The 115,343-nt window shown below is 56.4% G+C and carries 88 protein-coding genes (2 of these 88 cut by a window edge); 38 read left to right on the forward strand and 50 right to left on the reverse strand.

Translation table 11 applies throughout. From position 1 onward, the window contains the following. On the reverse strand, window positions 1-73 hold the start of the coding sequence (locus tag P3B99_008865) for a sugar phosphate isomerase/epimerase family protein (protein WYJ07305.1). The gene continues 752 nt to the left of window position 1, outside the view; the window shows 73 of its 825 coding nt (coding positions 1-73); its start codon is at window positions 71-73; the stop codon falls past the left edge of the window. Between the two features lie 208 nt (window positions 74-281). Next, on the reverse strand, window positions 282-1,943 hold the full coding sequence (rpsA, locus tag P3B99_008870) for a 30S ribosomal protein S1 (protein ID WYJ07306.1): 1,662 nt from the start codon (window positions 1,941-1,943) through the stop codon (window positions 282-284). Between the two features lie 298 nt (window positions 1,944-2,241). Between rpsA and P3B99_008875 the strand changes: the two genes are divergently transcribed. Further along, window positions 2,242-4,959 carry a hypothetical protein gene (locus P3B99_008875; GenBank protein WYJ07307.1) on the forward strand — a complete coding sequence of 906 codons (2,718 nt, stop codon included), beginning with the start codon at window positions 2,242-2,244 and terminating at the stop codon, window positions 4,957-4,959. Here P3B99_008875 and P3B99_008880 read toward each other — a convergent pair. Genes P3B99_008880 through P3B99_008895 form a run of 4 tightly spaced genes read right to left on the reverse strand, consistent with a single transcriptional unit; the run spans window position 4,893 to window position 6,067 of the window. Next, window positions 4,893-5,249 (reverse strand): DUF2752 domain-containing protein, encoded by a 357-nt coding sequence (locus P3B99_008880; GenBank protein ID WYJ07308.1) that lies wholly within the window; start codon window positions 5,247-5,249, stop codon window positions 4,893-4,895. The two genes, P3B99_008875 and P3B99_008880, sit on opposite strands and share 67 nt — an antisense overlap. Next, window positions 5,246-5,548 (reverse strand): hypothetical protein, encoded by a 303-nt coding sequence (locus P3B99_008885; protein WYJ07309.1) that lies wholly within the window; start codon window positions 5,546-5,548, stop codon window positions 5,246-5,248. Before P3B99_008885 ends, P3B99_008880 begins: the two co-directional genes overlap by 4 nt. A 1-nt stretch (window position 5,549) precedes the next feature. Beyond that, entirely contained in the window at window positions 5,550-5,792 is a 243-nt protein-coding gene (locus P3B99_008890; protein WYJ07310.1) for a CD225/dispanin family protein, read from the reverse strand. Between the two features lie 5 nt (window positions 5,793-5,797). Further along, window positions 5,798-6,067 (reverse strand): CD225/dispanin family protein, encoded by a 270-nt coding sequence (locus tag P3B99_008895; protein ID WYJ07311.1) that lies wholly within the window; start codon window positions 6,065-6,067, stop codon window positions 5,798-5,800. A 266-nt stretch (window positions 6,068-6,333) separates the two neighbouring features. Here P3B99_008895 and trpE point away from each other — a divergent pair, with 266 nt between their 5' ends. Genes trpE through trpA form a run of 7 tightly spaced genes read left to right on the forward strand, consistent with a single transcriptional unit; the run spans window position 6,334 to window position 12,843 of the window. Continuing rightward, window positions 6,334-7,842 carry an anthranilate synthase component I gene (gene trpE, locus P3B99_008900; GenBank protein WYJ07312.1) on the forward strand — a complete coding sequence of 503 codons (1,509 nt, stop codon included), beginning with the start codon at window positions 6,334-6,336 and terminating at the stop codon, window positions 7,840-7,842. Window positions 7,843-7,845: 3 nt separating this feature from the next. Next, window positions 7,846-8,421: an aminodeoxychorismate/anthranilate synthase component II gene (locus P3B99_008905; protein ID WYJ07313.1), complete on the forward strand. Its 576-nt coding sequence runs from the start codon at window positions 7,846-7,848 to the stop codon at window positions 8,419-8,421. Then, window positions 8,418-9,446, forward strand: a complete 1,029-nt coding sequence (trpD, locus tag P3B99_008910) for an anthranilate phosphoribosyltransferase (protein WYJ07314.1) — start codon at window positions 8,418-8,420, stop codon at window positions 9,444-9,446. Before P3B99_008905 ends, trpD begins: the two co-directional genes overlap by 4 nt. After that, on the forward strand, window positions 9,443-10,231 hold the full coding sequence (gene trpC, locus P3B99_008915) for an indole-3-glycerol phosphate synthase TrpC (GenBank protein ID WYJ07315.1): 789 nt from the start codon (window positions 9,443-9,445) through the stop codon (window positions 10,229-10,231). The genes trpD and trpC overlap by 4 nt, the downstream gene beginning before the upstream one ends. Continuing rightward, window positions 10,228-10,836, forward strand: a complete 609-nt coding sequence (locus tag P3B99_008920; protein ID WYJ07316.1) for a phosphoribosylanthranilate isomerase — start codon at window positions 10,228-10,230, stop codon at window positions 10,834-10,836. The genes trpC and P3B99_008920 overlap by 4 nt, the downstream gene beginning before the upstream one ends. After that, complete coding sequence (trpB, locus tag P3B99_008925; GenBank protein WYJ07317.1) at window positions 10,837-12,030, forward strand: tryptophan synthase subunit beta; 1,194 nt, start codon at window positions 10,837-10,839, stop codon at window positions 12,028-12,030. Between the two features lie 9 nt (window positions 12,031-12,039). Continuing rightward, window positions 12,040-12,843: a tryptophan synthase subunit alpha gene (gene trpA, locus P3B99_008930; GenBank protein WYJ07318.1), complete on the forward strand. Its 804-nt coding sequence runs from the start codon at window positions 12,040-12,042 to the stop codon at window positions 12,841-12,843. A 118-nt stretch (window positions 12,844-12,961) separates the two neighbouring features. Here trpA and P3B99_008935 read toward each other — a convergent pair whose 3' ends face one another. Next, window positions 12,962-13,912 (reverse strand): acyltransferase, encoded by a 951-nt coding sequence (locus P3B99_008935; protein ID WYJ07319.1) that lies wholly within the window; start codon window positions 13,910-13,912, stop codon window positions 12,962-12,964. A 193-nt stretch (window positions 13,913-14,105) separates the two neighbouring features. Here P3B99_008935 and P3B99_008940 point away from each other — a divergent pair, with 193 nt between their 5' ends. Together P3B99_008940 and purT are read left to right on the forward strand one after the other, a co-directional pair. Next, window positions 14,106-16,019, forward strand: a complete 1,914-nt coding sequence (locus P3B99_008940) for a glycosyltransferase family 9 protein (GenBank protein ID WYJ07320.1) — start codon at window positions 14,106-14,108, stop codon at window positions 16,017-16,019. Beyond that, entirely contained in the window at window positions 16,016-17,200 is a 1,185-nt protein-coding gene (purT, locus tag P3B99_008945; protein WYJ07321.1) for a formate-dependent phosphoribosylglycinamide formyltransferase, read from the forward strand. The genes P3B99_008940 and purT overlap by 4 nt, the downstream gene beginning before the upstream one ends. A gap of 74 nt (window positions 17,201-17,274) precedes the next feature. Here the strand turns inward: purT and P3B99_008950 are convergent, their stop codons facing one another. The 4 genes from P3B99_008950 to purB are packed head-to-tail and all read right to left on the reverse strand — an operon-like array spanning window position 17,275 to window position 22,518. After that, complete coding sequence (locus tag P3B99_008950; protein WYJ07322.1) at window positions 17,275-17,463, reverse strand: hypothetical protein; 189 nt, start codon at window positions 17,461-17,463, stop codon at window positions 17,275-17,277. A gap of 3 nt (window positions 17,464-17,466) precedes the next feature. Next, complete coding sequence (locus tag P3B99_008955) at window positions 17,467-19,974, reverse strand: AMP-binding protein (protein WYJ07323.1); 2,508 nt, start codon at window positions 19,972-19,974, stop codon at window positions 17,467-17,469. Next, window positions 19,971-21,095, reverse strand: coding sequence for a tRNA guanosine(34) transglycosylase Tgt (gene tgt, locus P3B99_008960; GenBank protein ID WYJ07324.1), 1,125 nt, complete (start codon window positions 21,093-21,095; stop codon window positions 19,971-19,973). Before tgt ends, P3B99_008955 begins: the two co-directional genes overlap by 4 nt. A 4-nt stretch (window positions 21,096-21,099) precedes the next feature. After that, a complete protein-coding gene (purB, locus tag P3B99_008965; GenBank protein ID WYJ07325.1) occupies window positions 21,100-22,518 on the reverse strand; it encodes an adenylosuccinate lyase in 1,419 nt (472 codons plus the stop codon). Between the two features lie 71 nt (window positions 22,519-22,589). Here purB and P3B99_008970 point away from each other — a divergent pair, with 71 nt between their 5' ends. Further along, on the forward strand, window positions 22,590-23,483 hold the full coding sequence (locus tag P3B99_008970; GenBank protein WYJ07326.1) for a hypothetical protein: 894 nt from the start codon (window positions 22,590-22,592) through the stop codon (window positions 23,481-23,483). A 173-nt stretch (window positions 23,484-23,656) separates the two neighbouring features. Here the strand turns inward: P3B99_008970 and P3B99_008975 are convergent, their stop codons facing one another. Continuing rightward, on the reverse strand, window positions 23,657-24,304 hold the full coding sequence (locus tag P3B99_008975; GenBank protein WYJ07327.1) for an HAD family hydrolase: 648 nt from the start codon (window positions 24,302-24,304) through the stop codon (window positions 23,657-23,659). A gap of 56 nt (window positions 24,305-24,360) precedes the next feature. On the opposite strand from P3B99_008975, the gene P3B99_008980 reads away from it, so the two are divergent. The 4 genes from P3B99_008980 (at window position 24,361) to pnp (ending at window position 28,730) form a co-directional block, all read left to right on the forward strand. Continuing rightward, window positions 24,361-25,329 (forward strand): NAD(P)-dependent oxidoreductase, encoded by a 969-nt coding sequence (locus tag P3B99_008980; protein WYJ07328.1) that lies wholly within the window; start codon window positions 24,361-24,363, stop codon window positions 25,327-25,329. Window positions 25,330-25,444: 115 nt separating this feature from the next. Then, window positions 25,445-25,816 (forward strand): PEP-CTERM sorting domain-containing protein, encoded by a 372-nt coding sequence (locus P3B99_008985; protein ID WYJ07329.1) that lies wholly within the window; start codon window positions 25,445-25,447, stop codon window positions 25,814-25,816. 330 nt (window positions 25,817-26,146) lie between these two features. Continuing rightward, on the forward strand, window positions 26,147-26,419 hold the full coding sequence (rpsO, locus tag P3B99_008990) for a 30S ribosomal protein S15 (GenBank protein WYJ07330.1): 273 nt from the start codon (window positions 26,147-26,149) through the stop codon (window positions 26,417-26,419). A 163-nt stretch (window positions 26,420-26,582) separates the two neighbouring features. After that, window positions 26,583-28,730 (forward strand): polyribonucleotide nucleotidyltransferase, encoded by a 2,148-nt coding sequence (gene pnp, locus P3B99_008995; GenBank protein ID WYJ07331.1) that lies wholly within the window; start codon window positions 26,583-26,585, stop codon window positions 28,728-28,730. 587 nt (window positions 28,731-29,317) lie between these two features. On the opposite strand, the gene P3B99_009000 is transcribed toward pnp, so the two are convergent. The 5 genes from P3B99_009000 to P3B99_009020 are packed head-to-tail and all read right to left on the reverse strand — an operon-like array spanning window position 29,318 to window position 33,499. Beyond that, window positions 29,318-29,914 carry an LUD domain-containing protein gene (locus P3B99_009000; GenBank protein ID WYJ07332.1) on the reverse strand — a complete coding sequence of 199 codons (597 nt, stop codon included), beginning with the start codon at window positions 29,912-29,914 and terminating at the stop codon, window positions 29,318-29,320. Beyond that, the gene (locus P3B99_009005) at window positions 29,907-31,280 is read right to left on the reverse strand and encodes a lactate utilization protein B (protein ID WYJ07333.1); all 1,374 of its coding nucleotides are present in this window, start codon (window positions 31,278-31,280) and stop codon (window positions 29,907-29,909) included. Before P3B99_009005 ends, P3B99_009000 begins: the two co-directional genes overlap by 8 nt. After that, window positions 31,280-32,050 (reverse strand): (Fe-S)-binding protein, encoded by a 771-nt coding sequence (locus P3B99_009010; protein ID WYJ07334.1) that lies wholly within the window; start codon window positions 32,048-32,050, stop codon window positions 31,280-31,282. The genes P3B99_009005 and P3B99_009010 overlap by 1 nt, the downstream gene beginning before the upstream one ends. 11 nt (window positions 32,051-32,061) lie before the next feature. Beyond that, a complete protein-coding gene (locus P3B99_009015; GenBank protein ID WYJ07335.1) occupies window positions 32,062-33,063 on the reverse strand; it encodes a hypothetical protein in 1,002 nt (333 codons plus the stop codon). A gap of 1 nt (window position 33,064) precedes the next feature. Next, window positions 33,065-33,499, reverse strand: a complete 435-nt coding sequence (locus P3B99_009020) for a 23S rRNA (pseudouridine(1915)-N(3))-methyltransferase RlmH (GenBank protein ID WYJ07336.1) — start codon at window positions 33,497-33,499, stop codon at window positions 33,065-33,067. Between the two features lie 207 nt (window positions 33,500-33,706). On the opposite strand from P3B99_009020, the gene P3B99_009025 reads away from it, so the two are divergent. Further along, window positions 33,707-34,777 carry a quinone-dependent dihydroorotate dehydrogenase gene (locus tag P3B99_009025; protein ID WYJ07337.1) on the forward strand — a complete coding sequence of 357 codons (1,071 nt, stop codon included), beginning with the start codon at window positions 33,707-33,709 and terminating at the stop codon, window positions 34,775-34,777. A gap of 821 nt (window positions 34,778-35,598) precedes the next feature. Here P3B99_009025 and P3B99_009030 read toward each other — a convergent pair. Next, a complete protein-coding gene (locus P3B99_009030; GenBank protein ID WYJ07338.1) occupies window positions 35,599-36,891 on the reverse strand; it encodes an alkaline phosphatase D family protein in 1,293 nt (430 codons plus the stop codon). A 4-nt stretch (window positions 36,892-36,895) separates the two neighbouring features. After that, on the reverse strand, window positions 36,896-37,522 hold the full coding sequence (locus tag P3B99_009035; GenBank protein WYJ07339.1) for a hypothetical protein: 627 nt from the start codon (window positions 37,520-37,522) through the stop codon (window positions 36,896-36,898). Between the two features lie 96 nt (window positions 37,523-37,618). On the opposite strand from P3B99_009035, the gene P3B99_009040 reads away from it, so the two are divergent. Then, on the forward strand, window positions 37,619-38,125 hold the full coding sequence (locus P3B99_009040; protein WYJ07340.1) for an isoprenylcysteine carboxylmethyltransferase family protein: 507 nt from the start codon (window positions 37,619-37,621) through the stop codon (window positions 38,123-38,125). A gap of 194 nt (window positions 38,126-38,319) precedes the next feature. On the opposite strand, the gene lpxD is transcribed toward P3B99_009040, so the two are convergent. The 6 genes from lpxD to P3B99_009070 all read right to left on the reverse strand — a co-directional run bounded on the left by lpxD (window position 38,320) and on the right by P3B99_009070 (window position 46,679). After that, window positions 38,320-39,381: a UDP-3-O-(3-hydroxymyristoyl)glucosamine N-acyltransferase gene (gene lpxD, locus P3B99_009045; GenBank protein WYJ07341.1), complete on the reverse strand. Its 1,062-nt coding sequence runs from the start codon at window positions 39,379-39,381 to the stop codon at window positions 38,320-38,322. After that, the gene (locus P3B99_009050; GenBank protein ID WYJ07342.1) at window positions 39,378-41,729 is read right to left on the reverse strand and encodes an HDIG domain-containing metalloprotein; all 2,352 of its coding nucleotides are present in this window, start codon (window positions 41,727-41,729) and stop codon (window positions 39,378-39,380) included. Before P3B99_009050 ends, lpxD begins: the two co-directional genes overlap by 4 nt. Then, window positions 41,723-42,673 carry a PhoH family protein gene (locus P3B99_009055; protein WYJ07343.1) on the reverse strand — a complete coding sequence of 317 codons (951 nt, stop codon included), beginning with the start codon at window positions 42,671-42,673 and terminating at the stop codon, window positions 41,723-41,725. The genes P3B99_009050 and P3B99_009055 overlap by 7 nt, the downstream gene beginning before the upstream one ends. Then, the gene (locus P3B99_009060) at window positions 42,670-43,167 is read right to left on the reverse strand and encodes an HIT domain-containing protein (protein WYJ07344.1); all 498 of its coding nucleotides are present in this window, start codon (window positions 43,165-43,167) and stop codon (window positions 42,670-42,672) included. The genes P3B99_009055 and P3B99_009060 overlap by 4 nt, the downstream gene beginning before the upstream one ends. A 122-nt stretch (window positions 43,168-43,289) precedes the next feature. Then, window positions 43,290-45,158: a hypothetical protein gene (locus P3B99_009065; GenBank protein WYJ07345.1), complete on the reverse strand. Its 1,869-nt coding sequence runs from the start codon at window positions 45,156-45,158 to the stop codon at window positions 43,290-43,292. 270 nt (window positions 45,159-45,428) lie between these two features. After that, complete coding sequence (locus P3B99_009070) at window positions 45,429-46,679, reverse strand: 6-phosphofructokinase (GenBank protein WYJ07346.1); 1,251 nt, start codon at window positions 46,677-46,679, stop codon at window positions 45,429-45,431. 145 nt (window positions 46,680-46,824) lie between these two features. On the opposite strand from P3B99_009070, the gene P3B99_009075 reads away from it, so the two are divergent. Beyond that, window positions 46,825-47,745 carry a 3'-5' exonuclease gene (locus P3B99_009075; protein ID WYJ07347.1) on the forward strand — a complete coding sequence of 307 codons (921 nt, stop codon included), beginning with the start codon at window positions 46,825-46,827 and terminating at the stop codon, window positions 47,743-47,745. Between the two features lie 392 nt (window positions 47,746-48,137). Here the strand turns inward: P3B99_009075 and P3B99_009080 are convergent, their stop codons facing one another. Genes P3B99_009080 through P3B99_009115 form a run of 8 tightly spaced genes read right to left on the reverse strand, consistent with a single transcriptional unit; the run spans window position 48,138 to window position 57,901 of the window. After that, window positions 48,138-50,546: a beta-ketoacyl-[acyl-carrier-protein] synthase family protein gene (locus tag P3B99_009080; protein WYJ07348.1), complete on the reverse strand. Its 2,409-nt coding sequence runs from the start codon at window positions 50,544-50,546 to the stop codon at window positions 48,138-48,140. Next, entirely contained in the window at window positions 50,527-51,057 is a 531-nt protein-coding gene (locus P3B99_009085) for a hypothetical protein (protein ID WYJ07349.1), read from the reverse strand. The genes P3B99_009080 and P3B99_009085 overlap by 20 nt, the downstream gene beginning before the upstream one ends. Window position 51,058: 1 nt before the next feature. After that, window positions 51,059-51,622 (reverse strand): outer membrane lipoprotein carrier protein LolA, encoded by a 564-nt coding sequence (locus P3B99_009090; protein WYJ07350.1) that lies wholly within the window; start codon window positions 51,620-51,622, stop codon window positions 51,059-51,061. Next, the gene (locus P3B99_009095; protein ID WYJ07351.1) at window positions 51,619-53,700 is read right to left on the reverse strand and encodes a beta-ketoacyl-[acyl-carrier-protein] synthase family protein; all 2,082 of its coding nucleotides are present in this window, start codon (window positions 53,698-53,700) and stop codon (window positions 51,619-51,621) included. The genes P3B99_009090 and P3B99_009095 overlap by 4 nt, the downstream gene beginning before the upstream one ends. After that, on the reverse strand, window positions 53,697-53,960 hold the full coding sequence (locus P3B99_009100) for a phosphopantetheine-binding protein (protein WYJ07352.1): 264 nt from the start codon (window positions 53,958-53,960) through the stop codon (window positions 53,697-53,699). The genes P3B99_009095 and P3B99_009100 overlap by 4 nt, the downstream gene beginning before the upstream one ends. A 58-nt stretch (window positions 53,961-54,018) precedes the next feature. Then, a complete protein-coding gene (locus P3B99_009105) occupies window positions 54,019-54,870 on the reverse strand; it encodes a lysophospholipid acyltransferase family protein (protein ID WYJ07353.1) in 852 nt (283 codons plus the stop codon). Beyond that, window positions 54,867-57,194, reverse strand: coding sequence for an MMPL family transporter (locus P3B99_009110; protein ID WYJ07354.1), 2,328 nt, complete (start codon window positions 57,192-57,194; stop codon window positions 54,867-54,869). Before P3B99_009110 ends, P3B99_009105 begins: the two co-directional genes overlap by 4 nt. Then, the gene (locus P3B99_009115) at window positions 57,191-57,901 is read right to left on the reverse strand and encodes a glycosyltransferase family 2 protein (protein ID WYJ07355.1); all 711 of its coding nucleotides are present in this window, start codon (window positions 57,899-57,901) and stop codon (window positions 57,191-57,193) included. The genes P3B99_009110 and P3B99_009115 overlap by 4 nt, the downstream gene beginning before the upstream one ends. Before the next feature lie 88 nt (window positions 57,902-57,989). On the opposite strand from P3B99_009115, the gene P3B99_009120 reads away from it, so the two are divergent. Genes P3B99_009120 through P3B99_009130 form a run of 3 tightly spaced genes read left to right on the forward strand, consistent with a single transcriptional unit; the run spans window position 57,990 to window position 60,079 of the window. After that, window positions 57,990-58,271: a phosphopantetheine-binding protein gene (locus P3B99_009120; protein WYJ07356.1), complete on the forward strand. Its 282-nt coding sequence runs from the start codon at window positions 57,990-57,992 to the stop codon at window positions 58,269-58,271. Next, the gene (locus P3B99_009125; GenBank protein ID WYJ07357.1) at window positions 58,268-59,314 is read left to right on the forward strand and encodes a hypothetical protein; all 1,047 of its coding nucleotides are present in this window, start codon (window positions 58,268-58,270) and stop codon (window positions 59,312-59,314) included. Before P3B99_009120 ends, P3B99_009125 begins: the two co-directional genes overlap by 4 nt. 18 nt (window positions 59,315-59,332) lie before the next feature. After that, window positions 59,333-60,079, forward strand: a complete 747-nt coding sequence (locus tag P3B99_009130) for an SDR family oxidoreductase (protein ID WYJ07358.1) — start codon at window positions 59,333-59,335, stop codon at window positions 60,077-60,079. Window position 60,080: 1 nt separating this feature from the next. On the opposite strand, the gene P3B99_009135 is transcribed toward P3B99_009130, so the two are convergent. The 5 genes from P3B99_009135 to P3B99_009155 all read right to left on the reverse strand — a co-directional run bounded on the left by P3B99_009135 (window position 60,081) and on the right by P3B99_009155 (window position 68,436). After that, window positions 60,081-61,169 (reverse strand): ketoacyl-ACP synthase III, encoded by a 1,089-nt coding sequence (locus P3B99_009135; protein ID WYJ07359.1) that lies wholly within the window; start codon window positions 61,167-61,169, stop codon window positions 60,081-60,083. After that, window positions 61,169-62,212 (reverse strand): tyrosine-type recombinase/integrase, encoded by a 1,044-nt coding sequence (locus tag P3B99_009140; protein WYJ07360.1) that lies wholly within the window; start codon window positions 62,210-62,212, stop codon window positions 61,169-61,171. Before P3B99_009140 ends, P3B99_009135 begins: the two co-directional genes overlap by 1 nt. Before the next feature lie 368 nt (window positions 62,213-62,580). After that, entirely contained in the window at window positions 62,581-64,890 is a 2,310-nt protein-coding gene (locus P3B99_009145; GenBank protein ID WYJ07361.1) for a right-handed parallel beta-helix repeat-containing protein, read from the reverse strand. Between the two features lie 109 nt (window positions 64,891-64,999). Further along, complete coding sequence (locus P3B99_009150; protein ID WYJ07362.1) at window positions 65,000-66,574, reverse strand: hypothetical protein; 1,575 nt, start codon at window positions 66,572-66,574, stop codon at window positions 65,000-65,002. Between the two features lie 272 nt (window positions 66,575-66,846). Further along, window positions 66,847-68,436 (reverse strand): hypothetical protein, encoded by a 1,590-nt coding sequence (locus tag P3B99_009155; protein WYJ07363.1) that lies wholly within the window; start codon window positions 68,434-68,436, stop codon window positions 66,847-66,849. Window positions 68,437-68,489: 53 nt separating this feature from the next. Here P3B99_009155 and P3B99_009160 point away from each other — a divergent pair, with 53 nt between their 5' ends. Next, complete coding sequence (locus tag P3B99_009160; GenBank protein WYJ07364.1) at window positions 68,490-68,777, forward strand: hypothetical protein; 288 nt, start codon at window positions 68,490-68,492, stop codon at window positions 68,775-68,777. A gap of 60 nt (window positions 68,778-68,837) precedes the next feature. Here P3B99_009160 and P3B99_009165 read toward each other — a convergent pair whose 3' ends face one another. Then, the gene (locus tag P3B99_009165) at window positions 68,838-70,097 is read right to left on the reverse strand and encodes a hypothetical protein (protein ID WYJ07365.1); all 1,260 of its coding nucleotides are present in this window, start codon (window positions 70,095-70,097) and stop codon (window positions 68,838-68,840) included. 272 nt (window positions 70,098-70,369) lie between these two features. On the opposite strand from P3B99_009165, the gene P3B99_009170 reads away from it, so the two are divergent. Then, entirely contained in the window at window positions 70,370-72,442 is a 2,073-nt protein-coding gene (locus tag P3B99_009170; protein WYJ07366.1) for a glycoside hydrolase family 99-like domain-containing protein, read from the forward strand. Window positions 72,443-72,701: 259 nt separating this feature from the next. Here the strand turns inward: P3B99_009170 and P3B99_009175 are convergent, their stop codons facing one another. Continuing rightward, on the reverse strand, window positions 72,702-74,228 hold the full coding sequence (locus P3B99_009175) for an L-fucose/L-arabinose isomerase family protein (GenBank protein WYJ07367.1): 1,527 nt from the start codon (window positions 74,226-74,228) through the stop codon (window positions 72,702-72,704). Between the two features lie 329 nt (window positions 74,229-74,557). Here P3B99_009175 and P3B99_009180 point away from each other — a divergent pair, with 329 nt between their 5' ends. Beyond that, window positions 74,558-75,514: a helix-turn-helix domain-containing protein gene (locus P3B99_009180; GenBank protein WYJ07368.1), complete on the forward strand. Its 957-nt coding sequence runs from the start codon at window positions 74,558-74,560 to the stop codon at window positions 75,512-75,514. A gap of 416 nt (window positions 75,515-75,930) precedes the next feature. Here P3B99_009180 and P3B99_009185 read toward each other — a convergent pair whose 3' ends face one another. From P3B99_009185 to P3B99_009200, 4 genes are all read right to left on the reverse strand, one after another. Continuing rightward, on the reverse strand, window positions 75,931-77,418 hold the full coding sequence (locus tag P3B99_009185) for a glycoside hydrolase (protein WYJ07369.1): 1,488 nt from the start codon (window positions 77,416-77,418) through the stop codon (window positions 75,931-75,933). A 470-nt stretch (window positions 77,419-77,888) separates the two neighbouring features. After that, a complete protein-coding gene (locus tag P3B99_009190) occupies window positions 77,889-79,133 on the reverse strand; it encodes a type II secretion system F family protein (protein ID WYJ07370.1) in 1,245 nt (414 codons plus the stop codon). Between the two features lie 27 nt (window positions 79,134-79,160). Next, the gene (locus P3B99_009195) at window positions 79,161-80,843 is read right to left on the reverse strand and encodes a GspE/PulE family protein (GenBank protein ID WYJ07371.1); all 1,683 of its coding nucleotides are present in this window, start codon (window positions 80,841-80,843) and stop codon (window positions 79,161-79,163) included. 12 nt (window positions 80,844-80,855) lie between these two features. Then, a complete protein-coding gene (locus P3B99_009200; protein ID WYJ07372.1) occupies window positions 80,856-82,571 on the reverse strand; it encodes an ATPase, T2SS/T4P/T4SS family in 1,716 nt (571 codons plus the stop codon). Between the two features lie 289 nt (window positions 82,572-82,860). Between P3B99_009200 and P3B99_009205 the strand changes: the two genes are divergently transcribed. From P3B99_009205 to P3B99_009225, 5 genes are all read left to right on the forward strand, one after another. Beyond that, on the forward strand, window positions 82,861-84,609 hold the full coding sequence (locus tag P3B99_009205) for a DUF5696 domain-containing protein (protein ID WYJ07373.1): 1,749 nt from the start codon (window positions 82,861-82,863) through the stop codon (window positions 84,607-84,609). Window positions 84,610-84,795: 186 nt separating this feature from the next. Then, on the forward strand, window positions 84,796-86,328 hold the full coding sequence (gene metG, locus P3B99_009210; GenBank protein ID WYJ07374.1) for a methionine--tRNA ligase: 1,533 nt from the start codon (window positions 84,796-84,798) through the stop codon (window positions 86,326-86,328). Between the two features lie 3 nt (window positions 86,329-86,331). Continuing rightward, complete coding sequence (gene thiC, locus P3B99_009215) at window positions 86,332-88,083, forward strand: phosphomethylpyrimidine synthase ThiC (protein ID WYJ07375.1); 1,752 nt, start codon at window positions 86,332-86,334, stop codon at window positions 88,081-88,083. Further along, window positions 88,083-88,523: a C-GCAxxG-C-C family protein gene (locus P3B99_009220; GenBank protein WYJ07376.1), complete on the forward strand. Its 441-nt coding sequence runs from the start codon at window positions 88,083-88,085 to the stop codon at window positions 88,521-88,523. The genes thiC and P3B99_009220 overlap by 1 nt, the downstream gene beginning before the upstream one ends. A gap of 198 nt (window positions 88,524-88,721) precedes the next feature. Then, window positions 88,722-91,181, forward strand: a complete 2,460-nt coding sequence (locus tag P3B99_009225; protein ID WYJ07377.1) for a right-handed parallel beta-helix repeat-containing protein — start codon at window positions 88,722-88,724, stop codon at window positions 91,179-91,181. 16 nt (window positions 91,182-91,197) lie between these two features. Here the strand turns inward: P3B99_009225 and P3B99_009230 are convergent, their stop codons facing one another. Then, the gene (locus P3B99_009230) at window positions 91,198-91,866 is read right to left on the reverse strand and encodes a potassium channel family protein (GenBank protein WYJ07378.1); all 669 of its coding nucleotides are present in this window, start codon (window positions 91,864-91,866) and stop codon (window positions 91,198-91,200) included. A 130-nt stretch (window positions 91,867-91,996) separates the two neighbouring features. Next, window positions 91,997-93,421, reverse strand: a complete 1,425-nt coding sequence (nhaD, locus tag P3B99_009235) for a sodium:proton antiporter NhaD (GenBank protein ID WYJ07379.1) — start codon at window positions 93,419-93,421, stop codon at window positions 91,997-91,999. A gap of 119 nt (window positions 93,422-93,540) precedes the next feature. Here nhaD and P3B99_009240 point away from each other — a divergent pair, with 119 nt between their 5' ends. Beyond that, the gene (locus P3B99_009240) at window positions 93,541-96,096 is read left to right on the forward strand and encodes a right-handed parallel beta-helix repeat-containing protein (protein WYJ07380.1); all 2,556 of its coding nucleotides are present in this window, start codon (window positions 93,541-93,543) and stop codon (window positions 96,094-96,096) included. A gap of 84 nt (window positions 96,097-96,180) precedes the next feature. Continuing rightward, window positions 96,181-97,071, forward strand: a complete 891-nt coding sequence (locus P3B99_009245; protein WYJ07381.1) for a sugar phosphate isomerase/epimerase family protein — start codon at window positions 96,181-96,183, stop codon at window positions 97,069-97,071. A 154-nt stretch (window positions 97,072-97,225) separates the two neighbouring features. Here P3B99_009245 and P3B99_009250 read toward each other — a convergent pair whose 3' ends face one another. Both P3B99_009250 and P3B99_009255 read right to left on the reverse strand, forming a co-directional pair. Continuing rightward, window positions 97,226-98,533 (reverse strand): Gfo/Idh/MocA family oxidoreductase, encoded by a 1,308-nt coding sequence (locus P3B99_009250; GenBank protein ID WYJ07382.1) that lies wholly within the window; start codon window positions 98,531-98,533, stop codon window positions 97,226-97,228. Between the two features lie 49 nt (window positions 98,534-98,582). Then, on the reverse strand, window positions 98,583-99,836 hold the full coding sequence (locus P3B99_009255) for a Gfo/Idh/MocA family oxidoreductase (protein ID WYJ07383.1): 1,254 nt from the start codon (window positions 99,834-99,836) through the stop codon (window positions 98,583-98,585). A gap of 160 nt (window positions 99,837-99,996) precedes the next feature. Here P3B99_009255 and P3B99_009260 point away from each other — a divergent pair, with 160 nt between their 5' ends. The 7 genes from P3B99_009260 (at window position 99,997) to P3B99_009290 (ending at window position 114,909) form a co-directional block, all read left to right on the forward strand. Continuing rightward, on the forward strand, window positions 99,997-100,722 hold the full coding sequence (locus tag P3B99_009260; protein WYJ07384.1) for a hypothetical protein: 726 nt from the start codon (window positions 99,997-99,999) through the stop codon (window positions 100,720-100,722). Between the two features lie 128 nt (window positions 100,723-100,850). Then, the gene (locus P3B99_009265) at window positions 100,851-102,101 is read left to right on the forward strand and encodes an efflux RND transporter periplasmic adaptor subunit (protein WYJ07385.1); all 1,251 of its coding nucleotides are present in this window, start codon (window positions 100,851-100,853) and stop codon (window positions 102,099-102,101) included. Window positions 102,102-102,117: 16 nt separating this feature from the next. Next, entirely contained in the window at window positions 102,118-105,384 is a 3,267-nt protein-coding gene (locus P3B99_009270; protein ID WYJ07386.1) for an efflux RND transporter permease subunit, read from the forward strand. A 4-nt stretch (window positions 105,385-105,388) separates the two neighbouring features. Further along, window positions 105,389-106,906: a TolC family protein gene (locus P3B99_009275; GenBank protein WYJ07387.1), complete on the forward strand. Its 1,518-nt coding sequence runs from the start codon at window positions 105,389-105,391 to the stop codon at window positions 106,904-106,906. Window positions 106,907-107,154: 248 nt separating this feature from the next. Further along, window positions 107,155-111,819 (forward strand): hypothetical protein, encoded by a 4,665-nt coding sequence (locus P3B99_009280; GenBank protein WYJ07388.1) that lies wholly within the window; start codon window positions 107,155-107,157, stop codon window positions 111,817-111,819. Window positions 111,820-112,023: 204 nt separating this feature from the next. Next, window positions 112,024-114,060: a squalene--hopene cyclase gene (shc, locus tag P3B99_009285; protein ID WYJ07389.1), complete on the forward strand. Its 2,037-nt coding sequence runs from the start codon at window positions 112,024-112,026 to the stop codon at window positions 114,058-114,060. Continuing rightward, on the forward strand, window positions 114,061-114,909 hold the full coding sequence (locus tag P3B99_009290; protein ID WYJ07390.1) for a PfkB family carbohydrate kinase: 849 nt from the start codon (window positions 114,061-114,063) through the stop codon (window positions 114,907-114,909). 46 nt (window positions 114,910-114,955) lie between these two features. On the opposite strand, the gene P3B99_009295 is transcribed toward P3B99_009290, so the two are convergent. Both P3B99_009295 and gmk read right to left on the reverse strand, forming a co-directional pair. Continuing rightward, window positions 114,956-115,165 carry a hypothetical protein gene (locus P3B99_009295; protein WYJ07391.1) on the reverse strand — a complete coding sequence of 70 codons (210 nt, stop codon included), beginning with the start codon at window positions 115,163-115,165 and terminating at the stop codon, window positions 114,956-114,958. Window positions 115,166-115,291: 126 nt separating this feature from the next. Next, on the reverse strand, window positions 115,292-115,343 hold the final stretch of the coding sequence (gmk, locus tag P3B99_009300; protein WYJ07392.1) for a guanylate kinase. 536 nt of this gene lie beyond the right edge of the window; 52 of the gene's 588 nt are visible here — the last part of the coding sequence; its start codon lies off the right edge, out of view; the stop codon is at window positions 115,292-115,294.

The raw sequence follows: 115,343 nt of genomic DNA on the forward strand, positions 1-115,343 counted from the left end.
GTTGCTGCTGCACGCACGCCGCCGCAAGCAAAGCCGCCATCGCTCCCAAGAGCATATATTTTAGAGTTTTCATATGCCGAAACGATTATTTTTTCCGCCGTGGGCGGTCAACAAGAATCGCATTCCGAAAATGGGAAAACCGTTTATTTACAAGTTCCCGCCGCCTGCGTGCAATGCCGCGCACGTGCGATGCCGATTTCTGCGGGCGTAATTTCCCGCGTTCGGGCACAAAAAAACCGCGCCCGATTGGGGCGCGGCTTTTGCACAAAAGAATAATTGCGTTATTCTTTTGTGGCTTCGTCCAAGAGGTCGCCGAGAGAGGTGAGGTCTTGGTCTTTGCGGATTTTTTCGAAAGCCGCAACTTCTTCCGCGAGCTTGTCGGCGTCGTACTGGGCGGCCTTGATGGACAGCCCGATGCGGCGTTCGTCGCGGTCGATTTTCACGACGCGAGCGGTAACTTCGTCGCCCACTTTGAGGTGGTCTTTAATCTTGTCGACGTGTTCTTCGCTGATTTGGCTGATGTGAACCAGACCGTCGATGTCGTTTTGGAGTTCGACAAACGCGCCGTAGTTTGTGATTTTGCTGACCTTGCCCTTAACCAAGTCGCCGATTTTGAAGAGCGAATCGATTTCTTCCCACGGGTCGACGGAGAGCTGCTTGATGCCGAGCGAAATGCGCTGGTTTTCGGGATCGACGAGGAGCACGATGGCGTCGACTTCGTCGCCCTTTTTGAGCATTTCCGAGGGGTGGTTGATTTTGCGCGTCCAGCTCATGTCGGAGACGTGAACCATGCCGTCGATGCCTTCTTCGAGTTCGACGAACGCGCCGTAGGTTGTGAGGTTGCGAACCTTGCCGCGGACATGCGCGCCCACGGGGTAGTTGTGGACGGCCATTTCCCAGGGATTTTCTTCGAGCTGGCGCAGACCGAGCGAAATCTTCTGTTCGTCCTTTGCGATGCTGAGGACAACCGCTTCGACTTCGTCGCCGACTTTAAGCACTTCGGAGGGTTTCGTGATGCGCTTTGTCCACGAGAATTCCGTGATGTGAACCAAGCCTTCCACGCCTTCTTCGAGCTCGATAAACGCGCCGTAGTTGACGAGGTTTACAACCTTGCCGCGGACGTGCGCGCCAACGGGGTACTTGCGTTCGATGTTTTCCCACGGGTTCGAAGTGGTCTGTTTGAGGCCGAGGGATACGCGTTCGCGTTCCTGGTCTACTTCGATAATCATGACCGAAACTTCTTCGCCGACTTTCACCATTTCCGAGGGGTGCGAGATTCTGCCCCAGCTCATGTCGGTGATGTGGAGGAGTCCGTCGAGACCGTCGAGGTCGATGAACGCTCCGTAGTCGGTAATGTTCTTTACGACGCCTCTGCGAATGTCGCCGGGCTTGACTTCGGAAAGGAGCTTGCGGCGTTTTTCGGCGCGCTGTTCTTCGATGAGTTCGCGGCGCGAAACGACGATGTTCTTGCGTTCGGCGTTGATTTTAACGACTTTGAAGTCGTAGGTCTGTCCGACGTACTGGTCCAAATTCTTCGGGGGCTGGACGTCGATTTGCGAAGCGGGCAGGAACGAGTCTACACCGATGCTGACGATGAGACCGCCCTTGACTTTCGCCTTGACGCGCCCGGGGAGGATTGCGCCTTCCTGACAGTTGGCGAGGATTTCCTCCCAGTTCTTCTTCTGCTGGGCTTTGTCGTAGGAGATTACGGGATTGCCTTCGCGGTCTTCGAGTTTTTCCAACAAAACTTCGATTTCCTGACCGACCTGAACGTCGTTGATGTCGATAAATTCGCTTACCGATACGACGCCTTCGCTTTTGCCGCCGATGTCGACTACGACTTCGTTCTGGCGGATTTCGATGATTTTGCCCTTGATGATAGAGCCTTGTTTGAGTTCGGCAAAACTGCTGTTGGCCAGCAATTCTTCCATTACGTTGTTCATTGTTTTCCTTGGGTCGTTTCCTTGCGGAAACGGGTTGATTGTTATTGATTTAGTCGGCGACAGCGCGACCGTCGCGCCGCTCCAATCTAAAATAAAGTATCCGACTTTATCTTATTGCCCCTCCCGCGCAAGTTTTTTTTGCAACTTTATTAGCCCCGCGTCCGCCGCATTCATCGACGGGCGGGCGGTTTCGAAAATGGGCGGAAAAGTCAAAATAGTGCAGCAAAATACGGCTTCGGCGTCGGCGCGGCGGGTGTTTGCCCTTGACGCGTTCCGCCACGATTTCAATCATTGCCCCATGAATTTGCTTAAACGATTTTCCTCTTTCGCGCCCGCGCTTTTGTGTGCGGCTTCCGCGTTCGCGGCTTCATACAAAGTCGAGACCTTCGGGGACGTTCCGTTCGTCTCGGTTGACGGAAAGGCGGTGAAGTCGCGCCACTTCCTCGGTTGGACGGGCGGCGGAACGACTCCGCGCGTCGCCGACAAATGGGAGGATTTTTCCCTCGACGTCTCCCATTCCGCCGACACAAATTCCGCCGCGCTCCGCATTCTTGTGGGCAACGACGTCTCCGAGCTTTGCGTTTCGAAGCTCGAACTCGAAAACCTCTCCGACGGCTCGCGCGTTTCGCTTTACGATTTTTCCGCAAAGCCCTACGACAAATCCAAGCTTTCGTGGCTGTTCCCCAAGGAAATCCGCCCGCAGCCCGAAGTTGCAATGCAAAACGAAGTTCTCGACGGCATGCCCGTTTTGCGGATAACAAAAAAGCAGAAAGACGCCACGTTCGACAGGCTCGTATTCCACATCAGGTGTTTTTCGCTGAAAAAGGGCGTGAAATACCGCGTGCATGTTCGGGCGAAAACCGACGTGCCGTCGAAAATGCTTTTGATGGCGTATGTCCTCAATCCGTACCGAAATTTGTCCGACAACAAAATTCCCGTGTTCGGCTCGCAGGTGAAAATCGCGGGCGAAGCGGGGGTCGAGTTTGTGCATTTCGGCGTTCCCGCGCTTTGCAACCCCGCCGACGAAAACGCGAAGCGGCAGATTGACGCGGCTTTCGCCGAGCTTTTGGCGGCGAACCCGAAGGCCCGCGCGATAGTGCGCATTCCCACCGAAAACGCCGAGCACCGCAGAATCCACCCCGACGAAGTTTTAATGTCTTTCGACGGCAAGCCCATTACGCGCGGCTACGACGGCGCAAGCTATTCGTCGCCGTCGTCGGAATCTTTCGGAAAAATTGCCTCCGAGGGAATCCGCAACACCATCGAATACATAGAATCTAAATACGCCGACAACATAGCGGGATACCACCCGACGGGCGGGCAGTCGGGCGAATTTTTCTACGGGGCGTCGGGCGAGTCCGCATTCGGCGGCTACGACACCGCGACTCTTGCGGCATGGCGCAAGTGGCTTGCGGAAAAATACAAAACTCCCGAAGCTTTGCAAAAGGCGTGGCGGTCGAAGACCGCCGTTCCGTTCGCGGAAATGCGCGTGCCGACCCCCGACGAGCGCGGCAAAAACACTTCGCACCTGCTCAATCCCGAAGTCTCCGCTTCCGTTGCCGACTTCAACGCGTTCTTGCAGGACGAAATGGCGAACCTCGTTTTGCGCTTCGCAAAAACTGTCCGCGAAACGTGCCGCGGGCTGGGCAGGGACAGGCTGTCGCTCGTGTTTTTCGGGTACGCATACGAGCTGTCGGGCTTCCCCAATTCGCCCGCGGTTGCGGGACACTACGCGCTTGCGAAGATTTTGAAGTCGCCGTACGTCGATATTGTCTCTGGGCCGATTTCCTATTCGGGCAGGGGCTTGGGCGGCGTAAAGCTTTCGATGAGCGCGGCGGACAGCTTTGCCAATTCGGGCAAAATGTGGTTTGACGAAGACGACAACAGAACATACCTGCTTTGGACGAGCGGCTCTCCGCAATATGTCGCCGACAAAGCCCAGCGGACGCTTTCCGACACGAGGAAAGTCATGCGCAGAAATCTCTCGCAGGAGATTGTCCGCAATCATGGCTCTTGGTGGATGGACTTGTTCGGTTGCGGCTGGTTCAACGACCCCGAAATTTGGCGCGAAATGAAGGACGCCCGCGCCGCCGAGCTTGACATGCTCGAACGTCCCCAGCCCTATCGCCCCGAAATCGCGCTTATCCATTCCGACAAGTCCGTGATGTACATAGGCGGCAACGGCGCGTCGTTTGCGACATCGCGGCAGCTTCTTGACGGCGGCAGAGCCGCTATGAGCCGCGCGGGAACGCCTTTCGGGCAGTACATTTTGGAGGACGCGCTCGACGGCAAACTCTCCGCAAAACTGCGCGTCTACCTGTTGGCGTCGGCGTTGACGAAGCGCGAGCGCGAAATCCTTGCGACGGCGTCTGAAAAGTCGGCGTCGATGTGGTGCTGGACGGCGGGGCTTGTGGACTTGTCGGAAAACGCCTATTCTCTCGACGCAGTGCGCGAGCTTACGGGCTTCGATGTGTCGCATGCGGGCGACGTTCCCGCAGTCGCCCATTCGACCTCCGCAGGCTTGGCGGCGGGGCTTCCCGCAAAATTCGGCGTGCCGCAAAAAGTAAAGCCGCTTCTTTCGCCCGCCGCCCGCGACGGCGACACGGTTTTGGCGAAGTATGCCGACGGTTCGAATGCCGTTGTTCTCCGCACTTCCGGCAGACGCCCGCAGATGTTCGTGGGGACTACCGTCGTGCCCGAATCGCTCTACCGTCTGATGGCGTCGGTTTCGGGCGCGCATGTCTACACAAAACAGCCCGCGTCGGTCTACGCAAACGGCGCGTATGTGTCGATTACCGCGACGACTTCGGAAGCGCACAAAATCGACCTCGGGCGCGAGGCGGAAGTGTTCGACGCGCTTTCGGGCGAAAGGCTCGGCAAAGCCCGCGTCTTCGAGTTCGACATGAAAAAGGGCGACGTGAAATTCCTGCGGCTCGGCGCGGGCAACTCTCAGTACGGCGCGAGGAACGAGAACGTCTCCGTGTTCCGCAGAATCGTGAATATGATTGTCGAATAGAACACCGCCTGCGCCAAATGGGGAATCCGCAACACAGGCGGCGCGACAGTCCCAACAACGGCAATCGGCAGTAAAACCATCGCAAGCGCGTTTTGCGAAAACGCCGCGCGGAAATCGCCGTGCGTGAGTGCGTGCAGGGCGCGGAGCGTGCCGCAGCCGGGGCAGTGCAGGTGCGTAATAAGGTTCGTGGGGCAGGGCGGGAAAAACGGGTCGCTCGACGGGTCGAAAAAGTACGCGGCTACCGCCGCGGCGGCGACGATTCCCAAAAGCGCAAATTCCAAAATCCTCACGGCCGTATCGACATTGCAAACTCCTCCACTGCGGGGAGAATGTATTTTATTGTGAAAACCACCGCGCCGTAAACAAGCGCGGCGTTGAGTATCGTAGAGGGAATCAGCCCCCAGCGCGCCCATTTTTTAGCGGCGCGGGCTTCGGATTCCGCCGCGGCGGGGTCTCCCGCGAGCCTTGCCTTCATCGCCCTCGTCGAGCGTGCAAGCCCGAAGAGCGCAAAGTAGTTGCCGAGCAGAAAAAACGAGAGCATGCACTCCCTGCTTCCGTCGTCGAACGCGCCGTTTTTGTCTTTGCCCATTTTAGAAAAGCGACGCCGCAAGGGCGCAGAGGTAGACCGCCGCGCCGAGAACGACCGCCGCAAGCCCCCAGAATTTCGCCTTTTCCGCCGCCATCATCGCCTTTGCGGGGTTGTCGAGGGCGATGAACGTGTTTGCCCGCCCCGCGTAGTAGACGGCGGCGACCCCCGCGGGCGGCATGCAGAACACCGTCGCGAGAATGCCGAGGAGCATGTATTTTTTTACTTTGTCTTGCAGTTCTTCCATGTCTTTTAGTCGAGTGTGGACAACGCCAGTGCCGCGCAAATCCAGATGATAAGCCCTATCGCGTATACCGAAAGCCCCGCGAACAGCGAAACCAGAATCCAGTTTTTCGCCGCCTGAGAAGACTCCGCCGCCGCCCTGCGGTTGCCCGCAAGCAGAGCTGATTCCGTCTGCGACGAGTGGTACACCGCCATTATGCCGAACGGCAGGCAGCAGAACACCGTCGCCAAAATTGCGGGGACAAGCCTTGTCGGGATTTCGCCGTATTCGTTTTCCATATATATACAGAAATAATATTTTGCGCTTTGTTCGGGCAAGCTTAAAAAAATCCGCATTGAAAATTGCGCGTTTCGCGCTTTGATTTTGCGGCTTCAAAAAAACGAAAAAAATTGCTTGACATTGTTTTTGCGGAGAAAAATATCGAAACTCGAAAATTCAAATTAATGAAAAATTGGTGGTCCAGTCCGAAGGTCGCATAGAGTTTAAAACGGTTTAAACTTTTGGCGGCCTTTTGTCTCGGCCGCTTTTTTTTGCGCCAAACAAAATGACACCAACATTCGAACAATTCAAAAAGTACGCTTCGGACTCGAACGTAATCCCCGTCTACGCCGAATTGCTCGCCGACTTGGAAACGCCCGTTTCGGTTTTCGCCAAGCTCGACGGACTCGAAAACTGCTTTCTTTTCGAGAGCGCGGAAAACGTCGACAACTGGGGGCGTTATTCGTTCATAGGCTTCGCGCCCCGCGCGACGTTTTCGCTTGTCGGGAGGAAGTCGGTGCTTGCGTTCGCCGACGGACGCAAGGTTGAATCGACTTCCGAAGAGGGGCTTGCGCCGCTCGCGCCGCTTCGCGACTATCTTGCCTCGCGCAAGCCCGCAAGGCTCGACACCCTTCCGCGCTTTTTCGGCGGGGCGGTCGGCTACTTCGGCTACGAGTGCGTGGGGCTTTTCGAAAAGCTCCCCGATCCCAAGGGCGAGCGCAAGTTCGACGACGCGTTCTTCGGCATCTACGACGACATCATAATTTTCGACAACCTCCGCCACACGGCGAAAATCGTCGCGTGCGCGAACATAGACGAATTCGACTCTCTCGAAGCCGCCTACCGCGACGCCTGCGCGAGGGTCGAAAAAATGTCCGAAATCTACAAGTCGCCGCGCCGCCGCCCGCTGACCGCGCAGAACATCGGCGAGATTCGCCTGAAATCGAACATGTCGCACGACGACTTCTGCGATATGGTAGAAAAGGCGAAAGAGTATATAAAGCAGGGTGAAATCATACAGGTGGTGCCGTCGCAGCGCTTCTCGACCGACGCGCCCATCGACCCGATTGCCGCATACCGCGCCCTCAGGCTCATAAATCCGTCGCCCTACATGTTCTGCCTTAAACTCGGCGAAAAATACCTTGTCGGCTCGTCGCCCGAAACGCTTTTGCGCTTCTGCGACGGCAAGGCGCACGTCCGCCCGATTGCGGGCACGCGCCGCAGAGGCTCGGACGAAAACGAGGACATGCGCCTTGCCTCCGAATTGCTCTCGAACGAAAAGGAACGCGCCGAGCACCTCATGCTCGTTGACTTGGGGCGCAACGACCTCTCGCGCTTCTGCGAGGCGGGCAGCGTTCAGGTGGGCGACTTCATGTCGGTCGAGCGGTACTCGCACGTCATGCACCTGGTTTCCGACGTTTCGGGCGAAGTCAAAAAGGGCGTGGACGCGTTCGACGCGCTCGCGGCGGCTTTCCCAGCGGGCACTCTTTCGGGAGCGCCGAAAATCCGCGCAATGCAGATTATAAACGAGCTTGAACCCGAACGCCGCGGCTGCTACGGCGGGGCTGTCGGCTACATCGGCTACGACGGCAACATGGACTTGGCGATTACAATCAGAACCCTCCAAATCTGCGACGGCATTACGTCGGTGCAGGCGGGCGCGGGCATTGTCTACGACTCCGTTCCCGAATTCGAGTACGAGGAAACCCGCATGAAAGCCCGCGCCGTGGCGAGGGCGATCGAAGCCGCGCACAATTTGGAATCGCTCGACGTCGCCGAGCTGGAAAGGAAATAGAAAATGGTACTTCTTATTGACAATTACGATTCGTTCACATACAACCTGTCGCACTATTTGCAGACTCTCGGCGCGGACGTGCGCGTGGTGAGAAACGACGCGATGACCGCGGACGGGCTTTTCGGACTGGGAGCGTCGGCTGTGGTCGTCTCCCCCGGGCCGAGTTCGCCCAAAAACGCGGGTGTGTGCGTCGAGTTCATTCAGAAATTCGCGGGGCGCGTGCCGATGTTCGGCGTGTGCCTCGGCATGCAGTCGATAGGCTGCGCGTTCGGCGGCAAAATCGTCAGGGCGATGCGCACAATGCACGGCAAGGTAAGCAAAATAGAGCACGACGGCAGGGGCTGCTTCAAGGGAATAGCGTCGCCGATGTCGGTGGTTCGCTACCATTCGCTCGCGGTCGAACGCGCGACTCTTCCGCCGTGCCTCGAAGTTTCGGCTCAGGCTGAGGACGGCGAAATCATGGCTCTGCGCCACAGGGAGTATCTGATTGAGGGCGTGCAGTTCCACCCCGAATCGATTCTGACTTACGGCGGCAAGCGCATTCTCGCAAACTTTCTCGAAGAGGCCGACGCAAAATGAACGCCGAATGCACACTCCGCGCCCTGCGCAAAATAGCCAACACCCGCGCGAACCTCTCCGCCGACGAGAGCCGCGCCGTGTTCGACGAAATCATGGGCGGCGAGGTTGACGACCGCACGCTTGCGGCGTTCCTTACCGCGCTCAAAATGAAGGGTGAAACCGTAGACGAAATCGTGGGGGCGGCGTCCGCCATGCGCAAGAGGGCGGCGTTTGTAAACGCGGGAGCGTACGCGCCGATTGACACCTGCGGCACGGGCGGCGACGGCATGGACACCTTCAACATATCCACGACCTCCGCGTTCATAGTGGCGGGCGCGGGAGTGGGAGTGGCAAAGCACGGCAACAGGGCGGCGACGAGCAAATGCGGCTCCGGCGACGTTCTCGCCGCGCTCGGCTTCAACCTCGACGTCCACCCCGAAGTGATGGAGCACTGCTTGCAGGAAAACGGAATCGCGTTTCTTTTCGCGCCAAAAATGCACCCCGCAATGCGCTACGCCGCGCCCGTCCGCAAGGCTCTGGGCTTCCGCACGGCGTTCAATCTGCTCGGGCCGCTGGTGAATCCGGCGGGGGCGACGGGGCAGGTCGTGGGAGTGTTCGACGCCTCGATGACGGAGTTTGTCGCCGAGTGCCTCAAAAGGCTCGGCGGACGCCGCGCGTTCGTAATCCACGGCGACGACGGCTTGGACGAAATTTCGCCGTGCGCTCCCACAAAAGTCAGCGAGCTTAAAAACGGCTTCGTCAAGACCTACGAATTCAACCCTCTGAAATACATTCCGAACCTCGCCGACATGTCGGAGCTGCGCGGGGGCGACCCCGCCGAAAACGCGGAAATCACGCGCGGCATTCTCGACGGGAAAATCGGCGGCGGCGCAAGGAACGCGTGCCTGCTCAACGCCGCGGCGGGAATCGTCGTCGGCGGAAAAACCGCCGACTTCGGCGAGGCCGTGGAGCTTGCAAAAAAATCTCTGGATTCTGGCGCGGCCCGCGCAAAGCTCGACGTCCTCGTAAAATTTTCAAGACAATGAGCGACATTCTCGAAACAATCCGCGACGCCTCCCGCGCCGATTTGGACGCGGCGAAAAAACGCCTTCCCTTTGCGGAGCTTCTTTCCGCCGCCGAAAAAACGCCCCGCGCGGCGTCGTTCAAAAACGCCCTGCGCGCGCGCGGCGGCAACCCCGCGGTAATCGCCGAAATGAAAAAGGCGTCGCCGTCGGCTGGGCTTATCCGCGCCGACTTCGAGCCGTCGAAACTTTGTGTTGAGCTGGAGTCGGCTGGGGCGTCCGCGCTGTCGGTGCTTACCGAGCGCAACTATTTTCTAGGAAGCCTCGAATTTCTGCGCGACGCCGCAACCCGCGTGAAAATTCCGCTTTTGCGCAAGGATTTCATTTTCGACGAATACCAGATTGCCGAGGCGAAAGCCGCGGGGGCGTCCGCGGTGCTTCTCATCGCAAAAATGCTTAAAAAGCCCGACTTCAAGCGGCTCTTCGACTTCGCAAAATCGCTCTCGCTCGACGTTCTCGCCGAGGCGCACGACGAAGCGGAAATCGCCGCCGCCCTCGACTGCGGTGCGGACATCGTCGGCGTGAACTGCCGCAACCTGCGCACGTTCGGGCTTGATTTTTCGGTTTCTGAACGCCTGCTGAAAACGCTGCCCGATTGCGTCGTGAAAGTGGCGGAAAGCGGCGTGGACTCTCGCGAAACGCTGTTGCGCGCGCGCGGCGCGGGGGCGGACGCCGCACTTGTGGGAACCGCGCTGATGAAGGAGCAATCGCCGTCTGAGGCGTTGAAAAAACTTTTGGGGGCGCTGTGAAAATCAAAATTTGCGGAGTTTCTAACGTCGGCGACGCCCTGAAAATTTCGGAGTCGGGCGCGGACTATGTCGGACTCATCTTCGCCGAAAAAAGTCCGAGGCTCGTTTCGGAGTCGGAAGCCCGCGCGATTGCGTCGGCGGGGCTTTCGGCAAAGCTCGTCGGCGTTTTCGTGGATTCGCCCGCCGAATTTGTCCGCCGCGCGGTCGGCGAATACGGGCTTGCGGCGGTTCAGCTGCACGGTTCGGAAAACGCCGATTACATAAAGTCGCTGCGCGGCTGCGGCGCGGAAATATGGAGGGCGGTTTGGCTTTCCTCGCGCGGAGACGTCGCGGCGGCGGCGGAAATCGAGTGCGGAAAACTCGTCGTCGATTCCTCGCGCGGCGCGTCGCGCGGCGGCACGGGGCTTACCGCAAACTGGGATTTGGCGCGGGAGCTTGCGTCGGTTCGCGACGTATTTTTGGCGGGAGGAATCTCTTTCGCAAACGCCCGCGCCGCAATCGAACAGGTCGCCCCCTACGGACTCGACCTCAACAGCGCGGTTGAAATATCGCCCCGCAAAAAGGATACGGATTTAATTTCAAAATATTTAAAAACCATAAAATAAATGAATACGGAAACGAAAAAAGGAAAGTTCGGAATCTACGGCGGACAGTACGTCGCCGAGACCCTCATGAGCGCGCTCAACGAGCTTGAACGCGAATTTTACAACGCCATCGCCGACCCCGCCTTCAACGCGGAATACGCCGCGCTTCTCAAAGACTACGTTGGCAGGCCGTCGCCGCTTTACTACGCCAAGCGGCTCACGGAATACTGCGGCGGCGCGCGCATTTTTCTCAAACGCGAGGACTTGAACCATACGGGCGCGCACAAGGTAAACAACACAATCGGGCAGGTGCTTCTCGCCCGCAGAATGGGCAAGCGCAGGCTCATCGCCGAAACGGGCGCGGGCATGCACGGCGTGGCGACGGCGACGGTTGCCGCGCTCTTCGGAATGCCATGCGAGGTCTTCATGGGCGCGGAGGACGTAAGGCGTCAGGCGCAGAACGTGGGGCGCATGAAAATGCTCGGCGCAAAGCTCGTGGCGGTCGAGGTCGAACACGGAACGGCGACGCTAAAAGACGCCATGAACGAGGCTCTCCGCGAGTGGGTCGCGACCGTAGACGATACTTTCTACGTCATAGGCACGGCGGCCGGACCGCACCCGTACCCGACGATGGTCAAGGAATTCCAGTCCGTCATCGGGCGCGAGACGAAGGCGCAGATGGCTGAAAAATTCGGGCGTCTGCCCACGCAGGTCGTGGCGTGCGTCGGCGGCGGAAGCAACGCAATCGGCATGTTCGCGCCGTTTATCGACGAGCCGTCGGTCGCGCTCTACGGAGCGGAGGCGGCGGGCGACGGCGTCGAAACGGGCAGGCACGCGGCGAGCCTCAGCGCGGGGACGGTCGGCGTCCTCCACGGAAACAAGACCTACCTTTTGCAGGACGAATTCGGGCAGATTCTCGACACGCACTCGGTGTCGGCGGGGCTTGACTACCCCGGAGTCGGTCCCGAACACTCGCATTTGAGGGACACGGGGCGCGCCCGCTACGTTCCGATTGACGACGAACAGGCGGTCGACGCGTTCCGGAAACTCTGCCGCTTGGAGGGAATTATCCCCGCGTTGGAGTCGTCGCACGCGGTGGCTCTTGCGATGCGGAACGCGCGTGAGCTTTCGCAGGACGACGTAATCGTCGTCTCCCTTTCCGGGCGCGGCGACAAGGACATGAATTCCGTAATGGAGTATCTTAACAGAAAATAGGATTTAATAATGACTTCAAAGCTTTTTGAAAAACTCGCAAGGGAAAACAGGGCGGCGCTCGTCGTATTCGTAAGCTGCGGCGACCCGAATATCGAATTTTCCGAAAAATTGATAGAACGCATCTGCGCGTCGGGCGCGGACATTATCGAACTCGGCGTGCCGTTCTCCGACCCCATGGCGGACGGCAAGACGATTCAGGCGGCGAGCCGCCGCGCCCTCAACGGCGGCGCGACGCTCGAAAAGGTTGTTGCTCTCGCAAAACGCCTGCGTTCGCGCGGGGTGGAAACGCCGTTCGTGATGTTCTCGTACTTCAACCCGATTTTCAAGCTCGGCGTCGAAAAGACCGTAGACGAATGCGCCGCCGCGGGCATTGACTCTCTGCTTGTTGTGGACGTCCCGTTGGAGGAGGCCGACGAGGTCGTCTCCGTGGCGTCGCCGAAAGGGATAGAGTTCATACCGCTCGCGGCTCCGACGTCGTCGCCCGACCGCATTCGGAAGATTTCGGAAAAGGGCGCGGGCTTCCTTTATTACGTAACTGTGGCGGGCGTAACGGGCGCGCGCGGGGCATTGCCAGAGGGCATTGCCGCAAGGCTCGCGGAAGTCCGCAAGGCGTCGGTTTTGCCGGTGGCGGCGGGCTTCGGAATCTCGAACCCCGAAATGGCGCACGCGGCGGCGGAGAGCGCGGACGCTGTCGTTGTGGGCAGCAAGTTCGTGGATTTGGCGTACAAGACATACGTCGAACGCGGCGAGGCGGCGGCGTTGGACGCAGCGGCGGACTTCGTCTCGTCGCTTGCGGCGCAGATGAAAAGATAGCATTGCAGGCTCGAATTCCGCAAAACGCAAAACCTCCCGCGAGGGAGGTTTTTTCGCGCCCGCATGCGCTGACTCCGCGCTTGCCGTTTGGAGGCGGTGTTTTATTTTGCCCGAACGCCTATATCCGCAAAATGCGTTTGCACTTGTCGGGAATGAAGCCGTAGGCATAGGATAATAGGGCAATCACGCACGCAATGTACGCAACCGATACCGCGCTTCCCTCGAATCCCGCGCAGTGCGGCTCTATCCACTTCGAGTATGCGCATGCGAAAATATAGTGCGAAACAAATATGAACAACGAAAGTTTTGCCAGATATTTTGCGCGTCCAGCCGGCATCTTTCGCCCGATTGATTTAGCGAGCCGGAATGCGGGGACGGCGAAGAGCAAAGCCGAGGTTTGAGAGAATGCGCTTTTGATTGTTTCGTTTTCCGCGAGGAAATACCCTGCGCATGTTATGCAGAAACACGCCGTTGCCGCGCGCAAAAACTTTCCTTCGGTTTCAATTCGAACTTCATTTAGCGCGGCGTACATTCCCGCCGAGAAAAACACCGCCGACTGCACCGCCATATTGTAGTAGCACGGGGAGACATGAAGCGTCATTGCGGCGGTGTCGGCGAATACAAACGCTGGGATTCCGAGGAGGATTAGGCATTTTAGGGCGTTTCGGAAGCGCACGGCAAGGAGCGATATCACCGGGCTGATTGCAACCATAACGAAGAGGTTTCTGAGATACCACAGCGGCATGTCTGTCGGAGTTGTCGAAAAGCCCAAAATCCACCTTATATAAAAGGCTGTTTTCGACAGTTCGGGTTTTTGGCATGTCAGCGGGAATATCAGCGCGAAGCATACGATATCCCATATCACCATTGTCGCAACGAGCGAAAAAAACCTGCTTTTTAGCAGAGTTCCGTATTGCTTGTTCGCGGCGAAAAAACCCGATATGGCAAAGAAAAACGGGACGGCTGTCCGCGTGATGTTTGCGACAAAACCGTTATAAACGGGGTCGTTGCGCGTCTCGGCGGGTATGTGTATGAACACGACAAGAATCGCCAATATGTATTTTAGCACATTTACGGCCTTTGAATTTTCTTCCGAAATTGTCATTATAATGCAAATGTTGGAAGAGGAGCGAAATGTCAATATTTTACGGCGGAAACTCTTGCGGCGGCGGTTCCGCTTTATTCTGGGGCTGCTTCGGGCGTCGCGGGCGGCGTAATTTACTTTGCTTTTTTTGCCCGATTGTGTAGGGTGGGGGGAGAAAATGAAGTTTATGCTTTCAGTTTTGGGGCGTGGCATTGCGGCGATGCCCGAATGGTTGGCGAACGCGCTGTGTGTTTCCGTGGGCTGGCTTATTTATTCGTGCCCCTTCGGCAGAATCAGGGTTGCGCACTCGAATATATCGCACGCGTTTCCCGACATGCCGCGCGCCGAGCGGCGGAAAATAGCGTTCGAGTCTTGCAGGCGAATGGTCGAGATGGCTCTGTTCGTGCTGGCGAGTCCGCACCTTTCGAACGAAAACTTGCGCTCGCGTATTTCCGTTAGCGGCTTCGTTTTGTCGGAGCTTGAAAAGCTCGGCTCGAAGCACCGCGCGACGGTTCTGATGATTCCGCATTTCGCGATGATGGAAACCATCACGATGTTCCCCGTTCTCACCGGCAAAAAGACTCCGCCGACTGGCGTTTTCTACCGCCCCTTCGACAGCCCCGCGCTCGAAAGCTGGGTGAAGTCGAGCCGCCAGCGGTTCGGGGTTGAGCTTCTCTCGCGCAAGAAAGGGCTTTTTGCCGCCGTGAAATTCCTCCGCGCGGAGGGCTGCGTGGCGGTGCTTTTCGACCAGAAAACTTACCACGGGGCGCGTTCGCTTCTGCTCGACAGAATCTGCACGACGACCGAACTTCCGGGTATTCTCGTAGAGAGCGGAAAGGCGGACTGCGCCGCGTTTTGGGCAACCCGCACGGGCTTTTGGAGGTCGCGCATAGACGGCGTTTATTTCAAGGGCAAAACCAAGGAGGAGATTACCGCCGAGGGCGACGCGTGGCTTACCGAAAAACTCCGCTCCGACCCCGTCGCGCGGTACGACTGGCTTTGGCTGCACCGCCGCTGGCAGTGGTCTACGCGCCCCGCCATGCACGCGCTCGGCTTGGAGCTTGGTGGCGAAACGCTCGACATCGCGCTGAAACTCGCGGGGCGTGCCGAGCTTCCGCGCAACACGCGCATTTTCATAACTCCGCCCGACTCCTTCCGCAACACGCTTGCGCTTTTGCCGCTCGTGCGCCAGCTTAGGAAGTCGCGCCCCGACGCTGCGGTTTCGCTGCTTGTGCAAAACAAGTACGCGGTTCTCGTGCGGCTCATGGGCGTTGCCGACGAAGTGATTTCCGTGCCCGACCGCGCCGACGGATTTTTCGCCCGCGCCCGCGCGTTCCGCCGCCTCTACGAACGCTATCCCGATGTCCACCTCGTCTTCCCCGACTCCTTTGCAGACGACTTCCAGTCTTTGCTCATGCGGGCAGACTTCCGTCTGGCGTTGCGCTCGTCGCGCCGCAGATTTTTCATGAAAGGCGTCTATTCGCCCGACGCCGCGCAGTCGGCAGAGCACGTCGCGCTCGAATACCTCGCGTTCATGCGGAAGTTCGGGCTTCGCGGCGAGCCTGACTATTCCCCGCTCGATCCGTTCGGAAAACCGAAGTCGGGCGGTTTGCGGATTGCCGTGCTGTGCGGCGGAGAGGGCGGGCATGCGTGGAGTTCGGAAAAATGGTGCGCTCTTGTGAAGTCGCTTTCGGCTAAGCTTCCCGACGCGAAGTTCGCAGTATTCGGCGGAGAGTCCGACTCGCGCACGGCGTTCGAAATCGCGAAATGCGCCGAGTTCGCCGAAATCGAAAACTTCGCGGGGAAGCTCGACACCGCCGCGAGCGTCGAAAAAATCGCCGAATGCACGCTTGCCGTCGGCACCGACTGCAACGAGCTTCACATCGCAAACGCCCTCGGTCTTGAAACCGTCGCGATTTACGGCGCGACAAACCCGCTAAGAAACGGCTTTGCATTCGACGCCCCGCATGTCGAAATCGTGCCCGACGGCTGCCCCTTGCAGGGCGGCGGAGACGTGCGCGGGGTTTCGGTCGCGCAGGTCGAAAACGCGGTTTTATCATTCGCAAATAAAAACAAAGGAGAATTATCATGACGAAAATCGGAACGCCGTACAAATCCAATTCCACAAAGGCAATGCTGCTCGGCAGCGGCGAATTGGGCAGGGAGGTGGCGATTGAGCTGAAACGCCTCGGCGTGGAGGTCATAGCCGTAGACAGGTACGCCGACGCCCCCGCAATGCAGGTCGCCGACCGCTCGCATGTGATTTCAATGCTCGACGCCGACGCGCTCGAAAAACTCGTCCTTTCCGAAAAGCCCGACTACATCATTCCCGAAGTCGAGGCGATTGCTACCTCCAAACTGCTCGAACTCGAAGCCCGCGGATTCAATGTCGTGCCGACCGCCAGGGCGGTCAACCTCACAATGAACCGCGAGGGCATACGCACGCTCGCCGCCGAAACAGTCGGGCTGAAAACGTCGCCTTACGCGTTCGCCTCCACACGCGCGGAGTTCGACGCCGCGTTGGAAAAAATCGGCATGCCCTGCGTTGTGAAGCCCATCATGAGCTCGTCGGGGCACGGGCAGAGCGTTGTGCGCTCGGCGGCGGACGTCGGGCACGCGTGGGAGTATTCTCAGTCGGGCGGCCGCGCGGGCGGCGGGCGCGTGATTGTCGAGGGCTTTGTGGATTTCGACTACGAAATTACTCTGCTTACCGTACGCCACAGCGGCGGAACTTCGTTCTGCGAGCCGATAGGGCACAGGCAGGTTGACGGCGACTACCGCCAGAGCTGGCAGCCGTACCCGATGTCGCAAAAGGCTCTCGAAGCCGCGCGGGAATGCGCAAAGAAAATTACCGACGCGCTCGGCGGATACGGAATTTTCGGCGTCGAGATGTTCGTCAGGGGCGACGAAGTTCTGTTCAGCGAAGTCTCGCCGCGCCCGCACGACACGGGCATGGTCACGATGATTTCGCAAAACTTTTCGCAGTTCGCGTTGCACGCCCGCGCAATTTTGGGCATTCCGATTGCGAAAATCGAAAACTACGGGGCGTCGGCAAGCAGGGCGGTCGTCGTGGAGGGAAAGTCGGACATGCTTGAATATTCGGGCTTGGAAAAGGTTCTTTCGCGCCCGCTTACCGACATGCGCCTTTTCGGCAAGCCGAGCGTTGACGGACACCGCAGAATGGGCGTTTTGCTCGCGCGGCGCGGCACTATAAAAGAGGCTGACGCAATTACGGAGGAAATGCTAGCCGACCTGAAAATCAAACTGCTCTGATTTTCCGCAAAACAAAAAACGCCGCGCCCGCTGTTTGCGAATGCGGCGTTTTTTTGCGCGGCTTGCGCCGCAGTTTATGCCCTCGAAAATTTGAGCGAGCCGCGGGCGTCGTAGACGTATGTGCGCATGCCTCTTTTCACGGAAACCGTCGCCGACGTGTAGCCTACGAGCGTGCCGATTTTCGTGAACAGCAGCGCGTTCTTTTCGTTGTAGACGTAGACTTGCGAGCCGTTTTGCCTGCAAAATGCGATTGTCCTTTCCATGTCCTATTTCCCCCGCTTGCAGGCGTTTTCTACCTCCGTCTTGACCCGCGCGGCGAAGTCGGCGTAGGGCTCGCCTTCGTTTGCGGTCATTGGCGGCAGGTAGCGGACTCCTATTTTTGCGCCGAAAGTCGGGAGCGTTGCGTTCGATTTCACCGCTTCGAACGCGCCCGTAATCGCCACAGGCACGACCGCCACTCCCATTTCCTTTGCGATAATCGCGAAAGTCTGTTTGAACTCCGCAACTGCGCCGTCTTTCGTGCGCGTGCCTTCGGGGAATACCACAATTCTGTTGCCCTCGCGCACCGCCTCGGCGAGCTTGCGCACCGCCTCAATCACGTTGTCGTTGATGTCCATCACAATTACGTTGCTGCGGTTGGCGTAGTTCTTTATCCAGCCGCTTTTTATAATGTTGCGGACTTTCGCGAAGAAGTAGGTTTTGTAGATTTGCGTTTTCGAGAACGGCAGCACGACAAAAAGCCCGTCGAGATAGCTCTGGTGGTTGGGGGCTATGATTACGGGCTTGTCGGTCGCGATGTTTTCGAGCCCCTCGAACGACACTTTGTAGAAGAGCCGCGCGAAAGTCCTGAAAATGTCGATTGACAGGAAGTGGAAGAAGTTGGGCTTGGGGAGCGTCGGGAACGGCTCGCTTTTGATTATGTCCGACCACGTTATGTTTTTCGACTGGTTCTCGAACGAATTGTCGCGGTTGTCGTCGACGAGTTTTGCGAACTCGCGCAGGGACGGGTGCTTTTCGAAGTCGCGCTCGCCGACCTCAACGCCGTAGTTTTCCTTGACGTAGCACTGGATTGCGATTTTTCCGAGAGAATCCAGCCCCAAGTCCATTTCCATGTGGGCGTCGGGGCGCACGGGCAGGGAGATTTGGTCGGCGAGGACGCATTTAAGCTCGCGGTATGTTTCGGAGTCCGGCTCCGGGCGCGCGGTTTGCGGCTCGGCGAGGTTTCGGCTTTCGATGTATGTCGGCAACAGGTGGCGTTTGAGCTTGCCCACGCGCGTGCGCGGAAGCTCGTCTGTTGTCAGCACGAATTTTATGATGCGCTTGTACGACGCCGTCGCGCGGTTGTAGGGCAGGATAAAGTCGTTGCGGACGTGTTCCTCCGCGCCCTCCTTCCCCATTGCGGAAATCATTTCGGGCGACACTCTGATTACCGCCTGCAACATGTTGTCGTACATGAGGATTCCCGCTTCGAGAAGCTCGTCGCCGCTTTGGCGTTTGAGTTGCGTTTCCATTTCGGAGGGGTTGATGTTTTTGCCGTTGGGAAGCACTATGATTTCCTTGCGGCGACCCGTGATGAAAAGGTATCCGTTTTCGTCGAGGTATCCGAGGTCTCCCGTGTAGAGCCAGCCGTTTTTGATTGATTCCGCCGTCTCTTCGGGGCGTTTGTAGTAGCCCCGCGTTACATTGTCGCCGCGCACGATAATCTCGCCCTCGACAATCCTGATTTCGATTCCGGGCAACGCCTCCCCCGGCGAGCCTACCCTGATTCTGCCGATTCGCGGGAATGCGATAATGGGGGCGCATTCGGTCATTCCGTAGCCTTCGCGGATACCGAAGCCAAGCACGTCGAGGTCGCGCCAAATGCGCTTGTCGAGAGCCGCGCCTCCCGAAATCCAGAATTTTACCTCTCCGCCGAATTTCTTTTGAATCGCCCCGAAGAGCAGGCGCGAAAGTTTGGGGCTGTTTGCGAGCTTCGCCGCGTTGAAAAGCGCCGACGCAATTTTCGACTGCCTGATTTTCGCCATGATGTTTGCGTGCAAAAGCTCGTAGAAGCGCGGCACGCTGATAATCATGTCTACGGGATATTTTTGAAGCACCTCGCCGATGTCGGAGGGCGAGAGCGATTTCGGGAAAGACAGCCTGCCGCCTATCGAAAGCGGCATTACGAGCGTGCCCATGAGCGGCAGAATGTGGTGGAACGGCAGGAGCGCGAGCACGCGTATTCCGTCGAAATAGTATCGGGCGTCGTAGACGGCTCTCATGTTGGCGTACATGTTGCCGAATGTGAGCATTACGCCCTTGGGGTTGCCCGTCGTGCCCGACGTGTAGACAATCAGCGCGAGGGCGTCGGAGTCGCGCTCGATTTTCCAGTTGCGCGATTCGGGCTTGGGAAGCTCTCCCTCGAAGAGGTCTTCAAGCACGACGATTTTTGCGCGGTTCCCCGATTTTTCGACAGCCTCCCGCGCGGTGTCGAGGTTTTCGCGCCCGACGCAGACGGCGTCGGGCTCCGCGTCCGACAAGATGAACGCAACTTCCTCCGCGTTCGACTTGGCGTCGATTGGAACGACCGTCGCGCCGTCGAGCCACGCTCCGTAGAGCGCGAACACCCACTGCGGCGAGTTTTCCGCAAACACCGCTATTTTCCGCTCGCCGTCGGCGTGCGGCAGGGCGTCCCGCGCCTTGATAATGCGGGCGTATGTGTCCGCGTACGAGAATTCGAAATCGACCCCCGCGAGCGCGGCGCGGTCAAACTCTTTCATCAGCGTGATGTTCATTTTTTGCTTTCCCTTTCGTATCGCGCAATCCATGCCGCGCTCCACTCTTCGAAGTCGCCGTTTTCGATGTGTTTGCGGGCCTGCTCGGTGAGTATTTGGAAAAATCTTATGTTGTGTATCGAAACGAGCGTGCATGCGAGCATTTCGTTCGCCTTCACCAAATGCCTTATGTACGCGCGCGAAAAATGCGACGCGTAGCTGTCTATTTCTGGGTCGAGCGGCGACGGGTCTTCCGCGAAACGCGCGTTTTTGAGGTTTATTTCGCCGTCGAGCGTGAACGCGCACGCGTGGCGGGCTAGCCTTGTGGGCATTACGCAGTCGAACATGTCCGCGCCGAGGGCAATCATTTTGAGGATTTGCGGCGGCGTGCCTACGCCCATGACGTAGCGCGGCTTTTCGGCGGGCAGGTTTTGGGCGCAGACGTCCACCTGTTCGAGCATTGCGGGTTCGGGTTCGCCGACCGACACCCCGCCGATTGCGTAGCCGGGAAAATCAAGCTCGGCAATGCGCTTCGAGCAGTCGGCGCGAATGTCGTCGTAGCAGCCGCCCTGCGCGATTGCAAACGACAGTATTCCGTCGGCGGGCATTCCGAGCCTTTCGTATTCGTCCCTGCACCTTTTCGCCCAGCGTATTGTGCGCTCCACCGACTTCACGCAGGTGCGTCGCTCGCAGGGGTAGGGTATGCACTCGTCGAGCACCATGCAGATGTCCGAGCCCAAATTGCGCTGAATTCCCATGCACGATTCGGGCGAGATGAAGAGCTTTTTGCCGTCGAGGTGCGAGTTGAACGAAATTCCCTCCTCCGTGATTTTTCTGAGCTTCGAGAGGCTGAACGCCTGAAATCCGCCGCTGTCTGTAAGAATGGGCTTGCGCCACTTCATGAATTCGTGAAGCCCCCCGAAGCGCGCTATGAGTTCGGAGGTCGGGCGGATATTCAGGTGGTATGTGTTGCCGAGAATTATCTGCGCCCCCGTCTCCTCCACCTGTTGCGGCGTGAGCGACTTCACCGTAGCCTGCGTGCCGACCGCCATGAACACGGGCGTCTGTACGTCGCCGTGGGCTGTCGCGAGCGTCGCGCGGCGGGCGCGCGACTTGTCCGAAGTTTTCAGAAGTTTGAACATGTCCTCAGAGAATCGGGGCGGGCGCGTACGACTTCGCTTCGGGATATTTGTCGGCGAGGCTGTCGGCGCGGTCGCAGAAATCCTCCGTTTGGACTTCCGCCATGCCCGTCGCCGCGCTTCCGACCCTCTCGATTTCTGCGAGTTCCGCGGCGTCGAGCGGCATGCGGGGGTCTTCCGCAAGGCGTTTTAGCAGGTCGTTTTCGGCGATTTTGCCCGCGCGGAGGTCGTTTGCAGTAGCCACCGCGTGTTCCTTGATAATCTCGTGGGCGTCTTCGCGTCCCAATCCCTTTTTGACGGCGTTCATCATGATGGTTGTCGTCAGCAGGAAGGGCATGTATTTGCGGCATTCCGCGGCGATGACCGCCGTGTTTACCACCATCTGGTTGAGCACCGTGATGAAAGTTTCGAGCAGCCCGTCGATTGCGAAGAACGAGTCGGGCAGGGCGACTCTGCGCACCACCGAGCACGACACGTCGCCCTCGTTCCACTGGTCGCCCGAAAGCGACGCCGCCATTTCCATGAAGCCGCGCAGAATTACGTGGAAGCCGTTTATGCGCTCGCAGCTGCGCGAGTTCATTTTGTGCGGCATTGCCGAAGAGCCTGTCTGCCCCTTTGCGAAGCCCTCGCTCGCCAGTTCCGCGCCCGCCATGATTCTCAGCGTTTTCGCGAAAGACGACGCCCCAGAGCCGAGCTGGTAGAGGCGCGAGACGCATTCGAAGTCGAGCGTGCGGGGGTAGACCTGCCCCGTCGCGCCGATGCAGTGGTTTATTCCGAGGTGCTTTCTGATTTTTTCGTCGAGCGCGAGGGCTTTCGACGCGTCGCCGTCAAAGAGCGTAAGCTGGTCGAGCTGCGTGCCGACCGCGCCTTTAAGCCCGCGGACGGGGTAGCTGTCGATGAGCGCGTCGATGTTTTGTATTGCCCTGAGGGTGTCCTCTCCGAATTCGGCGAGGCGTTTTCCGAAAGTCGTAAGCTGGGCTATGACGTTGTGGGTTCGCGCCGCCAGCACCGTCGCCTTGTGTTTGCGGGCGGTTTTCGAAAGCAGGTAGAGCGCGGCTACCGCCTTTGTGCGCACTATTTTCAGCGATTCGTAAATTTGCAGCTGTTCCACGCATTCGGTGAGGTCGCGGCTGGTCATTCCCTTGTGGATATGCTCGTAGCCCGCAAGCTCGCAAAATTCCTCGATTCGCGCCTTGACGTCGTGCCGCGTGATTTTCTCGCGCTTGTTGATTTCGTCGACGCGGATATTTGTTTTGACCCTTTCGTAGGCGTCGATAGCCTCCTGCGGAATGTCGAGACCGAGTTCCTTCTGCGCTTTCATGACCGCAATCCACAGATTGCGTTCGAGTAAAATTTTGCCTTCCGCGCTCCAAATGTCCTTGATTGCCTTTGACGCGTAGCGTTCTGCCAAAATGTCGGGTATCATAATCGGCTCTTATAATGGATTTTTATTTCGACTTTTGAAGCTTTTTTTTAAAGACTTCGCCATTCTTTTTTATGGACGGCAAATATTACAAGGTTTTGGGCGGAAAAGGGCTTTCGCCGTGCACGCTTTTCGACTACACTCCGTTTCTGCCAAAGGACGGCAAGGCGGGGGCGTGGCTTCCCGAAATCGACTCCGCGAAAATGTCGTCCGACGGCTACTATGTGTCGAAGTACTGGAACATGTGGTATTCGGAGGGCGCGAGGATTTACGAGGTCGAAATAGACGGCGCGGACGCCTCGGGCCGCTACGCCGTGGAGGACCAGATTTGCTGCCGCAGAATCCGCCTTCTGCGCGACGCCACCGAAGAGCTTCTGCCGCTTCTGCGCGACGCAAATTTCAATTTGGGAGAGTCGAATACGGGCGAACGCAACATCGGCTCTTTCAACACGGGCGAGCGCAACTTGGGCAAGCGCAACACCGGCAAACTAAATTCGGGCGACTTCAACACGGGCGACAACAACACGGGCATCGACAACGTCGGCGACAAAAACGTCGGCAGCGCGAACGTCGGCAGCCTGAACATTGGGCACTCGAACACGGGCGACGGCAACGTCGGCAGCTACAATTCGGGGCACTATAATAAGGGGAACGCAAATTCGGGAAGCTTCAACGCGGGCAACCGCAATTCGGGCAAATGGAATTTGGGCAGCTACAACGCGGGTTTTTTCAACACGCGCGACGCTCCGCTTTACATGTTCGACAAGCCCGTGGAAAACCTCAAAGCCCCGCAGGTCGTCCTGCCGAAATGGCTTAATTCGCCAAATCCGCGCGATTCGTTCGAATCCGCCGCGCCCGCCGACATCGCAAAAACCCTCCAACTTCCGAATTTCGACTATGCCGTGTTCGAGAAAATCACGGGAATTTCGAAGGCGGATTTCGACCGCAAGCTTGACGGCGAAAAGTAGCTTCGGGAACGCGTCGGATAGGGCGTCGAAAGGTTTTGCGGAGAGCGCGTTTTACGCCTGACGTTTTCCGTGCGGCACGCTTCGCCTTTGCCCGCGCTTGGGAATTTATCGGCGGCGGGAGTCGGCGCGTGTCCGCGGATTTCGCGTCGGGCGTTGCGTCCCCGTTTCTGGCGTTATTTTGCCGACAGAATGCGGGCGAGCACTTCCGCGTGCGAGTCGAACACGGGCGCGCCAAGCTTGCGCAGGTTTTCTCCGCAAATGTGCCCAACCGACACGAGGGCGCAGTCCGCGCCGAGCGCGTCGGCGACCGCCTTGTCGTGGTCGGTATCGCCTACGATAATCGTTTCTTCGGGCTTTGCGCCAAGCTCTTTCATCAGCGATTTCCCCAAGTCTATCTTCGACCCCGCAAGAACGTTGTCCAGCCCGTACACGCAGTCGAGGTATTTGTCCAGCTCGAAGCGCAACACGCATTTCAGCAGAAAGTTGCGCTCGTACGCCGAGAGTATGCTCTGGCGGCAGCCCGCGTCTTTGAGCGCGCGCATGGCGTCCTCCGCGCCCTTGTGGAGCTTGCACTTGAAGCGTCTTTTGTTGTATTCGGAAACGTAGAAATGCCCCACTTTCTGGAAGTCGATTTTGTCGAAATCGTAGCCGTGCTCCTCGTAGAATTTGATTACGGGAAATCCGAATTCGCGCCGATATGTGTCGAGCGTGATTGTCGGGATTCCGAAGTGCAGGCACATTTTGTTGAATATGTCGGTGCTGAGCGCGGCGTCGTCGAGCAGCGTTCCGTTCCAATCCCAAATTACATATTTATACTTCATTTTGTTGCAAAAAATTCAAATTCTCTGCTTATATTATGCGCGAAAACAAATGCGATATGAAAATTAAAAAAATTGCAATTCTCGACGGATTCACAAGCGTGCGCGACGACCTCGACTGGCATTCTCTCGACGCCATCGCCGAAGTCTCCGCCTACGACAGAACCCCGCCCGCGCTCGTCCTCGAACGCTGCGCCGACGCCGACGCCGTGCTTACCAACAAGGTCGTTCTGAACGCGGAGCATTTTGCAAAACTGCCGAACCTCAAATACGTCGGCGTGCTCGCCACGGGCTACAACAACGTCGATTTGAAAGCCGCCCGCGAGCGCGGCATCGACATCACGAATATTCCCGCGTACAGCACCGACAGCGTGGCGCAGTCGGTCTTCGCCCACATCTTGAACATTGCCGAAATGACCGAACTCCACGCGCAGGCGGTCTGCCGCGGCGAGTGGACAAGCTCGAAAGACGTTTTCTTCTGCCTCGGCAGCCTCACCGAGCTTGCGGGGCTTACAATCGGCATAATCGGCTACGGCGCGATAGGGAAAGCCGTAGCGCGGATTGCAAAGGCGTTCGGCATGTCCGCGCTCGCCTACACGCCGCGCCTTAAAGTCGGCGATTCCGACGCAAACGCGACGTTCGCAAGCCTCGACGACATCTTCGGAAAATCCGACATCGTGAGCCTGAACTGCCCGCTCAACGCCTCCACCGACCGCATAATAAACGCAGAAAACATCGCAAAAATGAAGGACGGCGCGTGGATTATCAACACGGGGCGCGGCGGGCTTGTCGACGAGCAGGCTCTCGCCGACGCCCTCAAAAGCGGGAAAATCGGCGCGGCGGGCGTTGACGTGCTGTCGTCCGAGCCTCCGCCGTCGTCGAATCCGCTCATAGGCGCGCCCAACTGCCGCATTACGCCGCACACGGCGTGGACAAAGTTTGCCGCCAGAAAGCGTCTGATAAAAATCGCGCGCGACAATCTTGCCGCGTGGGTTGCGGGAAAGCCCGTAAACGTAGTTAATCCGTAGACGCCGTTCGGAGCGGACGGACGCGGACAATTCGGAATAGGGGGGAGCGGCTCGTGCCGAATTGAATGTTTCGCAGACTTTCGTTCTCGACTTTCGAAAGACGGCCAGCGCGAATTTGAGCATTGCTTCCTCCGCAGTGCTTACCGTCGCCAGCTGGTATGTGCACGAAAATATTGCCGATACCGCCGCTCCAACAGCGGTTGTTTTGAACGACTTTGTTTCCAACAGCATTTTTCTCGCCGATTCGGCAATTACAGCGTACGACATTTCCGACGACGGCGTTTTGAGCGTATCGTATACCCAAGGCACGCAAGTGAAGAGGCAGAATTTCTCGTTCCTCGACAAAAACGGCGACATTATCGCCATGAAGCTTGTTGACGGCGTCGGCGGCAAATACCTCTCGACAGCGATTCCCGAACCCGCCGAATGGGCGGCGGTTTTCGGCGCGCTCGCCTTGGGCTTTGCGGTCTGCCGCAGAAGACGCTAAAACGCCTTCACGAAAAAAAAGGGGCTTATTCAAGCTCCTTTTTTTGCGCCTTGCGTCTGTTTTTTTTGAAGAAAAAGCTTGTCAGGCTGAAGTTTATCTACATTCTGTTTGAGAATTGGCGTCAGAGTGGGGCGCGTTTGATTGGTGGTTCGGGCTTTTTGTGGAGATTTTTTTCTCTGTTAAAAGTGTCGGGCTTAGGTTGGTCAAATCGCAAACCGTTCCGCAATTCCCTCGAACAAAGGGTTCAACGGCGTTTTTCGGCGACGTGCCGCGAACGCGGGCTTCGACAGCAAGCCCCCGAAAAATTGCGAACAATAGAAAGAAACAAATATGTCAGACCACAATACAGTAGACAAAGCGTCGATAATCAAGGAATACCGTCTCGACGAAAAAGACACGGGCTCCTGCGAAGTGCAAATCGCGATTCTGAGCGCGCGCATCGCGCACCTCACCGCGCACCTTGCCACAAACAAGAAAGACTTCCACTCGCGCCGCGGCCTTATCGCTATGACGAGCCGCCGCAGAAAGCTTCTCGACTACCTCAAAAAGCACTCGCTCGACCGCTACAACAGCATAATCCAGCGTCTCAAACTCCGCAAATAATGTTGCGCGGTTTTGCAAATTAAGTTTTTTATCCGACGGGGCAAGTTCGTTTCTACCGCTTGCCCCGTCTTTGTTTAACGCCTTTCGGGGGGGCCTCCCCGTTTTGAACTCCGCCGGCTCTGAACGTCCGACCCGTTCGCGGCAATAATAAGAAAGATACATAATGGAACAGAAATACAGCGTAGAGGTTAAAGACCTCGGCATAACAATCTCGACGGGAACAATCGCAAAACAGGCGAACGGTTCCGTCACAATCAGCTTGGGAGAAACGACGCTCCTCGTCAACGCGACCGCCGCAGGCGCGCTCCGCGACGGGCAGGACTTCTTTCCCCTTACCGTCGATTACCGCGAAACTTTCTCGGCGGCGGGCAAATTCCCCGGCGGCTACTTCAAGCGCGAAGGCCGTCCGAGCGAAAAGGAAATCCTCACTTCGCGCCTTTGCGACCGTCCGCTTCGCCCGCTCTTCCCCAAGGGCTTCATGAACGAAGTTCAGGTTATCGGTCTGCTCCTCTCCGCCGACATGGTTAACGAGCCCGACATTCTCATGGTAAACGGCGCGTCGGCCGCAATGCTCATTTCCGACATTCCGTGGAACGGCCCCGTCGGCTGTATCCGTCTCGGCGAAATCGACGGCCAGTTCGTCGTAAACCCCACGCACGAGCAAATGCTCGACTCTACCCTCGACCTCATCTACGTCGGCAACGAGCGCGAAATGATGATGATTGAAGGTTCGGCGGAACAGATTCCCGTTGACCGCTTTGTCGAAGCCCTCGAATTTGCGCAGAAGGAAATCCAGAAGATTATCGACGCGCAAAAGGAGCTTGCAAAGCTCTGCGGCAAGCAGAAAAAGGAATTTCCGCTCATCGTCTGCAAGCCCGAAATTCTCGACATGTGCAAGGAATTTGTCGGCGGCAGACTGCTCGAAGCCGTCTTCCAGGACAACAAGCTCAAGCGTCAGGCAGACGTCGACGCGCTCATGAACGAAACCGCCGAAGCCGTCAAGGCGAAAATCGGCGAAGAGGAATTCGACATGGCGCAAATCAAAATGGCGTTTGAAGTTCTCCAAGAGGAAGTCTACCGCGAAAACATTCTCGACGCGGGCAAGCGTTGCGACGGCCGCTCCTACACCGACCTCCGCCCCATTTGGTGCAAGACCAACGTTTTGCCCCGCGTTCACGGAAGCGCGATTTTCACCCGCGGCGAAACTCAGGCTCTCGTCATGACCACCCTCGGCACGAGCAAGGACTTTCAGGAGCTTGACGGACTCACGGGAGGCACAAAGCAAAAGTCGTTCATTCTGCACTACAACTTCCCGCCTTACTCGGTCGGCGAAACGGGCCGCTTCGGCACTCCCGGACGCCGCGAAATCGGGCACGGCGCGCTGGCGGAACGCTCGCTTCTGCCCGTTCTACCCTCGGAGGACGAATTCCCCTACGCAATCCGCGTCGTTTCCGAAATCATGGAGTCGAACGGTTCGACCTCCATGGCTTCCGTCTGCGGCGGCTGCCTTAGCCTCATGGACGCGGGCGTTCCGATTGAAACCCCCGTCGCTGGCATCAGCTGCGGCTTGGTAACGCGCTTCGACGAAAACGGCAAGCTGCTCAAGCACGTCGTTCTCACCGACATCATCGGCGCGGAAGACCATTTCGGCGACATGGACTTCAAAATCTGCGGCACAAAGAACGGCATCACGGGCTTCCAACTCGACCTCAAAATTCAGGGTCTGCCCATGGACATCGCAAAGGAGGCAATCTACCGCAACCGCGACACCAGAATGCAGATTCTCGACATTATGAAGGCGGAAATCGAAAAGCCGAACGCCGAGCTGAAACCCACCGCGCCCCGCATCAAGTCTCTTCAAATCGACCCCGACAAAATCGGCATGCTCATCGGCCCCGGAGGCAAGAACATTCGCCGCATAGTCGAAGTTTCCGGTGCGCAAATCGACGTCGACGACGACAATCCCGGACGCGTTCTCGTCTACGCAACCAGCGCGGACTCCATGAACAGGGCTGTTTCCGAAATCGAGCTTGTAACGGGCGAAATCGAAGTCGGCAAGACATACCGCGGCATTGTGCGTTCCATCAAGGAATTCGGCGCGTTTGTCGAATGTCTCCCCGGCAAGGAGGGTCTTGTGCACATCTCCGAGTTGGCGGACTTCCGCGTAAACAAGACCGAGGACGTTTGCAAGCTTGGCGACGAAATCATTGTCAAGTGCATTGGCATTGACGACAAGGGCCGCGTAAAGCTTTCGCGCCGCGCGGCGCTCTGCGAGCAGCAAGGTATACCCTACGAACAGCGTGCAAGGTAGCGCGAGTAGGTAGCGCGAACCTGCGGGACTTGTTTGTTCCGTAGCAGAGTCATACTCGAAAACGAAAGGGGGCAGTACGTAAGTACAGCCCCCTTCCTTTTTCTCCGTGTGCCTCTCCTACGGAAGCAAACCGTACCTCGCAGAACCGCGCAGGGATATTTGCGGATTGCCGAGGTTTTTTAATTTTAGTGCGCGATTTCATCGCGCGGTAGATTTTGGGTTTTTTTTAGGATACCTGACGGAGGAAGTTGCGGGCAGGGATTTTTTTGTTTTTTTAGGTAGCCTGACGGAGTGAAGTAGGGGGCTGGGGTTTTTATTTTTAGGTTTTGTTTTTTAGGATACCTCGCGGGAAAAGTTTTGGGGCGAGTGTGTATGTAAATTGGGCAGAACCGCGCTGGGAAGTTGGCGGATTGCCGAGGGTTTATTTATTTTAGTGCGCGATTTCATCGCGCGGTAGATTTTTGGTTTTTTTTAGGATACCTGACGGAGTGAAGAGTTGTGTCTGTGCAGGTGGCTTCTTTTTATTTTTCAGGTCATATATGCAAAAAAACGGAAAGCGTTTTGCTTTCCGTTTTGTGTGTGGTTTGTTATTTTACAATCAGGCAGACTTGGCAGCCTGGGCCGTGCACGCCCTCCACGAGCACTCCCTCGACGTCGGTCGTTTTTGACGGGGCGGCGACGTATATTGCGTAGGGGCAATCCACCGTCTTTTCGAGCGCGTCGTATATCGTTTGTTCGATATCGCTTTCTTTCAGCACTGCGACGTGTATCCACGGCGCGATTGTATCGAGTCTGTCGGCGGTATCCTTGTCTTTTAGCACTATTGCGCCGCTTTCGGCTATTGCCATCGACGCTTTGCTGATTCCGAAGTCGTATTCGTCGGGGTTGTTGCGGTCGAACTCCCTGTCGAGTTTGAAGAAGTTTTCCAGTCCGAATGTATTGTCGATTTTTGCGTCGGCGACTCCCCGTTTACAGCCCTTGTCTTTGAGGAATGCAACCAGCGCTTCCGCGCTTTCGACCACGTTTCCGTGGCTTGCCAGAAAGTTCCGCACAAACGCCTCTTTCGGCGTTCCCGCGATTGCGGGGTTCGACACCGTGTCCTCCTTCGAAAACTTGGGAAGTTCGGCTTTCGGGCGCGATTTTTCCGCGTCTTTTACCGTGTTTATAAAAGCGTTTTTATCCATTTTTAGAGAACCATTTTCTGAAATTGCCTCCCTTGAATTTCGGGAGAGTGCGTGTTTTAAGCCACCTGCCGAGCGGCCCGACCTTGAACAAATCGAGCGGAATCAGGTTGGCGAGTTTGTTGAGCGGCATGACCGTCCGCCACAGTTTCGGCGACGACGCCAGCACCGCCCAGCCCTTGAAGTTGATGTCGTTTGCCACTTTCATCTTTTCGCGCTTCATTTTGTCGCGCATTTTCAGAATGAGGTCGGGCAGGGGGATTTTCGCGGGGCAGACGTCCGCGCATGCGCCGCAGAGCGAGCACGCTTTGGGGAGGTCTGCGTATTTCGACGGGTCTTTTGCAAGCAGCGGCGAAAGCACGATTCCCAGCGGCCCCGGGTAGACTGCGCGGTATGCGTGTCCGCCGACGAGTCTGAACACGGGGCAGCGGTTCATGCACGCGCCGCAGCGCATGCATTTGAGAATGTCGGCGAATTCGCTTCCGAGGATTTTGCTTCTGCCGTTGTCGAGGAACACGACGTACATTTCGGACGGGCTGTTTTTCGCGCTGCCCGCGCCCGCGACGAAGTCGGTATACACCGTGCTATGCTGTCCCGTCGCGCTCCTTGCGAGCAGGTTGAGGAACACCGAGAGTTCCCGCGCCGACGGTATAACCTTTTCGAAGCCCGCTATTGCAATATGCGTTTTTGCTCCCGCCATCGAGAATCTTGAATTGCCTTCGTTTGTTGCAAGCACAATCGCGCCCTCTTTTGCGAGGACGTAGTTTGCGCCGCTTATGACGACGTCCGCATTGAAATATTTTTTGCGGAGGTATTTTCTGGCGTTGAGCGTGATGTGTGTCGGCTCGTCGTCGTAGGGGGCGATGTTGTGTTTTTCGAAAGACTTTGCGATGTCGTCGCGCCGTCTGTGGATTGCGGGCTTTACGATGTGCGAGGGTCTTTCGCCGTCGATTTGGATAATCAGCTCGCCGAGGTCGGTTTCGACCGCCTCCACGCCGTTCTTTTCAAGGAACGCATTGAGTTCGATTTCCTCCGTCGTCATTGATTTCACTTTGACGACGTTCTTTGCGTTCTTTTCCCTGAGAATGCCGAGGATAATGTTTCGCGCCTCCTCCGCGTCTTTTGCGAAGAGCACTTTGACGCCGTTTGCTTCGAGCGACGCCACCGCCTTTTCGAGATTTTCGGAGGGCTTGAGCGACTTTATTTTGTTTGCAAGCTCGCGCAGATATTCTGTTTTGCCCTCTTCGGGGTACGCCGCGTTGAGGATTTTCTCCCTCGCGACCGTGCTTCCCACGCTTGCAAGCATCACCGCGTTTTTGACCACCGGGTCGAGCGTTTCGCAGAATTTGTCTATGGGTTGGAGGGCCATTATTCGTTTCCTCCCATCGCCTGTACAAAGACCTGCGCCGCGTGTCGGGCGGGGTATTTGATGTTGTTTCTGTCGGCGATTCCCTTTTGATGGAGCAGGCACGACGTATCCGCCGCCACCACGAGGTCGGGATTTGCCGCGCCGATTGCCCGCACTTTCGCAAGCCCCATTTCGGACGAAATTTGCGGGAACACCACGGAGAACGTTCCGCCGAATCCGCAGCATGAGTCGGAATTTTCGAAGTCGAGAATTTTCACCCCGTCTATCGATTCAAGCAGCTTGCGGAGCGCGGCGGGCGTGCCGCTGCCGCGCCCGTGGCACGAATTGTGCAACGCGATTTTCGCGTCGAGATGTCCGCCGATTTTTTCGACGCCGAGCGCGTTTACGAGGTAGTCGCAAAATTCCCACACGCGTTTCGCGAAGGCGTCTACCGCGTCGCGCTCCGCCTGCGGTTCGTCGCGGAAGGCGATTTTCGCCGAGTGGAACAGCATTGCCGCGCACGACGCGCTGGGCACTACAATCGGGTAGTCGTTTTCGGAAAACGCCCTGATTGTGCTTGCAATTACCTTGCGCGCGCTTGCGAAGTCGCCGCTGTTGAAGGCGGGCTGTCCGCAGCAAGTCTGGTTTTTCGGGAGTTCGACTTCCGCACCGAATTTTCGGAGAACCGAAACCGCGCATTGCGCGGCGTCGGCGAAAATCGAATCGCACAGGCAGGTCGCCATGAAGTTCACGCGCCCGCCCCTGATTCTGTCAGATGGAGGTGTGTACATTTCGTTTTCTTCTAATATTTTTTCGCTATTTCCGCGGCGTAATCGCGGCCGTTAGGGTAGATGTATTTAGAGAGGAAAAAGTCGAGGGGCGTTTTGTCCGCGCCGAAGCGTTCTATTGCGAGCTTCCCGTCCGCCGATTTGCGCAGGTACGCGATGTCGTTGTAGGGCGCGGCTCCCTCCTTGTGGCGCGAGAACAGCACGAGTTTCAGCGCGCCGGCGTCCATGATTTTGCGGTATTTCTTGCCCCACTTGAAGTATTCGCCGAGCGTCGCCCTGCGTTCGGCTTCGGGCATGCTCTTGAATTGCGACTCGAATTTTGCGCGGCTTGCGGGCGTCATGAAATTTCCGTATTCGTCGAGCTTCCAAGAGTAGAACACGTCCTGCGCGTTGTGGTAGAATTTTGCCTCCGCCGTTTCGTTTACGCCGTCGGCTTCGTCCATTGAAAGCAGCGCGCCGTTTTTGAATTGCAGAAACGGCAGCTTTTTCGCCTCCAACTTTTCGAGCGTCTTGGCGTCCTTTTCGGAAAGCGCGGCGGGCTTGATTTCCCGCGCGTTGGCGAAGTCGGACGTGCCGAGCAGGGCGAGAAGCGGGTCGTTGAACGACGCGTTCCAGAGGTATTTGCCGTCGGCGGATTTCTCGAAAACCATTACGTTCATTCCCGCGCGGAGGCGCGAGCCTTTCGGCATCGCGAAAACGAGAATGCGGAGCTTCCCCGCGACGGCGACCGCCGCGCTGTCGAAGTCCGCCTTTGCAAGGCGCGAGGCTTTCAGGAATTTTGCGGCGCGGGCGGCGTCCTTTTGCTTAGAGACCGCGGGCGCGTCGAGGCACGCCTTTGCCGCGGCTTTGACCGCGTCGGCGTCGTCGGCTTTCCAGAGAACCGCGTATGCGTCGAGGAACTTCGCCCCGCCGCCCTTCGTTTCGCCGACGTCTTCGAGCGCAAAGCCCGTCGGGGTTGCCGCAAACGCCGCCTGCAACGCGGCGCATGCCGAAATTATCGAAAGTATTTTTTTCATTTTAGTGGTGGTATCCCGTTTTTGCCGTGATTGTTTTTGCCCTGTAAATTTGTTCGAGAAGAATCGCCCGCGCGAATTCGTGCGTGAACGTCATCGGCGACATCGACATCAGCACGTCGGCGCGTTTTTTCACCTCGTCGGCAAGCCCGTACGCGCTGCCGATTACGAACGCGCTTCCGCCCGCCAGCTCGTCGTCTTCAAGCCGTTTCGAAAAGCCGCGCGACGTGAACGTTTTTCCCTCTTCCGACATTACATAGACTTTTCCACGAAAATTTTTCAAGGATTCCAAGATTTTTTCACATTCGCGCTCCGGTGTCGAGTCTTTTAACTCCGCAATTTCGATTCCGCCGAAGCGTTTGAGCCTGTCGGCGAAGTCGGCGCAGATTTCCGCAAGCGCGCGGTTTTTCACTTTGCCTACAACCACGAGTTTCAGCATGCCGCGCTCCTTCCGCCGCGCGTCGGGGCTGCGTTTCCGTTTCTGTTTTCTGCCTGTTTCAATGCGTCGATTTTTCGTCTTTTTATATTCCGCGCGGACGGGGGAGGTCAAGAATATAGGCGCGGGGCGTCGGCGCGTTTTTTTTGCCGCCGATATTGCTTGCGAAAATTTTGAGCCGAACTAAAACGTAGTCGTATTTTTTTTACTATGGACGTTTTTTACGAAAAAATCATGAGGCCGATTCTGTTTTCGCAGAATCCCGAATTTGCCCACGATATGGCACTCAAAGCCATGCAGGTTGTCTCCGCAGTTCCCCCGCTGAGAATGGCGATGGAATACCTCAACCTCGTCAAAACGCAAAAACCCGTAAAGGTTTTCGGGCTTGAATTTCCCAACCGCGTCGGGCTTGCCGCGGGCTTCGACAAAGACGCGTACGTCTGGCGCGCCGCGCCCGCATTCGGCTTCGGACACGTCGAAATCGGCACGGTCTCGAAACTCAAACAGGCGGGGAACCCCAAGCCGCGCATGTTCCGCTACCCCTTCGCCGAGGCGGTCGTAAACTCGTGCGGATTTCCGAACGACGGCGCGGAGGAAATCTCCAAAAGGCTCGCATCGGTTCTCGACGGCAACCGCTCGCTGACGAAAAAATGCCCGCTCGGCGTAAATATCGGGAAGTCGAAAATCACCCCCCTCGAAGAGGCGGCGGAAGACTACCTTTTCAGCTTCAACGCCCTTGCCGACTATGCCGACTTCTTTGTAATCAACGTCAGCAGCCCGAACACTCCCGAACTCCGCAAATTGCAGGGCAGGGAATTTCTGCCCAACCTCTTGGGCACGGTAAATTCGGCGAACATAGACCGTTCCAAAAAACTCGGCGTTCCGCGAATCCCGATAATTCTGAAAATCGCGCCCGATTTGACCTTTGCGGAAATCGACTCAATCCTCTCCGTGCTCTTCGAGTTGAAGCTCGACGGCATTTGCGCCACGAACACGACAATCAACCGCGACGCCTACCCGCAAATGGAAAAGAACGGCGGCATGAGCGGCGCGCCGCTTTTCGAGAAGTCGCTCGAAATCGTGAAATACATCTCGCAGGCGACCGACGGAAAACTGCCGATTATCGGCGTGGGCGGCATTACCAACGCCGACAGGGCGGGACGCATGATGAACGCGGGGGCAAGTCTTGTTCAAATCTATACGGGAATGATTTACAGAGGGCCGTTCTATGCGCGTTCCCTCGCGAAATCACTGCTGTGGCGGGATTGCAACTGGCTCTGACGGCGCGTGAAAGCACCAGTCTAAGGGCGTTTCGCGCACGTCCCAGACCGCTTACATACGCCAAGTATGCTACGCGCCCTGTGCCGTGCGCAAAGCCGCCCTTATACTGGCACTTTGACGCGCCTAACAAATGAGCGCATGGCGCGGAAGATTTTAAGTTGTGCTGGGAGAAAAGTTAAATAGAGCGTTTCGCGAGTGTCTCAGACTGCTCGCGTACGTTAGTACGCCACGCACCCTGAGCCACTCGCAAAGCCGCCCTTATACTGGCACTTTGACGCGCCTAACAAGTGAGCGCATGGCGCGGAAGATTTTAAGTTGTGCTGGGAGAAAAGTTAAATAGAGCGTTTCGCGAGTGTCTCAGACTGCTCGCGTACGTCAGTACGCCACGCACCCTGAGCCACTCGCAAAGCCACTCTTATAGGGGCATTTTGACGCCCCTAACAAATGAGCGCACGGCGCGGAAGATTTTTAGAATGCGCTGGGAGAAAAGCTGGGTTGATTGGTAAGCGGAGAATCTGTGTTTTGGGATTTCCGCTTTTTTATTTTTATCCGCGCAAAGCGCGTCTATTTTAATTTGTTTCTCGCAAACCAAAAAGATTTTTCAACGCCAGTAATTGGCGAAGCCAATACGGACTAATACAGAAAAGGCGCGGGTATACCCGCGCCGCTTAATCACTACGAGGAACGAAGTTCCGACGACTGGTGCACCTTGCGCCCAGCCTTGCGGGGAGCGGGTGGAGAATTTTGCAAAGCGAAATCCACCCCTGGGGGCGAAGCCCCCGAGACCCGACCGGCGCGGCTCGCGCCCGACGCGGCTCGCGTCAGTCGAATTTTTTGAGGTCGGAATGCTTTATAGTGGTTTCGAAGAGACGCTCGCCTTTGGAGTCGAAGAAAGAGAGGGTTGCGGCGCGGTTGTTCTCGGCGCCTTCAATTTTCACCTGAGCAAAGGAGCGGGCTTTAACGGAACTTCCGGGGACCCTGAAATAGTTCATCTCGGTAATTTCCTTGGCGGGGCGGTCGGTTAGCGGGCCGGCGGAAAGCTCGAAAACAGGGTACGCGCCAGCGCGAATGAAACGCGTGATTTCGGCATAACCTTTTTTTGCGGAAAGCACGATGACACCCTCTATCTTCTTGTCGGAGAGGAACGCCAAGAGGGCGTTGCGCTCGCGGCTCGCAAACGTGAAATTTTCGGGGCTTTCCACGGGGTTTGCGACAGGTGTGTTCATCACAATGAATTTGAAAGTCGCCTTGGAGTTGAGCAGGGCGGAGAAAAGCCAGCGCATCTGCGCGTCGCCGAGCCTTACGGGGCGGTCGTTTTTGTAGTCGAGGTTCGAACTGTTCGAGAAGTCGTCGAGAACGAAGAAGTCGGCGTCGGCATAGGAGAACGAGTACGCGCGGGAGGAGCTTTCGGCGGCTTGCGGGTTGCACCAAAATTCGCCGAAAACGTCGATGTGGTTTTTCGCGCCCGCAACGGAGGAGTCGGCAAGCGTGTTCGCGCCTAAAACGCCGTAGTTCGCCTGCGAGTTCAGCAGGGCGCGGGCGGGCTTGAACGCGCGGAAATCGGCAAGCCGCGACGCCATGGCAAAGCGCGAGGCGGAGTCGGCATGCCTGTAAACGTTCTGCGCGCCTACCCAAAGCGCGAACGCGGGCGACTTGTTCTTCGCGGCGTCGAGAATTTCGAAATCGCCGCCGGGGGTTCTGAAAGGCTCGTCGAACTTGGGATCGTTGACGTGGTTTGCTCCGAGCACGACAAAAGAGAAGTCGGGCGGGGGCGTGCGTCCCTTGTAGTCGGGAGCTGTGGCGATTTTTCCCGCCGAAGAGCTTTTGCCGTCGGAGACAACATAAGTGTACTCCGTCGAGGGGGACAGCCCTTCAAGCGCGATTTTCGCGACCGCGGGGTTCTGCGCACCGCCAATCGGCAGGATTTTCGCGTCGAACTTTTTTTCGGGATTTTTCGATTCGAAGAATTGCGCCGAAGCGTTTGCGGCGGGCGTGTCGAAACGCGCCCAGACGGCGGCTTCGCGGACGTCGGCGAAGCCCGCCATTGTGGAGATTTCGGCGTGGGCGCAAATCGCCGCGGCGAGCAGAATGGAGGTCGTTGCGGTTGTTTTCATAAAATTACTTGTTGCCGACCGCGGAGGTTTCGGCCATGTTCAGGCAGACTTCGCGGAGGTCGAAAATTATGTTGCCTATTCTCCTGATTCTCTCGCGTCCCTGCTCCGATTTCGGCTCCGGAATTTCGCCCATTTTCGCCATGATTTCGTTGAGCTTTACCGCCGACATTTTGTAGTTGCAGCGGGCGAGGAGGTCTTCGGCGAGGTCGGTCGAATTTGCGGCGAGAGCCATGAAAGTTTCGGCTTCGGTGAGGATTTTTGAAATGTCCCAGACGAGCGTCGGCGAGATTTGCGTTTCGTCCACGACCCTGCCGAAGTGCTCGCGCAGGCATTTGAGGAGGCCGCGCGTGATGATGTAGATTGGGTGGTTGAGGAGCGTCCACGGCTCTTCGGAAAATTCGGCGTCCATCTCCTCGGACTCGTCGAGGCTTTCGCCGTACTTCGGGAGCGGCCAGCCCGCGATTGTGCAGATTTCTTCGAGGGAGCGGCCGCGCAGCCTGTTGACGGTGTAGATTCCAGCGAAGCGCGCGATTTCGGCCTCCGATTTTTTCAGATACAAAAACCAGTCTTTTTCAGTCCAGCCTTTGGGATTGAAATTGTCGGAAAAGTCGTCTGCGTAGAATTCGTCCATTGAATGTGCGATATTTTGCCAAATGCGCCGCGTTTTCAAGCTTTTTTGAGGAATTGCGGCTAATGAATTATTCGGATTTTACGATGTCGGGGTGTAGTGAAAATATTGTCGAAAACCGTAAAAATTGCGATGTTCGCGCCCTTCGCGTGGGTTGCGCTCGTACCGCTTACGATACTGTCGTTCACGCGGTTTTCGGCGGCGTCGCTCGACGACGCGCGGCTGTATTTGGGATTGGCGTTGATTGTAATAGGGGCGTCGTTTTGCGCGGCGGTAGGCATTCTGTTCGCGCGGTCGCCGCACTTCGGAAAATCTACGCTGTTCCGCGACTCGCCCGATCTCGTCGTTTCGGGGCCGTTTGCATACGTCCGCAACCCCATGCCGCTTGGCGTTTTCATGATAATCGCGGGCGAGGCGTTTTTGTTCGGCTCGCTGTGGGTCGGCGCGTGGGGAGTCCTGTTTTTGATTGCCGAGCATTTTTACTTGAAGCGCGTCGAAGAGCCGTCGCTTGCGGCGCGTTTCGGGCACGGCTACTTGGAGTATTACAGAAACGTTCCGCGCTGGTTTCCGCGCTCCACGCCGTGGAAGCCGTCGATTCTGCCGTAGCGGCCGGCTTTGCGGAAATCCGCGCTCCACGCGCGTGAAGCGCGGAATTTTCCGCTGCGATGAAAAACATTGCAAAAAAATACCCCGTATCTGTTTGTGATGCGGGGTGTTTTCGCGCTCGCGCCGATGCGTTCGGGCGTCCGCGCTTTGCCGCCTTCCCGATGCGCCCGCGCGTGGGCGGAATTTCCGCGCGGCTATTTGTTTGTGCCGAAAGTTTTTTTCTCGATTCCGAGATGTTTTTCGACGTCCTTGACTCTGTCGTAAAGTTCGGGGAGGTGCCCCACGAGAATTTCGATTTTGTGCGCTTTGAGGTAGGGGCGGGGAGGCGTGCCGCGCATGTACGATTTCGGGGGAATGTCGCCGTTGACGCCGCTTTGCCCGCCAATCATCGCGCCCGCGCCGATTTTCAAGTGCCCCGCGACGCCGACCTGTCCGCCGAGCACGGCGAAGTCGCCAACCGAGGTGCTTCCCGAAATTCCGACCTGCGAGACCAGCAGCGCGCCCTTGCCGATTTGCACGTTGTGGGCAACCTGAACGAGGTTGTCGATTTTCGTTCCCGCGCCGACGAGAGTAGTTTCGAAACGCGCCCTGTCTATGCAGGTGTTTGCGCCGATTTCAGCGTCGTCTTCCACGACCACCTTGCCGACCTGCGGCACTTTGACGTGTTTGCCGTCCACGAAGACGTAGCCGTAGCCGTCCGAGCCGATAACCGCCCCGGGTTGCAGTCGCACGCGCTTGCCAAGCTCGCAGTAGTCCATGACAACCGCTGTCGGGAAGAGGAAGGAGTCTTCGCCGATTTTCGCGAATCTGCCGACGTAGTTGTTGCCCTGCAAGACCGCGCCGTCGCCGATAACCGCGCCCTCGCAAATTGAGACGTTGGGGCCTATGAACACGTTTTTGCCGATAACCGCCTTGGGGTCGATTGCGGCTGTCGGGTGGATAGCCGCCTTGGGCTTGGGCCAGAGAGCCTCCTCCACGATTTTGCAGAGCTTGGCAAGCTCTACCGACGGGTCGTCCACGCGCACGATTGCCGCGCCTTCGGGGAGCGCGCCGTCGTAGTTGCGGGGCAGGAGAACCGCGCCCGCCTTTGTGGTGGGCACTTCGTGGGCGTATTTTTTGTTGCCGAGGAAAGTCAGGTCGGTCGGCTTCGCCTTTTCGAGGCTTGCGATTCCCGAAATTTCGGCGTCCGCATTGCCCGAAATTTCGGGGTTTGCGAAGAGCTTGACGATTTCTTTTATGGGATATTTCTGGTTCATTGCTTGTCGTTGATGTAGGCGACTCTCGTGTGGAGCATGTTCAGCATTGTCGCTACGATGCTGCTCTTGATTTTCGAAAGCTGTTTTACGGTAATCGGGCATTCGTCGAGCTGCCCGTCGGTCATTTTCGAGCGGATTATCGAGCTTACCTTTTCCTCGATTCCGTGCTGTGTGATGTGTTTGAGCGACCTCGACGCCGCCTCGCACGAGTCGGCAATCATGATGATTGCGTTTTCCACTGTTTGCGGCAGAGTGCCCTCGTAGCGGTACGTGCTTTCCTCGATTCCCGCGTCGCGCAGAGCCTGCAAGGGGTCTTTGATTCCGTTTGCCTTCGCCATTTCCTGCGCCTTGTAGTAGAAGTACGACACTATCGACTTGCCGTGGTGCTGGTCAATCGCGTCTGTAATCTGCTTGGGAAGCTTTGCGATTTTCGCGATTTCCGCGCCCTCGCGAATGTGGTTTTTGATGATTAACGCGCTCATCGACGGATTCTTTTCGTCGTGGGCGTTCTTGCCGCCGCCTTGGTTTTCGGTGAAAAATTCGGGCTTCTGGATTTTCCCGATGTCGTGGTAGAGCGAGCCTACGCGGCAGACCATCGGGTTCGCGTTGACGGCGACCGCCGCCGCCTCCGCAAGATACGAGACCATTACGCTGTGGTGGTATGTTCCGGGGGCTTCTATTTGCAGGCGGCGGAGGAGCGGGTTGTTGAAGTCGGTGTAGTCGAGCAGCGTTATGTTCGAGTACCGGTTGAAGATTCTTTCCACGAGCGGCAGAACCGCGAGCGCCACAAGCCCCGTCAACGCGCCGGAGCCTACCGCCAAGAGCGACTGCCTCCAAACAATCGAAATCGAAAGCCCTACGCAGTTGCCTATGACGAACGAAATCGCCGCGATGAACAGCCCGTAAATGACGCCCCCCAAAATCACCTGCGGGCGGGTCGAAGCCCCCGCGCAGAAGTAGATTGCGACGAGCGCCGACGCCAGAAATATCGCAAAGTATATAATGCCTTCGCCGACCATCGCCGTTGTTAGAGCCGCCACCATCAACGCCATGATGAAGCCCGTGTAAGAGCCGAACAGCAGCACTTGGATAATCGGGCCGAGCATAATCGGGGCGACGTACGCGAGGATTTGCATCATGGGCGTGTTCGAGTCGAAGTACTCCGCATTGCTCATTTCAACGAGCGTGCGTTCGAGCGCGAGGTTTAGCAGAAGCAGTGTGCAGAAAATTGCAATCGTGCGCGGACGCCTGTTCTTTTGCGTCTTGCTGATTACCAAAAACAGCGCGCCCATCGTCATCAGCAGCAGGCAGAAAATGAATTCGACCGAGCTTGTTTTGAGCGTCGATGTCGTGCCGCGCTTTTGAAGCTCCGCCTTGTACGCCTTGATTTTTTCGGTGATTAGCGGCGAGGGTGTTGTGTCTGAGTCTACAAGCGTGTCGCCCGCGCGGATTTTCACGATAACGTCGCCTACTTTGCTTCGGGCTTCGTCGCGGCGTTTTTTCGTGTTTTCCTCGTCGAATTCGACGTTCGGGCGGAGGGCTTGGTTCATCGTGCGGTAGAGCGCGTAGGCGAGCTGTTCGCTAAGCCCGAGCGTCTTCACCTTTTCGAGGAACTCCCTGCGGGCGTCGGACTCGCTCACGGCTCTGAGTTTGAACATCTCCAAGATGTTGGAATCTCCCGCGCGAAGCCCCGATGCGTTGAGTCCGCCTTGCAGGTCGAGCGGCATGCCCGCGTTCGTCGAGAAAATCGCGTCGCCGTCGGCGTAGATGCCGTCGCGCAGAATGTTTTCGAGGTGGAATGCGGTCTGGTTGAAAGTCCTCGCCATGTTTTCCGCCGAGGTGCGCTCGTAGATTGTCTTGATGTCGTAGGGCGACACAGAAATGTTTGCGCTTTTCCTGATTTCCGCCGAGATTTCACCGAAGAATTTGCCCGACTTTTTTTCGGCTTCGTCGAGGCCGTCGAATTTTTTGCGGTTTTCGGAGAGTATCGACGTCAGCTTTTTTATGTTGTTCGATTCCGCCGCAATCGACGCCGCGTTGGTCTTGTAGTAGGGCGGGATTTTCTCCGCGTTGCGCTCGCGGTTGAGCTGCGTCTGGATTTCGCTTTTGTAGGAAAAGTCGAACGGCGAAATTACCTGCACCTGCGCCATCTTGCTTTTCGAGACCATGTGCGGAATTGTCGGCGCTTTGTTTACGAAGCAGATTCCGTAGACGAGCGCGGACATGGCAAGCACCACGCCGCAAATCGCCGCGAAGTTCAGCTTTCTGAATTTCGACTTCTTGGGGTCTTGCGAGAGGATTTTGCGCTTTGCGCGCTCCGCCCTGTAATTTTTGAAATTGTTTAGCATTGTTTTTTAGAGTCGTACGCCGCCACTATTTTCGTAACGAGCGGGTGTCTGATTACGTCGCCCGCGTCGAAGCGGAATATTTTTACGCCGTCCACGCCGTCGAGCGTTTCGAGCGCGTCGACAAGCCCCGATTTTTTGTTGCGGGGCAGGTCGATTTGCGTGATGTCGCCTGTAATCGCCATTTTGGAATTTTCGCCGAGCCTTGTCAAAAACATCATCATTTGTTCGTGCGAAGTGTTTTGCGCTTCGTCGAGGATTACAAACGCGTTTGAAAGCGTGCGCCCGCGCATGTACGCAAGCGGCGCAATTTCGACAATCTGCCGTTCGACGAGCGCGAGGGTTTCCTCCGCGCCGAGCATGTCGTTCATTGCGTCGTAGAGCGGGCGCAGGTAGGGCAGCAGCTTCTCCTGCAAATCCCCCGGCAGGAAGCCGAGAGCCTCCCCCGCCTCGACCGCGGGGCGCGTCAGAACCACCCTTTCGACACGCTTGTCCCTCAAAAGTTTCAGGGCTGCGGCGACCGCCAAATAGGTCTTGCCCGTCCCCGCGGGGCCCACGCCGAAAACGACGTCGTTTTCGAGAACGGCTTTTAGGTAGTTTTTCTGGTTTATGTTTTTGGGGACAATGCTCTTGCGCTTTAAGTCTACGATAATCGGCTTATCGAACACGCGGATAATGTCGTCGATTTTTCCCGACGCGGCGCGGTCTAGCATGTTGCGGAAGTCGTTGTTGCCTATGCGCAGACCCTGTTTGCGGGCGGCGCACATTGTGTCGAAAAATTTTTCGGCAAGCTCCGCCTTTTTCTTGACGCCCTCGATTGTCAGCCAGCCGTCGCGCGCGACGAGCTCCACGCCGAATTTTTCCTCCGCAAGTTCGAGGTTTTCGTATCTGTTTGCGTACAGTTCGGCGAGCTTGTGCGCCGTCTCGAATGTGAGGGTTTTCTTCATGCGACGAATTTGATTAGCCTTTCCCAAAGCGAGTCCATTGCTTCGGGGAGGACGCGGGTGTCGGCGATGACCGGCATGAAATTCGTGTCGCCGTCCCAGCGCGGAACAACGTGGCAGTGCAGGTGCTGCGGTATTCCCGCGCCCGCTTTCGAGCCGAGGTTGAAGCCCACGTTGAACGCGTCGGGCTTTATCGCCTGCCGCAGGATTTTCTTTGCCTTTATGATTGCGTCGAAAAATTCGGCTTTCTCTTCGCCTTCGAGAAGCTCTATATCGCCGACTTCCCTGAGCGGCAGAACAAGCAGGTGCCCGCAGTTGTAGGGAAACTTGTTCATTACTATGAACGAGTATTTGCCCTTCCAGAGAATGTGGTATTTTTTGAAGTCGTCCGACTTCGCCATTTCGACAAACGGGTTGCCGCCTTTTTTGCCCGAATCGTCGCGCGGTTTGGGGGCTTCGATATACGGCATTCTCCAATATGAGTGCAGTCTTTCCATATTTAAGGCAGTTAGTTAATCAGAAGCTTTTGTGTTTGTCAACGAATGAAAAGCGGGCATGCATGGGCGCAAAAAACGGTATCGGGTGTGCCCCGATACCGTTTTTGAGGGTTTAAGCCTTTTTACTTGCGGCGGCGGTATACCGCCAAGCCGAGGGCGATTGCCCCGAAGATTGACGCCCATTCGGCGGGTTCGGGAATCGCGGAGTTCGCGAGGTAGCCGCTTGCGTCTACGCTCCAAAGTCCGTCGAGCAACTTGCCGGCCTTATCGTAGGCTACGAGCGTGATTTTGTCGCCCGCCGAGATTTCGAATTCGCCGCTGCTGATGAGCTCCGTCATCCAGCCGTCAACCTTGACGAGTCCGTTTTCGAAGTCGAGGAACGTGAGTGCGAAGTCCGTGCCTTTTGCGTCCGGTTGGTATGCGGCAACGTTTGCGATGTGCAGTTCCGCGCCGTTGAGGTCTATTGACAACTGCGACTTGCGCAGGGGGCGCAGGTTCTTGATGAAATAGGCTTCGCCGCAGTCTGTGAGAACGATTTTCGCGTCGGCGTTTTCGCTGAGGTCTTTTACGCAGATGTTTGTGTTGGACGCAAGGTTCGAGGCGTGCGAAAGTTCAAGCGTGCCTTTCGATTGCGAGAACATGATTAGGGGTGCGAGGATTTTCGACGTTGCGTCAACCACAATCTTGCCGCCCGTAAGCCCGATGAACGAGTTTGTCGAGGTGTTGATTGTGCCGCCGTTTTTGAGCGTAATCGTCTTGCCTTCGTAGATGTTGAACGCGTATGTGCTGTTTGTCGCGGTCGTATTGATGAGGCTGCCGCCGTCTACCAAGATGCTTTTGTACGATACGCTTTCGGAGCTGTGCGCCGCGCCTTTCGTCTTGATGTCGAGCATGCCCTTTACCGTGATGTCGCCTCTGATTAACATTGTGGAGCCGTCGCCGGTAAGCGTTTTGTTTGAAAAGTCGAAGGTTGTCTTTGCGCCGCTGTCGATTGTCAGCTGCGTGTTGTCTTCCATTACGATTCTGTCGGTCGTGAAGTCGCCCTTGATTGTCAGTTCCGCAGCTTCATAGGACGAGCCGCTTTCGAAAGTCGTCGCGGTTTTCAGCACGAGGTATTGCGCGGCGAGGTCGGAGGACGCCGTAAGGGTGTTGTTTTTGCCGTAGAATCTTACCGTGCCCTGCGATGTTCCGTCTTTTGCGAGGTTCGAGCCGCCGAGGACGATGTTCGAGTTTTCATACACGCTCAGACCGTCCGACAAAAGCGAGCCGCTCGACGTGAAGTTCGAGCCGTAGACGTTGATTACGTTAGCAGACACAGTGCCCGTGTTTTCAAAGTTCGTGTCGCGGAGTGTCATGGTGTTTGCGACATTGACTTTACCCGCAACCGTCATTTTTGAATCCCACTCCATTTTGGACGGGTCGGAAAGGTTTTTGAATCTGCCGCTTACGTCGATCGATTTAATATTTGCGGTAATGCCTTCACCGATGTAAACCGTTCTGCCGTATCTGTTTCTTATATTTGCGCCACCCGAGGCCGCGTCGGTCGTTTCCAATTTAATCTCAACTTTCGAGGACGTGAAATTCATCGTGGCTTCGTTTTGGGAATCGCTGTTTGTGAAATTCAGTCCGAGCGAGTAGCTGCTGCTAAGCCCCGTGCTTGCGCTTGTAGTGTCGTTATAGTCTACAAGATTGTTCGTAAAGGTAAGGGTTTTGCCGTTGAGGTCGAGGTTCAGATTGCAGTGGTCGCCGCCCGTTCCGGAAATTTTGAATCTTTGAAGAGTGAAGTCTTTGTCGGCAATAACGTAGCTGTCGGTCATATCGGTAGTTGTATTGCCGCCGTTGCCGTGCCATATGACTTCGCCAGCCGTTGTGCCGCCGCCGAACGAGCCCCAAGTGGACATTGCCGTGGGGTTTTCCTTGTCGGCAGAGCCTTTTTCCGCAAACGCGGCGGTGGCTGCGAGCGCGGAGAGTAATATTAGATACTTTTTCATGGTAATTCCGAGGTTTTAAGTGGTTAGTTTTCGAAAACTAAGAGTATTATAATACAGGCATTGAATCTTTATCAACGAAAATATTTTGGTATTTTTGCGCGTTTTGGTATTCCCGAACCTCCTCCGACCGCCCATTTTACGCCTGCAAAGAGTTTGAGTCCGTTTTTTTTTCGATTTTACCGCGCTCGTTTTTCGAAATGTTTTTTGCAAAAAAAAGACCCCGAACGGAAATCCGTTCGGAGTCTCAAAATTATTGAGTTGCCGAGTTTTCTATTGGAACGAATGCGGCTCCGCCTTGACTTTTGCCAGTCTCACAAATGCGGGCATTCCGTTTTCGAACGGCACCTGAACTTCGCCCTGCATGAGCGGGAGCATGTATTTATTGAACTGGTAGCTGATTGAGATTTTGTCTTCGCCAATCCAGTTTTCGGGGAAGTGTTTTACGCCGTTTGCAACTCTGTCAAGCTCCGTAAGCACGGTTTCGCAGGAGTATTTTTCGGTGTCGCCGCGCACGAGGGTTACCATCACGCCAGATTCGCCGTCTGCCGCAGCCTTCACCGCCGCCTGACCGCACATGAACGCCTCGTTGGAGTCCGTAAGCGATGCGCACGTTTCCGCCGCCCTCTGGACGTGTCCGGGCTTCGACGAGCGCGCCTTGACCCCCGGCAGGTTCTTGGAAACCAAGTCTTCGAGGTAGCTGCCTACGCCGCCGAGCTTTGCGTGTCCGAAAGAGTCTTGGGCGGCTTCGCCCTCCGCAACGTAGTTGCCGTTTGCGTCGGCGAGGCCTTCGCTTGCCACAACAAGGCAGTACTTGTTGACTTTAAGGCATTCCTGCACCTGCGCGATAAAGTATTCGGGGTTGAACGCCACTTCGGGGAGGAGAATGATGTGCGGCGGGTCTTGCAGTTCGCCGCGGCGTTTTGCCATTGTCGTGCCTGCGGCAATCCAGCCTGCGTCTCTGCCCATTACTTCGACAATCGAAACGAGGTCGTGGTTGCCCATGGATTCGTGGTCGAGCGCAAGTTCGCGTATCGACGCGCAGAGGTATTTTACTACGCTGCCGTAGCCGGGGCAGTGGTCTGTCATGGGGAGGTCGTTATCGACGGTTTTCGGCACGCCGATTGCGCGGAGCGCGTATCCCTTTTCGTCGGCATACTGCGAGATTTTGTTGGTGGTGTCCTGCGAGTCGTTCCCGCCGATGTAGAAGAAGAAGCGGATATTGTATTTCTTGAATACTTCGAGGAGTTTCGCAAAGTCCTGCTCGGTCTTCAACTTGTAGCGGCATGTGCCGAGAGCCGAACCCGGTGTGTAGCGAAGGCCGCGAACCGTCTGCTGCGATTCCTGCGCCAAGTCTATAATCTGTTCGTTCAAAATGCCTTCGATACCGTTGAGACCGCCGTAGATTTCCTCTATGCAGTCGTGGTTGAGGGCTTCGGTGATTACGCCCGCAAGGCTCGCGTTGATGACCGCCGTAGGGCCGCCGGATTGTGCAACCAGTACATTGCCGATTAATTCTTCCATATGTGAATCTTTCTTAATTAAGATAAAAATTTGTTTGCAGTTTGCCGTTTTTTGCCTTTTTGGCAAACTTTTTCTACCCGATTCGATAAAAAAGGTGGATTTTTTCATTCGGTTGTGTATCAAAATTCGTCTTTAATATAAAAATATGGATTCCGACGGGCAGCACAGTTCAGATTTTTCCGATGGCGGCGGCGCGGACGGCGGCGTTTCGCAACAGCCCGTCGTGCGCTCGCGCTTCAAGTGCCTCTACCCGCGCAGGGTAAACGCCGACATGCTCCAATGCCTGCCGATTGTCGCGTACAGGGGCGAAATAGTCCTTGTGGAAGACGACGACAGGCTCGACGCCGTTCTGCCCGAAATTCTGCGCGAGCGCGTGCTCGGCTTCGACACCGAAACGCGCCCGAACTTTTCGCGCAACAAGCACTATTTGGTTTCCATTCTCCAACTTTGCGGCGCGGAGAAAGTCTGGATTATCAGGCTCGAACCGCTCAAACACAGGCTTTCCGACATTTACGAAATTCTCGAAAACCCCGCAATCAAGAAGGTGGGGCTTGCGGTTCACGGCGACATTCTCTCGCTCAAAGAACGCTGGCTGTTTTCGCCCGCGGGCTTTGTCGATATTGCGCAGTCCACAAAGGGAATCGGCGTGATAAACACGGGCATGAAAAACCTCGCGGCCCTCGTTTTGGGCGAGCGCATTTCGAAGTCGGCGCAGCTGACGAACTGGGCGAGCGACTCGCTCACGAAAAAACAGCTCGAATACGCCGCGACCGACGCTTGGATTAGCCGCAGGCTCTTTCTCGAAGTCAAAAAAAGCATCGAGACCACAAGCATCGCCCTCGAACCCGAACCGAAGCAGAAGCACAGGTTCAACTTCAAGGTTTTCGTGTCGGGCATGATGCGCACGCTCGCAAAGAAATTCGGCGAGGTTAAGCTGCGCCGACAGCATGTTTCCGCGCCCAAGAAAAGCGACGCAAACAAACAGCAGCCCCGCAACGGCGGGCGCAGACGCTCTGGCAAACGGAATCCGCAGGACGGCCGAAATTCGGGCGGAAAGCGCGGATAATTTTTGCGCAGGCTCGCGGGGCGCGAGGCGTTTCTGTCTCAACCGCGATTGGGGCAAGCGATAATTTTTGCGCAGACGCGCCGCGAGTGTTTGTTGCGCGGGGAGCGTATTTCGCGGTGTAGGCGGCTGCCGTTCGGCATGTATGCTTGCGCGTATTTGTTGCGCGGGAGGTATTATATAAAGGCGAGGTTGCTCAGAGTCGGCATTCGGCATGCAGGCGTTGCGCGTTGCAATTATATTATACAGGCGGCGCGGACTGACGCGATTGATTTTTCCGCCGCGCGTGTTTTGCGCGGAATTTATGCGGCGCGTTGTCGGGAAAATTTCGGCGCGGATTGTTCGGCGGATTTGCGCCGCAGTCGAGAGGCGGATTTTTTGCGCGTCGGGGCGGGTTAAAATTCCCCGCGCCCCACGAGCAACGCGTAGTTGTTGCCCCATTCGCTCGACGCAATGCACATTATTTTTTTCGGGTTGTCGGGCAGTTTTGCCTCGTCGAAAAGTTTTACGCCGGTGCGCTGTTTCCAGAGCGGTCTGCCGCCCGCCAAGGCTTCGAGCGCGAACACGAGCGTTGCGGGCGCGGACGCCGTTTCGAGGTATCCCGTGTTGAGCGAGCTTGCGAGCATCGGGGCGTCGGGGAAGAGCGTGTCGCGGACGAACACCGCGACGGAGTCTTGCGCGCAGCCGCGCGGACTCCACAAAACCAAGTCGATTTCCTCCGCGCGAATCTTTGCCGCGTCAAGTGCTTCGCGCGCCGCCCGCAGGAGTCCGTCGTTGTCCAAGTTGTGCGAGCCGAACGCGCAGGCGTCGGAAGCCGCCGCAAAGGCGAGAATTTCGCCGAGGATTTTTGCTCCCCGCGCTTTCGCTGTTTCCGCGTCTTCGACGAGCGCCGCAGCCGCGCCCTCGCCGAGCACTCCGCACGAGGGCGTCGAAAAGCTTAGCCTGAAATTTTCCTCTATCGCGCCCCTGTGGATTTTCCCGAATTTTTCGTAGGCGTCTATTTCGCGCTTGTAGAGTTCGTCGGCGGCGATTGCGAGCACGCTTTTTACGGCGTTTTCGCGGACGAGCCGCGCCGCGTGTCCGAGCGTTTGCAGCCCCGAATTCGGGCCGGACGTCAGCGTGATGTTCGCGCCCTTTATTTCGAGAGCCTTCGACACCCAGCCCGCCGTCGAGTTCGGCGTGATGTTCGAGAAGCAGGCGATGTCGCCGCGGTTGTCGGGCGACGAGAACACCGCCTCCATGTGCGCGGTTTCCGACGAGCCGCGGCATGTGGAAACCGCAAGCCCCACGCTTTCGCAGTTGTCCCTGCGGATTCGCAGCCCAGCCTTGTCGAGCGCGCCCTTTGCGGCGAGCGTCGCCATGACCGCAATCGGCGTCATTCCCGAAAAATCGACGCGCCTGTCGAGCGTCCGCGGGTTCGGCAGGTTCACTAGCCCCGCGCTGCGCTCCGACTCGAAGCGCGAAATTTTCGCCACTCCCGATTCTCCGTTTTCGAGCGCATCGATGTTCTTTTCCGTCCCGATTCCGAGCGGCGTTATCGCCGAACAGCCCGTGATTACCGTGCGGACTTCCGATTCGGGCTTTTCGCGCCGAACAAACGAGTCTTTCGCCACGACCACCGCCGCGTTGTTGCCCGCAAACGCGTAGTTTGCCGAAATGAAGCGGTCGTATTCGGTTTCGATTCCCGCGCCGCCGACAGCCTCTATTTCGCAGCCCGCGCGTGCGCCCACATTGCGGAGCGTGGGCGGAATGAAATTGTCGTTCATTGCCAGCAGCTGGCATGTCGCCTCTATTATTCCCGTCGCGCCCATGCAGTGCCCCGTGTACGATTTTGTCGAGGTCGTCGGCACGTTTGCGCCGCCGAGAAATTTTGCTATTCCCTTCGATTCAGCTCTGTCGTTTGCCGCCGTTCCGGAGCCGTGGGCGTTTATGCAGCCAGCTTCGGCGGGCGAAATTCCCGCGTCGGCCGCGGCGTCGCGCATGGTGCGGAACGCGCCGTCGCCGCGGGGGTCGGGCTGCGTGGGGTGGTGGGCGTCGCCGCTTGTGGCGTGCCCTACGATTTTCCCGTAGATTTTCGCCCCCCGCGCCTTTGCGATTCCCCTGTTTTCGATAATCCAGAACGCCGCGCCCTCGCCGATGTTCATTCCCACGGGCGTCGAAAACGGCGCGATTTTTTCGGGCGACATCACCTTGATTGCGTTGAAGCCCGCGAAGTTCGACAACGCCGCCGCGTCCGCGCCGCCCGCCAAGACGCAGTCGTAGCGTCCCGACTCCACGAGCGACTGCGCAATTCCCAACGCCGCCGTCGAGCCAGAGCACGCCGTGTTGATTACAATGCACTCGCCGCCGATTTTAAGCGCGTCCGCCACCGCCTTGCCGATTGCGTAGTTTTCGTACTGGTCAAGCTCGGCTTTGCCGAATTTTACGGACGGGTCGCGGTACTGCGCTACGTATTCCGCTTCTCCCGAATTTAGACCTGCGTTGCACGTTGCAAGCACCGCCGCCGTGCGGGGGGGCAGGGCGGGAAGCCCCGCGTTTTTCGCCGCCCGCCGCGCTGCGGAAATGGCGAGCCGCAGGAAGGGGTCGGTAAAAGTTTCAAGCTCGGCGGCGGACATTTCCGCGGCGTAGTCGAAATGCGTTTCGCCGCACATTTGCGACGCGAAGCGCGACGCGTCTATTTTCGTCGCCTGCGCAATGCCGTCGCGCCCCGCGCGGAGGGAGGCGAGAATGGACTCGCAGTCGTTGCCTATCGGCGTGATTGCGCCTATTCCCGTGATTGCGGCCTCAATTTTGTTTTGTTGCATTCCGATTTGTGTTTAAGGTTGAAACGAATTCGAGCGCGAGCGTGTAGCTTTCCGCCTCGATTTTAATTTTCGTCGGGATTTCGCGCCCGCCGATTTTTTTGAAATTTCCGAAAACCGCCCTGTATCCGTCGAACGACACCGATTCGAGCCTGTCGCCCGACCTCCCGAAAAACACGGTGTCTGCATTCCCGAAACCGCCGAATCCGAGCACGATTCGGAGGTCGCGCAGGGCGAATTTTTCGGCGAGCCTTTGCGGCAGAATCGCGCTTCCCTCGCACGAGGCGTTTCCGTCGGCGTCCGCCGAGATTTTCGCGAGCCTCCCCGCGACGCCCTGCAAGACCATCTGCGCCGAGTTTTCTCCGCCCGCAACGTACACTGTAAGCGCGATGTCCGCGCCGCCTGCCGAGAGAATCCCGCGCTGAATGTACGACATTCCCCGCAGCGGGTAGTCTGCCGCGAATGCTGCCGCGCAGAGCATGAGCGCGAGGGCGACTGTTGCGAGTTTGCGCATTTTAAAATTCGGGTTTGTCGAAATTTTTTTCGTCGAACGCCGCTTCGATTCCCTTCGGATTCTCGCGGATTTCCGAAATCGAAAGTACGGTTTTGTCGCCGTTTGTCTCGAAAAATTCGAGCGATTTCGGGAAGCGTCCCGAATAGACCACGACGATTTTTTTGATGAACTTCCGCACGCCCGCCGACTTCGGCGTAAGCGTCGCGGTGTCGCCGTCGCGCCGCACGTTGTAGTCTTCCGAAGACTCTCCGATTGCGAGCCTGCCGATTTCACGCGCGGTGCGCCTTACCGCCTCCGCAAACGGCGTGTCGAGCCTCCGCCAGCCGTCGGACGTTTTTTCGAACGCGAATACCCCGCGCTCGTTGCAGATTGTAAGCGACTCGAACGGCGAGAGCACGCGCCAGCGCACCCTGCCGCTTGCGTCCGCCGCAAGCGTGCATTCGCCGACGACGGGTTCGGGCAGAATCGAGACGTATTTGCTTTGCGTCATTCTCACGAGCACCGATTCGGGCGCGGCGGAGAGCGCGCACGCCGCAAGCATTATCACTGCCGCAAATTTTTTCATAGTATTTTGAAAATTGTCAGCGCGCGCATGTTCGTCGAGGACATTGTGTACCGCGCGAAGATTTTGCCGCTCTCGCCCGATTTTTCGGCAATCGCCGCCGCCGAAACGCAGTAGTTTGCGCCGTATTTTCCGCCGGAAAATTCGGGCGTTCCGAAGCTTTCGGCGAGCGCGTCGAGGCGTTTTTTTTGAAACGCGTTTTGCGGCGTTGACGCGAGGAATCCGCCCAATTCTTTCGGCGAAAGCCCGATGTCGGCGAGGATTTTTTCGGCTCTTGCGCGTTCCGCATTTGCGTCGCGCGAAATTCTTGCAATGTCGAGGGCGAGGATTTCCGCAAGCGGTTCGGCTTCCGCGCAGTGCTCCGTTCCGACGAAATATGCCGCGGCGAAGTCGGAGGTTTCGGCGGGGCGTCCCCTTTGCTTCAAAAACTCGTCGGCAAGTTCGGCGTGTTCGTCGCCCGCGCAGACGACCGCCGCGTCCGCGCCGCCGCAGTATATCTCGCGCAGAGTTTGCGCCATTGCGCATTCGAACGAAATTTCCTTTGCGGTCGCCGCGCTGTTCAGCCCTCCGAATTTTTCGCGCACGGCAATCGCCGACGGCACCGCGTTGTGCACCGAGTTCGTGAACGCCGTCGGCATGGGTTCGGCCTCGCGCTTTTCGAAAACGTTTTCGACGAACGCGAGCGTCTGCGACGTCATTCCAAGCCCCGTGCCCCAGCAGACGGCGGTTCTGTTTTTTTCGGCTTTCGGCTTCGCGCGGGCGAGCGCGGTTTCCGCGGCTTGAAGTCCCATTTTTTGCAGGTGCGCGAATTTGCGTTTTTTTAGCGGCGGAATGTTAGGCAGAAGCGCGGAGTCTTCCGCAATTCCGCCGTCGCCTACGATTCCGAAGCCGTAGACGAACACGCGCCGTTTTTCGGAGGGCTTTGCCGTTTGCGGTTTTTTGCGCGAAATCGCAACCGCCGCGTTGTTGCCGCCGAAGCCGAGCGAAACCGTGAGCGCCGTGTTTATTTCGGCGTCTTTCACCTCCGCTTCGGGGGCGATTCCGACTTCTTCGTCGAATGTTTCGAAGCCCGCGTTCGGCGGAATTTTAGAGCGTTTTGCAGCCTCTACCGAAAGTATCGCGTTGACTATTCCGCTCGCGCCGAGCGTGTGTCCGAACACGCGTTTGAGCGACGAAAACGGCGGAATGTCTTGCCCGAAAACTTTTTTCAGAGCGGCGGCTTCCGCGGTGTCGTTTCCGCGCGTCGCCGTGCCGTGGGCGTTGTAGTAGTCGGCTTTCGGGGAGCTTACCAACGCCGCCGACATCGCCCGCGCCGCGCCGTCGCCGTCTGGGGCGGGGGCTGTCGCGTGGTACGCATCGCAGGTTCGCGCCCAGCCCGAAATGTAGGCAAGAGGCTCGGCTTTCGCCGCGCCGTCGGCGGCGAGAATCATCACTCCCGCGGCTTCGCCCAGATTTATGCCGTCGCGGTTTTTGTCGAAGGGCGAGCATTTGCCTTTCGAAAGCAGAAGAAGGGAGCCGAAGCCGTTTACTGTAATGCGCGAGAGCGCGTCGACCCCGCAGACTATCGCGGCGTCGCACGCTCCCTGCGAAATCGCGTTGCACGCCTCCGCGAGCGCGATTGAAGAGCTTGAACACGCCGTCGAGAACGCCGCGCATTCGCCGAGCGCGCCCGCACGTTTTGCCGCGATTTCGGCGAGGGTTGAGCATTCGTAGCCTGCGAGTTCGCGCAGTCCGTTCCCGCCGCTTTTGCGGTTTCGTTCGAGCATGTTTTCGGTCTCGAAAATGCCGCCGATGCTCGTGCCCGCAAACACGGCGATTCTCTCCCGCGCGATTCCCCCCAAGTCGGCATTCGCCAACGCTTCGTCCAACGCCGCAATCAGCAGGCGTTCGCAGCGCGAGCGTCTGCCGTTCTGCGGAATGTCCGCCGCCGCTACGAATTTGTCGGCGTGGCGCGGGCTTTCGAAGAGCCGCAGTTGCGAGAGGCTGTCGCGCCCCGAAAACGCGGCGTCTGCGGCGTCCCCGAGCGACATTCCCGCCGCCGCCGCCAGTCCGGCGGATATTACTGCGGGAACTCGGCTCATTTTTTCTTGGAAATCACGAAGTCGGCGAGCGCGCCGACCGACGCAAAGACCGTTTTTGCGTCCGCGCTTTCGTCCACCGACACCCCGTATTCGCGTTCGACCATCACGACGAGTTCGAGGGCGTCTACCGAGTCAAGCCCCAGCCCGCCGTCGCCGAAGAGTTCGGCGTCGGTTTCGATGTCGGACGGCGACACGCCCTGCAAGTTCAGAGCCGACACGATTTTAACCTTGATGTCTTCGATAAGCGAGTTTCTGTCCATTTCAAAAAAATATAATTGCCGTCATCTTATTCCGCGCCCGTCGTCGCGCAAGCATATTTCAATTCCAGAAATCGTAAAAATTGAACCACTGGTACTTGTATTTTCGGAGCGCGGTTTCGAGGTTTTTCATGAATGCGCGCGCGCAGTCGTCGGGCGGCGTTTTTGCGGGGTCGAAAACCTCCGACGCCCGCATTGCGTATTCGAATTTTTTTTCGCGCGTGCAGATTATCTGCACGGCTTTGACTTTCGCCGTTTTTGCGAGCGAAAACGCGGCGGTTGGCGTTTTCACTTTCGAGCCGAAAAATTCCGCCTCCGCGAACCTTCCGCCCGCGTACCTGTCGGCGTGGATTGCGACAATCGCGCCCCTTTTGAGTGCGGCGTAGGCTTCGACGTATCCGAGCGAGCCGTCGTCGAAAATCTTGGGCGCGCCGATTTTCCGCGCCGATTCGGCGAGCTTTTGAAGTTCGGGGTTCTCCCTGTCCGCGCCGAGTACCACGACCTCCCTGCCGTATTCCGAAAGCTTTGTTCCCGCCGCCGCCCAGCCGCCGACGTGCGCCGTGAGCACCACGACCCCGCGTCCGTCCGCCATCGCGTCTTCGAGCGTCGCGCGGCACTCGTCGCGCAGTGTTATCTTGCTTTCGCCGAGCATGACGGAGGTTCTGTCGAGCAGGCACGCTCCGAACGTAAACAGCAGTTTGTAGGTCTCCGCCGAGAACGCCCCGACTTTCCGCCCGTTCACGCGCGACAGAAATTCGACCGCCCCCGCGCAAGCGCGTCTTCTGAAAACCATGAAGTACGCCGCCACGAACGCCAGCAGAACGTACGCGGGCGCAAGCCCCAGCTTCAGGAGTTTGAGAAAGCAGAGGTTTCCCCAGTAGCCGCCGTAGCTTTTGCCCGTCCACTGGCTCATTTGCCGTTCCCCCTTTCGGGCGACAGCGCGAGGCACGCGCAGAATATCGCGAAAATCGAGACCGCCGCGGCGAGTCCGAGCGTTTTCATCACGGGGTGCTCCGCAAAGCCGAGCATGCCGAACGCCGCGACCGTCGTCGCCGCCGACAGGAACACCGCGGGGTAGGGCGGCTTTCGACCGCGCATTTTTGCGAACAGCGGGAAAACCGCGTAGTCTTGCGCGATGCAGACGGCGAAAATTACGAACACCGAATTTACCATGTTAATCGGGATTCCCGCCGCCCCCATGATGCCCAAGCTCCAAAGCAGTCCGGCCGCAACGGGCGCGAGGATTTTCAGCGCCGCCGAAATACTGCGCGTCGCCGCAAGCAGGTAGAGCGCGACCGCCGCAAACGCCGCCGCCGCGAATTTTGCAAGCCACTCGTACGCGTTTTGCGCAATGCGTTCGCCGAGGTACTGCGCGTCTATGTAGTGCGCGCCGAGCCTCTCCGCGGCTTCGGCGAATTTGCGCCTGTCCGCGCCGTCGGCGAGCTTCACGGGAAGCGCGATTGCCCTGCCGTCGGGCGAAATTTTCCCCCTGAAAATGTCGGCGAGCGGGCGGAGCTTTTCGGGTTCGGGGGAGACTTTCCCGCGCCAAATGTCGAGGTCGAGAGCGGACGGGTTCAGCCCCTCCGCCCTTGCCGCCGCCTCTATTTGCGCGGCTTTGCCGTCGCGGAATTTCTCCCAGCGGGCGGCGTTTTCGGCGCGTGTCTTCGAGTCGGGCAGAATGGGCGAGAGCGGGAAAATTTCGGCGTTCGGAAGCTTCGACGCCCGCCTTTCGATTTCCGCGCATTTGCGTTTTGCGGCGTCGGCGGAGTCGGCTTCCACAAGCAGAAACGCCCGCGAAACGCCGTCTTTCCAGACGCTTCTAAGTAGCGTGTCGTCGCGCTTCGCCTCTTTTCCGAGGGCGCTTAGTGACGCCAAGTTTCCGTCGAATTTCACGTCGAGCGCAAACGGAACCGCCGCCGTAGAAAGCAGTACAGCCGCCGCCGCGCGCAGTTTTTTTGCGGGCAGAAAGTCGGTCGGGGCGAAGGCGATTTTCAGTCTGCCGCGCGTTTTTGCAAGCGGCGCAAACGCGGGGAGAACGAGGACGCTCGCCAACGCCGACACGATGATTCCGACCGTTCCGAAAAGCCCTATTTGCGCGAACCCGCCGCTTCCCGAAAAGCCGATTATCACGAATGCGAGCGCGGAAGTTCCCGCGGCGACGGCGACGGGTTTTGCGTTGTCGGAAGCGGATTGCGCGGCGTCGGCGTCGGAAATTTTTTCGCGCCCGTCCAAGCCGTAGAGCGCGTGCAGGGCGTAGTCTATGCCCACTCCCACCGCGACCGACGCAAAGCCCACCGCGATTGTCGAGACACGCCCGAATACGGGCTGCACGGCGCAGAACGCCGCCGCCGTCCCCGCAAGCGAGGGCAGCACGGCGAGAGCCGCGAACGCCTTTCTTGCGAATGCCGCAAGGCAGATTGCCGCGACTGTCGCGACGGTCGCCGCAAGGCAAATAGACGAGTCTTTTGCGGCAATCCGCGCGTTTTCTGCGGCGACGCGGTATCCGCCCGCGTATGCGACCTTTGCGCCGAAGCGGCGTTCGATGTCGGCGTTGAGCGTTTCGATTCGCGCGGCAAGCTCCGCGCTTTTTGCCGAGTCGGAGGAGTCGAAATTTCCCTCCGCCATAACGAGGAAGTTTTTGCGCAGTTTGTCCGAAATTCTGCCGCCCGAAAATCCGAACTCGCCCAGCCCGCCGCTTGCGCGTTTGAGCTTTTCGGCGACTGCAACAAGCGCGCCCGCGGGGTCTTTTGCGAAAACCCTTGCCGCGCCGAAATGCTGCGGGCTTGCGATGTTGCGCTTGAAGTCGGCGGCGCGTTTGCGCAGCTCGGCGGGAGACGTCTTTTTTTCGAGTTCGGCTCTGTCGGCTTCGGTAAAAGTGCGGGGCAGAAGTTGCAGAATGTTTTTCAGAGATTCGTCGAAGTCGAAATCCTCCGCCGCGCCGACTACCGATTTTATTTCGGCGTCCTTTTTCAGCGCGGCGGCGAGGGCATCGCACGCCTCCTCCGCGTTGTCTCCCGAAACGTTGAAAAACAGCGTGTTCGACTGCCCGAAGTCTTTTGCGGCGCGGACGTGCGCGGCTATTGCGGAGTCGGACTTCGGCAGGAGGTCGTAGATGTCGGAGTCGAAATTCGCCCGCGAAATCGCCGCCGCCGCCGCTATCGCGAACGCCGCGAATGCAATCGCCGCCGCCAAGCGGTGTCGGCAAACCGCCGCTGCTATTTTTCCCGCCGCGTTCATTTTTTCAGCGCAAGCTTTCGCAGTGTTTTTTTCGGCAGCAGAAGCGACGCAAAAAACAGCTTTGTGTTCATCGCCGTGAATTTGAGCGTGTCGGCGAAAGGCTTGTAGTGGGAGCCTGCGAGCGACTCTCTGTCGTAGAGCGCGGGAATCGGCAGCTGGACTATTTCCACTCCCGCCCACGCCGCCTTGACGAGCAGTTCGGTTTCGAAAACGAATCCGCCGAAATCCATTTTAAGCCGCGCGATTTGCGCGAGCGGGTAGCACCTGTATCCGCACTGCGTGTCGGCGACGGAAATCCCCGTCTCCGCCCCGAACCAGAAGTTCGAAAATTTGTTCATGAATTTCCGCGCGGGCGGAATTGCGGAGCAGTCGAAGCCGCGCACACCCGCGATTATGCTTTCAGGGTTTTTTTCGGCGGCTTTCGCGAATTTTTCGGCAAGTTCCGGCGGGTGCTGCCCGTCGGCGTCGAGCGTAATGACGTGCGTGAAACCGCGCTTTGCCGCCTCTTCGAACGCCGCTTTGAGAGCCTCCGCCTTGCCCCTGTTGCGCTCGAAGCGCACGAGGGTTGCGCGGGGAGAGCGCGTGGCAATCGGCGGGTTCGAGCCGTCGTCTATTACAAGCGCGTCAAGTCCGTCGGGCAGTCGGTCTATGATTCCGTCGAGCCTGTCCGCGTGGTTGTAGGTGGGTATTGCCGCACATATTTTCATTTGCGCTTGAAACGCGTGCAGAATTTCTGCATTCTCGATTTTGTTAATTGGCAATATTGCAAAAAAAAGAACTATTTACAATTATATAATGCCCGTAGACAAAACACGCCTCGACGCGCGAAGGGAAATTTGCGCGAAACTAAAATCAAAGCTTGTCGAAAACCTCGACATTCCCTACAAGCCCGACGACCTTTCCGACGACATCTCGCTGATAGGTTCGGGGCTGGGCTTGGATTCGCTCGACATTCTCGAAATCGTGCTGTGCGTGGAGAACAATTTTTCGGTCAAAATGCCCGAAGACAGCGCGCCCGTTCTGCGCTCGCTCAACACTCTTGTAGACTACATAATCCAGCAGACGGAGGCGAAATGAGAAAACTGGCTCTTTCCGAAAAATGGGCGAAGTCCGGCGCAAAGTTCGGCGAAATCGCGGGCGCGGAGTGCGTTGAAAACTTCGGAGACGCCGCCGCGGAGCTTCGCGCAATCCGCCAGACGGCTGCTCTCTGCGACCTCTCGTTCTCCAAGATTTTCTCGTACGGCGAAAACGAGGGCATCGACTTTCTCGACACCGTGCTTGCCGCAAACATTCTCAAACTGCGCTACGGCGGAATTATCGACACATTCCTTGCCGACGAAAACGGCGGCGTTCTCGCCGAGACTTTTGTGGGGAACATAGACGACAGGGTTTTGGTTGTCGCCGAGACCGAAGCCGAAAGCCTCCCGCTTGCGGTTTCCCCCGAATGCGACATTACCGAAAACTGCGTTCTGCTTTCCGTAGACGGGCCGCTTGCGTGGAAAGTGGCGCGGGGCGTGTTCGGTTCCGACGTGCTGAACCTTTCGTTCCTTTCGCTCGAAAAATACGACTTCGAGGGCGCGGGCGTGATTCTCATGCGCAGCGGGCAGACGGGCGAATTCGGCTACCGCTTCGTTGTGCCGAATGCCGTCGCCGAGCCTTTCTGCGCCAAGCTGGAGGAACAGCTTGCCGCCGTCGGCGGACGCCTTTGCGGCTTCGACGCGCACAGAATAGCCCGCATGCAGGGCAACTTTTTCGACATTTACGAGGAGGGCGCGGTTGTGCGCAATCCGCTCGTTTTGGGGCTTCAATACATGGTCGATTTCGAAAAGGAATCGTTCGCGGGGTCGGAGGCGATTTTCGCGAACCGCGCGGCGGGCGTTTCCGAGCGCCTTGTCGGCGTGAAATTTTCCGCCGAAAACGTTTCCGACATCTACGACGGTTCGCGCAAAGTCGGGCGCGTCGCGGCGCGGCGCGGCGACATCGGGCTCGCTGTCTTCGACGCCGAATACGCGTGCGCGGGCTTTGCCTATTCCGCCGCTCCCGACGCCCACGAAACGGTCTTTACAACGTCGCGTCCGTTCGTTCTCGCCGATAGCCTCTCGCGCGGAATGGAGGACTGATTTTCTATTTATAAAGAGATGGAATCGCAGACAATTCTTGCGGGCAAAACCGCGATAATCACCGGCGGCTCGCGCGGGATAGGCGCGGCCGTCGCGCGGAAGTTCGCCGCGCGCGGGGCGCGGGTATTCTTCACCTACAAAAGCGGCGCGGAGGCGGCGGAAAGGCTCGCCGCCGAAACGGGCGCGACGGCGGTTTGCTGCGACCAGTCCGACAGCGCGGCGATTGAGTCGGCTTTCGAAAAAATCTTCGCCGAAACGGGGAGAATAGACGTTCTCGTAAACAATGCGGGCATTACAAAAGACTCGTTCCTTGCCCTCATGCCTGAGCGCGACTTCCTCTCCGTGCTCGACACAAACGCCGCGGGCGCGTTCCGCTGGACGAAGCTTGCGGCGAAAAAAATGCTTTCGCAAAAAAGCGGCTCTATAATTTTCATGTCGAGCGCGTCGGGGCTTGTGGGAATCGGCGGGCAGGCGAACTATGCGGCGAGCAAGGGCGCGATGTGCGCGTTTGCCCGCGCCGTCGCCGCCGAGCTTGGCTCAAAGGGAATCCGCGCAAACTCCATTTGCCCCGGCTTTGTGGAGACCGACATGACCGCGAAAATTCCGCGCAGGCTCGTTGCGGAGTATACCGATAAAATCGCGCTAAAACGCTTTGCTCAGGCGGAGGAAATTGCGTCGGTCGCGCTGTTTCTGGCGTCCGACATGTCGTCGTACATAACGGGGCAGTCGATTGCCGTAGACGGCGGGCTGACCGCGTGCTTCTGAATTATTTTGCGTCGGCGCGGCGTTGCGATGCGGGCTTTTCGGGTGAGTCGGAATAGTCGTCCGAAGTTTTCGCGCCCGCGAATTTGCCGCTCCATTCGAGCAGCGCCGCGCCCCACGAAAGCCCCACTCCGAACGCGCAGACGGCGACTTTCATGCCCGCTTTCAGCCTGCCGTTTATCGCGGCGTCGGCGAGGGCAATCGGCACGCTTGCGCCGCCGCAGTTGCCGATGTCGTGCATTTTAAAATAGACTTTTTCGGGCGGAATTTTCAGCCTGTCGGCGGCGGCGGAGACCATCATTTCGCCCGCCTGATGGAAAACGAAAAGGTCGATGTCGTCCACGCCCATTCCGTTTTTTTTCAGCAGTTCGTTCACCGCCTGCGGGATTGTCTTGTAGGCGAACGCGAAAATTTTGAAGCCGTCTATTTTCATGTTGGCGTTCGTCCTGACGTTGCCGTCGGCGTCGGTGTATTCCTCGAAATCGCGCGGGGTGGGGGGGGTGCGCATGCCCGAAGTCGGGCAGATGAGGTCGGCGTAGCCCGCGCCGTTCGTCCCGAAAACAAAGTCGATGTAGTCGTCGGATTTTTCGACGATTGTAGCCGCCGCGGCGTCCCCGAAAAGCGACACCGAGCTTTTGTCCATGGGGTGGATTAGCCGCGTGGCGGTGTCGGCGGTTATCACCAGCGCCCTGCGGGCGAGCGACGCTTCGAGCCACGCGCCCGCCGTCGCCAGCGCGTAGGGGAACTGCGAGCACCCCAAGTTTATGTCGAAAGCCGCGCACGACTTCCCAAGCCCGAGTCTGTCCTGCATAATGCAGGCGTTCGACGGCATGGCGTAGTCGGGCGTTTGGGTTGCGAAGAGAAGCAGGTCTATGCTTTCGGGGCTTGCGAGGGCGTTGCCGAACAGCATTCGCGCGGCGTTTTCGGCGAGGTCGGAGGCGCAAGTGTCTGCGCCAACCGTGCGGCGTTCGAGAATCCCGGACATCGCCGCGATTTTGTCGGCGGTCTCCGTCCCGAAGCGTGCGCGCATTTCGTCAAGCCCGACCCTGTTCGAACCCGTTGCGTATGCGATTGCTGTTATTGCGGCTTTCATTATGCTCTGCCGAATAAACTACCACATCTTGCCAAAGTCGAGAAAGAATCGCCGAAAAAACTGTTCGCCGCCGATTTCGACAGCCCGCGCATGTTCACATATCTGCTCCTGAGCAGGTTTTGGTCGCGGTGCCCCATGTTGAGTTGGAGTCGCGGGAGGTCGGCGTATTTCTTTGCGTGGAAGCTTGCGTAGGTGTGCCTTAGCACGTCCTGAACCCAGTTTTTGCCAAGTCCAGACTCGTTTCTGATGTCGCGCCATTTTCTGCGCCAGCCGCAGGGGCGGATTTTCTGTTCGGGTCTTTTCTTGTAGGCCGAAAGTATCGATTTCAGCGATGGGCAGATTTCCACCTGTCTTACGCCGCCCGTTTTCGAGCAGAGCGAATTTACGGTGATTGTGTTTTCGGAAAGGTCTATGTCGCGCCATTTCAGCTTGCCGACCTCCGCCGGTCTTATTCCCGCAAGAACGAGCAGCCCGACCGCCGCCGCGCAGTTTTCGTGCCGCCCCGACGCAGAAATCAGCCTGCGCGTCTCCGAAAGCGACAGCGGCGAAATCTCGCCCTCGCGTATTTTTTTGCGCTCCACAAGCTTTACGGGGTTGCGCCCGCACCACTCGCGGCGCATTGCGTATTCGAAAAAACCGTGGAGCATTGCGCGGCCCTTGTTGAACTGGCTCGGCGTAGGGAACGCCTTTTCGAGCCAGAAGCGGCAGTCGCCAGCGGAAAGCTCCGCAAAGTTTCTTTTTGCGTAGTGCGGCGCGGTTTTCAAGAGCCGCGCGCCCATGTATTTGATGTCGCGCAGGGAGTCCGGGCGCAGGCCCGATTTGCTTGCGGCATACTCTTCAAACGCCGTCGCAGGCGAGATGTCGGCAAATTTCGCGGCGCGTTTGCCCGTCTCTATTATTTTGTTGCAGAATTGAATGGGCGTAAGCCCGGCTGACGGGCTGAGCGCGTCGAGCATGTTTCTGACAAGCCTTGCGGCGTCGAGTACGCTTATTCCCGAACCGCGCAGGACGGTTTCGGCGGATATGAGTTGATAGTGTTTCATAGTATTAAGAATACTGTTGTAGAGTAAATTTAATAATTTTATTTGCAGGATTCAATTTAATATCAAGCTGTTTCGCAATAGTGCAATAATTATTCACAACATTTACGCAGAAGGCGGGTGTTTGCCAAAATGTTTCGTTTTTTTATTTTCAATAATATGGAAATTTTACGCTGAAACGGTATTTCAATGTTCAATTGCGGGCGGAAATGCTGGCGGCCGCCGCGGTTCGTCGATTACGAGCAACGTTTCGACGTTCGGCGGAGCGTTTGGCGTTTGGCGTTTGGCGTTTGCGCGGCAGGGGCATGGTAAAAAAAATGCTCCGAATCTTTAAGATTCGGAGCATTTCCGTTTTAGTCCGCCTCTGCGGATTAGCGCACTTTGTTGCCGCTTACCACGATGTTTTTCGTGTCTGACTTGTCGTACCACACGCCGAGTCTCGGCGTCATTTCCGACTTCGTGAACTTGTTGTCGAGAATCTTCACGTCCGATGACGATACTATGAAAAATCCGTTTCTGTAAATTTGCGGATTTTTGCGCGGGGTTTCGTTGGCGAACACGTTGTCGGCAAACACCACGTTTTGCGCCGAGCCTATGAGAGCCGCCATTCCGTAGTTGTCTTTGAAGAGGTTGCCCTCGAAGAGTATGTTTTTTAGAATGGGGTAGGGTGTCTGCGCGTCGGAGGGGTCGCTTTTGAGGTATGTTCCGATGAAAACGTCGTATTCGTAGGACCACCTCGTTCTTCCCATCTGGTTGCACGATTCGAACGTGTTGTTTTTCACGAGCACGTTGTCAACCCCGAAGCCTTCGCACCAGATGTTTTCGGTGAAGCCCGTCTCGATTTTTATCGAGCCCATTTCGTTGCGTTTGAACTTGCAGTTTTCGATTGTGACGTCGCGTGCGAGCACCAAGATTCCGCGCGCGCGGTTGTGGTGGAAATAGCTGTTTTTCACCACAATGTTGCGCGTGTCGAATGCTTTGTTGAAGAGTACGTATTTGCCGAATTTGGAGTCGGGCAGTGGCTTGTCGAAGAGGATTTCGCACTTGCCGGATTCCGTTTTTTTGTGCCCCGTGATTTTCGCCTCGAAGCCGAGGGGGGAGTAGTCGCTGTTTCGGAATTCGACAGTGTCGCCGACAGCCCCGTAGCTCTTGCGGGCGACGAGCGAATTTTCCGACTTTTTGACGCCGAACGAGGAGTTGTCGTGGAAGTTTATGCAGTCGTCCGCGCCTCGCGAGAATTCGCAGTCGAGCACCTTGATGTAGCCGAGCGACGACGCGATGTGGTAGTGGTCGGCGGTGCATGTTATTGCGCGTTTTCCCGAGTTTTCGGGAAGCACGATTTTCACGCGCTCCATGAGCGTGTACTGCTGTTTGCCGTGCTGGACGAACGCGTGCCCGGGGTTTGAAAACACGGTGAAGTCGGAAATCGTGATGTGCTTGTTGTTCCACATGACCATGTTGTTCATGTCGTAGTAGTAGTGCTGCATTCGGAAGAGCCTGCCGACTTTCAGAGAGTTTTGGCGCGACTTCCCGTAAAACCTGATTGTGTTCGGGTTCAGCCATTTGAACTTCGGGCGCGGGTTGCGCCCCGCGAACATGTCGTAGCCGAAAGGCATTACGCCTTCAAGCCCCACCGATTTCTCCTTTTCGTCCCAGCCCGAAAGCGTTGCGGCGCGGACGTAGTTTGGGTAGGCGGGGAATTTGTCGTAGTCTACGAATTTGAAGTCAACAAAGTCCTCCTTTTGATTGATTGCCTCGACCCTTACGACGCTCGCGAGCGGGTCGGTCTCCCAGTCCCAGTCAACTTTCACGTTGCGGATTTCCACCCGTTTGTTGCCGCGCACCCAGAAATTCGGCGCGTTCTTTTTGAGGAAAACCAGCGTCGAGCCGTTGCCGTCGAACGTGAAATTTTCCATGTCGGCGACCGCAATCGAGCTCTCGCCGACCAGCTTGTAGACCGCGTTTTTTTGCAGCAGCAGTTTTGCCGCCTTGTTTTTTCGGCAGTAGTCCATCGCCTTGTTGAATAGCTTGGGCGAAATTTCTTTGTTCGGCACAATTCCGAAGCGTTCGGCGTTTACGACCTCACCCTCAGGATTGTAGGGGCGCATTACCTCGAAGTCAGCCGAGCCAGTCGGCAGTTTCGACTTGTCGAGCTTGTAGTACCTAACGTTGCCGTTTATCGGAATGAAGCCAAGCGGCGCGTCTTCGACAATTTCGATGTTTGAAATTTCGGCTTTGAGCTTTTTGTACGCCGTAAAGACCAGCGCGTATTCGGAGGCGTTCTTGGGCGTCTTGAATTTGAGAGTCGTTTGCGGCTGTTTGTCGTAGGCGTATGTGTTGTGCTTCAAGATGTCGGTGCCGTCGCGGTAGGCGGCGGTGTTGCGCACAAGCGTGTGCAGGTGCGCGCCGTCCTCGGCGTCGGAGATTTTTACCGACATTTTCAGAACGTAGCGCGTGTCGGGTTTGAGCGTTCCGTTTTTGAATTCGACCACGCGCATGTACGATTCCAGCGGAATCTTTGTAGTGTCAATCGCGCAGGATTTTCCGTCGGGCGACACCGACGCATTCTTGCCGACGTACGCCAAATTTTCGTTCGAAAAGTCGGCGACCGCCTGCGTTTCCCTGTCTTCGCAGCCCGCGAACAACGCCGCCAGTGCCGCAAATATTATTGTTCTTCCCATTATATTCATGGTTTTATTGATAGCCGATTGGTTTTTTGAATGCAACCGAATTTGTGTTTACAAAAAACGCGCTTCGTTTTGAAGCGCGTTTGCCGAATTTTTCGGCCGTCTATTTGCGTCTGCGGTAGACTGCCAAACCCAGCGCGATTGCGCCGAAAATCGCCGCCCATTCGGCGGGTTCGGGAACGTTTATGCGGTTGAGGAAGTATACGTCCTTGCCGTCGAGAGTTCCCTTTACGAGAGTGAGGTCGCCCTTGCCGTAGGTTGTGCCGTCGGCGGTGTTTGCTGTGATTGTGTCGTACTTGCCGAAAACTTTGTCTTCGTCGCCCGTCCAGAAGCAAATCATGTCGTCGGCGAAGTTTTCGATGGTGAGCGTGTTGCCCGAAGCCCCCGAGATGCCGCCGATGTAGAGCTTGGCGTCGGCGTTTGTGTCGGAAAGTTCGATTGTCAGTTCCGTCGCGCCGTTCCAGTAGTAGAAGTTTCCGAATCTCGTCTTTTCGTTTACGATTATCGAGTTGTTTGCCGCCGACATCATGAGTGTTGTGTCGCCCGTTGCGCCGCTTGTCAAAATGCGCGTGAAGGCGTTCGCCTTGTTTATCACAAGCTGCGTGTTGCCGCTCAGGAACAGTCTGCCTTGGTATTTTTGCCCGTCCCCGCCTACGTTGTCGTAGAGCTTGATGTAGCCCGCGCTGCTGTCGACCGAGAGGCTCGCCAGGCTTTCCGAGGACGCGCCTTTGAGTTCGAGGGCGCCCTTTTGGTCGATAGTGCCGCCGTTCGAAACCGACATGCCCCCACTGATTACCGTGCGGGCGGATGTGCCGTTGGTAAGTTCCGTTGCGACGAATTTGCCGCCCGAAATAGACGCGTTCGCGAGCGTCAGTTGGTTTTTGCCGACGTATTCGAAGTTGCCGTTTATTTCGGCGTTCCAGCCGGTGTTCGTGTTGACTTTCTGCGTCTTGAACGTTCCGCCTGCCGCGATTTGAAGCGTCGAGCCGCTGTAAAAGTTGAAGCCAAGCTCCTTCGACGACGCGTCGACGACCGCGTTTTCGCCGATTGAAAAGAACCCGTTTCCGGCGATGTGGGTTTGCGAAACGGTATAGTTTGCCTTGACGCCTTTTTCAAAGAACACTCCGCCTCCGGAATTTGCCGCAAAGGCGAGGCTCTGTCCCGACAGATTCGCGTTTGTCGCGATTACGAGTTTTGAGGCCTGCGAGGCCGAATAATTTACCGTCATTCTGAACTGCGCGCCCAAATCGACGTTCGCGTAGGTGGAGTCGTTCGATTGGGAGTTTTTAATTGTGAGCGTTCCGAGATTCCAGGCGAATTTGTTGTTGCCTGTCGTAAGCGCGGTGATGCCGCCTGCTTCTGCGGAATTAATGTCGATTATCAGGTTTCCCGAGAAATTCCATGCGGGAGTTTTGCCCGCGTCCGACACCGTTCCTGGGGTGTGCGTTGCGCCGTCGAGGGAGGCGATTGTCGCGTAGTTGCCACTGAACATCGTGCCTTCCTTTGTGGCGGCTGGGCTTTCGAGAATTATATTATAGTTTGGGTTGTCTTTGGGGATTGGCACGCGGGTTGTGTAATCGCCCGCGCCACCCATGACTGTTTTATCCACAGTCGTGGCGGCGAGAGCCGCGGAGGCCGCGAACACGAAGAGAATGGAGGTTTGTACTACTTTTTTCATGGTTATGGATTTAGGTTAAAACTTTTATGGGGGTTTATAATGCGAGAATAAATAGGGACTGAATTTTCATCAACATTTAATTTTGGTTTTTTTGTTTAACGGTTTAATTGCGCAAGTGTATTGATTGTAATTTGTTGAGGAATTGAACCTGCCCGTTTTTTTGCGTCCGCAAGTCGCTTTTTTTTAGTTTTGTTATTGACAAATGCGCAAAAAAAAAAGACGCGCCATTTGCGGAGCGCGCCATTTGGTTTTTTTGAAAATTTTTCAGCCGCCTATTTGCGTCTGCGGCAGACCGCAAATCCCAGCGCGATTGCGCCGAAAATCGCCGCCCATTCGGCGGGTTCGGGGATTGCCGCCGTCAGCCAGCCGTTTTCGCCTATGCGGACGTTCGAGATCAGGTTGCCGTCGGCGTCGTAGAACTTCGCTTTCGCCACTCCCGACGCGTTGGCGGCGTTTGTTCCTACATAGACTGCGTTTTCCCGGAAATTGTAGACTTTAAGCCCCTCTTCCGTATTGTTCCAAAGCGTCTGTCCCTCGCCTTCGAGAATCAGCTGCGCGAGGTCGAACAGGTAGATTTCGATGTTCGAGCCGCTCGTGACGTAGAGGTCTTGGAACGTCTGCGTTGCGTAGAGATTTACGAGGCTTCCGTATTCGGAATAAACGTCCTTAGCCGTCGCAAGGCGGATACCCTTGCCGTTTTCGTCGGTGAAGGCGTTTTCCTGCCAGATGTTGAGTTCCGAGTTGCCCCAGAGCCTGATTTTTGCGTTGTCTACGCCTTCCTTCTTGACGATGAAGTTTGCGCCCGAGTTCACGTTTAGAACTGCCCGCGTTACGCTGAGCTCGTTCGAGCCGATTTTTTCGCCGAAGACATCCACAATGCCGTCAACCGTCCAGCTTGCGCCCGTTTCGATGTTTGAGGCTCTCTTGAATCTTACGCCGTTGTTAGACGTCGCCGTCGCCTGCACGAATTCCGACTTCGAGTACAGTTTGTAAACCGTGAACTGTTTTGCGGGGGTCGTGTCGTGGAGGTAGGTTTTGCCGTAGAGCGAAAGCGTGCTGCCGCCGCCCATTTCGAGCGTGCCGTAGATGTGCGCCGTTGCGTTGTTGGCGATGTAGAGCGTGTTGTTGTACGATTTGAGCGTGCCGTTTTCGCCGATTATGAATTCGCCGCCCTTTACATAAAACACTGTGTTTGAATTCCCTTTAAGCGTAAGGTTGCCGCCAACTTGTATGAGCGATTTGTTCGCCGAGCCTGTTTCGAGGCGTCCGCCGTCCCAAATTACGGAGGAGTCTTCCGAAATCGAGAGTGTCGTAGTGTTCGTCGAGTTCGAATTGCTGAGGTATGTGTTTTTTGCGCTTACCGTGCCGTTGAAATGTTCGAACGAAAGCACCTGCGTTTGGTCTGGTGCTGCGCCAGTGAGCGTGAGGTTAGAGCCGAAGTCTACGGTGATATTTGCTTTTTTGTAGTCATTGCTCGAATTGGTGAGAACGAGCGTCATGAAATTTTGCTTCCACGAAGCCGCCGAAACCGCCGTGGCGTCCGTCGCCGAATTTGCGTCGACCGTAATGCCCGTGCTGGGGTTGCTGCTTGCGATGTTTACCGCGCCCTTGCCGTCCGCCGCGCTCGTGTCGATTGCGGTAATCGACTTCACTGTTTTGTTGGCAGCGCGGTACATTTCGCCCTGATTGGCGGATTCGTTAGGTGTCGAGTCAAGGATAAGATCGGTCGTTGCCGAGACGCCCGTGATATCCGTTCTCTGACCCGTTTTATTTGCATACTTGCCATGCACGGTTTTTGTTTCGGCTAGAGAGAGCGAAACCGCCGCGCCGAGCAGTGCTACGAGCAGGATTTTTCTTTTCATGATAATCAGATACAGTTTTGAGTTAACGGTTTAAATAAACGAAATAGAGGGATGTGTTTGAAATTGCAAGTATTTTTTTACGCAAGTTTTTTGGCCGAACTTTTTGTTCCGATTTTACCTTCCCTCCGTTCGACAAAAATCTTTTGCGGTTTTTTCTGTTGCCGCCGCTTTTTTCGGGGCGATGTGTTTCTATTTTAGATGTCCGAACCCGCGGAACATTAAAAATATTGCCGCTATATGGCGGAAAACAGGCGGATGCAATTCTTTGTGAATATGGAAAACCCGCGAATCCAACCGCAAAAAACGCGGAATTGCTGTTCGGCGATTCCGCGTTCAGATAAGAGGGGGTGGGGGCGGCGTGCGCGGAGGGTGTCGGCGCGTTGCCGCTGTGGGGATTTTTGCTATTTTTTCGGCGGAACGGGATTCCAGCCTCGCGAAATTGCGTAGTCCATAAATCTGTTCCAGTCGTAGGGGGTTATGCTATGCGGGCCTTCTTTGATATGGAAGCCGATGTCGCCGAAGAACGGCTTGCCCGAAGCGAGGTCGGCTTCGGTCGGCAGCTTCTTCGCCCCGAAAAGTCTATATGCGGGCGAGACTTTCATGACGGCTTCGCACTGAATGTCGGGCTGCGCGTAGATGTCGCCCGAAGACCCCGCGATGTAGAGCATGCGCGGCGCGATGCACGCTATCAGATGCCACTGGTCGGCGGGCGGAATTTCGAGGCTGCTGTTGCGCTCCTTTTTTAGCTCCGTTTGCGATACGCCTGTTGTCGCGGTATTTGTGTATTTTTTTATGTTTTTCGAGAACCAGAACTTAAAGCGCAGGTTGGGCATGAGCGTTATCGTCTTTGCGCCGCCGTTGTTTCCGCAGACGTAGGCGAAGCGTTTGTCGTGCGCGCCCGTTATGAACGCCGTTTTCGAGAGCCGCGAGTGTCCGACGACCCCGATTTTCTGTTTGTCGATTTCGGGCATTGTTTCCAGCAAATCTAACACGCGCATGTTGCACCACGCCCATGCGGCGAGGGCGGTTTTTTGGGGCACTTGCGAGTCGTCGAAAATTTTGTAGACGCTTTCTTTTGCGCCGTCTCTTGTGATGTAGTCGGGGTATCCTTCGTTGTAGCAGAATGTGGCGATTCCGAAGCCGCGGGCGACTATCTCCTTTACGGGGATTCTCTCGGTTTTTGTCGCCCGCGTTTTTTCGCGGTCGGTATTTTTCTTTTCCGCCCTGATGAAATGCGTCGGCAGGATAACCTCCTTTTCGGCGGTAAGCGTGTGGTTGCCGTAGAAGTTGGGGCACACGAATGCTGGGATTTTCTCCGCCGCGCCTTTGGGCAGGTAAATCAGGACATTGAGCGAATGCTCGCCCTTTTTGCCGCCCACGGTGATTTTATATTGTTTGCGGACCGCGATGCCGTCGAGCGCGTTGTCGGACGATTCGAGAAGCTCGAACTTGATTGTATCGGGGCGCGGCGGAATTTCCCCGTATATTTGGGAGTCGAAGAAGTCGATAATCATGGGGGCTGCGGTTTGGCTCCATTCCAGCGCGCTCTTGATTTCTCCGCGCCCGTCGATGCGCTGCAAGATGTCGTTTTGTTCTGCGTTGGAGAATTGCGGCGCGCAGAGTGCGAGCGTTGCCGCCATGCAGGAAATAAGTGTTTTCATGCTTCAAACGTATGAGCGATTTTATTCCGAGGTCAAGCAATTATTGATTTGTTGGGTTTAAATTTGAATTTTTGGAAAATTTCAAAGCCTGCGGGTTTGTCGCGATTGCTTTTTTGTGTCGGCGCGGCGGAGCGGTAGTTTCCGCATTTTTGCGGGGGAGGGCGGAGTATTGCCGCCGTTTTCTGCGGATGGCGGTGATTATCGGAAGCTGTAAGTTTGTGTGTCGATATTTCTTGACAAAAAATCTTCCGTTCGTTTGAATATATTTCAACATGAAACAAAACATTCCCAATCTAAAACGAAGAGCGACCGCATTTGTTTCGACATTGTCCGCCGTGTTGGCGTGCGGATTGGCTGGCTGCGCGTCGGAACAGAACAATCAGGAAGCCCAAACGCCTGCGGAGGCGCAAAAAACCGAGGTTGTTTGCGTTTATTATCCGCACTGGCACGTTTATCCCGAAGGCGAAAAGTGGTTCGGCAAGAACTGGACCGAATGGGAATTTGTCAAGACCGCAATCCCGCGCTTCAAGGGGCACAAGCAGCCGATGAAGCCGCTGATGGGCTATTTGGACGGAAAGTCGCCCGACGACCTCGCAAAGGAAATCGAGCTTGCCTCGAACAGCGGCATCGACGTGTTTTTGTACGACTGGTACTTCTACGGCGACGGCATTCAGACGATGTCGGAGTCGCTCGAACAGGGCTTCCTGAAAGCTCCCAACAGCGGCAAAATGAAGTTCGCCATCATGTGGTGCTACCACGACCGCCGCAATGCCTTCCGCCCCGAATACGGCAAGCCGCGCCAGATGTTGCAGCCGCTCTCGCGCACTCCGCAAGAGTTCCTGAACGCCGTTGAATACTGCGCGAAAAACTATTTCACAAAGCCCAACTATTGGCATGTAGACGGCAAGCCGTATTTTTCGATTTTTGCGGCGGCGCAATTCATGTCCGACATGGGCGGCGCGGAAAAAACGCGCGAGCTTCTGAAAAAAGCCGACGCCGTTTCCGTAAAATATTGCGGCAAGCCAGTGCACTGGTCGGGAATGGTCTTCGGCAGAAAGAATTTCGACGACTACGCGGCGGCGCAGTTCGATTCGCTCAGCAACTACAACGTCAATCCGAGCGCGATTCCCGATTTCAGAAAGTACGCCGCAAAACGCCGGTGGGTCTTCGAATATTCGCAGATGGCGGACGCCCACAGGCTCACTTGGGACTACTACGCGAACACCCCGATGAAATTTATCCCCGTTGCGACAAGCGGCTGGGACAGCTCGCCGCGCTGCCGCGCCGATGTCGAATTTCCGTGGAAAAAGGCGGAATACCCGTACGGGACAATCGCGACGAACAATACGGGAGACAAGTTCGAAGCGCTTTTGCGCGACGCCAAAGCCTTTACCGAAAAGTCGCAAAAATCGCCCCGCGCCGTTTTGATTAACGGCTGGAACGAATACACCGAAGGCTCGTTCCTGATTCCCACACTGCGCGACGGCGACTCAATGCTCCGCGCCGTCGCCGCGGTTTTCGGACGCCGCCCCGCCGACAAATACGTTTTCGGCGACATGGCGACCCGAAAGCTCTGTTCCGCGCCCGCCGCCACGTTTGAAAACCTCTCCTACGGAACGCACGCAAAGAACAAGCTCGACGTGTGGCTGCCCAAAAACGCGTCGGCAAAAACGCCCGCAGTTATCTACTTCCACGGCGGCGGCTGGGCTTCAGGCTCGACGGTTGACCGCAGGATTGCGGAGCAAATTCCCGCGCTGCTCTCGCGCGGCGTAGCCGTTGTTTGCGCCGACTACCGCTTCATTCAGGACGCCGTAGATTCCGACATTTTCCCGCCCGTTTCCGCGCCGCTTTCCGACGCCGTTTTGGCTGTCGAATTTGTCAAGGCAAACGCCGCAAAGTGGAACATCGACGCTTCTAAAATCGGCTTGGCGGGCGGCTCTGCGGGCGCGTGCTCCGCGCTGTACGCCGCGCTTTCGGGCAAGGCGGACGTAGCGTTCGTGGCGGCGTCTGTTCCGCAGACTTCGCTCGACCCCGCGCAAATGCGCTCGTGGATTCCCGAAATCAAATACGGAGCGTCCGCGTTCGGTTTTGCCGACTTCGACGCTTGGCTCAAAAACCGCGCCTCCGTCGAAAAATACATAGCGCAGTATTCGCCTGCGGCTCTCGTGCCGAGTGCCGCCGCCCGCAAGACAAAGACGGAGTTCTTCCTCTTCTACCCGAACGAAAAGCTCGACGCGCCGCATTCTGAAAAGTTCGGCGAAAACTTCGAAAGAATCTGCAAATCAAACGGCGTGTCATGCAAAGTCGTTCGCGGAGGGTTCGACATTTCCTCCTGCCTGAAATAGGGCGGCGAATGCCGAATTTACGCCGACAGTTTTAGTTTGAATAAACGAAAAAAGCGGAATTGCCCAATGCGGCAGTTCCGTTTTTTTTGCCTCAGACGAAACGCCCGCAAGCGCGTTTCTTGCGGCGCGGTTATTCCTCCGTTCCCGCAAAATAAGTTGCGAGTGTTGAAAATCTTAGCATGCCTTGCATGCAAAAACAAAAAAAACGCCGAATTGTTTTCGGCGTTTGCGTGCGGAATTTCCTTTGCGGAAATGCGTATTATTTGTACTGGTCGGTCACGACAACGCATTCGATGCCGAGCGACTTCGCGACTTTCGAGATTTCGTCGGCGTGGTGTCCGATGCCGAGCGCAAAGTGGTGCGTCGGGCCTTCCATGCACCAGTTGCGCAGGAATGTGCGCACGTCGGGCTTGAATTTGCCGTGGGTGTTTGTGTTGCCCGTCGGCGGCACGTCGCCCGCCGTCGATTCGCCCTCGGCGACGACGAACTTGAACGAGCCGTCGGCCTTGACGCCGATTGAAAGCAGGGTTATAGGGCCTTCCTTGATTTTGAATTCCACGCCCGCACCTGCGCCGGGTTTGCCGTGGTATTTTTTGAGCGAGCGCAAAACGGGCTTGCCGTCGGCGATGTTGATGTGGTGGGGGCCGTCGTGCCCGACCAAAATGGTGTCGCGGGCGAAATCGACGGGGTGGAACTCCGCGAAGCTGCCGCCGATGTCGAGGCGGTCCATAATCATCATCGCGATGCAGTTTTTAAGGTCGAATTCGCCGCACATCGGGAATCCCGCGGCGGTAAGAAGCGAATTGCCGACGATGAAGTTCGTCACCAAGCGGCGCATTTCAGTGTTCGGCAGGGCTTCGTAGTAGTAGGCGAAGCCGTCGAGATTGCGCTCGGCGGCGAACTTTTCGAGGGCGACTGCCGCGCGCGCTGCGGTGTCGAGGTCGGCGTCGGTGAGCTTTGTCGTAATCGGGTCGGAGACGGGGTTCGGGGTGTCGAAGAACGAGAGTATGCGCTTTTTCATGGCTTCGACTGCGGGGGCGTCCTCTTCGAGGAAGTGTTTGAGGATTTCGTCAGGCTCGCAAAGCGCGACGTGGCAGCCGAAGGTGCGGGCGACGGCGGTCGGGTCTGCCTGCATGTCGTACATGTTTTCGAGGGCGTGCCCCATCAAGCCGATTCTCGCGCGGCGCAGGTCGTGCAAAACTTTTGCCACGTTGCACCACTTGGCGATTTCCTTGTCGGCGCGTTCGTCGCCGTTGCGCTTGCCGATGATTACGTCGGCTACGGGATTGCCGAGGCGGATTGCGACGTCGGTAAATTCGGGCACGGCGCAGATGTCGTCGTTGCAGAGCTGAATGAAGGTCGTCGCCTTTTTGTAGGGCATTGCGTCGGCGGGCTGGAGCGCGACGAGCACAATCGGGATTTTCAGCTCGCGGGCAATCGGCATGAATGTTGACGACGTCGCGTAGGTTACCATATCGACAAAGAGAATGTCCAAGTCGGCGGCGCGCATTTTTTCGAGAGCCTTGCGGGCTTCGGCGGCGTTGTCTACCAGCCCGAAGTCGAAGGTCTTGACGCCGTTTTTATCGACCTTTCCCTTGAAAGTCGCAAGCTTGTCAATCATCACGTCGCGCAGACCGTCAAACTGCTTCCAGTAGGTGTCAAGCCCGACGCCGACAATGCCGACATTTGCGGTAAGGGGCTTGCGACGCGGAATTATTTTGTTGGCTTCCGCCGCCGTAGCCGCAACCGAGGCGAACAGAAGAATCAGTGCTATCAGTTTTTTCATTTTTGTGTATGCTTTGTTGTGAGTTGAAATATTTGGGTTTTTGATAGAAAGTTAGTGCCCGAACCCACAAATGTCAACACGAAATATCGATTGAGGTTTGAAATTTTTGCGTCCTCAATCGCATGAGTGAATTTTGGCGGGCGCGGACGCGCGGCTTGTACGCGGGGCATTCAAACGCAAAGAGCGCATTTTCGGGCGCGTTTCGAAAATTTGCTTTATTTCGTCCGCTTTTTGCCTTTTGCGATTTTTTCTGTTGCCGCCGCTTTGAAAATGTTTTTTGATATGTCCAGACAAAACGGGTATCCCGACAAACTCCGTTTTCGACACGCATGAAACAGAAAATCACACCGCACGAAAAATACATTTGGCAGATTTTTGACGACAACCAGCTGCGTCTCCTGCCCAAGGGCAACAAGGTAAGCTATTTCTCAAACAATAGCAGTACCCGATACATGCCGTCGAACCTCATCAACAGCGGTACGCACACAATCACCGTCCCCGAAAACCTCCCGACCGACATCTTGGCGAAGCGCGGCATTGTCTCAGGCGGTTTTGCCGAGCACACAAAGGGCTACTACCACTCGCGCAAAAACAAAAAATTTACCGACGTGCTGTGCGTCGTGCGCGGCGTGCTGTCGGTCAAATACGACGGCAAAAAGTACAAGCTCCGCAAGGGCGAGTGTCTCGTAATTCCGCCGAACAGGCTTTGCGACTCATACATCGAAGTTCCAAAGTCCAACCTCTTTTGGATGCACTTCAAAAACAACGCCTACTGGAACGGCATTTTCGGCAGCGAAATTTTGATAAAGCCGCTCGCGCGTTTCGACGACATTCACTCGGTCATGCACGTCTATCTCAACGAAGTCTACGGCAAGCACCGCTCGATGCTGATTCTCGAATCTCTTGCCGACACGCTCGCGGAGCTTATAAAGAACGAGTTTGCGGCGAACTGCCGCTCGACGAAAAAGGAAATCGAGGACAAGCTTGCGGAAATGCTCACGGAAGTTGAGCGGAATCCAGAGGCGGATTGGAAGTCGGCGGAGGTTGCGAGGCGGTTTTGCATTTCGATAAAACAGCTTGACGAATTTTGTCTCACTTATGCGGCGCAGACGTTTTCCAAGTTCGTGTTGAAAACAAGAATGAAGATTGCAAAGGAAATTTTGAAGTCTGATTCGCTGACTTTGGAGGAGATTGCGAAAAGAGTGGGGTATGGGACGCCGTATTCGTTCTCGCGCGTCTTCAAAAGCTACTATGGAGTGTCGCCCCGCCATTTTAACGGCGCGTGAAAGCACCAGTCTAAGGGCGTTTCACGCGCGCCCCAGACCGCTTACATACGCCAAGTATGCTACGCGCCCTGTGTCGCGCGTAAAGCCGCCCTTATACTGGCACTTTGACGCGCCTAAAATTACACGGCGCGTGAAAGCACTTCCCTAAGGGCGTTTCCCTGTACGCCCAGACCGCTCGCGTACGTCAAGTACGCCACGCGCCCTGTTCGTACAGGAAAGCCACCCTTATGAAAGCACTTTGACGCGCCTAAATAGTGAGCGCGGAGCGCGGAAGATTTTAAAATGCGCTGGGATAAAAGTTGGGTAGGGGCGTTTTGCGAGCCGATTTATGTTTGCGGAAATCCGCGTTTGCCATGCGCCTTGCGCATGTGTGAGAGCTATTCTCTAAGCGGCGTTTTGATGTTCTCAAATGGGTGTTATTTTGAGTTGTCTATGAAAATTTCGGGGTATTTTTTGATAAAGTATGCGGGGGTACAGCTCCATGCGTGGCATGCGCTGTTTACGGGGAAGAAGCCGTAAGGCGAGAGAAAATCGTTATTCGGGTCGTAGGCTTCCCAAAATGTATCGGCCCCCTTTTTTATCATCGAGCCCCAGTAGTTTATCAGATATTCTTTTGCCTCTTTTTTCATGCCGCAGGCAATCATTGCCTCTATCAGAAAGTGTGTGGCGTAGGGTGTTCCGATTTTAACGGACTTTTCATCGGCCAACGCGTTTTTTATTGCGGTTTGCTGCATTTGTCTTGTGCCCACATTCGCAATCGTGAACCAAACTTGCGACAATATCGAGACCTGTCCGCTCGGACAAACGAAGACATTGCGTTTTTTGTCGAACAGATTTTTCAGTGAAGCTTCCTTCATTTGCCGTTCTATCGTTTCCCAATTTTCGCTACTTTCGCCGAGCATTTCCGCAAGTTGTCTTGTTTGAGACAATGCAAAAATCGTAGCCGCCTGCATGCAGGCTGTGGTGTCCAAGCCGTTGCGCCAGTCGAAGAACCGCCAAGCCCTTTTTTGGGTGTCGTGCATTGCGCCTTTGTTTACATATTCCAGCGACAATTCGATTTGCCTTTTCGCGACTTGCCACAAGTCCCGCGCAGTTTCGTAATCGTTTGTGTCTTTCAGGTATTCGAGAAGTGTGCTGTTAAACAGCAAACTGTACGATATGCAGTTCGATTTTTGCGGGTGGGGGAACGGCTCTTCAAAACAGCACGGGTATACGAAGCCGTTTTTGCCTGAAATTGCCGCAAACAGATACAAACATCTCTTGGTGAGCTTGAAATTCTTGAACGTTTTTGCGTTTGCGAGAGATTCCAAATACAAATCGCCAAGCCAGAGGCGTTTGTCGCGCTTGGGGCCGTCTTCGTAAACGGTTTGCATGCATTCGGAAAGCGTCTTTAACGCAACTTTGTATATGTCTGCAATTTCTTTTGACGCCGATTTCGGCAATGTATCGGGAACATTGCTTGCCGATGTTTGGGCAACAACAAACATATCGTCTATCGCAAAATCGAATCCGGAGTATCCCAAAAGTTCTATTTTTAGGTATCTGAATGAAACTCTGCGCGGGATTGTAAACGACTTGCCCATTTCGGTCAAAGTTATCGTTTCGTCTTGCATCCATGCGCGGGAGAGCGCGCCCTTCCACGGGTCTAACGGCGTATTCAGTTCGGCGGGGAGTTCGCCGAAAAAGAATTTAATTCTTACGGGCGCGTCCGCGGGAGTGTTGAAGAGTTTTGTTTTAAACGTAAAATAGCCCGTGTAATGGTCTCCGAAATCGAGCGTGATGGTCTTGATTTTTCGGAAATCCGTCTTGTACAAGTCTTCGATTTTCCGCCCGCTTTTTACGAATTTAATTCCCTGAAATGCCGAAGAATCTTTTTGCGGTTCTACGACGAATTTGGGGCGCACCGTTTTGTGGGTTAGCTCGGGTTTTAAACTTTCCGCCTTTTGCAACCAATCGTTGCGTTGCTTGCCGAAATAGTCGGCCTGTGTTTCCGAAGCATTTAAAATTCCGATACAAACAAAAGATAAGACAATCCCAATTAGTTTCATATTGACTACAAACTATCGGAAAGCGGATTGCTTTCAAGGAAATTTTCAATATCCCTAAACGCACATTTCTGGATTATAGTTGGACATTTTTGATTATACTTCAAACGGAATAAAGCGCGGTTCTCCATCGCAAAAAAAAAGACATTACTTGTTCGTAATGTCTTTTTGAGCTCGTAGTTTGAGACTGTGGGACTCGTGATTTGGCGTAATGATTTTGCCGCTAAAAAGGCGGCGCAAGGTTGGCGGCGGGGCGCAGCGTACTTGTGTACGTAAGCGTCGCCGAACGACCGCAGCGACGCCTTTTTAGCCCAAAAGCATTCGCCAAATCAACCGCCGGTCAACTTTTGGATAATTTGAATGATGGGGAGGAAGAGGGCGATAACGATAGTACCTACGACGACCGCAAGGAAGACAATCATGATAGGTTCGATGACCGACGTTATGCCGCCGACGGCGTTGTCGACCTCTTCGTCGTAGTTGTCCGCAATGCGGTTGAGCATTTCGGAGAGCTGACCCGTTTCTTCGCCGACTTCGACCATGCTCGTCACCATCGTGGGAAAAATCTTCTGCTGGTCGAGGGGAGCGGCGAGGGGCTCGCCGTCGCGCACGCGGTCGTGAACGCGGACGAGGGCGTCGGAGATAACGCTGTTTTTGATTGTGCCGCGGGTAATGTTGAGCGCTTCGAGAATCGGGACGCCCGAAGCGAGCAGCGTGCCGAATGTGCGTGTGAAGCGGGCGACGGTCGATTTCATCACGAGGTCGCCGAATTTGGGGAGCTTCAAGCCCGCGATATCCCAGAGCCGCTGCCCGACTTTCGTTTTGAAGAAAATTTTGAACGCGGCAATCACGGCAACGACAATGCCGAGGGTGGCGATGTAGTTTTCCTTCATGAAGTCGGAAATGTTGATAATGCCCTGAGTGAGCGCGGGCATGGGCGCGCCGTTGAGCATGTCGGAGAAGATTTTCTGGAACTGCGGAACGACGAAAATCATGAGGATTACGACGATTGCCACCGCGACCGTCAAAATCACGATGGGATAGACCATCGCGCTCTTGACCTTGTTTGTGGTCTTCATCGCCTTTTCCTGGAAAGTCGCAAGACGGTCGAGAACGACGTCGAGCACGCCGCCCGCTTCGCCCGCGCGAGCCATGTTGACATAGAGCTTGTCGAAGACCTTGGGGTGCTGTTGGAGGCCGTCGGAGAACTTATTACCCGTGCGCACGGCGTCGGCGAGGTTTTCGACGATGTCCTTAAAATAGGGGTTTTTTTCCTGCCTGCCGATAACTTCGAGCGAGCGCAGGAGCGGCAGACCCGCTTTGAGCAGGGTCGCGAGCTGGCGCGAAAAAATTGTTACATTTTCGCTTGTGACGCCCGTGCCGAATATGGGCTTGCGCTGCTTTTTTGCGGCAGCCGCCTTTTTTTCGGACTGAACCGCAACTTCCGTGAGCCTCGACACCGTAAGTCCCTGTTCGGACAGTTCCTTGCGGGCGCGGCTTTCGCTTGTCGATTCTATTACGCCGCTCGATTCGCGACCGTCTTTGTCAAGAGCCGAATATTTGAATTTAGCCATAAGTTTAATTTGTTGGAGGGGTTTTTATTAAGTGTATTTCAAAACTTCGTCAACGGTTGTCGCGCCGTCGAAGATTGCGCGGAGGCCGTCGTCGCGGAGGGTGCGCATGCCGAGCTCTACCGCCTTTTGCTTGATGACCATGGTCGGCGCGCGGTTCGTGATGAGGTCGCGCAGGGCGTCGTTTACGAGAAGCAGCTCGAACAGACCCTGACGTCCGCGGTAGCCGCTTCCGCCGCAGTCGGCGCAGCCCTTGCCATAGTAGAACTGCTTGTCGGCGATTTCAATCGGGTCGACGCCGAGCCTGTCGATAAGCTCCTGGTCTGGTTCGTAGGCTGTGCGGCAGGTGGTGCAGATTTTTCTGACGAGTCGCTGGCCGAGCACGCCTTCGAGCGACGCGGCGATAAGGTAGGGTTCGAGACCCATATCCATGAGTCGGGTAACCGCGCCGGGGGAGTCGTTCGTGTGGAGTGTCGCGAGCACGACGTGCCCTGTGAGGGACGCCTGAACCGCGATTTGCGCCGTTTCCAAGTCTCGAATTTCCCCGACCATGATTTTGTCGGGGTCCTGACGCAGGAACGCGCGGAGGCATCGGGCGAAGTCCAAACCGACTTGGTGGTTGATTTGCACCTGCATGATTCCGTCGATTTCGTATTCGACGGGGTCTTCCGACGTGAGGATTTTAATGTCCACCGTGTTTACCTCGCGCAGAGCCGAGTAAAGCGTTGTCGTCTTACCCGAACCCGTAGGACCGGTTACGATGAAAATGCCGTTGGGCAGTTTTACGAGCCTGCGGATATTGCTCATGATTTCGTCGGTCATGCTGAGCTTTTCGAGGTCGAGGTTGACGACGCTCTTGTCGAGCACGCGGAGCACGACGCTTTCGCCGAACTGCGTCGGCAGTGTGGATACGCGCAAGTCGACGGGGCGTCCCGAAATGGTCATTTTAATGCGGCCGTCCTGCGGAATGCGGTTTTCGGCTATGTTGAGGTTCGCCAAAACCTTTATGCGCGAAATTACGGGAAGCGCGAGGCTCTTGGGCGGCGGCGCCATTTCGTAGAGCGCGCCGTCGATACGGTAGCGTATTCTGAACTGGTCTTCGAACGGCTCGAAGTGAATGTCGGACGCCTTGTCGCGGATAGCCTGCTGCAAAATCAGGTTTACGAACCTGATAATCGGCGTTTCGTTCGCCATGTTTGCGGCGTCCGCCTCGCTTGTTTCGTCTCCGAAATCGACCTGCGAGATTTCCGAGAGGAGGTCGTCTATGCTTGAATTTTCCTCGCCGTAGCACTGCACTATGAGCGTGTCTACCGCGGCGGGGTCCGTAACGACTATGTTTACGTCTTTGTTGAGCGTAAACGTGAGGTCGTCGATAATCGCGTTGTTGAAGGGGTCTTTTGCGAGCAGCGTAATCGACGTGTCGTCTACCTTAATCGGGACTACCCCGTATGTCCGCGCGAGGTTCGGGCGGAGCTGGCGGTAGATGTCCTCGCGAATGTCGGCGGGCGGAATCGGCTCGTATTCGAAATTGAGGTCTTTCGCAACGGCTTCGAGGAGCTTGCCCTTTTCCAAAACGCCCGCGTCTATCGCGGCGTCCGCAAGCGATTTTCCCATGCTCAGGCGCGTATCGTTAAGCTCGTCGAGCTGCTCCTTCGAGAGCAGCTTGTTCGTGAGCAGAATATCGTAAATTGCGTTGTTGTGGTCTTCGAACATTTCCGTAAAATCCTATGATTCGTTCATTGTGACTTTGAGGACTTCGTCCGCGGTGGTAAGGCCGCTGGCGACTTTTCGCACGCCGTCCTCCCTCATGATTCTCATGCCGAGCTCGCGCGCTTTCGTGCGCAGTTCCACGAGCGTTCTGCCTTCGTAAATCATCTGTTGGAGTTCTTCGTTTACGATGAAAATTTCGAAAATGCCCATGCGGCCGCGGTAGCCTATGCCGTTGCACTTCGGGCAGCCTTCGCCGTGGTAGAACGTCATGCCGGCGGCGGCGATTTCGTTTATGCCGATAGCCTGCAAGACGTGCGGGTCGGGCGAGTAGACCGTTTTGCAGTGCACGCAGGTCTTGCGGACGAGTCGCTGCGCGAGAGCCGCGCGGAGAGACGCGCTCACAAGGAAGGGCTTTACGCCGATATCCACAAGACGCGTTACCGCGCTGGGCGCGTCGTTTGTGTGGAGCGTGCTGAAAACCATGTGGCCGGTGAGCGATGCGTTGATTGCAATTTCGGCGGTTTCCAAATCTCGAATTTCGCCTATCATGATGATGTTCGGCGCTTGGCGCAGCATAGAGCGCAGAGCCGCCGCGAACGTCATGCCGACCTCCCTGCGAACCTGAACCTGATTGATGCCCGTCATCTGGTATTCGACAGGGTCTTCAACCGTGATGATTTTGCGGTCGGGGTGGTTGAGGTAGTTCAACGCCGAGTAGAGCGTTGTCGATTTACCCGAACCCGTAGGCCCTGTAACAAGGAAAATGCCGTCCGCCATGCCGACTATTCTTTCGAAAACCGCCTGGTCGTCGGAGAAGAAGCCGAGTTCGGGAAGACCGAGCCTCAGCCCCTCCTTGTCGAGAATACGCATGACGATACTTTCGCCGAAGACCGTCGGGAGGCTCGATACGCGCAAGTCGATTTCCTTTTTATTATATACAATCTGAATGCGGCCGTCCTGCGGAACGCGCTTTTCGGCAATCGAAATGTTCGCCATCAGTTTCAGACGTGAGATAATCGACGGTTGCAGGCGTTTGGGCGGATTTTCCACTTCGATGAGCACGCCGTCGATGCGGTAGCGGATTCGGAAGCGTTTTTCGAGCGGTTCGAGGTGAATATCGCTCGCCCGCCTTTTGACCGCCTCTGTAATGAGCTTGTGGACGTAGCGGATAATGGGTGCTTCCTCTTCCGAGACGCCCGCTTCGTTGCCCGTTTCAAGCCCCTTGATTTCCTCCGACACTTCCGCGCCCTCCGTTCCCAAAATGTCGCCGTAGGCGTTGACGCCGTAGTGCTCGTCGATTGCGCTTTTGATGTCGGCGGGCGTGGCGATTCTGATGTCGATGGGCATTTTGAGCATGTGGCCGAGATTGTCCACAACGTCCATGTCCATGGGGTCGATGACCGCAAGTTCGAGCTGGCCGCCCGTGATTGCAATCGGAAAAACGTTGTATTTGCGCGCGTCCTCCTTCGAGATGAGGTTTTTTACGTCGTCGTCAACCGTGAGGTTTTGCAGTGAGATAAAAGGGACGTTGAATTCGTTTGCGAGCATGAACGAGATGTCGTCATACTTGCAGTATTTTCTTTCGACGAGCAGGTCGATAAGCTTGGAGTCCACATCGGCGGAGGTAGTGCCCTGCGAGAGCAGTTCTTCGCGGCATTGCGAAATAATGTCTGCGGACACAAGGCCTTTTTCCTCCATCAGTTGCAATACAAAATCGTCTGCGGATGTCACTTGTTTATTCTCCGTTGGTAATAGGTGTTATAGTAGAAAAAAAAGCTACATTAGTGGGACTTTGTAAATATTTCAATCTTTGTTTTCGGAAATTTTTACGCCCGCCGCGCCGCGCGTGGGCATTCGGTGCGCGGACTGCTTGCGTTGGGGAATAGGCTGGCTGCGGCATGGCAATGCTCTGCTCCGACCGCCTATTTGCGGGGCGGCTTTTTGGCTTGACGGCAGGACTTGTTTTCGAGACAATCGTAGCGCATTTAGCAAATCAACCAGCATCTCGGAGGGCGTTATTATGAAATTTGTAGAAGCTATTTTGCGGGCGGCGTTGCTTGTCGCGGTTTTGGGCGCGTGCGCCGCGCCGTCCCCGCGCGGCGAAGTCGCGGTGGTGAGCTTTACTAAAAACGACAACACGGTGGAGTCGCGGACAGTCGCCCTCAAAAACATGCCCGACGGCGCGGCGCGTCTTGTCGTTCCCGCCGATTCCGTGCCGTCCGACGCAAAGCTGCTCGACATCGTACACCAAAACTTTACCGCGCAAAAGGGCGAGGACGGCTTCTGGCTTTTCCCGCGCGGCGAGTACGGCGTTTTCGATTCCGACAAGGGCGTATTTTCGTTCAAAAGTCTCATCATGCCGTTCTATGGAATCCAGACTCCGCGCGGAACGTACATCGGAATCGTCAAGGGATTCCGTTTCGGGCTGTTCACGCGGGTGTCGGCGGACAAGGGCAAATACACGCTCTCGATGCGTTCCGACCTCTACAAAACCCCGGGAATCAAGCCCTACGAGGACATTATAATAGACTACTACAAGCTGGAAGGCAACGACGCAAATTACAGCGGAATTGCGCGTTTCTACCGCAAGTACCAGCTCGACCGCGGCGCGTGCAGGCTTCTCCGCGACCGCGTGAAGGAGCGTCCCGACTTGGCGTATCAGGCGGATTCCATTCCGATAAGAATCCAGTACCACGCCGCCAAGCAAAAGCCGAAGGAGGGCAAAAAAGAGCACTACACTGTGGCGGACGAGCCTCCCATGAAAGTGTTTTTGAATTTCGAGGACTCCGTGAAATTCGTAAAAGCCGTAAGGGACGCGGGCATAGACAAGGCGACGTTCTGCTCGGCGGGCTGGCAGAGCGGCGGCTACGACGGCCGCTTTCCCGACATCTTCCCGATTGACGCCGAACTCGGCGGCGAGGAGGGGCTGAAAAAATTTACCGCCGCCGTCCGTGCCATGGGCTACCTCATTTCCGCCCACACAAACAGCACCGACTGCTATTCGTGCTCGCGCATTTGGACCGAGGACATGGTTTGCCGCAATCCCGACGGCACTCTTGCCAAGAACGGCATTTGGTGCGGGGGCAGGGCGTACAATCTCTGCCTGAAATACGCATGGGACAACTTTCTGCCGCGCCAGCTCGACGACATGAAGCGGCTCGGCTTCACAGGCCCGCACTACATCGACGTATTCACCGCGGTAAACCCCTATGCGTGCTACAACCCGAAGCACGCAATCAACGCAAAGCAGGCGGCTGAGTACCAAGACAAAATAGCGCAAAAGTGCGTGGAAAACTTCGGCGGATTCTCGTCGGAGAGCGGTTTCGACCACATCATAGACAAGCTCGACTACTGCAACTATGTGGGCAACAGAATACAATACGAAGGAGCGCGCCCGCTGATAAAACGCGTGCTCCCAATTTGGGAAATTGTTTACCACGGCATTGTTCTATACAATCCCGACCGCTACACGCAGCAGGACATCACCGCCGACAAAAGGAAAATTTTAAGGCTCATGGAGTTCGGCGGACGCCCGATTATCTACACAAACAAATTCGAGCGCATTCCCGCAATCGCCAAGCTTTACGAATTGTACAAGCCCGTGCGCAAATTGCAGTTTGAGACAATGGAATCGCACTCGGAAATTTCAAAAGACGTGTACATTACAAAATACGGCAACGGCGCGGAATCGGTATGCAACTACTCCGGAAAGCCCTTCGAATATCGGGGCGAAAAGATTGCGCCGCTCGGCTACAAATTCTTCTTCTGAGTTCGGCGCAATCGCAACGCGTCGGTTGCGTTTCGGAATTTTGCGCCGTGTTCCCAAAACTGGGAAATTTGCGGTTTTGCCGCCGTTGCGGCATGCGAAACCGCGGGCGCGATTTTTTTTGCGCGTTGCGCGATATTGTGATAGAAAAAGCTTTTAATTTCGGCGCATCGGTTCATATTCGGAGGAATGAAGAATTTTTATCTGACAACCGCAATAGATTACGCCAACGGCTCTCCCCACCTCGGACACGCTTACGAAAAAGTCCTCGCAGACGTCATCGTGCGCTGCAAACGGCTTTCGGGAATGCCCGTCCACTTCCTCACGGGGCTTGACGAGCACGGTCAAAAGGTTCAGCAGAGCGCGCGCAAGGCGGGCGTCGCCCCCGTGGAATTTTGCGACGAACAGGCGGAAAAATTCACCACAATGTGCAGGCTTCTCGAAATCTCGAACGACGACTATATCCGCACGTCGCAGCCGCGCCACATCAAGGTTGTCCGCGAGATTCTCCAAATGCTCTTCGACAAGGGCGACATCTACAAGGCGGAATACAAGGGCTTTTACTCGGCGCGTCAGGAGCAGTTCTTGCAGGAAAAGGACAGGGTTGACGGCAAATGGCCCGAAATTTTCGGGGAAGTCGTGGAAATCACCGAAAGCAACTACTTCTTCAAAATCCGCCAGTATCAGGACTGGCTCGTAGATTTTCTCGACAAAAACGAAGACTTCATCTTCCCGCGCTTCCGCGCAAAGCAGGTCAAGGAGTTCCTCAAAGAGCCGCTCAACGATCTTTGCATTTCGCGCCCGAAAGAGCGTCTTGAATGGGGCATTGAGCTTCCCTTCGACCCGAACTACGTAACCTATGTCTGGTTCGACGCCCTCGTAAACTACATTTCGGCGGTCGGCTACGGCACGGAAGAATTCGCGAAAAACTGGCCTGCCGACTTCCACGTTATCGGCAAGGACATTCTCGTTCCGCCGCACGCGGTCTACTGGCCGATAATGCTCCACGCGGCGGGAATAGAGCTGCCGAAATCGCTGTTGGTTCACGGCTGGTGGATGTCGTCGGGCGAAAAGATGTCGAAGAGCCTGGGCAACATCGTAAACCCGCTCGACTTGGTCGAAAAATTCGGCGTAGACCCGTTCAGATACTTCCTCATGCGCGAAATGAACGTCGGGCAGGACTCCGACTTTTCGTTCGACCTCTTCCTCACGCGCTACACGTCCGACCTCGGCAACGACCTCGGCAACCTGCTCAGCCGCCTGCTGAACATGGGCAAACGCTACTGCGAAAGCGTCGTTCCCGCAGCGGAGGTCGAGGAGGATTTCGAGAAGTCGCTCAAAACGCTCGCTGACGAAACAGCCGACGAAGTTTTGAAACTCTACGACGGCATGCAGTTCCACATCGCGCTCGAAAAGACCTTCAATTTTATCCGCGCGATAAACAGGTACGCCGAACAGCGCGCGCCGTGGAAGCTGGCAAAGAGCGGGGCGGAGTCCGACAAAAAACTGCTGGCGGCGACCCTCGCGAACATGGCGGAGGCTCTGCGCGTTTCGGCGGTGCTTCTCGCGCCCGTAATGCCGAACGTTTCCGAGAAAATCCTCACGCTTTTGGGCTTGGGGAAAATCGAAAAATTCGAGGGCAACACAAAGTGGTCGAATGTTCTCGAAGGCAAAACACTCGGAGCGCAGGAAATTCTCTTCCCGCGCCCCGCAGCCGAATAGGTCATGGACATAAAAAAACTCTTTTTGGACAACCCGCACCGCAAGCACATAAAGGTTGCGGGCGGAAACGTGGAAGTGGGTCTTTGCGAGGTAGAGCTTACGCCCACGCGCATGCGCGACGGCTCGCGCCGCCCCAACAAACCCGTGCGCATTTACGACACCTGCGGCGCGTGGGGAGACCCCGACTTCCATTTCGACACCTCCAAGGGGCTTCCGAAAATTCGCGAACAGTGGATAGCCTCGCGCGGCGACGCGGAAGTTGTCGGCACGCTTGCGCCGTCGGCAAAAAATCCGTTCGGCGGCAGAAAGATTCTGCGCGGAAAGGCGGGGACGCGCCCGACCCAAATGGCGTACGCAAAGAAGGGCATAATCACGCCCGAAATGGAGTACGTAGCCCTGCGCGAAAACCTCGCGCTGTTAAACGGCATTGAGGGCAAAATGTCGCCCGCCGCCCCGCGCGATTCGCTCTACATTCAGCACGCGGGCTTCCCGCAGCGCCCCGACTTCAAAATTACCCCCGAGTTCGTGCGCGACGAAGTTGCGCGGGGCAGGGCGATTATTCCCGCAAACATCAACCACACCGAGCTTGAACCCGCAATTATCGGCAGGAATTTCCTCGCAAAAATCAACACGAACATCGGCAACAGCTCGATGGCGTCGTCGATTCCGGAGGAAATCGAGAAAATGCTCTGGGCCATAAAATGGGGCTCCGACACGCTCATGGACTTGTCCACGGGCGCGGACATCACCGACACCCGCGAGTGGATTATCCGCAACTGCCCGACGCCCGTCGGAACAGTTCCGCTCTATCAGGCGCTTGAAAAGGTCGGCGGCATTGCGGAGGATTTGAACTGGGACGTCTACCGCGACGTTCTCATAGAGCAGGCGGAGCAGGGCGTAGACTACTTTACAATCCACGCGGGCGTGCTTTCCAAATTCATTCCCGCGGCGGCAAAGCGCATGGCGGGGATTGCCTCGCGCGGCGGCTCAATCATGGCGAAATGGGTTCTCGCCCACAACCGCGAAAACTTCCTCTTCGAACACTGGGACGACATCTGCGACATCATGTCGCAGTACGACATCGCGTTCTCAATCGGCGACGGACTCCGACCGGGGGCTATCGCCGACGCCAACGATTCCGCCCAGCTCGGCGAGCTTGCCGTTCAGGGCGAGCTTACAAAACGCGCGTGGAACTTCGACGTTCAGGTTATGTGCGAAGGTCCGGGGCACGTTCCGCTCCAAATGATTGAAAAAAACATGGAGTGCGAGCTTGACTGGTGTAGCGAAGCCCCGTTCTACACGCTCGGGCCTCTTGTCTCCGACATCGCCGCGGGCTACGACCACATCACGGCGGCAATCGGCGCAACGCTCATCGGCTGGCGCGGAACGGCTATGCTCTGCTACGTAACGCCGAAGGAGCACTTGGGGCTTCCCGAACGCGACGACGTCCGCGAGGGCGTGGTGACATTCAAGCTCGCCGCGCACGCGGTGGACTTGGCGAAGGGGCACCCCGCAGCGCAGTACCGCGACAACGCAATGAGCCTTGCCCGCGTGGAATTCAGATGGCGCGACCAAATCAACCTTTCGCTCGACCCCGAACGCGCGGAGTCTTTCCGCCGCAAAAACGACAAGGAATTCTCTCGCGACAACGAAACGTCGCACCACTGCACAATGTGCGGGCCGAAATTCTGCTCGATGAGGGCGTCGCTTGAAATCAAGGAAAAATTCGCAAAATCGTCGGAGGGCGCGGAGTAATGGCTGAAAAGTGGGCAAGCGAACTCTTCAAATGCGGATATAACTGCTCGCAGTCGGTGTTTGCCGCGCACGCGGCGAAATTCGGCATAGATACCGCGACCGCCCTGAAACTGTCCGCGCCTCTGGGCGGCGGAGTGGGGCGCATGCGCGAAGTCTGCGGCGCGTTTTCGGCGTGCGCAATGCTGCTCGGCTTGAAAGAGGCGTCCGACGACGCCTCGCCCGAAAAGAAGCGGAAAATCTACGAGCGCACCCAGCAGCTCGCCGAGGAATTCAGGCGGGAGAACGGATCGATAATCTGCCGCGAAATCCTGAAACTGCAAAAGGACGCGCCCATGTCGCCGACTCCCTACGCCCGCACGGCGGAATACTACGCAAAACGCCCGTGCCTGCGAGTGGTGGAGTCCGCCGACGCGCTCGCGCGGGAGTTCCTTTCGCGGTAAATTTGCATTTCTGCGCCGCGCCGCCCGATTTCGGCGCGGTTATTTTTTTGACAAATTACGCCGAATCTTGCCGCAAAGCAATTGCGCGGAAGCGGTTTTGCTTGACGCGGTTTTGGAGCGTCGTTTTAATATCTCCATATGACCGCAGTCGTTAATATAGTGGGGAAATGTGCTCTTTGGGCGTTGCTTGTTTTAGGTATGCCGCAGCTTTTCGGTTCGGAGAGCCTGCAACAAATAATAGATTCGGCGGCGGGGCGCGGCGAAAAGCGCGTCGAGCTTTCGGGGCGGTATTTTGTGGAGAAGCCGCTTGTTCTTACGGAAAAACATTCCGGGCTTACGCTCGACGGCGGCGGCAAAACCGTCGTAAGCGGCGGCGCGAAAATCTCGGGCTGGACGCGCGACGGAAAATTCCTGAAAGCGCGGGTTGATGCCGACAAAGTCGAGTCGCTTTTCGTAAACGGTCAGCGCGCAAACCGCGCTGAAACCGCGTTGAAGCACGTCTATGATAGGGGAGATTCGACAATCATCATGCGCAACGAGGATATACTCGAACTCCTCGAACTTCCGCGCGAAAGATATTCCGAAGTGCTCGTCGATTTTTACGCGGCTTGGATAAACGCCCATTGCAGACTTCTCGATATAACGCGCAATCCCGACGGAAAGACGGCTACGCTGAAAGTCCGCAACCCCCTGCCGATTCCGCTTTCCAAGTGGGACAAAAATCCGAGGCTGCGCGTCGGAAACATTTTCGCCGCGCTCGACAAACGGGGCGGATTCTATTTCGACTCCCTCGGCAAAACACTCTGGTACTACCCGCGCGACGGCGAGACGCCCGAAAACATTTCGGCGTATTATCCCGTGGCGACTCGCATTTTGTCGGCTTGCGGGAAGTCGCCCAAGAATCCGCTTTCGGGGCTTGCGATTCGCGGAATCGCTTTCGAGCACTCCGCGCACAATCCGCCCGCAAACTGGCGTCAGAACACGCAGGCTACGGTTTCGCTCGGCGGCGCGCTGTATTTCGACTGCGTCGAAAATTTTAAATTCGAAAACAACACCGTGCGCCACACCAACACCTACGGGCTTGAAGTCGGGCACGGCTCGAAGAACGTCAGGATTTCGCAAAACGAATTTTTCGACAACGGCGCGGGCGGCATAAAAATAGGCGTCGATCCGCGGCGGAAGCTTGCGCACACGCAAAACGTGGAGGTTTCCGACAACATAATATACTCCTACGGACGCCACGACAAAGCGGGTGTCGGCATAATCTACATGGACGCAAGCGACGTGCGGCTTTCCCACAATACGATTTTCGACGGGCACTATTCGGGCATTTCGGGCGGCTGGACATGGGGCTTTGCGCCCACAAACACCCGAAACAACAAAATTTCCGACAATCGCATTTTCGAAATCGGACGCGGTCTGCTTTGCGACATGGGCGGAATCTATACGCTCGGCTCGCACAAAAATTCGTCGATTTCGGGCAACGAAATAAGCGGCGTCTACCCGCACCGCTACGGCGGCTGGGGCATCTACAACGACGAGGGCAGCGCGGATTTCATTGTCGAAAAAAACTACGTCCACAACACGTCGGAGGAGGGCTACCACCAGCATTACGGCAAAAACAACACGGTGCGCAACAACATATTCGCGTACGGCTCGTCGGCGCAAGTCGCGTTGACGAGGCTCGGCGAAAAATATCCCGACGAGCTTGTGTACGAGCGCAATGTGGTCGTCTACCGCCCGCCCGCAGAGCTTTTCCGCAACGGCAAAAACATAATCACGCGCCTGAACGGAAAATTCGCAAGCAACCTTTACTGGAAAACGGACGGCACGCCCGATTTCTTCGGAATGCCGCTCGAAAAATGGCAGTCGAAATACGGTCAGGACAAAGGCTCGATAATCGCAAATCCCGAACTTAAAAACGGCATTCCGCAAAGCGATGTCGTTAAGAAAATCGGCTTCGTCCCATTCGACACTTCGAAAGCGGGAGTGCGCGGAAAAATGAAAGCGCGACTCGCGGAAATCATGCGCACATACGAGATTTCGCCCGTCGAGCAAATCGACGTGCAGCCGCCATTTACGCGCGAATTTTCCGAAGACCTCTCGCAGACTCTCATCGGCTTCAAGCCGACTCTGCCGACGGTTTTCTCGAAAAACAACGGCTTTGACGTCGCTGTCCTCGCCGACGAAAGCGGGCGTTTTGTGCGCTACATAGACTCAATTCAGACTCCGAGCTATCTGCCCAATTCAAACTACAATATCCAGCTTGGGGACGGCGCAACCGCCCTTCTTTCGTTCGAAATCCGCGTGAACAAAACTTCGACATTCTTTGTCGAATGCCGTGGCGACACTGGCTATTCTGGACCGATGTTCTCGGTGAAAAACGGCTCGCTTTCGATAGACGGGCGCACCGTAAAACTTCCGCAAGGCAAGTGGCTTCGCGTAGAAATGACGTTCAGGACGGGCTCGGACAAATCGTATACCGTGAAAGTTTTCGACGGCGCGAAAACGCTCTTCGACGGGCGTATTCCCCAGTACCGCGCAGCCGCGGCAACTACGTTCTCCCAAATCGTGGTTGCGCAGACGTCTGATTCCGACGGCGCGTACTTCGACATTCGCAGGCTTTCTTTCGGCGAATTGAAGGAGTCGGCGAAATAGCGCGACGCAGACGAGCTTAATAGTCTCGGCGTCCCAAGAACCACGCGACAATCATGGCGGAGGTCGTCGTAAAAAGTCCGACGCCCGCGAACATCAGGAAAATCCCCACAATGCGCCCCTCCGTTGTAATCGGGTTCAGCCCGCTTGCGCCGAGGGTGGTTATCGTGTTTGCGCACCACCAGAGCGCGGCGTCGGCGTCGGTAATTTGCGCGTTCGGAACGTTGCGCTCGAACGACAGCACGAGCATTCCGCACACCGCCATGCACGAAAACAGCATGGTTGCGACCGCCGCGAACCCGCTCTCGATTTTGTCCCTGAAAAAATATTCCGAAAGCCTCATCGACGCGCGGACTGCCCTCACCGCCCTTACGATTTTTAGCGCGGCGAAAAGCCGTCCCCAGCGCAGGGGCGCGACGTTGGGTATGCACGAGACAATGTCAATCCAGCCGTATTTCAGGAAGGCGATTCTGTCGGGGGCGGCGAGCCACCTCATGATTGCGTCGGCGAGAAAAAACGCGCACGACACCGTGTCGCCGTAGCGGAGGTATCTTGAAAGCTCCGAATCCTGCGGCGACGCGTATCCGTAGACGAGCGCGAACACCACATACGCCGACAAAAACAGAATCAGCGCGTTCCACGCCCCGCGCGGCTCCCATTTTGCCCGCCTTTCTTCGGCAGTTGTCATGGGTGTTTTATCGGTCTATTCGGCGCAGGCTTAACGCGGACGGGGAGGGCGGCGGAGGGCGTGGGCAAAAAAATCCGCGCGGTTTGAAGCCAGCGCGGAGTTTCGGAATTTGCGTTTTCGGAAAACCCAATCAGCCGAAAATCGCGTTTTGCGCGGCGTAGACCAGAATGCCCGAAATGTAGCCCAAGAACGCCAGAAACGAAATGTTCTTTGCGTACCACATGAACGTGATTTTTTCCAAGCCCATCACGATTACGCCCGCCGCAGAACCTATGATTAGCATGCTTCCGCCGACCCCCGCGCAGTACGCGAGCGTCTGCCAGAAAATGCCGTCCTGCGCAAAGTTCGCAAGGTAGGCGGCGTTTTTGGCGTTCGCGAGTGCGTCGGCGGCCGGAATGGAGTACGCGCCCATTGCGCCCGCAACGAGCGGAACGTTGTCCACAATGGCGGAGAGCATGCCGATAATCGTGTTGATTATGTACGCGTTGCTTACGTTTTTGTCGAGAAATTCGGAGACTGTTTTGAGCACGCCCGCGCTTTGGAGCGCGGCAACCGCCATCAGAATGCCGATGAAAAACAGGATTGTCGTGATGTCGATTCTGCCGATGATGTTTTGTATTCTAAGCTGTTCTGCGGGGGCGATGTTCTTTTTGCCGTTGTAGATTATTTCGACCAGAATCCAGATGAGTCCGAGCGCAAGCAGCACGCCCGCGAATGGCGGAAGCCCCGTGAGCGCCTTGAAAATCGGCACGCAGACGAACGCCGAAATGCCGACAACAAGTATCGCCGTGCGCTCGCGCAGGCTCATCGGCTCGCGCGAGGATTTTTCCGCCGCGGGTTTGGGCTTTTGCGCCGCGCCCGAATCGAGCATTTTCGAAACTATCGCAAGCGGCACGAGCATCGAGGCGAGCGCGGGCAGGAAGAGGTCGCGGAGGAGCGGGGCGGTGGTGACGTTTTCGGCAATCCAGAGCATGATTGTCGTGACGTCGCCCGTGGGAGTCCACGCGCCGCCGCTGTTTGCCGCGATTATCACAACGCTCGCAAAAAGCCACCTTTCCCTTTTGTCGCCGACGAGCTTTCTGAGCAGCATTGTCATTACGATTGCGGTCGTGAGGTTGTCGAGCACCGCCGACATGAAGAAGGTCATGAAAGCCAAAATCCAGAGGAGTCTGCGCTTGTTTGAAGTCGTGATTCTGTCGGTTATAACCGAGAATCCGCCGTGGACGTCGATAAGCTCGACAATCGTCATTGCGCCCATGAGGTAGAGGATAATCTGCGTGTAGTCGCCGAGGTACTCGACAATCTGGTAGTTGGCGACGAACTTCACCGCTTGTTTCGCCCTGCTGAGCGCGGAGAATTCGGGGTTCTCCGCGAGGAAGTGCTCGAAATTTTCGAGGTTTTCGCCGATGATTACGCCCGATCCACTGAACATGTACAAAATCCAGAGAGTCATGCCCAATAGAATTGCCGTTGCCGCCTTGTTAATCCCGATGTCGTGCTCTACCGCAATGCAGACGTATCCCACGACGAATGCTATAACCATCAAACTTACCATAAAAATTTCTTCTCAAACACATGGGTTTATTTGAGTTGATTTTCGAGTCAACATTATAAGTTTAATTTTTGAATTTGTGTTGACATGGCGTGCTTGTTTTTGTAGGTTTTTCTGTTGACATGAGAACATTGCTTATCGCATTGTGTGGCGTAGCCGTTTCGGGAATGGCGTTCGGAAACACGGGGAAATCCCTGTCCGAAATTCTCGAAAACGCGGCGGCGTCGGGGGAAAAATACATTAAATTGGAGGGCGAATTCCGCTTGGACAGACCCGTTAAAATCGGTTCGTCGCTCGGCGGCGCGACAATCGACGGCGGCGGCAAAACCGTCGTAAGCGGCGGAGAGCTTCTCACGGGCTGGGTTCGCGACGGCAAATTCCTGAAAACGAAAGCCGAAAATGTCGAGGCTCTCTTCGTCAACGGAGTCCGCGCAAACGCGGCGCAGGACGGCTTTTGCTTTTTTAATTCGCAGTACGGAAGAAACTCGTTCGTGGTGCGCAATGCCGACATCAAATCGCTCGACGGCGTGCCGCAAAACAAAATTTCGAACTCGTATCTCGACCTCTATTCGGTCTGGATGAACGCGCGCTGCAAAATTCTGCGCCTCGAAAGAAACCCCGACGGCTTGACCACTACGGTGTTCGTGGAAAATCCGTTTGCGGCGTCGTTTACGACGAACGACCTCCCGCCGGTCGAGCACAAATATTCGATGAATTTCATTCTCAGCAAGTGGGACAAAAACATGCGTTTCAGAGTGTCCAACGCTTTTGCCGCGCTCGACGAGGAGGGCGAATTCTATTTCGACGCCGCCGACAAAACCCTCTGGTATTACCCGCGCAATGGCGAGACGCCCGAAAATATCCGCGCGGTTTCCCCCAAGCTTTCGCGGCTTTTCGACATTTCGGGGGAATCGGCGGAAAAGCCCGTCAGAAACCTTACAATCAAGGGCATTACTTTCGAGCACTGCGGGCATTTCCCGACTCCCGACTGGCGGCAGTCGCCGCAGGCGGCGTTCTCGGTGCGCGGCGCGGTATTCGTGCAAAACGCCGAAAACTTCGCCTTCCTCAACAACACAGTGCGCTACACAAACAACTACGGCTTGGAGCTTAAAAACGGCGTAAACGGCGCAATAGTTGAGGGCAACGAATTTTTCGACAACGGCTGCGGCGGCGTGAGAATAGGCGACGCTCCGAATCCGAAACTTTCCAAAAACGACATCTCGCGCAACATAGCCGTGCGCGACAACATCATCTACCGCTACGGACGCTACGACAAGGCGGGCGTTGGCGTCCTCTACCTAGACGTCCACGACATCTCCGTGGAGCACAACACGATTTTCGACGGCTTCTACACAGGCGTTTCTGGCGGCTGGACATGGGGCTTTGCCCCCGCTAACACGGGCAACAACCGCATTGTTGGCAACCGCATTTTCAACATCGGCTTCGGCGTGCTCTGCGACATGGGCGGCATCTACACGCTCGGCGAGCACTTGGGCTCGGTCATCAGCGGCAACCACATCAACGGCGTCTACCGCCACCGCTACGGCGGCTGGGGCATCTACAACGACGAGGGCAGCCGCGGATTCGTCGTCGAAAACAACTATGTGCACGACGTCGCCGAGGACAGCTACCACCAGCACTACGGCAAAAACAACACGGTTCGCAACAACGTATTTGTCTGCGGCGGAACTTCGCAAATCGCCCTCAGCAGGCTCGGCGAAAAATACCCCGACGAGCTTGTGTTCGAGCGCAACGTGGTGGTCTACCGCTCGCCCTCCGAGGTTTTCCGCAACGCCAAAAAGGTTATCACGCGCCTGAACGGAAAATTCGCAAGCAACCTCTACTGGAAAGAGGACGGCACGCCCGACTTCTTCGGAATGCCGCTCGAAAAATGGCAGTCGGAATACGGTCAGGACAAAGGCTCGATAATCGCCAATCCGAAGCTGAAAAACGGCATTCCGCAAAGCGATGTCGTGAAAAAAATCGGCTTCGTCCCGTTCGACACGTCCGACGCCGGCGCGCGCGGCGGCATGAAAAAACGCGCCGCCGAAATCCTCGACGGCTACGAATTTCCGCCCGTCCTCAACCTGCCGAAAACCCCGCTCTGGACAAAGGCGTTCTTAGAAGACTTCGGCGACGTCGAAGTCGGCGAACCCCCCTTGAAGGGCAGGATTTTCACGCAGGACGCCGATATTCGCGTTATGTCGGACTCCACAGGACGCTTCGCCCGCTACACCGACAAGGCGCGGTCTGACGGCAAAAATTTCCTTCCGTACATGCTGTATTCGGCAAGCCTCGCAAAGGCGGACACCGGTGCGCTTTCGTTCGAAATCCGCGTGAACAAAACTTCCACGTTCTCCGTGGAACTCAGAGGCAATACGGGCTTTGAAGGCCCTGCGTTCAAGGTATCCAACGGCAAGCTGAAAACCCCGAACGGGCTGCTCGACATTCCGCAGGGCAAGTGGCTGAAAGCGGAAATGGCGTTCAAGTTGGGTGCGGACAAATCGTACACGGTGTCTTTGCTTGACGGCGGCAAAAAGCTCTACGAGGCGAAGATTCCCGAATACAAAGCTGAGGCAATGTCGAGCTTCGGCGATATCTTGGTTATGCAAACATCGAACCGCGACGGCGACACGTTCGATATTCGCAACATCGCATTCAAGCCGAAAAGTCGATAGAGTGCAAAGTTTGCGCATTTTTGTCAAACCCGCGCGGAGTTTTGCCTTGCGCGGGGTTTTTTTCGGCTTATGATTTTCGGACATATGGAAAAAATCGACAGACGTAGTTTTATTTCAATGGTTTCGCGCTCGGCGGTTGCGGCGGGCGCGGTGCCAGCAATCCTCGCGGGCTGCGGACGAAAAAAGCCCGCATTTAAATTCAGCGCGTGCGACTGGACTTTGCACGCTTCGCACAGACCCAAGGCGTTCGAAACCGCCAAGTCAATCGGCTTGGACGGCGTTCAGGTCTCCGCGCCGTTTGCGCCAGCAAAGTTTTCCTCTCCGCAGAATATTGCGGCGTTCAAGGCGGCAATGGCGGCGACGGGCTTGCAGTGCTCCGGCACTGCCGCAATGCTCAACAACGCGCCATTTGTTTCGGCCGACGGCGCGGTCGAGTACACGATAGGCGCGGTGGAGGCCGCCGCCGCGCTCGGCGCGTCAGACGTGCTCGTTCCGTTCTACGGCAAGGCGAACATGCAGGGGAGCGACAAGCGCATTCGGGAGGAGCTTTTCAAGCCGCTCGTCGAAAGGTTGAAAGCGGTTGCGCCCGTCGCCGAAAAGCTCGGCGTAAACCTCAGCCTTGAAAATTCGCTTTGTGCCGACGACGACATTCGCATAATCGAGGCTGTCGGAAGCCCCGCGGTCAAAGTGTATTTCGACATTTTCAACTTCCAGTACTACGGTTTCGAGACCGTCCCAGAAATGAGGAAACTCAAAGGTCTGATTGGGCAAATCCACCTGAAAGACAAGGGCCACAGGCTCGATTCCGGTTCGGGCTGCCCGCGCGACATGCGCGCGTGCCTCGACGCTATTCTCGAAGTCGGCTACGACGGCTGGCTTGTGTTTGAGCTTCACGGGCACAACCCCCAAAGGGACGGCGCAATGGAGGACGTTCTCAAACACAACTTGGACTTTGTAAAAAAATACTACGCGTAAAAAAAGCGCGCGGAATTTTGCCTACTGCGCGAAGATTTTGCGCGTAGCATTTATCCGACAACGCGGGGATTTTTTGCAAGTCGGCACAAAAAAACGGGTCGTACGACCCGTTTTTTGTTTTTTTATGCCCCTCAATGCGCTGGGCTTTAAGTTGCTAAATTAGCTTGTAGTCTGTCGGGTTCGGGACGGGTTGGAGGGCGACCTTTCCGTCGAGCGAAAGGTTCTTGGGCATGTAGTCGAGCTTCGACTTTTCGAGCACCCAGCGGCATTTGAGCCTCTTGCCCGCGTATGCCGATTCTCTTCCCGCGACTGCCGCGTAGCAGCTGTCGGCGCAGGTCTTCATCGTGTTTATCGGCTTGCCGTTGCGGATTGCGCCGAGCAAAACTTCGTGCTCGCAGACAAGCGCCTGCTTTTTTGCGTGCTCCGAAACCCACGGCTTTTCGCCCGTAATGCGCTGTTTGCCGAACGACATTTCGAGAACGCCTTTCGTGCCGATTACCTTGAACGTCGCGTAGGGGGTTGTGTTCGGCTCCTGTCGGCACGCGGCGGTGAGTGTTGTGCCGTTTGCAAATTCGTACTGGACGTGCGTGTTCGACTGCCTGTCGCCCTGTCTGCCCCATTCGAGGTTCGCCTGTCTGCCGCCGGAGCCTACCGCCTCAACCGGCAGCTGCCCGAACGCCCAGAGAGCCATGTCGAGGTTGTGTACGTACTGCTCGACGAACTGGTCGCCCGAAGTCCAGCTGAACGCGAGCCATTTGCGCAGCTGGTATTCGGCGTCGTCGGGTTGGAGGTTCGCGGCGGGCGCATCGAGCGACGCGCGTTCGAGGTAGCCGATTTCGTAGCGCAGAAAAACTCCCGCCACGATGTCGCCAATCTGACCGTCCCTGACGCGTTCGACGCCCTCGGCAATCGCGGAGTGGTAGCGCATTTGCGTTCCGCAAATTACGGTAAGCCCCGCCTTGTCGGCAAGGGGAATAAGCTCGTTGTAGATTTTTCGAAGTCCAACGGCGTCTATGGCAATCGGCTTTTCGGCGAAAACGTTTTTGCCTGCTTTGAGGCACTTTTCGATGTGATATGGGCGGAAGACGGGCGGTGTCGTGAGCATTATGACGTCGGCGTCGGTCTGCACGATTTTGTCGATTGCGTCAAGCCCTACGAATGTGGTGTCGGGGCTTACTTTCCAAACGTCCTTTTTGCCGAATTTATTTTCGGCGTATGCCGCTATTCTTTTGCCCGCGCGTTCGATTTGCTTGGGGAAGATGTCGCCCGCGGCGACAAATTCTATGTTTTGGTCGGCGGAGAGCATGTTTTCCATTGCGCCGCGCCCGCGCCCGCCGCATCCGAGTATTGCGACCTTGATTTTGTCCGAGCCTTTTGCCGCTCCAAACGAGAACTTCGGCAGCAGCGCAGAGCCCAAGCCCGCGACGCCAGCGGTTTTTATAAACGATTTTCTATTTATCATATATTTTTCCATTTTTATCATATATTTTTCCATTTTTTCCTCTTTATTGTTAAATTAGCTTGTAGTCTGTCGGGTTCGGGACGGGTTGGAGGGCGACCTTCCCGCCGAGCGAAAGGTTCTTGGGCATGTAGTCGAGCTTCGACTTTTCGAGCACCCAGCGGCATTTGAGCCTCTTGCCCGCGTAAGCCGATTCTCTTCCCGCGACTGCCGCGTAGCAGCTGTCGGCGCAGGTCTTCATCGTGTTTATCGGCTTGCCGTTGCGGATTGCGCCGAGCAAAACTTCGTGCTCGCAAACTATTGCGTCTTTCGGCGCGTGCTCCGAAACCCACGGCTTTTCGCCCGTGATGCGCTGTCTGCCGAACGACATTTCGAGAATGCCTTTTGTGCCGATTACCCTGCACGGCATGTAGGGCGTTGTGTTCGGTTCCTGCCGACACGCGGCGGTGAGGGTTGCGCCGTTTGCAAATTCGTACTGGACGTGCGTGTTCGAGTGCCTGTCGCCGAATTTTCCCCATTCGAGGTTTGCCTGCCTGCTGCCGGAGCCTACCGCCTCAATCGGGAACTGCCCGAACGCCCAGAGAGCCATGTCGAGGTTGTGGACAAAAAGCTCCACAAAGTGGTCGCCCGAAGTCCAGCGGAAGCCGAGCCAGTTGCGCAGCTGGTATTCGGCGTCGTCGGGTTGGAGGCTTTCGGCGGGCGCGTCGAGCGTCTGCCGCATGAGGTACAGCGGCACATAGCGCAGGAAAACCCCGCCCACAACGTCGCCAATCTGACCGTCCCTGACGCGTTCGACGCCCTCGGCAATCGCGGAGTGGTAGCGCATTTGCGTTCCGCAAATTACGGTAAGCCCCGCCTTGTCGGCAAGGGGAATAAGCTCGTTGTAGATTTTTCGAAGTCCAACGGCGTCTATGGCAATCGGCTTTTCGGCGAAAACGTTTTTGCCTGCTTTGAGGCACTTTTCGATGTGGCAGGGGCGGAAGACGGGGGAAGTCGCCAAAACAACGACGTCGGCGTCGGTCTGCACGATTTTGTCGATAGCGTCAAGCCCGACGAACGACGTTTCGGGGCTTACCCTCCACGCGTCCTTTTTTCCGAGCGTTTTGAGGGCGAAGTTTTTCACCTTTTCCGCCGTCTTTTCAATCTGCTTTGGGAAGGCGTCGCCCGCGGCGACGAATTCTATGTTGGGGTCAGCCGCGAGCATGTTGCAGAGGGCGTCGCTTCCGCGTCCGCCGCAGCCGACGATTGCCACTTTGATTTTGTCGGCGTTTTTAGCCTCCGCGCGTTTTTTGAATGTCTCCGTCATATATAGTGTTGTTTATTTGATAGGGTAAATTCCACCGTGTGCAAACGTTATTTGCGGGCGTTTTTGCAGAGGGTTTTTCTTTTTTTGCACTATTTTGACTTCTGGCGGATTTTGATATTTGCCTTGCCTTTCGACTCGGATTTTGCGAAAAACTCTTCCGATGGAATCAACCGAATTCAAATATCCGCGCTCGCTCGTGGGGCGCGCCTTGTTTTACGTGCTTGCGGCAGTTCCCGCAATCCAGATTGCGTTTGTTGCGGTTCTGATATTTTTGCACACGGCGGCGAGGGCGGGGTACAGGCTCTACCAGTACGGAGCGGCGGAGCGCGGCAAGCCGCGCGGCGAGATTTTTGCGAGCTTCGACGACCGCGTTTTGCACGAAATTTCGGGTCTGTTTTTTACAATACTTTCCGACGTTCTGATTTTTGTAAACGTGTATTTCGACGCGGTGTTTTCCGTCTGCGCTTTCGGAATCCTCTGCTGGCTTGCGGTGCGCTTCCGCAAAAACGGCGCGTTCGGCGCCCGCGACTGGTTTCGGGTGTGCGTGTGGTCGGCGGGGCTGTTCTCGTTCTTTTCGGTCGCGACGGGCTGGCTTTCGGTCGCGTTCGGGTATTCCGAATTTTCGCTCCACCTCGACGCCGTAGTGCCCGCGGAGCGGCTTGCGAAATTTGCGCTGTTCTTCCTTGCGGCGCGGCATGTTTTTCTGAAAGTTCCGTTTGCGGAGGATTCGTCGTGGAAAAACGAACTTTCCGCCCGCGAATTTTTTGTAGGTAGCCTGAAATTTTTTGCATCGCTCCCCCGAAAAATCGGGCGCGTAAATACGTTCTACATAGCCGCCGCCCTGCTTGCGCTCGAATGGGTCAAGATTTATTTACAGCGCATTTGAATTTTGTGCGGCGCGTTTTTTCCGATTGGCATATTTGAATATTATGTTGACTCTTCCGAATTTTGGCGGATTCTTGTACCCTTTTTAATGCCGCATTGTTCCGTGAACACGCGGCGGAAAGAGCATTTATGAAGAAAGCATTGATAATTACCCTGTCGGCGCTCGCCCTTTGCGCGTGCGAAAAAAAGGAAGTAAAAAAGCAGTCGATTCCCCCGACTCCCGCGGTTCTCGTCAAGGCGGAGGGACGCCAAGTGCCGGCGTACATCTCGACTCTCGGCACGACAGCTTCGCGCAGCAGCGTAAACGTGGTGGCGCAGGTTTCGGGGCAGATTTCCGAAATCAGGTTCAAGCAGGGCGACCTTGTGAAAAAGGGCGACATTCTCGCGGTGATAGACAAGCGTCCGTTTGCCGCCGCCGTCAAACAGGCGGAGGGCAACCTTGCGCAGGCGAAAGCCCAGCTTAAAATAGACCAATTACAGGTGGAGCGCAACCGCACCCTCGCAAAGGACAACTATGTAGACAAGCAGACTTTCGACACCCTCGTCGCGAAAGTCGAAGTAGACAAGGGGCAGGTAGAGGCATGCGAGGCGGCTCTCGAAACCGCGAAAATCAACCTCGGCTGGTGCGACGTCGCCGCTCCCACGGACGGCAAGGCGGGGCTTTTCAACATCGACGCGGGCAACGTCGTTGCGGCCGGCTCTTCGATTATCACGACAATCGAAAAGGTGGACGAGCTTTTTGTGGACTTCGTCATTCCCTCGCAACGCCTCCACGAAGTGCGCAAGCTCATGGCGGCGTCTGGCGGCAAGCTCGGCATTACGGTTTCCTTTATAGAGGACGACAAGGCGAACCTCTCGCGCAAGGCGGAGGTCAACGTGGTGCTCAACAAAATGCGCTACGAAACGGGCACGGCAATTCTGCGCGGTACGCTCCCCAACGCCGACGGGCTTTTCTGGCCGAACCAGTCGGTCAGGGTGCTGTTCGACTTGGAGAAATCCGACGGCGTGCTTGTCCCAGACATATGCGTGCAGACAAACAAGCTCGGCGCGTACGTCTATGTTGCGACTCCCTACAAGGGCGGCGTCTACATCGTCAAGCTCGTTCAGGTCGAAAAGGGACAGCTTTACGACAACAAGACTTTGAGGCTCGTAAAGGGCGTGAAGGCGGGCGATTTGGTTGTGCGGGAAGTCAGCCAGCTCAGGCTTCAGGCGGGGCCTTTTGTTTATAACGCAACTCCCGACGGCGTCGTAATCGGCGCGGACGGCAAGCCGCTCACGACGCCCGAAGCCGTCGGCAAATTCATGGCGGAATCGGCGCAGATTGCCGACGCTCTCAGAGCCGAAATGATGAAGGCCGCCGCAAAACAACAGGGCAAATAATCGGGAGATTTTCGACATGTCCGACGACACAACCCCCCACGCGACGAAATCGGGCGGCAAATCGATTTCCGACCTCTTCATAAACCGTCCGGTCATGACGGTTTTGCTTTCCGTTGCCGCCGCGTTCTTCGGCATATTCTGCTACAAGCAGATGCCCGTAAACGCGCTCCCCGGCGTGGACTACCCCGTAATTCAGGTAAGCGTCAGCTACCCCGGCGCGGATCCGACCATTATGGGCGCGAACATCGCCTCTCCGCTCGAACAGCAGTTCATGCAGATTCCGGGCATCGAGATGATTACCAGCCGCAACAGCATGGGCTCTACGAGCATAGTGCTGCAATTTGCGCTCAGCAAAAACATCGACGCCGCGGCGACCGACGTGCAGAGCGCAATCCAGCGCGCAATGGGCAACCTCCCCGCCGACCTGCCGTCGCCGCCTTCGTTCACGAAGGACAATCCCAACGACATGCCCATTTACATCATCTCCGTCACAAGCGACGGCATGACAGCGGGCGAAATGTACGACTACGCGTATTCGCAGGTCGCGCAGCAGCTCAACATGGTCGAGGGCGTGTCGAAAGTCGATATTTACGCCGCCCCCCGCGCCGTGAGAATTGAGGTAGACGCAAAGAAGCTCTACAATCTTGGCTACACGATGTCGGACCTCTCCGCCGCGCTTTCGCGCTCGACGAACATGATTGGCGCGGGCAACATCAACGGCCCGACGACCCAGTACGTCCTCTTCCCCGATACCCAGCTTTCGACCGCCGCGGACTACGAATCGCTTGTGGTAGGCTTCAAGGACGGCTCGCCGATTTACCTGCGCGACATCGCCAAGGCTCTTGATTCAATCCAGTTCGACACGCTCAACATTTCGTTCTTCAACCGCGCCGCCCCCGCGACCTCCGCTACGGACTCAATCGCAATGGGCATCAGAAAACGCGCCGACGGCAACGCCGTGACCACCGTTGCGGGCATCAAAAAGATGATGGAAAAGTTCAAGACCGAACTTCCCGAATCAATCAAGCTCTACGAATTCTACGACGGCTCCAAGCTCATTATCGACAACATCAACGACGTAAAGGAAACGCTGATGATTGCGTTCGTGCTCGTAGTGTTCGTCATCTTCATGTTCCTCGGACGCTTCCGCGACACGCTCATTCCGACCGTCGCCCTGCCGTTCTCGATTCTGCTTACGTTCATTTTCATGTACGCTTTCGGGTTCTCTATAAACAACCTTTCGCTTATGGGAATTACGATGGCAATCGGCTTCCTTGTGGACGACGCTATCGTGTTTCTCGAAAACACCGTCCGCAGAATGGAAGACTTCGGCGAAACGCCGAGGGTTGCGACATTCAAATCGGCTTCGGAAATTTCGTTCACAATTCTCAGTATGACGCTTTCGCTGGCGGCGGTATTCATTCCGCTTGCGTTCATGAGCGGAATCATGGGGCGCGTCTTCAAGGAATTTTCGGTAACGATTATCGTGGCGACGCTCATGTCGGGCGTGGTGAGCCTTACGCTTACGCCGATGCTGTGCTCGCGCGTGCTCCAAAAACGCACAAAAGACTACTCCGACAAAACTCCCGTCGAGCGCGTGGCGCACAAGTTGGAGGCGGCGTTCCTGCGCTTCTATTCGCCGTCGCTCTCGTGGATGTTGCGCCAGAACGTGCTGACGCTCGCCATTATGGGCGCGTGTCTCTACGGCGTGTTCTACTTTGCCTCCGCGCTTCCGCAGATTTTCTTCCCCACGGGCGACAGCGGCTTCATGCAGGGCGTGTTCATCATGAACACAAAGACTTCGCCGAAGGAAATCGGCAAAATGCAGGATAGGATTTCCGGCATAGTTTCGTCGAATCCCGCGGTCAAGAATTTCGTCATGGTTTCGGGCGTCTCGGCGTTCATCAACCAGAACATGGGCTTCGGCTACATAGTTTTGGAGGACAAAGACAAACGCAAGCCGATTGCGGAGGTAGCCGACGAAATCAACGGGCGCATCGCAATGCTCCCTGGGGTTGTTTCGGCGTTCGCTCCCGAACCCACGCTCAACATTTCGACGGGCGCAACAAGCACACAGCAGGGCAAATACGCGTACGCAATAACCTCGATGAATCAGGAGAAACTCTACGCCGCCGCGGAGAATTTCGAGAAATTCCTGTCGTCGAAGCGCGGCGCGTTCTTCTCGAACATTCAGAAGGACTTGTACTTGGACAACCCGCAAATCACCCTCAAACCCTACCGCGACAAGGCGGCGATGGTGGGCTTGTCGGTAAATTCGTACTCGGAAGTGTTCAGGCAGTCTTTCGCAAAGTCGTTCTTCTACCTGATTAAATCGCCGTTCCAGCAGTATTGGTCAATCATGCAGGACACCCTCGCCGACGACGGTTTTCAGGACAGCCTCGACGACCTGAACTTCTCGATAGACCAGTACCTTACGGGCGGCTATCCCGTAAAGACGCTCACCGGCGGCGGCGAAGAGCCGAACCCCGCCTACACGCTCTCGAACCTCATTCCCTTCGGCGCGGTTTCCACGAGCGAGCTTATCCTTGCGCCGATTGCAATCAACCACCTCAACAACTTCCCGTCGGTAACATTCTTCTTCGACCTCGCTGACGGCGTCGCAATCGGCGACGTCGTGAACTGGGTGAACGCCGAAGCCCCGAAAATTCTGCCCGACGGCGTGAACGGCATGTTCATCGGCGAGGCGGTTACATTCCAGCAGACAATGCGCAGCCTCATGGTTCTCATCGGGGTGGCGGTGTTCGTGATGTACGTCATCTTGGGCATTCTCTACGAGAGCTACGTCCACCCGTGGACGGTGCTTTCCGCGCTCCCGATTGCGGTCGTGGGCGGCTTGGCGAGCCTCTGGCTGTTCGATATGGAGCTTTCGATTTACTCGGCAATCGGCATTTTCATGCTCATGGGCATTGTAAAGAAAAACGGCATCATGATGATCGACTTTGCAATCATGCGCGAGGCAGGCGGCATGAGCCCGCGCGACGCAGTCCACGAGGCATGCATGGAACGCTTCCGCCCGATTATCATGACGTCGTTCGCGGCGCTCATGGGCATGCTCCCGATTGCGCTCGGCTGGGGCAAGGCGGACTCCGAAAGCCGCATTCCGCTCGGAGTTGTAGTGGTCGGCGGGCTGATATTCTCGCAGCTGATTACCCTCTATGTAACCCCCGTTATCTACCTGTGGTTCGACAAGTTCCAGCGCGGCGTTCTCGATAAAATTCCGTTCTTCGCTCGCGGACACATCTCATATTCAAACGAGGACTGATTTTATGAAAAACAGAATTCTGGCATTTTCCGCAGTCTCTGCCGCGGCTTTCGCGTGCGGTTGCGTGAATGTTGACAGGGAGGTCGCCGAAACGCCGTCCGTCTATTGGAAAGCTCCGAAAGACGCAATGCCTTCCGAATACTACAAGCCGTCGCAGATAAAAACCGACAAAATAGAGAAGTCGGAAGACGCTACCGAAAAGGCGCAAAAGGGCGGGGAGGCGGCGTCGGACGGCGCGCAAAAAGCCGCGCCGCGCAACCTTACGCCCTCCGAAAAACTGCTTGCCGGCGGCGAACTTACGCTTCCCGAACTCATCGACATCGCCCTCGAAAACAACCCCACAACCCGCATGTATTGGTTTCAGGCAAAGCAGTACGCGGCGGCGCAGGGCAAGGCGGAGGCGTCGTACTACCCGCAGGTTTCGGTCGGGGCGCAGGTCTACCGCGACAAAACAAAGACGAGCGCGGCAAGCCTCGTGCCCGTCGGCGCGTACTACGAAACCGCCTACGGGCCGTCGGCGCAGATAAGCTGGCTGCTGTTCGACTTCGGCAAGCGCGAGGCGCAGGTCGAATCCGCCCGCGAGGCTCTACGCGCGGCGAACTTCGAATACAATCAGGCTTTGCAGGACGTGTTCCTTAACGTAAACGTGGCGTTCTTCCGGTACTACGCGGCTTTGGGAAGCGTCAAGGCGGCGCAGCTCGACGTGGAGGACTCCAAAACTTCGTACGAATCGGCAGACCGCAAACTGCGCGACGGCGTCGGCAACAAGCAGGACATGCTGAACGCGCTGGCGTCGCTTAGAACCGCAGAGTTCACGCTCGAAAGCAAAAAGTCAGACGTGGAGACCGCCCGCGCAAACCTCGCAAACGCAATGGGCGTCAACGCCGCCGACCTCCGCAACATTTCGGAGAACGTCAATATTCCCACGGCGTCGGAAAAGAGGATAGACGAGCTTGTCGCGCAGGCGATGAGGTCGAGGCAGTCGCTGCTGGCGGGCTACGCCAAGTTGCGCAAAACGCAAAGCGACGTCAAAACCGCCAAGCGCGACTTCCTTCCCCAACTGAACGCGCAGGGCAGCGCGTCGTACATGTGGTACACCGAGACCCCGCGCGAGGACGCCTACCAGTACCAGTTCGGGCTTGCCGCAAGCTGGAGCATTTTCGAGGGCTTTGCCCGCAAATACGAGCTTATCGGCGCAAAGGCCGCCGAACGCGCTCAGGCGCAACAGCTTAAAGCGGAGGAAATTTCGATTATCTCCGACATCTGGGCGTACTACCACGTCTACCAAAGCTCGCTCAAACAGATTGCAAGCTCGGAGGCGAGCGTGGAGGCGGCGTCGGAGGCGTACGAGGCTACGAAAATCGGCTTTGCAAACGGTGTAAATTCAATCACCGACCTGCTGAACGCGCAGACCCGTCTGGCGTCGGCAAGACAGTCGAACGTCAACGCGCGGTCGTCGCTTGCGATTGCCGTCGCAAGGCTCTCGCACGCGGTCGGAGCGGTTTCGGCAAACGGAATTTAGCTTCGCGGGCTTCCGCAAAGCCGAGCGGGGGGCGGTTCGCAATGGCATTGCGCCCAAAGCGGGGGGCGGTTCAAATCCAAGCTCGGAGGCGATTCTGAAAAGACGCAAATTTCCGCATTCCGGCGCGTCGGCATGACGCGCTTTTTTGCGGTTTTTGCGCGTTCCGATACTCAAAAAATCCTTTGACATTTCCGCGCAGTGCTTTTAACTGATTATAAAAAAGAATATTTATATATCCCTTGTATCCCATGAAAAAATTGATTCCCATTTTCGCCGCGGCTCTTGCGGCTTCGTCGGCTTTCGCCGTCAGAAATTTGGAGGGTACGCTTTCGGGCATCACCTCCTCCTCCATTCTAAATCCCATAACTTCCTATTCCGACTACTGGGCAATTCCCGACGGAAAAACGTTCACGGTGGACGTTTCGTGGGAGCTTAAAAAGAACGTCAGCGGCGACCTTCTAAAAGCCCCGGGAACGCTGGTTGTAAACGAGGGGCAGACTCTTACGCTCACTTCCGTTGTGAATCGCAATTCGGCGGAAGTTCCGTCGTTCGCGAAGGGCACTATCGACGGCGCGTTGGACATCAAAATGAGAAGCGCGGTCGTGACGTTCTCGAATGCGGACTTCACCGTAAACGGTTCGCTGAAAACCAACACAAAGACCTCTCTGCGAATCAAAAGCGGCACTCTCACGGTGTCCGACCAAGCCGAAAAAGGCTCGCTTATTTTGGACGGCGGCATTCAGGAGCGCGGCGTAAAGGGCGCGAACCCCAAGCTTGTCCTCAACGCCCCGTGGGCATTGGGCAATTCGATAAACTCAAAGGGCGTTGTTTCGTACAATGCCGACGTTTCCATGATGATTAACAACGACTGCGGCGTGTTTACAATAGAGCTCGGCGCGCCGCAGAGAATTAGGAACGTGGTTTTCGAAAAAAACAAAAATTCCGACCTGCGCTTCGCAATTACGGATTCGTCGGCAAGGCTGATTCTTGCGGACATTGCGCCAAGCAACGACAAAACGAGGCTCATAGATTCCACATCAAAGCAGTCAATCACGGTCGAAAATTTCAGAAACAACGCAATTTTCTTTACGGCGAACCTCACGTCGCGCTTTGCCGACGACAAAATCAAGGTGTCGGGCACGGGAAGCTCGGCTTCCAAATTCGGATATGTAGATGTTGTCGGCACGACGGCTGCCGGGGCGAAAATTTCCAACTTCAAGCTCGTAAAAGGCACGACGACCGACGCCGACGGCAAGAGCGTAAGCGGCTGGTGGCTGAACTCCGACTACACCGTTTCGACCGACCTCCCCTCGACGACCGGCGCGTACAAGGGCAGAAAAACGACCATGACTTTCGAGGCCAAGTCGCCCGTGGCAAACGCCAAAACAACCTACGAATGGTACTGCAAAAAGAAAGGCGAATCCGAATTTGCGCCGCTCGGTAAAAACTCGAAGTCGTACTCGTTTACGTTCGAAGAAACGATGGTCGGCGACCAGTACTACTGCGAGGCGACCGACGGCACGTTCACGGTGAAATCCACAACTACGACCGTCGCACTCGAAACGAACATCACTTTCCGCGAAGACCTCCCCGCAGAGCTTGCGGTTGTCGAAAACCGCAAGGGCAAATTCGAGGTTTCGATTGACTCGCCGCTCGACAAGCCCGAAATTTCCTACAAATGGTACTGGAAGAAAAACGGATCGTCGGCGTTCGAACTCGTTGACGGCGACACCGACACCTACGAATTTACGTTTACCTCCGACATGGTAGGCGACCAGTACTACTGTGTGGCAACCGACGGCAAAAACACCAAAAAATCGTCGGTTGCTACAATCGCGCAAAAGCCCGCAATCGAAATAAACGCGAACCTCCCCGAAACGGCGGAAACCTACGAAAAGAGCACCGTTGCGCTTTCGGTCGACGCCGTTTCCAACACCGGCTCGAAGCTTTCCTATGCTTGGTATTACAAGGCGAAGGGTGCGGCGGAATTCTCCAAAATTTCGGGTTCGAGCCGCACGCTCAAAGTCAAGGGGGCTATGAACCTCGACGGCGGCGAATACAAGTGCGTGCTTTCTAGCGCGGAATTCAAACTTGAAACGGCGGCGACAAAGCTCACCGTTAGGGAAATTCCCAGATTCACCGTTCAGCCCGTAAAATGCACGGTGTTCAGCGGCGGCAACGCAAAATTCGAAGTTCAGGCTACTGGCTATGACCTCCAATACGTCTGGCAGTACTACGATGCCGTCTCGAAATCTTGGATTAACATCGACACCGAAACGTCGAATGAGCTTATCGTTTCCAAAGCCGAGTTCGAAAGAAACGGCATGAAGTACAGGTGCGCAATTTCGAACGGCGGAGAATCCAACATAACGTATTCAAAAGCCGCCACGATGGTCGTAAAACAGACCGCGCAGTACGACAAACAGCCCGAATCCACAACCGTGATTATCGGCAAAAACGCCAAGTTCGCGGTCAAGGCGTCGGGGGCTTCGCGCATATACTACAAGTGGGAATACTGCGAGCCGAAATCCTCCGTCTGGAAAGAGGTTTCGGGCGCGTCAAAGGCAAGCCTTTCCGTATCCAAGCCGACAAAGGCCATGGACGGCCGCAAATATAGGTGCTACATTCTAAACGGCGGACTGTCCGACTGGCTCGTTTCGGAAACAGCCACGCTTTCGGTCAACGAAAAGACCGTGCTTTCGGAAGTCTCCAAACCCGCGTACGTCTTTGAAAACTCCTCCGTGGAGGTTTCCGTCAAGGCGCGGGCTGACACGTCCATTGTCTACAAGTGGCAACGCTACGAGAACAAGGCGTGGGTAGACGAAACGGCGGAGGCTAAAATCGCCGCCGAAGAGTCCGTTTTGAAGCTCAACGTTGCGGGTTCTTCTCTGTCCGCGCCCACAAACTTCCGCTGCCTTGTTTGGAGCGGCAACGGCGAAAACGCGCCGGTATCGATTTCCAAAACGATAAGAATAACCCCATGCGCGCTCACGGCAATCGGGCTGACCTCCAAGAGCGTTCTCTGCGCGTTCGACGGCGCGGACGCGTCGCGGGCGGATTCGCTTTGCAGGGGCAAGTTCGCGGTCAAGGCTACGGGCTACGGCTCTATTAAGTACAAGTGGTTCTTCTCCGAAGACAACGGCAAAAACTGGAACGAAATCAACGGCGCGAAGTCGGCGGCATACACCACCGAACGCCTTGTGGGTTCGGACTTCTCGCGCGTGTACAAGTGCGAGGCAACCAACCCCGCGGGCACGGTCAAGCTCGACGGAATCAAGGTAAAGCTTCTTAAACCGATGACGAACGCCGACGTTTCCAAAATCGCCGACATCACCTGCGCCAATACCGACTCCGTAAAGTTCGTCGCAAACACGACCTACGACAACGACGGCATCAAGCTCACTTACAGGTGGTATGTTGACAGGAACGACGGCAAGGGCTTTGTAAAGGTAAACGGCAGCAAGAAGGAACTTGTGGTCTCGCGTCCGAACGTTTCGCTCAGCGGCGCAAAGTACAAGTGCCTTGTAGCCAACGCGGGCAACGCAGATGGCGAGTTCGCCGAATCCGCCGCCGCCACGCTCACTGTCATAGAGTCCGCCGTGATGAAAAAAGGCCCGCAGGCGGTGGTCTCCGTTAGCGGCACGACGTCGGAATTCTCGGTGTCCGCAACGGGAAGCAACCTCAAATACATCTGGGAAATCCGCGACGCCGAAGGCAACGTGGTGTTCACCACGGAAACCACAGAGCCTACGCTCTCCTACGAATTTACCGAAGCGCTCATCGGCGGAACGGTCTCGTGCAGCGTCCAGAGCCGCCTCGCCGACGGCACGGCAATCGGCACAATTTCGACAAAAACCGCAACGGTAAACGTTCAGGAGGCTGTCGGAATCTCCAAGATTCAAATCAAGGAGGAAGGCGGCTATTCGATGGACGTAAGCGCAAGCTCGGCGGGAGCTGCGACATTCCGCGCGTCGTACAAATTCCCGTTCTCGATTAACGTCGAGGCTACGGGCTACTCGCCGACATACCAGTGGTACGAAAGCGTAGACGGCGGCGCGTTTGCGGAAATCAGAAACGCGAAATCGAAATCCTACAAGCCGAACGTTTCGGAAAAAACGTGGGTTGTGGACGGCGTCAAGATTGCGCGGAAATCGTATTTCTGCACGGTCTCGAACAAAAACGGCAGCGTGGTTTCGGCGGTGAACACGCCCGTAATCAACGTCGTAATCGGCGAGGCTCTCGCGCCCGTTTCGATTGCGGGCACTGGCATTGTCTTCCGCGCCGACGACGAAGAGGAGTACCCGACGCTCCACATGCTCTTCCAGGGCAGCGACGGTCTGAAAATCTTCGCAAGCAACATGGACCCGACAAAAACCTACGTGAAGTCGGCGTCGTACTGGTACAACAGGTCAAGCTCGATTACGGGCTACCTGAACTTCTCTTATACGACGGTTATCGACGGCAAAACCGAAACGAAGGAAATTATCGGCGCGTTGGGATTCTCCGACGACGGCGCGACAACCGCTTCGTTTACGGACGACAAAACCGTCTACATAGGGACTGTTGAACAAATCGGCGGCGGTGTCGCCCCCGACAAAATGACCAAAGACTTCACTGCGGTTTCGACCGACGGACTTACTTACAAAGTGGTAATGAGGGGCGGCAAAAATTGCGACCTCACCGTTGACGGCAAGACCGCAAGCTGCACATACTCCTACCTCCGAAGGCCGCAGTCTTGCGCGATATTCAAGGTGAACGGAAAGTTCTCGGACGGCTCGAAAATCGACGTCGAATTCAACTTCTGCTTCGTCTCCGAAACATACGCGTCGGGCATAATCAACAAAAAATCTACAAGCGCAAGCGGAGAGTCGATTTCGAACACAAGCGAAATGGCGGCGGTGTTCGCCAAGTAGCGCAGACTTTTTTGAAGACAATCCGCCCGACAAAATCGGGCGGATTTTTTTGCGCGGCTTCGGCTTTTGGGGCGTTCCCGCTTTTGTTCGCCGCCGATTTTTCCGAATGGAAAATGCGGGGCAAATCGGGATTTTGCGCGCGGAAACATCTGTTGACAATTCGCGGAAAATCTATGTAATAAAAGGCGAACAGATTTTTTTATCATGCAGGAAAGCAAACAGGAAGTATCGAAACCCAAAACAATCCGCGAAACTTTGCGCGCGGCGATAGACTGGGTGAAAATCAGACAGGCGGACGACGGCATGTGGTGCGGCCCGCTCGAAACAAACTGCTGCATGGAGGCGCAGTGGATTCTTGCGATGAAATTCATCGACTTCGACGACCACAAAAAGACGAAAGTCCTCCAATACATTCTCGACAGGCAGCGCGAGGATGGCAGCTGGGACGTCTACTACGGCTCGGAGCAGGGCGACATCAACACGACCCTCGAATGCTACTTCGCACTCCGCGTCAGCGGCTTCGATCCCGACGAGCCCGCGCTTGCAAAAGCCCGCAAATGGCTCATCGAAAACAAGTGGACAGAGCGCATCCGCGTGTTCACAAAATATTGGCTTGCGCTGTTCGGCGAATGGCCGTGGGCGCACACGCCCGTGATTCCGCCCGAAATCGTTTTCCTGCCCAAATGGTGCCCGTTCAATATTTACGACTTCGCTTCGTGGGCGCGCGCCACAATGATGCCAATCACAATTCTCTGCTCGCGCCGCCCGATTAAAGAGCTGCCCGAAAACCTCCGCCTCGACGAGCTTTTCCCCGAAGGCCGCGACAAGGTTGACTACCGCCTGCAACGCAAGAGCCACAAGGCGATAAGCTGGGACAACCTCTTCATGAAGCTCGACCACGCCCTACACGCGTACAACCGCTTCCCGATTAAGCCGTTCAGAGAGTCGGCAATCAAGCTCGTGCTCCAATGGATGCTCGAGCACCAAGACGAGGACGGCGCGTGGGGCGGCATTCAGCCCCCGTGGATTTACGGCATTCTCACGATGTATGTCGAGGGCTTCTCGCTCGACCAAATCAATATGTCGCGGGCAATCGACGCGTTCAACCTGCACTGGCAGGTGCCCCGCGGCGAGGGCATAATGCTGCAAGCTTCCGAAAGCCCCGTTTGGGACACTTTCCTTACGATGATTTCGCTCATGGACGCTGGCGAAACCCCCGGAACTTCCCCCGAGCTTCTCAAAGCTCTCGACTACGTTCTGGCTAAGGAAAACCGCTACCACGGCGACTGGTCCGTGATGGTGGGCAAGCACGTCGAGCCCGGCGGCTGGGCGTTCGAACGCGCCAACAACTACTACCCCGACATCGACGACGCGGCAATCGCAATCTGCGCGCTCAAACGCATTCAAAAACTTCTTCCGCGCGAAAGCACGCGCGCGCGCCGCGTAGACTCGGCAATCCGCAGAACCGTCAACTGGATTCTTGCAATGCAGAACCCGAACGGCGGCTGGGCGGCTTTCGACCGCGACAACACGCGCGAGCTTGTTACAAAAATTCCCTTCGCCGACTTCGGAGAAATGCTCGACCCTCCCAGCGCGGACCTCACGGGGCACGTCGTCGAAGCCCTCGCAATGTGCGGGTTCTCGCGCAACCACCCCGCAATCGCCCGCGCAATAAAATTCATGTACGACGAGCAGGAGGACGACGGCTCGTGGTTCGGACGCTGGGGCGTCAACTACATCTACGGCACTTGCGGAGTTCTGCCGGCGCTTACGGCTGTCGGCGACACTAAGGAGACGCCGCAAATCCGCCGCGCCCTCGAATGGCTTGCCTCAAAGCAGAACGCCGACGGCGGCTGGGGCGAAAGCATAGCCTCGTACATGGAGCCGAAATATTCGGGCACGGGCATTCCCTCGACGGCGTCGCAGACCGCATGGGCGCTCATGGCGATTATGTCGGCGGACGACAAAAACTACGACGAATGCATCGCCCGCGGCTGCAAATTCCTGTGCGATTCCCAACGCGCCGACGGCACTTGGGACGAACCCTATTACACGGGCACGGGCTTCCCCGGCTACGGACTCGGCGCAAAGGTGGATTTGCGCAAGGGCGCGCCGCTCCCGCAGGGCAAGGAGCTTGCCCGCGGCTTCATGCTCAACTACAACTGGTACAGACACTATTTCCCGATTACCGCGCTAGGACGCGCCGAAAAATATTTGGCATCACGCAAGCAAGGAAAATAGATGAAGAAAATAATATCGTTCGGAGAGATTTTGTGGGACGTTTTTCCCGACGGAAAAGTCCTCGGCGGCGCGCCGCTCAACTCGGCCTATTATTGTTCGAGCCTCGGCGCGGACGCAAAAATCGTGGGCGCGGTCGGGCGCGACGCCAACGGAATGGGCGCGCTCGAAACAATGTCGGCGCGGGGGCTTTCTACCGAACTCGTGTCGGCAAACGCGCGTCCCACGGGAGAGGCAAAGGTTTTGCTCGATTCTTCGGGAAGCGCGACCTACGAATTTTTGAAAGACTGCGCGTGGGACTTCATCGAATACGAACCCCGCGCCGCCGAAGCCGCGGCGTCCGCCGACGCGTTCTCGTTCGGCACTCTCGCCCAGCGTTCGCAGGTTTCGCGCAACACGCTCGCAAAACTTCTCGACGCGTGTTCCGCCTCGTGCCTCAAAGTGCTCGACGTCAATCTGCGCCTCGATTTCTACAACCGCGAAATTCTCGACTTTTCGCTGTCCCGCGCGGACGTCGCAAAAATGAACGAGTACGAGCTTGACGAGATCTGCAAGATTTTCCGCTACGAGGGCGACTCCCTCATGCGGGCAAAATTCGTTTTCGGCGCGTTCAACCTGAAATACCTAATCCTCACGCGCGGAAGCGAGGGCTACACCGTTTTCGAAAAGGGCGGCATGTTCATGGGCAAGGCAAAGCAGGTGAAAATTGTCGATACCGTCGGCGCGGGCGACGCGTTTCTTGCCGGCTTTACGATGTCGCTGCTCGGCGGCGGCGGCGCGGAGGAAGCGGCGGAAAAAGGCTCGCAACTCGCGGCGAAAGTCTGCTCGCACAGGGGCGCGTTCTGCCTGTAATTTCGGCTTTTTGAAGGGCGGCGTCCGTTTTGCGGACGCCTTTTTTTTACAGCCGCACGGAAAACGCGCCGACGCGCGTTGGGGACTGCTTTCGGACGGATATTTTGAAGCCGCCGCTTTTGCGCTTTGCGCCCGCGCCGCAGTCGCATTCAAGATTCAAATCGGGTTGCTCTTTGAATTCCCACTCCAAATAGTCTTCGATGTATTCTTCGAGGGAAAAATCGAGCATGTCGGCAAACATACGCAGCGCGTTCAATGTTTTGTTGTCTATTTCGAAAACAATTTTTACCCGATTGACGTTCATGAATAAATGCTAAAACCCGCAGAAAAAATATACAATATAAATTTTTATCTTTTTTTCTGGGGGGCATTCCCGTACGCGCTATCGGTTTTTCAGCTCCAAATAGATTTTTTTGAGGGCGGCGTAGTCTTCG

It is taken from the genome of Opitutia bacterium KCR 482 (genome assembly GCA_029269845.2).
GTDB lineage: Bacteria > Verrucomicrobiota > Verrucomicrobiia > Opitutales > Intestinicryptomonadaceae > Merdousia.

Bases quoted from the DNA above. Each gene is read 5' to 3' on its own strand.
- P3B99_009110 (WYJ07354.1), bottom strand. From the start codon at position 57,194: ATGAACGCGGCGGGAAAAATAGCAGCGGCGGTTTGCCGACACCGCTTG.
- P3B99_009265 (WYJ07385.1), top strand. From the start codon at position 100,851: ATGAAGAAAGCATTGATAATTACCCTGTCGGCGCTCGCCCTTTGCGCG.
- P3B99_009100 (WYJ07352.1), bottom strand. From the start codon at position 53,960: ATGGACAGAAACTCGCTTATCGAAGACATCAAGGTTAAAATCGTGTCG.
- P3B99_008895 (WYJ07311.1), bottom strand. From the start codon at position 6,067: ATGGAAAACGAATACGGCGAAATCCCGACAAGGCTTGTCCCCGCAATT.
- P3B99_009125 (WYJ07357.1), top strand. From the start codon at position 58,268: ATGAGAAAACTGGCTCTTTCCGAAAAATGGGCGAAGTCCGGCGCAAAG.
- P3B99_009255 (WYJ07383.1), bottom strand. From the start codon at position 99,836: ATGACGGAGACATTCAAAAAACGCGCGGAGGCTAAAAACGCCGACAAA.
- P3B99_009135 (WYJ07359.1), bottom strand. From the start codon at position 61,169: ATGAAAGCCGCAATAACAGCAATCGCATACGCAACGGGTTCGAACAGG.
- P3B99_009155 (WYJ07363.1), bottom strand. From the start codon at position 68,436: ATGAAAAGAAAAATCCTGCTCGTAGCACTGCTCGGCGCGGCGGTTTCG.
- P3B99_009270 (WYJ07386.1), top strand. From the start codon at position 102,118: ATGTCCGACGACACAACCCCCCACGCGACGAAATCGGGCGGCAAATCG.
- metG (WYJ07374.1), top strand. From the start codon at position 84,796: ATGAAGAATTTTTATCTGACAACCGCAATAGATTACGCCAACGGCTCT.
- rpsA (WYJ07306.1), bottom strand. From the start codon at position 1,943: ATGAACAACGTAATGGAAGAATTGCTGGCCAACAGCAGTTTTGCCGAA.
- P3B99_009180 (WYJ07368.1), top strand. From the start codon at position 74,558: ATGAAACAGAAAATCACACCGCACGAAAAATACATTTGGCAGATTTTT.
- P3B99_008975 (WYJ07327.1), bottom strand. From the start codon at position 24,304: ATGAAGTATAAATATGTAATTTGGGATTGGAACGGAACGCTGCTCGAC.
- P3B99_009145 (WYJ07361.1), bottom strand. From the start codon at position 64,890: ATGGGAAGAACAATAATATTTGCGGCACTGGCGGCGTTGTTCGCGGGC.
- nhaD (WYJ07379.1), bottom strand. From the start codon at position 93,421: ATGGTAAGTTTGATGGTTATAGCATTCGTCGTGGGATACGTCTGCATT.
- P3B99_009150 (WYJ07362.1), bottom strand. From the start codon at position 66,574: ATGAAAAAAGTAGTACAAACCTCCATTCTCTTCGTGTTCGCGGCCTCC.
- P3B99_009085 (WYJ07349.1), bottom strand. From the start codon at position 51,057: ATGCGCAAACTCGCAACAGTCGCCCTCGCGCTCATGCTCTGCGCGGCA.
- P3B99_009275 (WYJ07387.1), top strand. From the start codon at position 105,389: ATGAAAAACAGAATTCTGGCATTTTCCGCAGTCTCTGCCGCGGCTTTC.
- P3B99_009105 (WYJ07353.1), bottom strand. From the start codon at position 54,870: ATGAGCCAGTGGACGGGCAAAAGCTACGGCGGCTACTGGGGAAACCTC.
- P3B99_009055 (WYJ07343.1), bottom strand. From the start codon at position 42,673: ATGAAGAAAACCCTCACATTCGAGACGGCGCACAAGCTCGCCGAACTG.
- P3B99_009035 (WYJ07339.1), bottom strand. From the start codon at position 37,522: ATGGACGAATTCTACGCAGACGACTTTTCCGACAATTTCAATCCCAAA.
- trpB (WYJ07317.1), top strand. From the start codon at position 10,837: ATGAATACGGAAACGAAAAAAGGAAAGTTCGGAATCTACGGCGGACAG.
- P3B99_009030 (WYJ07338.1), bottom strand. From the start codon at position 36,891: ATGAAAACAACCGCAACGACCTCCATTCTGCTCGCCGCGGCGATTTGC.
- pnp (WYJ07331.1), top strand. From the start codon at position 26,583: ATGGAACAGAAATACAGCGTAGAGGTTAAAGACCTCGGCATAACAATC.
- P3B99_009050 (WYJ07342.1), bottom strand. From the start codon at position 41,729: ATGCTAAACAATTTCAAAAATTACAGGGCGGAGCGCGCAAAGCGCAAA.
- P3B99_009170 (WYJ07366.1), top strand. From the start codon at position 70,370: ATGAAACAAAACATTCCCAATCTAAAACGAAGAGCGACCGCATTTGTT.
- P3B99_009205 (WYJ07373.1), top strand. From the start codon at position 82,861: ATGAAATTTGTAGAAGCTATTTTGCGGGCGGCGTTGCTTGTCGCGGTT.
- P3B99_008980 (WYJ07328.1), top strand. From the start codon at position 24,361: ATGAAAATTAAAAAAATTGCAATTCTCGACGGATTCACAAGCGTGCGC.
- P3B99_009280 (WYJ07388.1), top strand. From the start codon at position 107,155: ATGAAAAAATTGATTCCCATTTTCGCCGCGGCTCTTGCGGCTTCGTCG.
- P3B99_009220 (WYJ07376.1), top strand. From the start codon at position 88,083: ATGGCTGAAAAGTGGGCAAGCGAACTCTTCAAATGCGGATATAACTGC.
- P3B99_008875 (WYJ07307.1), top strand. From the start codon at position 2,242: ATGAATTTGCTTAAACGATTTTCCTCTTTCGCGCCCGCGCTTTTGTGT.
- trpD (WYJ07314.1), top strand. From the start codon at position 8,418: ATGAACGCCGAATGCACACTCCGCGCCCTGCGCAAAATAGCCAACACC.
- P3B99_009240 (WYJ07380.1), top strand. From the start codon at position 93,541: ATGAGAACATTGCTTATCGCATTGTGTGGCGTAGCCGTTTCGGGAATG.
- P3B99_009020 (WYJ07336.1), bottom strand. From the start codon at position 33,499: ATGCTGAAACTCGTGGTTGTAGGCAAAGTGAAAAACCGCGCGCTTGCG.
- tgt (WYJ07324.1), bottom strand. From the start codon at position 21,095: ATGTTCAAACTTCTGAAAACTTCGGACAAGTCGCGCGCCCGCCGCGCG.
- P3B99_009225 (WYJ07377.1), top strand. From the start codon at position 88,722: ATGCCGCAGCTTTTCGGTTCGGAGAGCCTGCAACAAATAATAGATTCG.
- trpE (WYJ07312.1), top strand. From the start codon at position 6,334: ATGACACCAACATTCGAACAATTCAAAAAGTACGCTTCGGACTCGAAC.
- P3B99_009080 (WYJ07348.1), bottom strand. From the start codon at position 50,546: ATGCAACAAAACAAAATTGAGGCCGCAATCACGGGAATAGGCGCAATC.
- P3B99_008950 (WYJ07322.1), bottom strand. From the start codon at position 17,463: ATGGAAAGGACAATCGCATTTTGCAGGCAAAACGGCTCGCAAGTCTAC.
- P3B99_009130 (WYJ07358.1), top strand. From the start codon at position 59,333: ATGGAATCGCAGACAATTCTTGCGGGCAAAACCGCGATAATCACCGGC.
- P3B99_009115 (WYJ07355.1), bottom strand. From the start codon at position 57,901: ATGAAAATATGTGCGGCAATACCCACCTACAACCACGCGGACAGGCTC.
- purB (WYJ07325.1), bottom strand. From the start codon at position 22,518: ATGATACCCGACATTTTGGCAGAACGCTACGCGTCAAAGGCAATCAAG.
- P3B99_009190 (WYJ07370.1), bottom strand. From the start codon at position 79,133: ATGGCTAAATTCAAATATTCGGCTCTTGACAAAGACGGTCGCGAATCG.
- P3B99_008905 (WYJ07313.1), top strand. From the start codon at position 7,846: ATGGTACTTCTTATTGACAATTACGATTCGTTCACATACAACCTGTCG.
- thiC (WYJ07375.1), top strand. From the start codon at position 86,332: ATGGACATAAAAAAACTCTTTTTGGACAACCCGCACCGCAAGCACATA.
- rpsO (WYJ07330.1), top strand. From the start codon at position 26,147: ATGTCAGACCACAATACAGTAGACAAAGCGTCGATAATCAAGGAATAC.
- P3B99_009025 (WYJ07337.1), top strand. From the start codon at position 33,707: ATGGACGTTTTTTACGAAAAAATCATGAGGCCGATTCTGTTTTCGCAG.
- trpA (WYJ07318.1), top strand. From the start codon at position 12,040: ATGACTTCAAAGCTTTTTGAAAAACTCGCAAGGGAAAACAGGGCGGCG.
- trpC (WYJ07315.1), top strand. From the start codon at position 9,443: ATGAGCGACATTCTCGAAACAATCCGCGACGCCTCCCGCGCCGATTTG.
- purT (WYJ07321.1), top strand. From the start codon at position 16,016: ATGACGAAAATCGGAACGCCGTACAAATCCAATTCCACAAAGGCAATG.
- P3B99_008955 (WYJ07323.1), bottom strand. From the start codon at position 19,974: ATGAACATCACGCTGATGAAAGAGTTTGACCGCGCCGCGCTCGCGGGG.
- P3B99_009165 (WYJ07365.1), bottom strand. From the start codon at position 70,097: ATGAAAACACTTATTTCCTGCATGGCGGCAACGCTCGCACTCTGCGCG.
- P3B99_009230 (WYJ07378.1), bottom strand. From the start codon at position 91,866: ATGACAACTGCCGAAGAAAGGCGGGCAAAATGGGAGCCGCGCGGGGCG.
- P3B99_009245 (WYJ07381.1), top strand. From the start codon at position 96,181: ATGGAAAAAATCGACAGACGTAGTTTTATTTCAATGGTTTCGCGCTCG.
- shc (WYJ07389.1), top strand. From the start codon at position 112,024: ATGCAGGAAAGCAAACAGGAAGTATCGAAACCCAAAACAATCCGCGAA.
- P3B99_009095 (WYJ07351.1), bottom strand. From the start codon at position 53,700: ATGAGCCGAGTTCCCGCAGTAATATCCGCCGGACTGGCGGCGGCGGCG.
- P3B99_009075 (WYJ07347.1), top strand. From the start codon at position 46,825: ATGGATTCCGACGGGCAGCACAGTTCAGATTTTTCCGATGGCGGCGGC.
- P3B99_009175 (WYJ07367.1), bottom strand. From the start codon at position 74,228: ATGAAAAAACTGATAGCACTGATTCTTCTGTTCGCCTCGGTTGCGGCT.
- P3B99_009140 (WYJ07360.1), bottom strand. From the start codon at position 62,212: ATGAAACACTATCAACTCATATCCGCCGAAACCGTCCTGCGCGGTTCG.
- P3B99_009065 (WYJ07345.1), bottom strand. From the start codon at position 45,158: ATGAAAAAGTATCTAATATTACTCTCCGCGCTCGCAGCCACCGCCGCG.
- P3B99_009195 (WYJ07371.1), bottom strand. From the start codon at position 80,843: ATGTTCGAAGACCACAACAACGCAATTTACGATATTCTGCTCACGAAC.
- P3B99_009120 (WYJ07356.1), top strand. From the start codon at position 57,990: ATGCCCGTAGACAAAACACGCCTCGACGCGCGAAGGGAAATTTGCGCG.
- lpxD (WYJ07341.1), bottom strand. From the start codon at position 39,381: ATGAACCAGAAATATCCCATAAAAGAAATCGTCAAGCTCTTCGCAAAC.
- P3B99_008970 (WYJ07326.1), top strand. From the start codon at position 22,590: ATGGACGGCAAATATTACAAGGTTTTGGGCGGAAAAGGGCTTTCGCCG.
- P3B99_009010 (WYJ07334.1), bottom strand. From the start codon at position 32,050: ATGTACACACCTCCATCTGACAGAATCAGGGGCGGGCGCGTGAACTTC.
- P3B99_009060 (WYJ07344.1), bottom strand. From the start codon at position 43,167: ATGGAAAGACTGCACTCATATTGGAGAATGCCGTATATCGAAGCCCCC.
- P3B99_008940 (WYJ07320.1), top strand. From the start codon at position 14,106: ATGAAGTTTATGCTTTCAGTTTTGGGGCGTGGCATTGCGGCGATGCCC.
- P3B99_009015 (WYJ07335.1), bottom strand. From the start codon at position 33,063: ATGAAAAAAATACTTTCGATAATTTCGGCATGCGCCGCGTTGCAGGCG.
- P3B99_009250 (WYJ07382.1), bottom strand. From the start codon at position 98,533: ATGATAAATAGAAAATCGTTTATAAAAACCGCTGGCGTCGCGGGCTTG.
- P3B99_009000 (WYJ07332.1), bottom strand. From the start codon at position 29,914: ATGGATAAAAACGCTTTTATAAACACGGTAAAAGACGCGGAAAAATCG.
- P3B99_009005 (WYJ07333.1), bottom strand. From the start codon at position 31,280: ATGGCCCTCCAACCCATAGACAAATTCTGCGAAACGCTCGACCCGGTG.
- P3B99_009090 (WYJ07350.1), bottom strand. From the start codon at position 51,622: ATGAAAAAATTTGCGGCAGTGATAATGCTTGCGGCGTGCGCGCTCTCC.
- P3B99_008885 (WYJ07309.1), bottom strand. From the start codon at position 5,548: ATGGGCAAAGACAAAAACGGCGCGTTCGACGACGGAAGCAGGGAGTGC.
- P3B99_009260 (WYJ07384.1), top strand. From the start codon at position 99,997: ATGGAATCAACCGAATTCAAATATCCGCGCTCGCTCGTGGGGCGCGCC.
- P3B99_009290 (WYJ07390.1), top strand. From the start codon at position 114,061: ATGAAGAAAATAATATCGTTCGGAGAGATTTTGTGGGACGTTTTTCCC.
- P3B99_009070 (WYJ07346.1), bottom strand. From the start codon at position 46,679: ATGGAAGAATTAATCGGCAATGTACTGGTTGCACAATCCGGCGGCCCT.
- P3B99_008890 (WYJ07310.1), bottom strand. From the start codon at position 5,792: ATGGAAGAACTGCAAGACAAAGTAAAAAAATACATGCTCCTCGGCATT.